The 115,343-nt window shown below is 47.1% G+C and carries 123 protein-coding genes and 1 pseudogene (2 of these 124 cut by a window edge); 52 read left to right on the top strand and 72 right to left on the bottom strand.

Annotated elements, in window-relative coordinates; genetic code table 11:
* The 5 genes in view from ABJ081_09590 to glp are tightly spaced (at most 13 nt apart) and all read left to right on the top strand, a layout consistent with a single transcriptional unit that may run on beyond the window.
* Positions 1-8, top strand: the end of a protein-coding gene (locus tag ABJ081_09590) for a multidrug effflux MFS transporter (GenBank protein ID MEP6356925.1). It extends 1,255 nt beyond the left edge of the window; the window shows 8 of its 1,263 coding nt (coding positions 1,256-1,263); its start codon lies off the left edge, out of view; its stop codon occupies positions 6-8.
* Positions 9-21: 13 nt separating this feature from the next.
* Entirely contained in the window at positions 22-903 is an 882-nt protein-coding gene (fdhD, locus tag ABJ081_09585) for a formate dehydrogenase accessory sulfurtransferase FdhD (GenBank protein ID MEP6356924.1), read from the top strand.
* On the top strand, positions 900-1,526 hold the full coding sequence (gene mobA / locus ABJ081_09580; protein MEP6356923.1) for a molybdenum cofactor guanylyltransferase MobA: 627 nt from the start codon (positions 900-902) through the stop codon (positions 1,524-1,526). Before fdhD ends, mobA begins: the two co-directional genes overlap by 4 nt.
* Positions 1,523-2,053 (top strand): molybdopterin-guanine dinucleotide biosynthesis protein B, encoded by a 531-nt coding sequence (gene mobB, locus ABJ081_09575; protein MEP6356922.1) that lies wholly within the window; start codon positions 1,523-1,525, stop codon positions 2,051-2,053. The genes mobA and mobB overlap by 4 nt, the downstream gene beginning before the upstream one ends.
* Entirely contained in the window at positions 2,050-3,318 is a 1,269-nt protein-coding gene (glp, locus tag ABJ081_09570) for a gephyrin-like molybdotransferase Glp (protein MEP6356921.1), read from the top strand. The genes mobB and glp overlap by 4 nt, the downstream gene beginning before the upstream one ends.
* A gap of 195 nt (positions 3,319-3,513) precedes the next feature.
* On the opposite strand, the gene ABJ081_09565 is transcribed toward glp, so the two are convergent.
* Positions 3,514-4,059 carry a hypothetical protein gene (locus ABJ081_09565; protein ID MEP6356920.1) on the bottom strand — a complete coding sequence of 182 codons (546 nt, stop codon included), beginning with the start codon at positions 4,057-4,059 and terminating at the stop codon, positions 3,514-3,516.
* Positions 4,060-4,530: 471 nt separating this feature from the next.
* Here ABJ081_09565 and ABJ081_09560 point away from each other — a divergent pair, with 471 nt between their 5' ends.
* Together ABJ081_09560 and ABJ081_09555 are read left to right on the top strand one after the other, a co-directional pair.
* Positions 4,531-4,932, top strand: coding sequence for a hypothetical protein (locus ABJ081_09560; GenBank protein ID MEP6356919.1), 402 nt, complete (start codon positions 4,531-4,533; stop codon positions 4,930-4,932).
* Positions 4,933-5,174: 242 nt separating this feature from the next.
* Positions 5,175-6,044 (top strand): NAD(P)-dependent oxidoreductase, encoded by an 870-nt coding sequence (locus ABJ081_09555; protein MEP6356918.1) that lies wholly within the window; start codon positions 5,175-5,177, stop codon positions 6,042-6,044.
* Between the two features lie 51 nt (positions 6,045-6,095).
* Here ABJ081_09555 and ABJ081_09550 read toward each other — a convergent pair whose 3' ends face one another.
* Together ABJ081_09550 and ABJ081_09545 are read right to left on the bottom strand one after the other, a co-directional pair.
* Entirely contained in the window at positions 6,096-6,587 is a 492-nt protein-coding gene (locus ABJ081_09550; protein MEP6356917.1) for an Lrp/AsnC family transcriptional regulator, read from the bottom strand.
* 101 nt (positions 6,588-6,688) lie between these two features.
* On the bottom strand, positions 6,689-7,204 hold the full coding sequence (locus ABJ081_09545) for a uracil-DNA glycosylase family protein (protein ID MEP6356916.1): 516 nt from the start codon (positions 7,202-7,204) through the stop codon (positions 6,689-6,691).
* A gap of 292 nt (positions 7,205-7,496) precedes the next feature.
* Between ABJ081_09545 and ABJ081_09540 the strand changes: the two genes are divergently transcribed.
* Complete coding sequence (locus ABJ081_09540) at positions 7,497-9,047, top strand: HAMP domain-containing sensor histidine kinase (GenBank protein MEP6356915.1); 1,551 nt, start codon at positions 7,497-7,499, stop codon at positions 9,045-9,047.
* Here the strand turns inward: ABJ081_09540 and cobT are convergent.
* On the bottom strand, positions 9,044-10,075 hold the full coding sequence (cobT, locus tag ABJ081_09535; protein ID MEP6356914.1) for a nicotinate-nucleotide--dimethylbenzimidazole phosphoribosyltransferase: 1,032 nt from the start codon (positions 10,073-10,075) through the stop codon (positions 9,044-9,046). The two genes, ABJ081_09540 and cobT, sit on opposite strands and share 4 nt — an antisense overlap.
* A gap of 190 nt (positions 10,076-10,265) precedes the next feature.
* Between cobT and ABJ081_09530 the strand changes: the two genes are divergently transcribed.
* Genes ABJ081_09530 through ABJ081_09520 form a run of 3 tightly spaced genes read left to right on the top strand, consistent with a single transcriptional unit; the run spans position 10,266 to position 11,999 of the window.
* Positions 10,266-11,051 carry an adenosylcobinamide-GDP ribazoletransferase gene (locus tag ABJ081_09530; GenBank protein ID MEP6356913.1) on the top strand — a complete coding sequence of 262 codons (786 nt, stop codon included), beginning with the start codon at positions 10,266-10,268 and terminating at the stop codon, positions 11,049-11,051.
* Positions 11,048-11,308 (top strand): DUF1289 domain-containing protein, encoded by a 261-nt coding sequence (locus ABJ081_09525; GenBank protein MEP6356912.1) that lies wholly within the window; start codon positions 11,048-11,050, stop codon positions 11,306-11,308. Before ABJ081_09530 ends, ABJ081_09525 begins: the two co-directional genes overlap by 4 nt.
* Complete coding sequence (locus ABJ081_09520; GenBank protein MEP6356911.1) at positions 11,301-11,999, top strand: TIGR02281 family clan AA aspartic protease; 699 nt, start codon at positions 11,301-11,303, stop codon at positions 11,997-11,999. The genes ABJ081_09525 and ABJ081_09520 overlap by 8 nt, the downstream gene beginning before the upstream one ends.
* Here ABJ081_09520 and dusA read toward each other — a convergent pair.
* Together dusA and ABJ081_09510 are read right to left on the bottom strand one after the other, a co-directional pair.
* Positions 11,996-13,006 (bottom strand): tRNA dihydrouridine(20/20a) synthase DusA, encoded by a 1,011-nt coding sequence (dusA, locus tag ABJ081_09515; protein ID MEP6356910.1) that lies wholly within the window; start codon positions 13,004-13,006, stop codon positions 11,996-11,998. The two genes, ABJ081_09520 and dusA, sit on opposite strands and share 4 nt — an antisense overlap.
* Before the next feature lie 174 nt (positions 13,007-13,180).
* Positions 13,181-14,077, bottom strand: coding sequence for a LysR family transcriptional regulator (locus tag ABJ081_09510; protein ID MEP6356909.1), 897 nt, complete (start codon positions 14,075-14,077; stop codon positions 13,181-13,183).
* Between the two features lie 345 nt (positions 14,078-14,422).
* Here ABJ081_09510 and ABJ081_09505 point away from each other — a divergent pair, with 345 nt between their 5' ends.
* Together ABJ081_09505 and ABJ081_09500 are read left to right on the top strand one after the other, a co-directional pair.
* On the top strand, positions 14,423-15,037 hold the full coding sequence (locus ABJ081_09505) for a glutathione S-transferase (protein ID MEP6356908.1): 615 nt from the start codon (positions 14,423-14,425) through the stop codon (positions 15,035-15,037).
* 69 nt (positions 15,038-15,106) lie between these two features.
* Positions 15,107-16,741, top strand: a complete 1,635-nt coding sequence (locus ABJ081_09500; GenBank protein MEP6356907.1) for a pyridoxamine 5'-phosphate oxidase family protein — start codon at positions 15,107-15,109, stop codon at positions 16,739-16,741.
* Positions 16,742-16,818: 77 nt separating this feature from the next.
* On the opposite strand, the gene ABJ081_09495 is transcribed toward ABJ081_09500, so the two are convergent.
* Positions 16,819-17,088, bottom strand: coding sequence for a sel1 repeat family protein (locus tag ABJ081_09495; GenBank protein MEP6356906.1), 270 nt, complete (start codon positions 17,086-17,088; stop codon positions 16,819-16,821).
* A 412-nt stretch (positions 17,089-17,500) separates the two neighbouring features.
* Between ABJ081_09495 and ABJ081_09490 the strand changes: the two genes are divergently transcribed.
* On the top strand, positions 17,501-17,914 hold the full coding sequence (locus tag ABJ081_09490; protein MEP6356905.1) for a DUF2147 domain-containing protein: 414 nt from the start codon (positions 17,501-17,503) through the stop codon (positions 17,912-17,914).
* 63 nt (positions 17,915-17,977) lie between these two features.
* On the opposite strand, the gene gatB is transcribed toward ABJ081_09490, so the two are convergent.
* The 5 genes from gatB to ABJ081_09465 form a co-directional block, all read right to left on the bottom strand.
* On the bottom strand, positions 17,978-19,462 hold the full coding sequence (gatB, locus tag ABJ081_09485; GenBank protein ID MEP6356904.1) for an Asp-tRNA(Asn)/Glu-tRNA(Gln) amidotransferase subunit GatB: 1,485 nt from the start codon (positions 19,460-19,462) through the stop codon (positions 17,978-17,980).
* Between the two features lie 60 nt (positions 19,463-19,522).
* The gene (locus ABJ081_09480) at positions 19,523-19,840 is read right to left on the bottom strand and encodes a chorismate mutase (protein ID MEP6356903.1); all 318 of its coding nucleotides are present in this window, start codon (positions 19,838-19,840) and stop codon (positions 19,523-19,525) included.
* Positions 19,841-19,842: 2 nt separating this feature from the next.
* Positions 19,843-21,324: an Asp-tRNA(Asn)/Glu-tRNA(Gln) amidotransferase subunit GatA gene (gene gatA / locus ABJ081_09475; GenBank protein MEP6356902.1), complete on the bottom strand. Its 1,482-nt coding sequence runs from the start codon at positions 21,322-21,324 to the stop codon at positions 19,843-19,845.
* Positions 21,325-21,370: 46 nt separating this feature from the next.
* Complete coding sequence (gene gatC, locus ABJ081_09470; protein ID MEP6356901.1) at positions 21,371-21,658, bottom strand: Asp-tRNA(Asn)/Glu-tRNA(Gln) amidotransferase subunit GatC; 288 nt, start codon at positions 21,656-21,658, stop codon at positions 21,371-21,373.
* A 122-nt stretch (positions 21,659-21,780) separates the two neighbouring features.
* Entirely contained in the window at positions 21,781-22,446 is a 666-nt protein-coding gene (locus ABJ081_09465) for a VTT domain-containing protein (protein MEP6356900.1), read from the bottom strand.
* 118 nt (positions 22,447-22,564) lie between these two features.
* On the opposite strand from ABJ081_09465, the gene ruvX reads away from it, so the two are divergent.
* From ruvX to dprA, 5 genes are all read left to right on the top strand, one after another.
* Entirely contained in the window at positions 22,565-23,035 is a 471-nt protein-coding gene (ruvX, locus tag ABJ081_09460; protein MEP6356899.1) for a Holliday junction resolvase RuvX, read from the top strand.
* A 143-nt stretch (positions 23,036-23,178) separates the two neighbouring features.
* Entirely contained in the window at positions 23,179-24,150 is a 972-nt protein-coding gene (locus ABJ081_09455; protein ID MEP6356898.1) for an aspartate carbamoyltransferase catalytic subunit, read from the top strand.
* Positions 24,147-25,439 (top strand): dihydroorotase, encoded by a 1,293-nt coding sequence (pyrC, locus tag ABJ081_09450; protein ID MEP6356897.1) that lies wholly within the window; start codon positions 24,147-24,149, stop codon positions 25,437-25,439. The genes ABJ081_09455 and pyrC overlap by 4 nt, the downstream gene beginning before the upstream one ends.
* 55 nt (positions 25,440-25,494) lie before the next feature.
* Positions 25,495-26,112 (top strand): glycerol-3-phosphate 1-O-acyltransferase PlsY, encoded by a 618-nt coding sequence (plsY, locus tag ABJ081_09445; GenBank protein ID MEP6356896.1) that lies wholly within the window; start codon positions 25,495-25,497, stop codon positions 26,110-26,112.
* A gap of 4 nt (positions 26,113-26,116) precedes the next feature.
* The gene (gene dprA, locus ABJ081_09440) at positions 26,117-27,253 is read left to right on the top strand and encodes a DNA-processing protein DprA (GenBank protein MEP6356895.1); all 1,137 of its coding nucleotides are present in this window, start codon (positions 26,117-26,119) and stop codon (positions 27,251-27,253) included.
* A gap of 33 nt (positions 27,254-27,286) precedes the next feature.
* On the opposite strand, the gene ABJ081_09435 is transcribed toward dprA, so the two are convergent.
* Complete coding sequence (locus tag ABJ081_09435) at positions 27,287-27,568, bottom strand: hypothetical protein (protein ID MEP6356894.1); 282 nt, start codon at positions 27,566-27,568, stop codon at positions 27,287-27,289.
* Positions 27,569-27,826: 258 nt separating this feature from the next.
* On the opposite strand from ABJ081_09435, the gene topA reads away from it, so the two are divergent.
* From topA to rpmG, 5 genes are all read left to right on the top strand, one after another.
* Entirely contained in the window at positions 27,827-30,451 is a 2,625-nt protein-coding gene (gene topA / locus ABJ081_09430) for a type I DNA topoisomerase (protein MEP6356893.1), read from the top strand.
* A 2-nt stretch (positions 30,452-30,453) separates the two neighbouring features.
* Positions 30,454-32,763 (top strand): ribonuclease R, encoded by a 2,310-nt coding sequence (rnr, locus tag ABJ081_09425; GenBank protein MEP6356892.1) that lies wholly within the window; start codon positions 30,454-30,456, stop codon positions 32,761-32,763.
* A gap of 75 nt (positions 32,764-32,838) precedes the next feature.
* Positions 32,839-33,315: a DUF983 domain-containing protein gene (locus ABJ081_09420; GenBank protein ID MEP6356891.1), complete on the top strand. Its 477-nt coding sequence runs from the start codon at positions 32,839-32,841 to the stop codon at positions 33,313-33,315.
* A complete protein-coding gene (locus ABJ081_09415; protein MEP6356890.1) occupies positions 33,312-34,052 on the top strand; it encodes an NUDIX hydrolase in 741 nt (246 codons plus the stop codon). The genes ABJ081_09420 and ABJ081_09415 overlap by 4 nt, the downstream gene beginning before the upstream one ends.
* A 145-nt stretch (positions 34,053-34,197) precedes the next feature.
* Positions 34,198-34,365: a 50S ribosomal protein L33 gene (gene rpmG, locus ABJ081_09410; GenBank protein ID MEP6356889.1), complete on the top strand. Its 168-nt coding sequence runs from the start codon at positions 34,198-34,200 to the stop codon at positions 34,363-34,365.
* A gap of 301 nt (positions 34,366-34,666) precedes the next feature.
* On the opposite strand, the gene ABJ081_09405 is transcribed toward rpmG, so the two are convergent.
* The gene (locus ABJ081_09405) at positions 34,667-36,049 is read right to left on the bottom strand and encodes a PleD family two-component system response regulator (protein ID MEP6356888.1); all 1,383 of its coding nucleotides are present in this window, start codon (positions 36,047-36,049) and stop codon (positions 34,667-34,669) included.
* A 48-nt stretch (positions 36,050-36,097) separates the two neighbouring features.
* Positions 36,098-36,466: a response regulator gene (locus tag ABJ081_09400; protein ID MEP6356887.1), complete on the bottom strand. Its 369-nt coding sequence runs from the start codon at positions 36,464-36,466 to the stop codon at positions 36,098-36,100.
* A 134-nt stretch (positions 36,467-36,600) separates the two neighbouring features.
* Here ABJ081_09400 and ABJ081_09395 point away from each other — a divergent pair, with 134 nt between their 5' ends.
* On the top strand, positions 36,601-36,876 hold the full coding sequence (locus ABJ081_09395; protein ID MEP6356886.1) for a DUF3572 domain-containing protein: 276 nt from the start codon (positions 36,601-36,603) through the stop codon (positions 36,874-36,876).
* Between the two features lie 15 nt (positions 36,877-36,891).
* Positions 36,892-37,524, top strand: a complete 633-nt coding sequence (locus ABJ081_09390) for a hypothetical protein (GenBank protein ID MEP6356885.1) — start codon at positions 36,892-36,894, stop codon at positions 37,522-37,524.
* A 2-nt stretch (positions 37,525-37,526) separates the two neighbouring features.
* Here the strand turns inward: ABJ081_09390 and ABJ081_09385 are convergent, their stop codons facing one another.
* The 3 genes from ABJ081_09385 to aspS form a co-directional block, all read right to left on the bottom strand.
* Positions 37,527-39,107, bottom strand: coding sequence for a hypothetical protein (locus ABJ081_09385; protein MEP6356884.1), 1,581 nt, complete (start codon positions 39,105-39,107; stop codon positions 37,527-37,529).
* A 54-nt stretch (positions 39,108-39,161) separates the two neighbouring features.
* Entirely contained in the window at positions 39,162-40,736 is a 1,575-nt protein-coding gene (locus tag ABJ081_09380; GenBank protein MEP6356883.1) for an EAL domain-containing protein, read from the bottom strand.
* A 151-nt stretch (positions 40,737-40,887) separates the two neighbouring features.
* Positions 40,888-42,669 (bottom strand): aspartate--tRNA ligase, encoded by a 1,782-nt coding sequence (aspS, locus tag ABJ081_09375; GenBank protein ID MEP6356882.1) that lies wholly within the window; start codon positions 42,667-42,669, stop codon positions 40,888-40,890.
* Between the two features lie 144 nt (positions 42,670-42,813).
* Here aspS and rnd point away from each other — a divergent pair, with 144 nt between their 5' ends.
* On the top strand, positions 42,814-43,977 hold the full coding sequence (rnd, locus tag ABJ081_09370) for a ribonuclease D (protein MEP6356881.1): 1,164 nt from the start codon (positions 42,814-42,816) through the stop codon (positions 43,975-43,977).
* Here the strand turns inward: rnd and ABJ081_09365 are convergent.
* From ABJ081_09365 to ABJ081_09350, 4 genes are all read right to left on the bottom strand, one after another.
* Entirely contained in the window at positions 43,963-45,492 is a 1,530-nt protein-coding gene (locus tag ABJ081_09365) for a Ppx/GppA phosphatase family protein (GenBank protein MEP6356880.1), read from the bottom strand. The genes rnd and ABJ081_09365 overlap by 15 nt on opposite strands.
* Before the next feature lie 37 nt (positions 45,493-45,529).
* Positions 45,530-47,635: an RNA degradosome polyphosphate kinase gene (locus ABJ081_09360; protein ID MEP6356879.1), complete on the bottom strand. Its 2,106-nt coding sequence runs from the start codon at positions 47,633-47,635 to the stop codon at positions 45,530-45,532.
* 195 nt (positions 47,636-47,830) lie between these two features.
* Positions 47,831-48,511: a DnaA/Hda family protein gene (locus ABJ081_09355; protein MEP6356878.1), complete on the bottom strand. Its 681-nt coding sequence runs from the start codon at positions 48,509-48,511 to the stop codon at positions 47,831-47,833.
* On the bottom strand, positions 48,511-49,590 hold the full coding sequence (locus ABJ081_09350; GenBank protein ID MEP6356877.1) for an AI-2E family transporter: 1,080 nt from the start codon (positions 49,588-49,590) through the stop codon (positions 48,511-48,513). The genes ABJ081_09355 and ABJ081_09350 overlap by 1 nt, the downstream gene beginning before the upstream one ends.
* A 195-nt stretch (positions 49,591-49,785) precedes the next feature.
* On the opposite strand from ABJ081_09350, the gene purM reads away from it, so the two are divergent.
* Positions 49,786-50,856, top strand: a complete 1,071-nt coding sequence (gene purM, locus ABJ081_09345) for a phosphoribosylformylglycinamidine cyclo-ligase (protein MEP6356876.1) — start codon at positions 49,786-49,788, stop codon at positions 50,854-50,856.
* Entirely contained in the window at positions 50,856-51,512 is a 657-nt protein-coding gene (purN, locus tag ABJ081_09340; protein ID MEP6356875.1) for a phosphoribosylglycinamide formyltransferase, read from the top strand. The genes purM and purN overlap by 1 nt, the downstream gene beginning before the upstream one ends.
* Here purN and ABJ081_09335 read toward each other — a convergent pair.
* Positions 51,509-53,623, bottom strand: a complete 2,115-nt coding sequence (locus ABJ081_09335; GenBank protein MEP6356874.1) for a molybdopterin-dependent oxidoreductase — start codon at positions 53,621-53,623, stop codon at positions 51,509-51,511. The two genes, purN and ABJ081_09335, sit on opposite strands and share 4 nt — an antisense overlap.
* Positions 53,624-53,812: 189 nt before the next feature.
* Here ABJ081_09335 and ABJ081_09330 point away from each other — a divergent pair, with 189 nt between their 5' ends.
* The 9 genes from ABJ081_09330 to ABJ081_09290 all read left to right on the top strand — a co-directional run bounded on the left by ABJ081_09330 (position 53,813) and on the right by ABJ081_09290 (position 61,445).
* On the top strand, positions 53,813-54,262 hold the full coding sequence (locus ABJ081_09330) for a hypothetical protein (GenBank protein MEP6356873.1): 450 nt from the start codon (positions 53,813-53,815) through the stop codon (positions 54,260-54,262).
* Positions 54,263-54,265: 3 nt separating this feature from the next.
* Positions 54,266-55,312: a DUF1176 domain-containing protein gene (locus ABJ081_09325; GenBank protein ID MEP6356872.1), complete on the top strand. Its 1,047-nt coding sequence runs from the start codon at positions 54,266-54,268 to the stop codon at positions 55,310-55,312.
* 153 nt (positions 55,313-55,465) lie between these two features.
* Positions 55,466-56,422 (top strand): calcium/sodium antiporter, encoded by a 957-nt coding sequence (locus ABJ081_09320; GenBank protein ID MEP6356871.1) that lies wholly within the window; start codon positions 55,466-55,468, stop codon positions 56,420-56,422.
* 2 nt (positions 56,423-56,424) lie between these two features.
* Positions 56,425-57,189, top strand: a complete 765-nt coding sequence (locus ABJ081_09315; GenBank protein MEP6356870.1) for an SDR family oxidoreductase — start codon at positions 56,425-56,427, stop codon at positions 57,187-57,189.
* Between the two features lie 41 nt (positions 57,190-57,230).
* Positions 57,231-59,153, top strand: a complete 1,923-nt coding sequence (gene uvrC, locus ABJ081_09310; GenBank protein MEP6356869.1) for an excinuclease ABC subunit UvrC — start codon at positions 57,231-57,233, stop codon at positions 59,151-59,153.
* Positions 59,154-59,257: 104 nt separating this feature from the next.
* On the top strand, positions 59,258-59,875 hold the full coding sequence (gene pgsA, locus ABJ081_09305; protein MEP6356868.1) for a CDP-diacylglycerol--glycerol-3-phosphate 3-phosphatidyltransferase: 618 nt from the start codon (positions 59,258-59,260) through the stop codon (positions 59,873-59,875).
* Positions 59,872-60,120, top strand: coding sequence for a molybdopterin converting factor subunit 1 (moaD, locus tag ABJ081_09300; protein ID MEP6356867.1), 249 nt, complete (start codon positions 59,872-59,874; stop codon positions 60,118-60,120). Before pgsA ends, moaD begins: the two co-directional genes overlap by 4 nt.
* On the top strand, positions 60,120-60,587 hold the full coding sequence (locus tag ABJ081_09295; GenBank protein MEP6356866.1) for a molybdenum cofactor biosynthesis protein MoaE: 468 nt from the start codon (positions 60,120-60,122) through the stop codon (positions 60,585-60,587). The genes moaD and ABJ081_09295 overlap by 1 nt, the downstream gene beginning before the upstream one ends.
* A 186-nt stretch (positions 60,588-60,773) precedes the next feature.
* Positions 60,774-61,445, top strand: coding sequence for a hypothetical protein (locus tag ABJ081_09290; protein MEP6356865.1), 672 nt, complete (start codon positions 60,774-60,776; stop codon positions 61,443-61,445).
* Between the two features lie 66 nt (positions 61,446-61,511).
* Here ABJ081_09290 and ndk read toward each other — a convergent pair whose 3' ends face one another.
* Together ndk and ABJ081_09280 are read right to left on the bottom strand one after the other, a co-directional pair.
* Positions 61,512-61,934: a nucleoside-diphosphate kinase gene (gene ndk, locus ABJ081_09285; GenBank protein ID MEP6356864.1), complete on the bottom strand. Its 423-nt coding sequence runs from the start codon at positions 61,932-61,934 to the stop codon at positions 61,512-61,514.
* A gap of 95 nt (positions 61,935-62,029) precedes the next feature.
* Complete coding sequence (locus ABJ081_09280; protein ID MEP6356863.1) at positions 62,030-62,698, bottom strand: glutathione S-transferase family protein; 669 nt, start codon at positions 62,696-62,698, stop codon at positions 62,030-62,032.
* A gap of 225 nt (positions 62,699-62,923) precedes the next feature.
* On the opposite strand from ABJ081_09280, the gene ABJ081_09275 reads away from it, so the two are divergent.
* Positions 62,924-64,834, top strand: a complete 1,911-nt coding sequence (locus tag ABJ081_09275) for an ATP-binding cassette domain-containing protein (GenBank protein ID MEP6356862.1) — start codon at positions 62,924-62,926, stop codon at positions 64,832-64,834.
* 12 nt (positions 64,835-64,846) lie between these two features.
* Here the strand turns inward: ABJ081_09275 and gmk are convergent, their stop codons facing one another.
* From gmk to fabD, 7 genes are all read right to left on the bottom strand, one after another.
* Positions 64,847-65,527, bottom strand: a complete 681-nt coding sequence (gmk, locus tag ABJ081_09270) for a guanylate kinase (GenBank protein MEP6356861.1) — start codon at positions 65,525-65,527, stop codon at positions 64,847-64,849.
* An 8-nt stretch (positions 65,528-65,535) separates the two neighbouring features.
* Positions 65,536-66,435 carry a YicC/YloC family endoribonuclease gene (locus tag ABJ081_09265; GenBank protein MEP6356860.1) on the bottom strand — a complete coding sequence of 300 codons (900 nt, stop codon included), beginning with the start codon at positions 66,433-66,435 and terminating at the stop codon, positions 65,536-65,538.
* A 76-nt stretch (positions 66,436-66,511) separates the two neighbouring features.
* Positions 66,512-67,702, bottom strand: a complete 1,191-nt coding sequence (mltG, locus tag ABJ081_09260) for an endolytic transglycosylase MltG (protein MEP6356859.1) — start codon at positions 67,700-67,702, stop codon at positions 66,512-66,514.
* A 167-nt stretch (positions 67,703-67,869) separates the two neighbouring features.
* Positions 67,870-69,135, bottom strand: a complete 1,266-nt coding sequence (gene fabF / locus ABJ081_09255; GenBank protein ID MEP6356858.1) for a beta-ketoacyl-ACP synthase II — start codon at positions 69,133-69,135, stop codon at positions 67,870-67,872.
* A gap of 107 nt (positions 69,136-69,242) precedes the next feature.
* Positions 69,243-69,479, bottom strand: coding sequence for an acyl carrier protein (locus ABJ081_09250; GenBank protein ID MEP6356857.1), 237 nt, complete (start codon positions 69,477-69,479; stop codon positions 69,243-69,245).
* Positions 69,480-69,699: 220 nt separating this feature from the next.
* Complete coding sequence (gene fabG, locus ABJ081_09245) at positions 69,700-70,437, bottom strand: 3-oxoacyl-ACP reductase FabG (GenBank protein ID MEP6356856.1); 738 nt, start codon at positions 70,435-70,437, stop codon at positions 69,700-69,702.
* Positions 70,438-70,453: 16 nt separating this feature from the next.
* Complete coding sequence (gene fabD, locus ABJ081_09240; GenBank protein MEP6356855.1) at positions 70,454-71,395, bottom strand: ACP S-malonyltransferase; 942 nt, start codon at positions 71,393-71,395, stop codon at positions 70,454-70,456.
* A 353-nt stretch (positions 71,396-71,748) separates the two neighbouring features.
* Here fabD and rpsF point away from each other — a divergent pair, with 353 nt between their 5' ends.
* The 10 genes from rpsF to ABJ081_09190 all read left to right on the top strand — a co-directional run bounded on the left by rpsF (position 71,749) and on the right by ABJ081_09190 (position 81,472).
* Entirely contained in the window at positions 71,749-72,159 is a 411-nt protein-coding gene (gene rpsF, locus ABJ081_09235) for a 30S ribosomal protein S6 (protein MEP6356854.1), read from the top strand.
* A gap of 11 nt (positions 72,160-72,170) precedes the next feature.
* Positions 72,171-72,419 (top strand): 30S ribosomal protein S18, encoded by a 249-nt coding sequence (gene rpsR / locus ABJ081_09230; protein MEP6356853.1) that lies wholly within the window; start codon positions 72,171-72,173, stop codon positions 72,417-72,419.
* 113 nt (positions 72,420-72,532) lie between these two features.
* A complete protein-coding gene (locus ABJ081_09225) occupies positions 72,533-73,480 on the top strand; it encodes a hypothetical protein (protein MEP6356852.1) in 948 nt (315 codons plus the stop codon).
* Positions 73,481-73,492: 12 nt separating this feature from the next.
* Entirely contained in the window at positions 73,493-74,131 is a 639-nt protein-coding gene (rplI, locus tag ABJ081_09220; GenBank protein MEP6356851.1) for a 50S ribosomal protein L9, read from the top strand.
* 286 nt (positions 74,132-74,417) lie between these two features.
* A complete protein-coding gene (locus ABJ081_09215; GenBank protein MEP6356850.1) occupies positions 74,418-75,911 on the top strand; it encodes a replicative DNA helicase in 1,494 nt (497 codons plus the stop codon).
* Positions 75,912-75,943: 32 nt separating this feature from the next.
* The gene (gene alr / locus ABJ081_09210) at positions 75,944-77,089 is read left to right on the top strand and encodes an alanine racemase (GenBank protein ID MEP6356849.1); all 1,146 of its coding nucleotides are present in this window, start codon (positions 75,944-75,946) and stop codon (positions 77,087-77,089) included.
* A gap of 1 nt (position 77,090) precedes the next feature.
* The gene (gene radA, locus ABJ081_09205) at positions 77,091-78,485 is read left to right on the top strand and encodes a DNA repair protein RadA (GenBank protein ID MEP6356848.1); all 1,395 of its coding nucleotides are present in this window, start codon (positions 77,091-77,093) and stop codon (positions 78,483-78,485) included.
* A 151-nt stretch (positions 78,486-78,636) separates the two neighbouring features.
* On the top strand, positions 78,637-79,269 hold the full coding sequence (locus ABJ081_09200) for a CvpA family protein (GenBank protein ID MEP6356847.1): 633 nt from the start codon (positions 78,637-78,639) through the stop codon (positions 79,267-79,269).
* An 11-nt stretch (positions 79,270-79,280) separates the two neighbouring features.
* Positions 79,281-80,732, top strand: a complete 1,452-nt coding sequence (purF, locus tag ABJ081_09195) for an amidophosphoribosyltransferase (GenBank protein ID MEP6356846.1) — start codon at positions 79,281-79,283, stop codon at positions 80,730-80,732.
* Positions 80,732-81,472, top strand: coding sequence for an SDR family NAD(P)-dependent oxidoreductase (locus ABJ081_09190; protein ID MEP6356845.1), 741 nt, complete (start codon positions 80,732-80,734; stop codon positions 81,470-81,472). The genes purF and ABJ081_09190 overlap by 1 nt, the downstream gene beginning before the upstream one ends.
* Before the next feature lie 66 nt (positions 81,473-81,538).
* Here the strand turns inward: ABJ081_09190 and ABJ081_09185 are convergent, their stop codons facing one another.
* On the bottom strand, positions 81,539-82,081 hold the full coding sequence (locus tag ABJ081_09185; GenBank protein ID MEP6356844.1) for a hypothetical protein: 543 nt from the start codon (positions 82,079-82,081) through the stop codon (positions 81,539-81,541).
* Positions 82,082-82,150: 69 nt separating this feature from the next.
* Positions 82,151-82,345 (bottom strand): annotated as a pseudogene (locus ABJ081_09180) (transposase domain-containing protein).
* Positions 82,346-82,806: 461 nt separating this feature from the next.
* On the opposite strand from ABJ081_09180, the gene ABJ081_09175 reads away from it, so the two are divergent.
* Positions 82,807-83,424: a hypothetical protein gene (locus ABJ081_09175; protein ID MEP6356843.1), complete on the top strand. Its 618-nt coding sequence runs from the start codon at positions 82,807-82,809 to the stop codon at positions 83,422-83,424.
* Positions 83,425-83,455: 31 nt separating this feature from the next.
* Here ABJ081_09175 and ABJ081_09170 read toward each other — a convergent pair whose 3' ends face one another.
* From ABJ081_09170 to rpsL, 37 genes are all read right to left on the bottom strand, one after another.
* The gene (locus ABJ081_09170) at positions 83,456-84,250 is read right to left on the bottom strand and encodes an ATP12 family protein (protein MEP6356842.1); all 795 of its coding nucleotides are present in this window, start codon (positions 84,248-84,250) and stop codon (positions 83,456-83,458) included.
* Complete coding sequence (locus ABJ081_09165; protein ID MEP6356841.1) at positions 84,247-84,939, bottom strand: HAD-IA family hydrolase; 693 nt, start codon at positions 84,937-84,939, stop codon at positions 84,247-84,249. The genes ABJ081_09170 and ABJ081_09165 overlap by 4 nt, the downstream gene beginning before the upstream one ends.
* A complete protein-coding gene (locus ABJ081_09160) occupies positions 84,936-85,961 on the bottom strand; it encodes an RluA family pseudouridine synthase (GenBank protein MEP6356840.1) in 1,026 nt (341 codons plus the stop codon). Before ABJ081_09160 ends, ABJ081_09165 begins: the two co-directional genes overlap by 4 nt.
* Positions 85,962-85,997: 36 nt before the next feature.
* Positions 85,998-86,378, bottom strand: a complete 381-nt coding sequence (gene crcB, locus ABJ081_09155; GenBank protein MEP6356839.1) for a fluoride efflux transporter CrcB — start codon at positions 86,376-86,378, stop codon at positions 85,998-86,000.
* On the bottom strand, positions 86,375-87,706 hold the full coding sequence (locus tag ABJ081_09150; protein ID MEP6356838.1) for a replication-associated recombination protein A: 1,332 nt from the start codon (positions 87,704-87,706) through the stop codon (positions 86,375-86,377). The genes crcB and ABJ081_09150 overlap by 4 nt, the downstream gene beginning before the upstream one ends.
* A complete protein-coding gene (locus ABJ081_09145) occupies positions 87,699-89,141 on the bottom strand; it encodes a DegQ family serine endoprotease (protein ID MEP6356837.1) in 1,443 nt (480 codons plus the stop codon). Before ABJ081_09145 ends, ABJ081_09150 begins: the two co-directional genes overlap by 8 nt.
* Positions 89,142-89,283: 142 nt before the next feature.
* Positions 89,284-89,709: a 50S ribosomal protein L17 gene (rplQ, locus tag ABJ081_09140; protein ID MEP6356836.1), complete on the bottom strand. Its 426-nt coding sequence runs from the start codon at positions 89,707-89,709 to the stop codon at positions 89,284-89,286.
* A 49-nt stretch (positions 89,710-89,758) separates the two neighbouring features.
* The gene (locus ABJ081_09135; GenBank protein ID MEP6356835.1) at positions 89,759-90,775 is read right to left on the bottom strand and encodes a DNA-directed RNA polymerase subunit alpha; all 1,017 of its coding nucleotides are present in this window, start codon (positions 90,773-90,775) and stop codon (positions 89,759-89,761) included.
* A gap of 124 nt (positions 90,776-90,899) precedes the next feature.
* Complete coding sequence (gene rpsK / locus ABJ081_09130) at positions 90,900-91,289, bottom strand: 30S ribosomal protein S11 (protein ID MEP6356834.1); 390 nt, start codon at positions 91,287-91,289, stop codon at positions 90,900-90,902.
* 88 nt (positions 91,290-91,377) lie between these two features.
* Positions 91,378-91,746: a 30S ribosomal protein S13 gene (gene rpsM, locus ABJ081_09125; protein MEP6356833.1), complete on the bottom strand. Its 369-nt coding sequence runs from the start codon at positions 91,744-91,746 to the stop codon at positions 91,378-91,380.
* Between the two features lie 242 nt (positions 91,747-91,988).
* Complete coding sequence (locus ABJ081_09120) at positions 91,989-92,558, bottom strand: adenylate kinase (GenBank protein ID MEP6356832.1); 570 nt, start codon at positions 92,556-92,558, stop codon at positions 91,989-91,991.
* Complete coding sequence (gene secY / locus ABJ081_09115) at positions 92,555-93,889, bottom strand: preprotein translocase subunit SecY (protein ID MEP6356831.1); 1,335 nt, start codon at positions 93,887-93,889, stop codon at positions 92,555-92,557. The genes ABJ081_09120 and secY overlap by 4 nt, the downstream gene beginning before the upstream one ends.
* A gap of 183 nt (positions 93,890-94,072) precedes the next feature.
* Complete coding sequence (rplO, locus tag ABJ081_09110; protein MEP6356830.1) at positions 94,073-94,534, bottom strand: 50S ribosomal protein L15; 462 nt, start codon at positions 94,532-94,534, stop codon at positions 94,073-94,075.
* Positions 94,535-94,557: 23 nt separating this feature from the next.
* Complete coding sequence (gene rpmD, locus ABJ081_09105) at positions 94,558-94,749, bottom strand: 50S ribosomal protein L30 (protein MEP6356829.1); 192 nt, start codon at positions 94,747-94,749, stop codon at positions 94,558-94,560.
* Between the two features lie 23 nt (positions 94,750-94,772).
* Positions 94,773-95,321 (bottom strand): 30S ribosomal protein S5, encoded by a 549-nt coding sequence (gene rpsE, locus ABJ081_09100; protein MEP6356828.1) that lies wholly within the window; start codon positions 95,319-95,321, stop codon positions 94,773-94,775.
* 12 nt (positions 95,322-95,333) lie between these two features.
* Positions 95,334-95,678, bottom strand: a complete 345-nt coding sequence (rplR, locus tag ABJ081_09095; protein ID MEP6356827.1) for a 50S ribosomal protein L18 — start codon at positions 95,676-95,678, stop codon at positions 95,334-95,336.
* Positions 95,679-95,687: 9 nt separating this feature from the next.
* Positions 95,688-96,221: a 50S ribosomal protein L6 gene (gene rplF / locus ABJ081_09090; GenBank protein MEP6356826.1), complete on the bottom strand. Its 534-nt coding sequence runs from the start codon at positions 96,219-96,221 to the stop codon at positions 95,688-95,690.
* Between the two features lie 58 nt (positions 96,222-96,279).
* Entirely contained in the window at positions 96,280-96,678 is a 399-nt protein-coding gene (rpsH, locus tag ABJ081_09085; GenBank protein ID MEP6356825.1) for a 30S ribosomal protein S8, read from the bottom strand.
* Between the two features lie 12 nt (positions 96,679-96,690).
* Complete coding sequence (gene rpsN / locus ABJ081_09080) at positions 96,691-96,996, bottom strand: 30S ribosomal protein S14 (GenBank protein MEP6356824.1); 306 nt, start codon at positions 96,994-96,996, stop codon at positions 96,691-96,693.
* 26 nt (positions 96,997-97,022) lie between these two features.
* Positions 97,023-97,580 carry a 50S ribosomal protein L5 gene (gene rplE, locus ABJ081_09075; protein ID MEP6356823.1) on the bottom strand — a complete coding sequence of 186 codons (558 nt, stop codon included), beginning with the start codon at positions 97,578-97,580 and terminating at the stop codon, positions 97,023-97,025.
* Positions 97,573-97,887, bottom strand: coding sequence for a 50S ribosomal protein L24 (gene rplX, locus ABJ081_09070; GenBank protein ID MEP6356822.1), 315 nt, complete (start codon positions 97,885-97,887; stop codon positions 97,573-97,575). Before rplX ends, rplE begins: the two co-directional genes overlap by 8 nt.
* Before the next feature lie 10 nt (positions 97,888-97,897).
* Positions 97,898-98,266 (bottom strand): 50S ribosomal protein L14, encoded by a 369-nt coding sequence (gene rplN / locus ABJ081_09065; protein ID MEP6356821.1) that lies wholly within the window; start codon positions 98,264-98,266, stop codon positions 97,898-97,900.
* 52 nt (positions 98,267-98,318) lie between these two features.
* Positions 98,319-98,570 carry a 30S ribosomal protein S17 gene (gene rpsQ / locus ABJ081_09060; GenBank protein ID MEP6356820.1) on the bottom strand — a complete coding sequence of 84 codons (252 nt, stop codon included), beginning with the start codon at positions 98,568-98,570 and terminating at the stop codon, positions 98,319-98,321.
* Positions 98,571-98,583: 13 nt separating this feature from the next.
* The gene (rpmC, locus tag ABJ081_09055; GenBank protein MEP6356819.1) at positions 98,584-98,784 is read right to left on the bottom strand and encodes a 50S ribosomal protein L29; all 201 of its coding nucleotides are present in this window, start codon (positions 98,782-98,784) and stop codon (positions 98,584-98,586) included.
* A 38-nt stretch (positions 98,785-98,822) separates the two neighbouring features.
* Entirely contained in the window at positions 98,823-99,236 is a 414-nt protein-coding gene (gene rplP, locus ABJ081_09050) for a 50S ribosomal protein L16 (GenBank protein MEP6356818.1), read from the bottom strand.
* 50 nt (positions 99,237-99,286) lie between these two features.
* Entirely contained in the window at positions 99,287-100,018 is a 732-nt protein-coding gene (gene rpsC / locus ABJ081_09045) for a 30S ribosomal protein S3 (GenBank protein ID MEP6356817.1), read from the bottom strand.
* Positions 100,018-100,398, bottom strand: coding sequence for a 50S ribosomal protein L22 (gene rplV, locus ABJ081_09040; protein MEP6356816.1), 381 nt, complete (start codon positions 100,396-100,398; stop codon positions 100,018-100,020). Before rplV ends, rpsC begins: the two co-directional genes overlap by 1 nt.
* Before the next feature lie 2 nt (positions 100,399-100,400).
* On the bottom strand, positions 100,401-100,679 hold the full coding sequence (gene rpsS, locus ABJ081_09035; GenBank protein MEP6356815.1) for a 30S ribosomal protein S19: 279 nt from the start codon (positions 100,677-100,679) through the stop codon (positions 100,401-100,403).
* A 12-nt stretch (positions 100,680-100,691) separates the two neighbouring features.
* The gene (gene rplB / locus ABJ081_09030) at positions 100,692-101,531 is read right to left on the bottom strand and encodes a 50S ribosomal protein L2 (protein ID MEP6356814.1); all 840 of its coding nucleotides are present in this window, start codon (positions 101,529-101,531) and stop codon (positions 100,692-100,694) included.
* Between the two features lie 17 nt (positions 101,532-101,548).
* Entirely contained in the window at positions 101,549-101,842 is a 294-nt protein-coding gene (locus ABJ081_09025; GenBank protein ID MEP6356813.1) for a 50S ribosomal protein L23, read from the bottom strand.
* Entirely contained in the window at positions 101,839-102,456 is a 618-nt protein-coding gene (rplD, locus tag ABJ081_09020; GenBank protein ID MEP6356812.1) for a 50S ribosomal protein L4, read from the bottom strand. The genes ABJ081_09025 and rplD overlap by 4 nt, the downstream gene beginning before the upstream one ends.
* Positions 102,456-103,175, bottom strand: coding sequence for a 50S ribosomal protein L3 (gene rplC, locus ABJ081_09015; GenBank protein MEP6356811.1), 720 nt, complete (start codon positions 103,173-103,175; stop codon positions 102,456-102,458). The genes rplD and rplC overlap by 1 nt, the downstream gene beginning before the upstream one ends.
* Positions 103,176-103,214: 39 nt before the next feature.
* Positions 103,215-103,523 (bottom strand): 30S ribosomal protein S10, encoded by a 309-nt coding sequence (rpsJ, locus tag ABJ081_09010; GenBank protein MEP6356810.1) that lies wholly within the window; start codon positions 103,521-103,523, stop codon positions 103,215-103,217.
* Positions 103,524-103,654: 131 nt separating this feature from the next.
* Positions 103,655-104,830 (bottom strand): elongation factor Tu, encoded by a 1,176-nt coding sequence (tuf, locus tag ABJ081_09005; GenBank protein MEP6356809.1) that lies wholly within the window; start codon positions 104,828-104,830, stop codon positions 103,655-103,657.
* Positions 104,831-104,891: 61 nt separating this feature from the next.
* Positions 104,892-106,979 (bottom strand): elongation factor G, encoded by a 2,088-nt coding sequence (fusA, locus tag ABJ081_09000; protein MEP6356808.1) that lies wholly within the window; start codon positions 106,977-106,979, stop codon positions 104,892-104,894.
* A 27-nt stretch (positions 106,980-107,006) separates the two neighbouring features.
* Complete coding sequence (gene rpsG, locus ABJ081_08995; protein MEP6356807.1) at positions 107,007-107,477, bottom strand: 30S ribosomal protein S7; 471 nt, start codon at positions 107,475-107,477, stop codon at positions 107,007-107,009.
* Positions 107,478-107,489: 12 nt separating this feature from the next.
* Positions 107,490-107,861 (bottom strand): 30S ribosomal protein S12, encoded by a 372-nt coding sequence (gene rpsL, locus ABJ081_08990; protein MEP6356806.1) that lies wholly within the window; start codon positions 107,859-107,861, stop codon positions 107,490-107,492.
* 481 nt (positions 107,862-108,342) lie between these two features.
* Here rpsL and ABJ081_08985 point away from each other — a divergent pair, with 481 nt between their 5' ends.
* A complete protein-coding gene (locus ABJ081_08985; protein ID MEP6356805.1) occupies positions 108,343-109,683 on the top strand; it encodes a P-loop NTPase fold protein in 1,341 nt (446 codons plus the stop codon).
* A 482-nt stretch (positions 109,684-110,165) separates the two neighbouring features.
* Positions 110,166-111,383: a sugar-transfer associated ATP-grasp domain-containing protein gene (locus ABJ081_08980; GenBank protein MEP6356804.1), complete on the top strand. Its 1,218-nt coding sequence runs from the start codon at positions 110,166-110,168 to the stop codon at positions 111,381-111,383.
* Positions 111,384-111,534: 151 nt separating this feature from the next.
* On the opposite strand, the gene rpoC is transcribed toward ABJ081_08980, so the two are convergent.
* Positions 111,535-115,343 carry the 3' portion of a DNA-directed RNA polymerase subunit beta' gene (rpoC, locus tag ABJ081_08975; protein ID MEP6356803.1) on the bottom strand. The gene runs 412 nt beyond the window's last position, so the window shows 3,809 of its 4,221 coding nt (coding positions 413-4,221); its start codon lies beyond the right edge, outside the window; it ends in the stop codon at positions 111,535-111,537.

Genomic DNA, 115,343 nt, shown 5'->3' with positions numbered 1-115,343 from the left:
AACCGTGATTATTCTCAAACCATGAGTGATTTCATCATAAAACCCGACCCCGATGCACCCGGTCTGTCCACCGCTGTCACTGGCATCGACCATACTGGTGCAAGCGTTACGACCAAGGTGGTGACCGAGCGCCCATTGACGCTTTACCTGAACACGCAGGAAGTGGTCACCATGATGACCATTGGCGATCATCCTGATTTTCTGGCCATTGGGTTTTTATTGAACCAAAACATGTTGAAACCTGATGACATCATCACCGGTGTTGATTTTGATGATGATCTGGGCGTCGTTGTGGTGCGTACAGAACGCGAAACCAATTACGAAGACAAAATGAAGAAAAAAGTGCGCACATCAGGCTGTGCACAAGGCACGACCTTTGGCGATTTAATGGAAAGCCTTGAAGGTTTTTCCTTCCCCAAGGGCGCAACTCTTCGCACCAGCTGGCTAGCCTCACTCACAAAAGCCATCAACACCGCGCCATCACTCTATTTAAGCGCGGGTGCTATTCATGGCTGTGTTTTGTGTGAACAAGACCGCGCGCTCGTATATATGGAAGATGTGGGACGGCACAACGCAGTTGATAAAATCGCGGGCTATATGCATCAAAATCAAGTCGATCCAGCGAGCAAAATGTTCTACACAACAGGCCGCCTGACCTCTGAGATGGTTATAAAAACCGTCAAAATGGGCATCCCCATTCTCGTCTCTCGCTCGGGCTTCACGGCTTGGGGTGTCGAGCTTGCCAAACAGGCAGGTTTAACGTTAATTGGCCGCGCGCGCGGTGCCCGCTTTGTGGCCTTGGCCGGTCAAGAGCGCATCATCTTTGACGCTGACATGTCGACAGCAGACGATGAAGACCAGAAACACCGCCGCAAAGGCGCAAAAAATGAGGCGGCTGAGTGAGTGTTTTAGGGGTTTTACTAGCGGGCGGCTTGTCCAGACGCATGGGTGGTGGCGACAAAGGTTTGATCCCTCTTGGCGGCAAACCAGTCATGGCTCATGCTTTTGATCGGTTGAAAGCACAAACGGGCGATGTGATTATCAATGCCAATGGCGACCCAAACCGCTTTGCAGGCTTTGCCGCACCAATCGTTCCAGATACGATTGATGGTTTTGCGGGTCCGTTAGCAGGTGTTTTGGCGGGGCTGCGCTATGCACAAAAACTAGAACAAGTACCAAGCTTCATTGTGACAGCCGCCGCTGACACACCGTTTTTTCCTGACAATCTAGTGGCTGCCTTAAAATCAAAAGCGGATGATGAGCAAACGGTTGTGCTGGCCACATCCAATGATCGCCGTCATCCAACTTTTGGGCTGTGGCCTGTGATGCTTGCGGATGATTTGGATACATGGCTGCAAGATGAAAAAAACCGCAAGGTGCTTTTATGGGTAGAGCGCCACAACTGGGCAACTGCGGACTTTAAGTCTATTCATCTTGATGACCTAACCATCGATCCCTTTTTCAATATCAACACACCAGAAGATTTTGAAACCGCGCAAGAGCTTCTTAAAGGAACGACACAATGACGACCCAGCGCGTATTTGGCGTTACAGGCTGGAAGAATTCTGGCAAAACCACTCTTGTTTGCGAGCTTGTCAGCGAGATTACCGCGCGTGGCTATCGCGTTTCCACTGTCAAGCATGCCCATAAAACTTTTGAGATGGATCATGAGGGACGTGACAGCTATCGCCACCGTGAAAGCGGCGCGACAGAGGTCGCAATTAGCTCGCAGAACCGCTGGGCAATTGTCCATGAATTACGCGGCGATGAAGAACCAGCCTTGGATGAAATGCTCAAAAGGCTAAGCCCAGTCGATCTCGTGATCATAGAAGGCTATAAACGCGAGCCACACCCGAAAATTGAATGTCGGCGTGTAGAGGCCCGCTCCCGTGAAGAAATAGCCCCCGACGACCTCTCGATTGTTGCTATTGCGCATGACCATGAAGTGACAACCAGCCTGCCTGATTTTGATATCAATGACATAACAACTATGGCTGATTTTATCCTCGGTCATGTTGGGCTACCGAATAAAAAACCGGCGGAACAATCATGAGTAGGCCCGAATTAAACGACTGCTTTTTACACGACAAAGACCGCCTTAAGCATTCTGAAGCACTGGCTATTTTAAAAAAACAAGTTCAGCCCCTTGGCAAAACCGAAGACATACCGCTTACACAGGCGCTCGGACGCATTATCGCCGAAGAAGTCACCGCTCCCCTCAATGTTCCCTTAAGCGACAATGCAGCTGTTGATGGATATGTCTTTGCCCATTCAGCTTATGAAACCTCAGGTGGTTGGTTTCCCATTGTAACGCGCATTGCGGCGGGTGACACCAATCCCGTGGCCCTGCCATCAGAAGGTGCTGGTCGCATTTTCACAGGCGCTTCTATGCCTGCAGGCGCTGATACGGTTGCCATGCAAGAGGATTGTGAGACCCACGAACAAGACGGCACCAAATTTGTTGCCATTCCACCCGGCCTCAAACAGGGCGCCAATTGCAGGCGTGCTGGCGAAGACGTCAAACAAGGCGCCGTTCTTTTTTCGTCTGGTCACCTCTTGACGCCACAGGATATCGCAGGCCTTGCTTCTCTTGGGCGTGCTAGCGTTAGCGTGTTCAAGACAGTAAAGGTTGCCATTATATCGACGGGTGATGAACTCATTATGCCGGGCAATGATATCAAACCCGGTCAGGTTTATAATTCAAATGGTCCTCTGCTCGAAAGCCTGCTCGCACCCCTACCCGTAAGTGTCAACAATGTAGGAATTTTGCCGGATAATCTTGAGACAATCCAAGCAAAACTCAATGAGCTGGCCCAAACACATGATGTGATTTTAACCACGGGTGGTGCCAGTCGCGGCGAGGAAGATCACGTGCTCACCGCTCTTGATGCGGTTGGCCGCCGCCATATGTGGCAACTGGCCATCAAGCCCGGACGCCCCATGACCTTTGGTCATATTGGCGAGGCTGCTTTCATCGGCCTGCCCGGCAATCCTGTCGCTGCTTTTGTTTGTTTCTTGCTCTATTCGCGGCAGATTATTCTGGCGCTTGGTGGCGCTGAATGGCAAGAGCCAGTGCGCTACCCTCTGCCTGCCGCCTTTTCTATTAATAAGAAAAAACCAGACCGACGTGAGTTTTTACGCGGTATCTTGCACCATGATGGCGGCCAATTGCGGGTCGATAAATTCAAACGCGATGGCTCAGGCCTTATTTCAGGTTTGCGCGAGGCTGATGGATTGATCGAGATTAATGAGGAAACAACCAGTTTGGAAGAAGGTGACAGCGTCTCTTTTATTCCGTTCAGCGCATTTGGCATTTAGCCGCTGCACTCCAAAGAGTTCGTTTGCATTCAATGATCATTCGCCACCTATTGTTAAATAGTAATACAAGAAGTGCCTACAATTTCCGCTCTGAGCCCATTTTTCCAACTAAGTGGATGTCGTGGAATGCTATGGTCAAGATTGAACTTGTCTTCATGTATGTTCTACGCTTCGCAGACATTCGCAATGGTTTGATCAATCTTTTTTTGCGAATTTTCTATAGTGTTCCATAAGCTCATTTTCACCGTGTTGGAAATCTGAAAAATCTACAAATGGGATTGAATGTTTCTTGCATTCATTCTGATACCATTTGCTTCCATCTATATGCGTCTTAAGCCAGGAGATTGCATAGTCAGGATCTTTCCAGGTCAACCAATGCTTTTTTTTAATATCCTTCTGCAAATTAATTTCATCAAGACGTTTTTTTGGATCGGCATTTGGATAGCCGCAGAATACAGGATATAAGTGACCAGCACTAAATTTTAAGGTATCGTAGGGATTAAGATACGCTCCTTCCACGATGCATTGCGCCTTAGACTCGATCAAATGTCCTAACAGTATGATTGAAAGTTCTTTGGTTAGGTCGTCTTTGGTGTTATCGGTCAGGTCTTCTTTTGCGATCTGATTGTAATAATCATCGAGACCGACAATCGTTAGATCTGCGTCTTGAGCAATCTTTGAACCAGTGAATGATTTACCTGAGGCGCTCGCTCCACCTACAAAAAATATTGGAATATTCATTGCGGGAAGGTATCATGACTCTTTGTAGATGCACAACAATTGTTTGGGGAGGTGTTGAACACGGCGGATGGGAAATTGTAGTTTCTAGAACAGTCCACTGCTAGCGCGACGTGTCGATTTTAGCTCTGTCGTAACCGAGACAACAATTTAAATTGAAAAAGGTAGTTTGTCCGCATACCCACCTTCTAATAACCCATACAAATAGACCTAAAATCATATTGTATGCAATTTGCTGTGTTTAGAGACAATTTTCACTACACCTGCACGATGCCATTATGTATTTCCTAGAGTTAATAGGCCTCGTTATTTTAGGTCAAAGCATAAAAATGAGGGTGACAGCGTCTCTTTCATTCCGTTCAGCGCATTTGACATTTAGCCGCTGCACTACAAAGGAGCATTCAATATCAATGATAAATTAACGGATGTTGCATCACAATAGTTTATCTTAATAGGTATCGCTGGAAGGTAAAAATGAAAATTATAACTCACTACTTTCTTACTTTTACAATCATATTTTTCACAACATATTCTTCATCTGCCTCGGAGAATATTGATGGTATTTATAAGGGGCAAATATGGTCTAATGGAAATTACCCTGGCAAGACTGTTTTTTCCGTTTCTTTAGATGGGAAAATAAGTGGCCACTATGAATTTAAAGGCGTGAATGAAATAGAAACTGGGAAATTGGATAGCTGCAATCTAGTCAAACAAACCCTTTCGTGTATTTGGACAGATCTATATGGCTCTGGAGATTTTCGCGTAAAATTTTCACAAGATTTTAGAACCTTCAGTGGAAAATGGTTTGATGAGGTTGGTGATTTTAAAAAATATGGTGAGAGAGTTGGTCATCATTGGAATGGTAAAAAACTTTAAGGAAATTTGAATGTCTGCTCTTAAGTACGGGATGGGCATTGAGTAACTATTCCAGTACGATCACTTCGTCCGCATACCTGCCATCTAATACCCCATACAAATAGACCTAAAATGCATATTGTATGCAATTTGCTGTGTTTAGAGACAATTTTCACTATACCTGCACGATGCAATTATGTATTTCCTAGAGATAACGGGCCTTGTTATTTTAGGCCAACCCATAAAAATGAGGAGAATTTTTAATGGCAAAAGTGGCATTTATCGGCCTTGGTGTAATGGGCTACCCAATGGCAGGACATATAGCGACAAAGAGCGATCATGACGTGACCGTCTATAACCGCACAACAACCAAAGCGGAAAAATGGGCGTCTGAATTTGGTGGCAAGGCTGCGGCAACACCGCGCGAGGCGGCTGATGGTGCTGATTTCGTCTTTTGTTGTGTTGGCAATGACGATGACTTGCGCTCTGTCACAACTGGACCTGACGGTTGTGTTCAATCGCTCAAATCGGGCGCGATCTTAATCGACAACACTACTGCTTCTGCAGGTGCAGCGCGCGAATTATCTGATGCGTGCAAAGCCGCTGGTGCAGGTTTTGTTGATGGCCCAGTCTCTGGTGGGCAAGCTGGCGCCGAAAATGGTGCGTTGACCGTGATGTGCGGTGGCTCACAAGAAGATTATGACAAAGCTGAGCCAGTGATCATGAATTTTGCCCGTGCCGCCCGCCTGATGGGGCCTGCTGGTTCTGGTCAGCTCACTAAAATGGTCAACCAAATTTGTATTGCTGGTCTTGTACAAGGCCTGTCGGAAGGCATGGCTTTTGCACAAAAAGCTGGACTGAATACGGATGCCGTCTTTGATGTTATTTCAAAGGGTGCTGCTGGTTCATGGCAGATGGACAATCGCTACAAAACCATGGCTGAAGACAAATTCGACTTTGGGTTTGCCGTTGATTGGATGCGTAAAGATTTGGGTATTTGTCTAGAAGAAGCCAATAGCAATGGCGCACATTTACCTGTTACGGCTCTCGTTGATCAGTTTTATAGCCAAATTCAAAAACGCGGCGGCAATCGCCATGACACGTCAAGTTTGATCACGCTTTTACGTGACTAATAGTATCGGTGCCTGTGCTAGCCCCTTGGTAGCACAGGCACCTTGATATACTTATTCAGTTGATGACTTATCCGATTTTGCAAGCGGAATATAGTTCAACGGCAACTCTGTCGTGTATTTTATCTGCTCCATAGCAAATGTCGTTGAAACGTCCGATATTTTAATTTTTTCAATCAGCTTTTGATAAAAAGCGTCATAGGCAGCAATATCTGGCACCACGACACGTAGCAGATAGTCAACCTGCCCTGCCATGCGGTAAAATTCGACCACTTCAGGAAATTCACGAATAAGCTCCGCAAACCTCTTCAACCATTCGTCAGAATGATCACTCGTCACAATCGAAACAAAGGCTGTCACCGACGCATTTACACTTGAGGCATCAAGCACAGCGACGCGTCGCAAAATGACGCCATCTTCTTCCATTTTCTGTATACGCCGCCAGCACGGTGTCGTTGACAAGCCAACGCGCTTACCAATCTCGGCCACTGAAACAGTGGCATCAGATTGAATAATTGATAGTATTTTTCGATCAAGGCGATCCAGCATAAACGAAACTCCATTCCTATTTACGCTACATATAAGACTATTTCTTCCAAAATATAAGATAAAAATTACATTTAATGGAATTTATTTTCGATTCAGGCTTAATTTATTAATCGAGCAACTTCGCCACGCAACACAGGCAGTAGTTCATCCGAAAACCATGGATTTTTTCTAATCCAACCATTATTGCGCCAAGAAGGATGAGGCAGAGGCAAAACGCGCGGCACGTCTTGTTTTTTCCAAATGTTTTTCCAGTTAGCAACTGTCGCGGTCAGCGTTTTTTCACGTTGATCACCCAGATGATAGGCTTGTGCATATTGGCCAATGAGGAGGATCAATTCAATTTGAGGCATGGCAGCAAAAATGCGCTCATGCCAATGGCTGCGACATTCAACTCGTGGAGGTAGATCCCCACCTTTTTCATCATTTCCAGGAAAGCAAAACCCCATCGGTACAATGGATAATTTTCTTGTATCGTAAAATATATCCTCGCTAATGCCCATCCAGTCGCGAAGCCTATCACCTGATGGGTCTGTAAAAGGAATGCCGGATTGATGCACGCGATTTCCTGGCGCTTGCCCTGCTATACAAAGTCTTGCGGTTGTTGATAGCCGGATGACGGGTCGCGGGCTATGCGGCAGCGGATTGCCTTTAGGCGCATCAACGCATATCCGACAAGCGCCGATCTCAGTGACAAGCTTATCTATGCTTCCACGATAAGAAATTTTCCCTACTCCCTACCTTTTTTGACAGGACACCATCAAACCGCACATTTGTTATCGGCCTATTCAACACCAAACACAAAATCGCACGTTTATTAAATTTTAACCATATCTTTCAGCCAGATATTAAGCCTTATAAAACATATTACTACTGGTGAGGTGCAAGAAAGCACGATCAGGAATGTATATGCACGACGCGAAGACATCAAATAGTTCAATACGGGGAAATAGCGTAAAACGTCGTATTATGCCAATTACAAAATTAGGCAAAGCTATCAAACAAACGCGTGGGGCGCTGACTTCTGAAAGTGGTCATTCCATAGAGTTTGACAAAGCAATACTAACCATCCATGCAGAAAACTTTCTCCGCATATCACCGCTAATCGTAGCGATGATTATCTTTATGGGCTTAGCCAGTCTTGCCTGGCTGAATTATTTTGGTGTCATCGCATGGGTGGTCGTCAGCTTAAGCGCGCAGATGCTTATAATCCACGTCACCAAACGGTTTTTAAAGAAAGAATCTTTAAGTGATGAAAAAATCACCGCATGGAACCGTAGCTTAATTTGTTGCAGTCTTCTAAGTGGTATCATTTGGTCTACATTTCTCTTAATTCCAGTTACCACACCATCGCTAAGCCAGCCCGTCTTCATGTTTACAACGTTGCTGCTTGTTGCTGCAATTTATTGCTTCATCAGCGCCCATATATCTTTGGCGTTACTCTGCGATATTTTACCCATCACTATGGTTCTAACCTTAAGTTTCGGCCTTTCAGGCTATACAAGCATGATCATGATGGCTAGCCTGTTTATTATCGCGCAAATTCTCTTCATCTTAATGGCCCGTCATATCAAAGAGAACTTCATTCAAGTGTTCAATATACGTGATGAGAAAGACAATCTTATTGTCGATCTGGAAGAGGCAACATTGGTATCTAATGAATCTGCACGAAGAGCAGAAGAAGCAAATATTGCAAAATCACGCTTCCTAGCAACGATGAGCCATGAGTTGCGCACACCATTAAATGCTATTATCGGCTTTTCGGAAATCATGAAGAGCGAATTACTTGGTCCTCTTAAAAATGATTCATACAAAGAATATGTCGTCGATATTCATTCAAGTGGTGATCACCTTCTCAATTTGATCAATGAGATTCTTGATCTATCGCGCATTGAAGCAGAACGTTACGATTTAAATGAAGAAGCAGTTTGTCTTGTCGAAGTCGTCGAAGATTGCAAAACGCTTATAGAAATACGTGCCAAAAACAAGAAAATACAAATCAATTTCTTGTTTGAGAATAAAATGCCAAAAGTCTGGGCAGACCAACGCGCGATACGTCAGGTTGTTTTAAACCTTCTCTCTAACGCAGTGAAATTTACCCCACAAAACGGCACTATAACTATCTATGCTGGTTGGACATCAGGTGGGGGGCAATATGTATCAGTTGAGGATACTGGGCCAGGCATTCCTGAAGATGAAATTCCAACTGTTATGGAACAATTCGGCCAAGGCTCATCTGCTATTAAAAATGCAGAACAAGGAACAGGCCTTGGCCTGCCAATCTCTCAGGCTCTCATCAACATTCATGGTGGTACGTTTAATTTAAAATCAAAGCTGCGGGTGGGAACAACTGTTACAGTATCATTGCCAAGAATACGCGTTATGGAAGCATTGGCTCCCATTAAAAAGCCGGCACAAAGGCTGGAAAGCGACCAGCAGAATCATCGCCTATCAGCTTAAAGTGAGTTTGGAACCTTTGCCTGCTCAAATGTTGCCATATCACCATGCATTTTAGCTGCCGCTTTCACTATACCTGCAGCAAGCGCCGCACCGGTGCCTTCGCCTAATCTCATGTTAAAATCGAATAGAGGTTCTTTGCCCAGCCTCTTTAGGACTGCGTCATGAGCTGGCTCTGAAGATTTGTGAGCAAACAGGCAGTGGTCGATTGCATCCGCTCGCACCGAATGTAAAACAGCGGCTGCGGCGGTCGCGACAAAACCATCCACAATAACTGGAATTCTTTGGTGGCGTGCAGCAATAATCGCGCCGGCCATTGCCGCTATTTCACGCCCCCCAAGGCGGCGTAGAACCTCTATACCATCAATGCCTGAGCGTGATACAGGACCACCAGCGCGCTCAACTGCAACTTTTGTTACTTCACACTTAATCGCCAACATATCATCATTAATACCGGTTCCTGGCCCTACCCAATCGCTAGCCTCACCACCATAAAGCGCATGATATAAAATAGAGGCTACTGTTGTGTTGCCTATGCCCATTTCACCTATACACAAAAGGTCTGTGCCGCCGGCAATAGCTTCCATACCAAAGGCAATTGTCGCCGCACAGCCAGACGCATCAAAGCCATCTTCTTCGCTGATATCAGGCGTTGGCACTTCAAGCGCTAGATCAAAAATCTTCAAGCCAAGGTCATTGGAAAGACAGAGCTGGTTTATAGCAGCACCACCAGCTGCAAAGTTTTCAACCATCGCCTGTGTCACACTTTGCGGATAAGCAGAGACACCTTTATTCGCCACTCCGTGATTACCTGCAAAAATAACCACAAGCGGGCGTGTAATGACGGGTTTTGGGTCCCCTTGCCACGCCGCTAACCACTCAACGAGTTCTTCTAATTTGCCTAGCGACCCGACTGGTTTGGTAAGCTCTTTATCTCGATTTTTTACTGCAATTACAGCCTCTTGGTCTGCGTGGGGCATCATTTTGACAAGATTGCGAATGTCATCAAGCGGATCGTTATCGGCAGTCATTATAATTCAGTCTTCCCTTTAACATGCGCGCACTTTAATGTGGTTATGAGAACCAGATAAAAAGACGGAATCACAAACAAGATTTTGCAGTTGCCTTGTCTATCACCTGTCTATTGATTATTTCAAGTATCCAGAACATGACAACTACATACCTTTCCTCATCTTTTAAAATACATTTAGTAGTTTCCGTATGATATCAAATAATCTTCTATTCAAAGATCTCACGGTTTGCGTGCAGTTTTTATCACGCTTTCCAATACCTGAAATTTTGGCAAATCATGATAAGCCAGACTTCAAGAGGTCTTCGCGTATGTTTCCTGTCGCAGGCTTTTTGATCGCAATCCCTGCTATCAGCGCTATGGTTCTTTTGGGATTATTGAATGTACCGCCCATGGTAGTTGCTGCCGTGACTATTACCATACAACTCGCTGTGACAGGCGCTTTGCATGAAGATGGACTTGCTGATTGTGCTGATGGGTTCGGTGGTGGACGTACACTGGAAGACAAACTTACCATTATGAAAGATAGCCGCGTCGGCGCCTTTGGTGTTGCTGCATCCATCATGGCGCTGATTTTACGCTTTGCGCTTCTTACCGCTCTTATCGAAATATCACTTCTTGCTGGCATTTTGGCTTATCTGGCCAGCCAAATGCTTTCACGTGCTGTTCAAGTCTATTTCTGGCAAAGCCTACCACTCGCGCGACAAGATGGACTGGCAGCGTCCTTTGGTCAGCCTGATGAGCGAGCCATGACATGGGCTTTGGCAACAGGCATCATCAGCACCCTCACCCTCACATTCTTTGCTTTCCCAGCACTTAGTGTTTTTATCGGCATGGTTATAGTGATCATTGCACTGATTGCTTTTCGCACTCTTTGCATCAAACAAATCAATGGACAAACGGGCGACACCATTGGAGCGATACAGGTCATCACAGAGATTGCTTTTTTAATCGGGCTAACTACATTCAACACATGAACAACATCGACACAGCATCAACCATGGAAAACCCAGCCGACCCATGCATCAACCTTTGCGTTAAAGATACCGATGAAGATGTGTGTCTTGGTTGTGGGCGCACACAGAGCGAAATCGATCGATGGGCGACGTTATCCAACTCAATGAAAAAAAATATTATTGATCAAAGTGATAAGCGTCTCGATGCTTTGACTAAAAAGCGGCGTGAGAAACGCAACGCCCGCCACCGTGCGAAGGCCACTTTAAAAAATGCGTAGTAGCCACCTTCTTTTGCTGTTGCTGGGGCTTTTGGCACTCACCCTCGTCATTTTGCTTGTGTTGCCCGAAGGAAGCACTGTTTTGGGCCTTGAAGACGAACAATTTGCCAATATTTCTTATCTCACCATTATTGGTCTCTTGATCGCCTCTGGCTTCACTCTGCGCGGCCTTAAATTTTCAAAAGTTCTTCGTGATATTGGCATCTGGCTTCTTGCTGGGCTTCTTCTCATTGGGGGATATACATTCAAGGATGATTTAAAACCAATTTGGCAGCGCATCACGGCCTCGCTTAATCCAGGTCAACCGGTCAGCCTTGATGATAATCGTGTACAAATTGCAAGAGGCAAGTCAGGCGATTTTATTGTCAAAGCTGTGGTCAATGCACAGGATATTGATTTCCTGTTTGATACTGGTGCAAACGCTGTAGTCTTGACCTATGACGATGCAATTCGTGCGGGCTTCACCCCTGATCGTTTGAACTTCAGTGTTTCTGTGGACACTGCAAATGGCCGCACCACAGCAGCCCCTATTAGAATTGGCTCAATTCAGATTGGCTCAATTGTCCGCAAAAACATACGCGGGCTTATTGCCAATAAACAAGATTTAAAATCCAGCTTGCTTGGCATGACATTCATGAATGAATTGACCGGCTTTAGTGTGGCTGGTGACACGCTGGAGTTTCGAGACTAAGCGACGTCCTCAATTTGCGATGGCAACACTACAGCGCCAAAAGCCCGTTCGATGACCTCAGGCTTTGCGGTATCTAACCGTGCTTCTTCTGATAAAATTTGTCGGTACCGTCGCGCACCGGGTAATCCATGGAAGAGGCCTATCATATGGCGCGTGATGGCCGACAACCTTACGCCTTTAGCCATTTCCTGATCGCAATAAAGCATCATCGCATCGCACAGGTTTTGCCAATTAAAGGGCTTGGCAAAGACTTTGTCTTCTTGCCCATAAATGCGGTTATCTACTTCTGTGAGTAGGCTTGCATCTTGATAGGCTGCACGCCCGAGCATCACACCATCCACATGCTCAAGATGCACAGACGCCTCATCAAGCGTCGAAATTCCGCCATTGATGCCGATAAAGACATCAGGCAAGCGCTGTTTCAATGCATAAACACGCTCATAATCAAGCGGCGGCACATCACGGTTTTGCTTCGGGCTTAGCCCCTCAAGCCACGCTTTGCGCGCATGAACCCATAGTGCGTCGACACCACTATCGACAACTGCATTCGCCAATTCGTCAAGCGCCACCAGCGTGTCTTGTTCATCAACACCAATACGGCATTTCACAGTTACAGGGCAAGTCACCGCCTCTTTCATTGCCTTCACACAATCACCGACAAGCTGCGGCTCTCGCATCAAACATGCGCCAAATGTGCCGCTTTGCACACGATCCGAAGGACAACCAACATTGAGGTTTATTTCGTCATAGCCAAAATCAGCCCCAATTTTGGCAGCAAGCGCTAGTTTTTCAGGTTCTGAACCACCCAGCTGAAGCGCAACAGGGTGTTCATTTTGTGAAAACCCAAGCAGCCGTTCACGGTCACCATGAATGATCGCATCCGCTGTGACCATTTCAGTATAGAGCAGCGCATGCGCCGATAATTGGCGATGAAAGTAGCGGCAATGCCGATCCGTCCAATCCATCATCGGCGCAACGGAAAACCTAGCGTGTTGATTTATCTTCATTTTTCTTGTGCATTCAAACTGTTACGAGATAATTTTTACACAGGAGCACGTTCCAACCTCTCACGGCTCACTTCTTTTTGACGGCTCAGCGAGGACGATATGGCCACTGTAAACAAGCTAGCCTTCGGTGTATACGGGGTCCAGATCAGACGCAAGGGGCTACGCTAGCTAGACCTAATTTAAAACCGAAGTGGCTTTTAGGCGGTCTTTTGCTAAGTCAATAAACGCACGGATCTTGGCCGGGGCCCGTCGCCCCTCAACATGAACAAGATGGATCGGCAAGGGTGCGGGTTCAAAGTCTTCGAGCACCGTTTGTAAAACACCTGTCTCTAGATCCGGGCCTACCTGATAGGACAGAGCTCTACAAATACCCCAATTGCGTTTGGCGACTGAGATTGCCGTAGCGACACTGCTGACTGTCAAGCGCGGTTTGATGCGAACAGTTTCTTGCATCTCATGCCCGAAACGCCATTCGGTCGTAGGGCTGACTGGTGAGGCCGACACGATCTGATGTTTTTGCAAGTCAGCGGGTGTCTTCGGAGTGCCATTTACCGCAAAATATTCCGCTGAACCGCACACAATCCGTCTGACTTGACCAACACGAACAGCTGCGAGGCCTGATGATGGCAGCTCGCCAATGCGCACTGCAAGGTCGAAGCCTTCTTCAACCATATTCACAATCCGATCGACCATCAGCACATCCGCACTGACAGTCAGATGAGTATCCAGAAATTCAGTCAAGATTGGAGTCACATAGATACGGCCAAATTCATTGGAGCAGGTGATCCGAAGCTGTCCGACTGGATTAGTCGCCGCCCCCTTTGCCGCATCATCGGCCGCCTGCATTTGTCCCAGAATATGGCGAGCATCCTCAAGATAAGCCTGACCAACTTCGGTCAATCTTACACGGCGTGTTGTCCGTGTGAACAGGCGCGCACCAAGACGTGCTTCTAGCGCGTTAACGCCGCGTGTCGCTGAAGGCGCGCTTAGGCCGCATTTACGCGCTCCCCCAGAAAAACTTTCGGTTTCAGCAACCGCCATGAAAACTTCGAGACTTTTTAGCCGATCCATTGTGCGCGACCTCTCTATTCTTATCAAATATCAAAATAATGAGTTTCATGATTGATCTATTTATTCATTATCCAAAGAGGTTTATCAATACTCAAAGCACAAAGCCGTGCACAGGTATTTGAAACTATAAGGACTTTGATACGCACACCGAACCGCCCCGATACCCACTTCCGTCCTTCAGCAAAGTCACTACTGTGAAAAAAGTTCGCTTGGCCGAAGACGCTTGGAATAATTGCAACCCAGCAAAATTACCTTGGCGCATACCCCTGACAGTACATTGCGCAACCGGACTGAGCGATCTTGGCCTCTGGCTCTCAACAAAAACAGGAATATCCAATGACACCGATCAAACTTTACCGAAACCCAAAATCTGGTCACTGCCACCGTGTTGAGCTGATGCTTGCACTATTGGATTTGCCTTTTGAAACCATTGATCTGGATATGGCAAATGGCGCACACAAAGCGCCTGACTACCTCGACATCAGCCCTTTTGGTCTGGTGCCCGCTATTGATGATGGCGGCTATACACTGGCTGATTCAAACGCGATCCTCGTGTATCTGGTTAAGACCTATGCCAAAGGATCCAAATGGATGCCCGAATCTCCGAAAGATGCAGCTAATGTGCAATATTGGCTGACCGTTGCCGCAGACAACATCTATTCCGGCCCCTGCGCTGCCCGATTGGTCAAAGTTTTTGACGCTCCGCTTGACCACGCCGCAGCGGTCACTAAGGCACATAACCTATTCAAGATTATGGAAGCGCATCTGGAAGGCCGTAATTGGCTTGCCACTGACACAATCACTATCGCTGATGTGGCTGGATACAGCTACATCGCGCATGCACCAGAAGGTGGCGTCGATCTTGCTCCCTATCCGAACATTCGGACCTGGATTGACCGGATTGAAAGAGAACCCAACTTCGTCGGCATGGTCAAGTCTCCAATTCCTGAGCTGGCTTAACTAAATTCGCGTGTCAGAACAGCCCTCCATCCTGGTATGCGCAACCACACAGTCTATAGGATAACACCGATGAACGATATGGCCCCCGTCAACCCATTTCACAAAGGCGAACTGCACGCACAGGCCAAGACTGGCGCAGGCGATGTCGCCAAATGGGCAGGCGGGTTCGTCCGCGATTATTTACCCGAACAACACCGCGAGTTTCACACCGCGCAACCTTTTCTTGTGGTCGCAGGCGGTGATGAGGATGGTCAGACATGGATCACATTGCTCGATGGCCCGGACGGCTTTGCCACCTCTCCTGATCCGCGCAGGATCACCTTGAACACTACCCTTGAGGCGTCTGATCCCCTTGCAGCGCCTTTCGCCGCAGGAGCCGACATTGGTGTTTTGGGTATCGAGCTAGCATCTCGTCGCCGCAATCGCTTTAGTGCTCATGTGACCCCAAACGCGTCGGGTTACAACCTCGATGTCCATCAAACCTTTGGTAATTGCCCGCAGTACATCCATGAACGGAGCTGGTCGCGTGTCGCCAAAGCCGAGCCGGTCCAATCACAAAAAAGACCTGATCTGTCGTCTGATCAAATCGCCCTTATTGGCACTGCTGACACTATGTTCATCGGCTCTGGTCATTTTGACAAATCGGAGGCAGCTTCAAATGGGTATGACGCGTCGCACCGAGGCGGAACGCCAGGATTTGTCCATGTGGTCGACAGCACTCATCTGCAAATCCCAGACTACGCGGGCAACAATTTTTTCAACACTATAGGCAACATCGTTTCAGATCCGCGTATTGGGCTGGTCTTTGTCGACTTTGAAACTGGCGGCCTACTGCACATCACGGGTCGTGGCGCCATCGACTGGGACCCAAGTGGCGCCCATGTTCCGGATGCACAACGCCTAATCAATGTCGAAATCGATGCGGTCATCAGCCGCCCAGAAGCAGTGGGACTGCGGTGGACAACAAAAAATCACCTGTCTCGGCGATTGCGTCTGGCAAGACGCGAGGACGAAACGACGCATATCACGTCTTTCTATTTCGAGCCGCTTGATCAGCAACCACTCGCTTCCTTCAAGGCCGGTCAGCATCTTCCCATTGAGGTGCAGATTCCGGGCCAAATCGGCACCTCCAAACGCAGCTACTCGCTATCTGGCGCGCCGGAAAATAGGCAACACTACCGTTTGAGCGTCAAACGTGAGGCACAAGGACTTGTATCATGCTTCCTTCATAATGAATTAAGCGTGGGTAGTGTGATCGAAACCAGTGGACCATCTGGTGAATTCGTGATCCCATCCAGCACATGCCCGCTCGTCTTAGTCAGCGCCGGTGTGGGGCTGACTCCAATGGTCTCTATGCTCCATGAAAGCGCCGACACAAATCGCCCAGTTTGGTATGTGCATGGCGCAATCAACAGCCAAGAACACGCTTTGCGAGATGAAGTAGACGCACTCGTCACTGCATATGACAACTTGCAGAAACGCATCTTTTACAGCAATCCAATTGAAAGCGATGTGCTTGGTCGCGATTACGATATGACTGGTCGGATAACTGCATCAGATCTGCTCAATCTGGATGCGGGTCCTGAGGCGCATTACATGTTATGCGGCCCTGCCCCCTTCCTGTCAGCCATACGCGAAGGCTTGGAAAAGCGCGGTGTGCCCGCAGATAAAATCCACTTGGAAACCTTCGGGCCTACTGCCTAACCCACACATCAAAGCAAAGCCCTTGACGAGCCCTGATTGTTCATCAGTCATCTAAAAGACACGTCAAAAGATATGTATTAGTTCAATGTTTTCCACTGACGCGCAGCACGCAACGCTTTGGCCTGATCTGCTTTTGGCATCTCATGAGCAAGTTCGGCGCGGTATTGCTTAGCCGCTTGATTGCCGCCCATAGCCGCAAGATTGAACCATTTGTGCGCAGATACAAAATCTACATCTACATCACGGCCTGATGAATACATAACGCCAAGTTCAAAGAATACATCAGTAGATAAAGGACGACCACCTATAGTCGCAAGATCTACACTTTCCATTTCTAATCTAGCCATTTTAAACTCCCCAGTTTTGACTTATTCAGACTATTTTTTTATTACGCATTGTTTACGCTGATGGAGCTAATACTGACGGCTTTGATTAAAATTCGTGTTAAATTTCAATCTGAATCAAATATAAACAGCGTAAAAAGGAATGATTCAGATTCTTTTTTCGTTAAACTTTCAAGCGCGGATTCCCTCGTGTTTACGAGGCAAATTAATAAAGGATTCAAACTTTTACGAAGAGTTTTTTAACTAAGGAATCGATTGCCAAATTAAATTTGCCAATATCAGCTTTGAAAAAAATCATATTTTCTGCCGTTACGTCACGTTTTCAAGCATTCAAAAATGACTTACGTTAACGTTAGCTATTTGCATTCAATGAATGCTCACCAATAGAAAATGCAAAGCTTTGAGGAGAAATGATATGAGGAAAACGGTAATCACACTTGCAACGCTCGGCATGTTAGCAGCAATGAGCAACGCAAATGCTGCAAGTGGCATTGAAGGCACATGGACAGCAACGGATGGAAAGTCAAAAATCAAAATAACCAAATGCGGATCAAATTTTTGCAGTAAGATCATCTGGTTAAAAAATCCACGCAAAGATACAAAAAACGAAAACTCAGCTCTACGTGGCCGTAATGTTGTTGGCATTCAAAATTCGAATAATCTTAAACCAGCCGGCAAAAACAAATGGTCTGGCAATGTTTACAGCCCCAAAAAGGGCAAGACCTATCAGGGATTCGCCACGATATCTGGTGAAAAAATGACAATGAAAGGCTGTCTTACAAGTGCTGGCCTACTTTGCCAAAAAGCAAGTTTCAAGCGCGCTAAATAATGAAAAAAGCTGTTCTTAGAAATAAGAACAGCTCTTCATTCACATGATATTTTGGCTTCAGGCTTACTCAAGCCCAATTTTTGATTTCAAAAGATCGTTCACGGCCTTTGGTGCGGCTTTGCCTTGTGTGGCCTTCATGACTTGACCAACGAACCAGCCAAGAAGCTGCGGTTTTTCTCTCGCTTGCTCAACTTTTTCAGGGTTGGCCGCAATCACCTCATCAACGGCTGCTTCAATTGCGCCCGTATCCGTTACCTGCTTCATGCCACGGCTTTCAACGATCTCGGCTGGATCACCACCCTCAGCATAGACTATCTCAAATAGGTCTTTGGCGATTTTGCCCGAAATGGTATCGGCCTTGATGAGATCCACAATACCGCCAAGCTGATCGGCAGACACGGGGCTATCACTGAGCGAGCGGCTGTCTTTATTGAGAGCACCAAGCAAATCATTGATCACCCAGTTGGCCGCGAGTTTCGCATCACGGCCCTCGGCAACCTTTTCAAAAAAGTCTGCGGTTTCTTTTTCTGCAACCAAAACGCTGGCGTCATAAGGTGTCAGCCCTAGCTCTTGAATAAACCGGCCCCGCTTTTCATCTGGCAATTCTGGGAGGTCGCCGGCAATGCCATCAACAAACTCTTGGTCAAATTCCAACGGCAGCAAATCAGGATCAGGGAAATAGCGATAATCATGCGCTTCTTCTTTTGAGCGCATAGAGCGTGTTTCGCCTTTCACGCTGTCATAAAGCCGCGTTTCTTGATCAATCGTGCCGCCATCTTCGATAATCGCAATTTGACGCCGCGCTTCATATTCAATTGCGGCCACGGCAAAACGCATGGAGTTCACATTTTTGATCTCACAACGTGTGCCGAACTCACCGCCGGGCTTGCGCACAGAGACATTAATGTCGGCCCGCATGGAGCCTTGTTCCATATTACCATCGCAAGTGCCAAGATAGCGCAGGATCGCCCGCAGCTTGGTCAAATAAGCGCGCGCCTCTTCTGATGAGCGCAAATCAGGCTTTGACACAATTTCCATAAGCGCCACGCCAGAACGGTTGAGATCGACAAAAGACATGGTGGGATGCTGATCGTGCATCGACTTGCCTGCATCTTGCTCAAGGTGTAGGCGCTCGACGCCAATTTCCACCTGCTCGCCGTCTTTCATATCAAGATAGACAATGCCCTCGCCGACGATTGGCTGCTTGAATTGTGAAATCTGATAGCCTTGTGGCAAATCAGGATAAAAATAGTTTTTGCGATCAAAGACAGAATAATTGTTGATCTCAGCCTTCAAGCCAAGACCGGTGCGCACGGCTTGGCGCACGCATTCTTTATTGATAACCGGCAACATGCCCGGCATGGCCGCATCAACAAAAGACACATGGTCATTTTGCTCTCCGCCAAACTCGGTCGAGGAGCCGGAGAATAATTTTGCCTCAGAGCTCACCTGCGCATGGACTTCAAGCCCCATGACAATTTCCCAGTCGCCAGTGGCGCCTTTGATGAATTTTTTCGGATCAGGGGTACGTGTATCAATCAGGCTCATAAGTGTGCTCTTTAAAATATCGTTGTCGTGTTCGGTCTCATTTAACGTGCGTTGAGGAAATTATGCCTCGCCATCGCGTTCATTCATTTTTTCTTCTTCATATTGGATTGCCCAGCCAATGATCTGACGCCATAGCGCTTCGGCGAGTTCTGGCGGCATACCTTTTTCTTCGGCTCTAGCGCGCACACGGTCAATCACAACTTGAATGCGCCACGGCACGACGGCTTCCGCCGCATTGTTTTTAATCTGCCACATGCGATCGACATATTCCCAGCGTTCAGCCAGAAGATCGACCATGGCCGTATCAAGCCGATCAATCTCATGGCGCACATCTTCGCGCGTTTCACATTCGCTAGCTGTTTTGAGGCGCTCTGTCATATCTACCACCATTTCTCTGGTGTGAAGCTACCAGCAGCATCTTCGATCACTTGGCCGAGCTGGAACAGGGTTTCTTCATCAAACGGGCGGCCAATCAGCTGAAGGCCTAGCGGTAGGCCAGCTGATGAAAGACCAGCAGGAATAGAGATACCCGGAAGGCCCGCCATATTCACGGTCACTGTGAAGATGTCATTGAGATACATTTTCACCGGATCAGCGGCCATTTCTTCGTCACCAATCGCGAAAGCGGCAGATGGGGTAGCGGGTGTTAAAATCGCATCGACGCCATTGGCATAAACCGTTTCAAAGTCGCGTTTAATGAGTGTGCGGACTTTTTGAGCGCGTAGGTAATAGGCATCATAGTAGCCAGCAGAAAGCACATAGGTACCAATCATAATGCGGCGCTGCACTTCTTTGCCGAAGCCTGCCGCGCGGGTTTTTTCATACATATCGGTGATATCATCACCAGCAACGCGCAGGCCGTATTTCACGCCGTCATAACGCGCAAGGTTTGATGAGGCTTCGGCTGGTGCCACGATATAATAGGCAGGCAGCGCATATTTTGTGTGCGGCAGAGAGATTTCAACAATCTCAGCGCCTGCCTCTTTCAGCCAATCAATGCCCTTTTGCCATAAAGCTTCAATCTCAGCGTCCATACCATCCATGCGGTATTCTTTGGGAATGCCGATTTTTAGCCCTTTCACCGATTTGCCAATCGCGCTTTCATAATCTGGCACGGGAAGATCAACCGATGTCGTATCTTTTTTATCAACGCTTGCCATTGATTTTAGCAAAATGGCGGCGTCGCGGTTTGTGCGTGCAATCGGGCCTGCTTGATCGAGCGATGAGGCAAAGGCGACTGTGCCCCAGCGTGAACAGCGGCCATAGGTAGGTTTAATGCCGACTGTGCCTGTGAAGGCTGCAGGCTGGCGAATAGAGCCGCCTGTATCTGTTGCTGTTGCACCCGCACAAAGCCATGCAGCCGTTGCAGACGCAGAACCACCAGACGAGCCACCGGGCACAAGCGCTTGGCTATCGCCCATCTTGCGCCATGGGTTTGTCACCGCGCCATAATAAGAGGTCTCATTGGATGATCCCATCGCGAACTCATCCATATTGAGTTTGCCCAACATCACCGCGCCATCATCCCACATGTTTTGTGTAACGGTGGATTCGTAGTTTGGCTTGAACCCATCAAGAATATGGCTTGCCGCTTGGCTATGTGCGCCATTGGTACAAAAGAGGTCTTTGACACCAACCGGAATACCTTCCAGCGCCCCTGCCTCGCCCTTGGCAATTTTTTCATCAGACTTTTCAGCCTGCGAGCGGGCGTGCTCAGGTGTCACCTCAATATAGGCATTGAGCGCCTCATTGCCGGCATCAATTGCGGCAAGATAGCTATCCGTTAGCTCAACGGCAGTGAAGTCTTTGTCATTCAGCCCTTTGCGAGCTTCGGCAATTGTTAGTTTAGTCAGATCGGTCACAGGCGCGGCCTTCTTATTCATTTAGTTTAATTCAAAAAAATTAGATTTATTCAACGACTTTAGGCACAGCAAAAAAGCTGTCATCAGAAACAGGCGCATTACCCGTCACCTTATCGGCATAACCACCATCGGTTACACCATCGTCGCGCATACGCATTTTCTGCTCAACAACCGACGTCATCGGCTCTACGCCATCAACATTCACTTCATTGAGTTGCTCTACCCAATCAAGGATAGCATTGAGCTCACCCTTCATACTCTCAGCCTGTGTATCATCAATGGCAATGCGCGAGAGTTTAGCAACCCGTTTAACGGTGGCAGTATCAACAGACATAGTTTTATCCTGTGGCTTTGTTGTCGTGTGCGAATATGTTTATGACAGCGCTATAGCAGAGCGTTTGCGGCCTATGCAATGTCACATATGCTTGATGCAGCATTTGAATGGCTATTCAGTGTTCAAATTTTGCCAATCTCGGCATTTTCATGCCCTAAGACGCCTGCTTTTCTTAATTCACGAGCAGCAAGCATGCCAATATAAGCAAGCATGGCCAGCGTTAAAATCACTGCAATGATGAGACTATAGGTCTGGAGACGGTCAGCCAATGTGTTGCCGCCATGCAAAACATCCATGCCCACCTTACCAATCCATACTTTGATAATCGCGCCCGGAACCAGACCGATCATGCTCGCAGCAAGATAAGCGCGCCAATCAACGGCCGTTAGACCAAAGGAATAATTTTGTACCGCAAAAGGTAACATGCCCGACAAACGCACCAGAAGCACCAGACGAAAACCACCAGTCACCATGACTTGCACAATCGCGCGGGCTATGGGGCGCTTTTCGCAAAAACCGCGCACATATTTATGCCCAAAGCCACGTGCGATCCAAAAGGCAACCAATGCGCCAAGAACCGCGCCCGCATAAGCTATCGGTATCCCCCACCAACCATAAATAGCGCCTGCAGCTAGAGAAAATGGTGTTATCGGAATAAAAAGCAGCACAACTCCAATAAAAATTGCCACAAAAAAGACAATACCCAAGACCCCATAACTATGGGTCAACTCAGCAAAAGCGTCAGCAAATTCAGTCATTGCTGCAAACATCGGTACTAAAAAACTCATAACCCCTCTTAATGGCAATCATACCCAAGTTACATTGCAAACAATAGCGACTAGTAACAACCCCCTTGCACAAGCCGGTAATTACAGGCATGAAATTTTTTTATCCTATGAGATCATCATGCCATTACTCGATACTATTCCCTTTGTAGATCAAACACGCAATAGCCGTCTCCTTGGCCTTGATCTTGGCACAAAGACAATTGGACTTGCAATCTCAGACACCCTATGGAATGTCGCCTCCCCCCTTTCCACCATCAAACGCACCAAGTTTACAAAAGATGCTGAAGAACTCATGGCGATTTGCAAGGCCCAAAATGTGAGCGGCTTAGTGCTTGGAATGCCCTTTAATATGGATGGCTCGGAAGGCCCACGGGCACAAGCGACTCGAGCATTTCAACGTAATCTTGATAGATTAAGCACTTTGCCCGTCACTTTATGGGATGAACGATTATCAACCGTTGCAGCCGAACGCGCACTTCTCGAGGCCGACACCAGCCGTGCCAAGCGCGCTGAAGTCATCGATTCAATCGCGGCCAGCATTATTCTGCAAGGCGCTTTGGAGCGATTTCATACCCTGCGCGATGCTTAAAATTTTGCTCCCAAAAAAAGCTCATAACTTTACATGAGAAGCCTTCTTTGAGGCTTTTGATATTTGTTGAGAAATTAACCTCGTTTCTGGGCGATTAAAATGCCGATTGCAACCTAATGTGACTTGTCGTAAGAAACACACTCATGAGCACATCAAAATCCAAATTATTCCCTCATCGCCATTTGCTAGGCATTGAAGGTCTATTACCGCACGAAATAACCAAATTACTAGATCTTGCCGATAGCGAGGTCGAGGTTGGCCGCCAGATCGAGAAAAAGAAATCGGTTTTACGCGGGCGCACACAGATTAATCTGTTTTTTGAAGCTTCAACACGCACACAATCATCATTTGAATTGGCCGGTAAACGGCTTGGTGCAGATGTTATGAATATGTCTGTCGGTTCTTCATCCGTCAAAAAGGGTGAAACACTGATTGATACCGCCATTACGCTCAATTCAATGAACCCAGATCTTCTGGTTGTTCGCCACGCAAGCGCGGGTGCCGCTGAACTTCTTTCCCAAAAAGTCGAATGCTCCGTGATTAATGCAGGTGACGGAACCCACGAACACCCGACGCAAGCCCTACTTGATGCCTTAACTATCCGCAGGCACAAAGGCCGCCTGCAACGGTTAACGGTTGCTATATGCGGCGATATTTTGCACAGCCGCGTGGCGCGCTCCAACATCATTTTGCTCAATGCGATGGAGGCGCGGGTGCGTGTGATTGGTCCGCGCACGCTTTTGCCTATCGGCATTGAACGCATGGGTGCAGAAGTCTTCACCGATATGGAAGAAGGCCTCAAAGGCTGTGATGTGGTGATGATGCTTCGCCTTCAACACGAACGTATGGCGGGGTCATTTGTGCCGTCCAGTCGCGAGTATTATCGTTATTTCGGGCTTGATGAAGCAAAGCTTGCCCATGCAAAGCCTGATGCGCTGGTTATGCACCCCGGCCCCATGAACCGCGGCGTGGAGATTGCATCAGAAATTGCCGATGGGCCTCAATCAGTCATCCGCGAACAAGTGGAAATGGGCGTTGCCGTTCGCATGGCAATTCTTGAAGCCTTGTCGCAACATTTACCAGAGCGAAAAATGGAGGCGGTGAAACTGATATGAGCCAGCCCCTAGCCTTTGTTGATGCCCATGTCGTTGATCCAAGCCAAAATCTGGATGATCAACGCACCGTTCTTGTTGAGAATGGAAAAATCAAAGCAATTGAAGTGCATGTTGCTCCAAGCCTTTTGGAAGCTGACTACGAGATCATTGATTGCACAGACAAAACCCTCATCCCCGGTATTATAGATTGTCAGGTGCGCACTGGTGAACCAGGCAATGAGCATGAAGAAACTTTAGCCAGCGCCTCACAGGCCGCCGTTGCCGGTGGTGTCACCACAATGATCACCCAGCCGGACACCAATCCAATAATTGATGATATGGCACTGGTTGATTTTATTTCGCGCAATGCCAGCGCCAATGCGCTCAATAAAGCGCATGTGATGGGCGCATTGACCAAAGGCCTCAAGGGCGAGGAAATGTCTGAACTTCGCCTGATGCATGAAGCCGGAGCTGTGGCTTTCACCAATGGCCATGAGCCTATCAGCAATGCGCGTCTCATGCGCCGCGCCCTCTCCTACACCCGCGATTTTGATGGCCTGATTGTGCACCACACTGAAGACCGTGACCTGACGCGCGGGGGCGTCATGAATGAAGGAGAAATGGCAAGCCGCCTTGGCCTTAATGGCATTCCTAAAATGGCAGAAATCATTATGTTGGAACGCGACATTCGGTTGGTTGAGCTGACTGGTGGGCGCTATCATGCTGCGTGTATTTCCTGTGCCGAATCTGTCGATTTGATCCGTAACGCCAAAGCCCGTGGGCTCAATGTTAGCTGCGGTGTTTCGATCAATAATGTGACCTTGAATGAAAATGATATTGGCTCATATCGGACCTTCTTCAAACTCTCGCCACCGCTGCGTCTGGAAGAAGACAGAATGGCAATTGTTGAGGGCATTAAAGACGGCACCATTGATGTCGTCCATTCAGATCACACTCCACAAGATGTTGACATGAAACGCCATCCCTTTGCCGATGCGGCAGATGGGGCGATCGGGCTTGAAACCCTGCTCGCCGCTCTTTTACGGCGGGTTCATGATGGGGCACTTAATCTAAGCGATGCTGTGCGGGTATTATCAAACAAGCCCGCGCAACTTCTCGGCCTTGAAACAGGCAGCTTGAAAAAAGGCACTGCCGCCGATATTACTCTCATAGACATCAACGAGCCATGGGTTTTGACAAAAGAAATCCTGAAATCTCGCTCCAAGAACACAGCCTTTGAAGATGCACAATTCACTGGTCGGGTTTGCAAAACCTATGTGGACGGTTTCGAGGTCTATAGCCATCGCTGAATTTGTTCCTATAATGCATCTTTAAGTTGATGATATAAAATACTGGAACATTGTGATGCCTGATCCAATAAGCTGGAGCTTAGAGCTGCCTTATTATCTTATGTGGTTGTTGTTTGGCTATCTTCTGGGTTCTATACCGTTCGGTCTTCTTATCACCCGCTTTTCAGGTCAAGGCGATATTCGCACGATCGGGTCCGGAAATATTGGCGCTACCAATGTTTTACGCACAGGCAACAAAAAACTCGCTGCCCTGACGCTGGCGAGTGATGTTTTGAAGGGAACCGCAGCGGTTCTTATTGCCGGCCATTTCATGGGACAAGACCCTGCAGTATGTGCAGGACTTGGTGCTTTCCTTGGTCACCTCTTCCCAATTTGGTTGAAATTCAAAGGCGGCAAGGGTGTTGCCACATACATCGGCATTCTCGCTGGACTATTTTGGCCCGCCTTTCTTGTCTTTGCCGTAATCTGGCTCGCGACCGCTTTGATCTTTCGTTATTCATCACTAGCCGCGCTTATCGCCACACTGGCAACCCCCTTCGTACTGCGGGGTTTTGATGCCTTTCAGTTTTCAGAACTTTTTGCATTACTGACTTTGCTTGCATGGGTGAAGCATCATGAAAACATCCGGCGCCTGATATCTGGCACCGAAAGTCGAATTGGCTCGAAGGGTTGAATAAATGTTGCGTCCATCTTTAAGTGATGAACAACGGATTGCGTGGTTACGGCTTGCACGCAGCGAACGAATTGGAGCCGTTACATTTCATAATTTTATAAATCGGTATGGCTCCGCCCAAGCAGCGCTAGACGCGTTGCCCGATATTATAAACCGTAATAAATCCAAAGCAGGGGCACGCATATGTTCGCGCAATGAGGCGGAGCACGAGTTAGAAGAAGCCGCCCGTCACGGCATATCCTATGTTGCGGTTGGTGAGGCTGAGTACCCAAGCCTGTTACGTGAAACAGAAGGCAATCCACCTTTTATTTTAGTTCAAGGCAAAACAAACTTTGACGCGCTCCCTCATGTTGCAATCGTCGGATCGCGCAATGCATCCATTGCAGGTCAAAAGATGGCGTCAACTCTTGCTGGAGAACTTAGCGATGCGGGACACGTCGTCGTTTCCGGCCTTGCCAGAGGCATAGATTCTGCCGCTCACAAAGCATCATTAAAAACAGGCACAGTTGCAGTGATCGCTGGTGGTCATCTTCGGTTGTACCCACCAGAAAACATCTCTCTCGCCACAAGTATTATTGATAATGGTGGCTCGATTGTCACCGAAATGCCGCCAAACTTTGAGCCACGTGGCAAAGATTTTCCCCGTCGCAACCGAATCATATCCGGCTTATCACTTGGTGTTGTTATTGTGGAAGCCGCGCGTCGGTCAGGCTCTTTAATTACCGCGCGCCTTGCAGGAGAACAAAACCGTCAAATTTTTGCCGTGCCTGGTTCACCACTCGATCCTCGCGCAGATGGCACCAATAACCTTATTCGCGAGGGCGCAACACTTATCCGATCCGCTGAAGATATCATAAATGACCTGAGGCCGATGAGAACTTTTGAGGATTCTGGCGCAACTGATGGACAAGAACCCTTTAGGCTGGAGGCTGGCAACGATGATGAATTTTCAGTAGACATTGTGCCAGAAGAAGTCATCGATATTGTCTTGAATGGGTTGAGCCAATCACCCGTTCATCAAGATGACATCATTCGGATTACAGAGCTATCGGCGGCTGGCGTTATTTCAAGCCTTTGTGAACTTGAGGTTTCAGGGCGTATTGAGAGGTTGGAGGGGAACACCTTCATCTTGTCGCCTTAAACTTTACCAGCCACCGAATATTATGTGTGGGCATCAACCCACACTCATCTTCTCATCCAACTTTTGATCATGCGCCCTGTCATAAGACTCAATGCGTGCCATATCGATGAGATATGCCAAAAACTCCATATCGGCTTTTGCAGCCATAACACATAAATCCGCTGTCATACGATGGATATATTGAGCTGTTTCCTTCTTTAATTTAAGGCGCTCGCACTCACCCATCTGCAACGTTTTTGAATATGCATTTGACATGCCACCTACAATATAGGAATCTATTCCGACTTCAGGTCGTGCTGCAGTTTTCTTGGTCATTATGTGACCCCTCGCCGAATCTCTATTTGAAGGATGATTAAAGCTAACACACTTTTTAGTTTAGTAAAGATTTTTTTACAACTTAAAGTTGGTAATCGTTTATGCCTCTCAGCCCTATATCAGCAAAAAATAACACGGTGATTTGAAAAAATTCGATAAAACCCTTTGACACGAGACGATCTAGAGATGATTGTCCGGCCCCAAAGTGTATTCGGATTAACGTTCGATATTATTTCCAAACCGTATAAAGAGTGCTTTATGAACGTTGTTATTGTTGAGTCGCCTGCCAAAGCGAAAACCATCAACAAATATCTTGGCTCAGATTATCAGGTGTTTGCCTCGTACGGCCACGTACGTGACCTACCCCCTAAAGATGGCTCTGTGCGTCCTGACGAAGAATTTGCCATGGATTGGCAAATTGACGCTAAGGCGAAAGCCCGGGTCAATGAAATAGCCAAAGCGGTTAAAGGGTCCGACAAACTTATTCTCGCAACTGACCCGGACAGAGAGGGCGAAGCCATCTCTTGGCATCTGCTGCAGGTGCTGCAAGACAAAAAAGCCTTGAAAGACAAAAAGATTGAACGCGTTGTTTTCAATGCTGTTACCAAAAACTCCATTTTGGAAGCAATGAACAATCCGCGCGAGCTTGATACACCACTTGTTGATGCTTATCTCGCACGCCGCGCGCTTGATTATCTCGTCGGCTTCACTCTATCGCCAGTTTTATGGCGCAAATTGCCCGGCTCTCGCTCAGCAGGCCGTGTGCAATCTATCGCTCTTCGTCTAATCTGCGAACGCGAGCGCGAAATTGAAATTTTCAAGCCACAAGAATATTGGTCGATTGCGGCCCATCTTCAAAACAGCGATTCAAAATCATTTGAAGCACGCCTCACGGCCTTTGAAGGCAAGCGCAAGCAGCGGCTTGATATTAATAATGAGACTGAGGCAACCAGCATTAAAACAATGCTGGAATCAGCAAGTTTCAAGGTGGAAAGCGTTGAGGCAAAGCCGCAAAAGCGCAATCCTTATCCGCCCTTCACTACTTCCACGTTGCAAATGGAAGCCTCACGCAAGCTCGGTTTCACCGCCCAGCGCACCATGCAAGTCGCACAACGGCTTTATGAAGGCATCACATTGGGTGGCGAAACCACCGGTCTCATTACCTATATGAGAACAGACGGTGTTGATCTTGCCCCAGAAGCGATTGGTTCTCTGCGTCGCCAGATTGAAACCTCATATGGCGAGCGTTATGTGCCCGAGAAACCTCGTAAATATTTTTCTAAATTGAAAAACGCGCAAGAAGCACACGAAGCAATCCGTCCGACAGATGCTTTCCGTCGCCCCGCCGATATGCGCAAGTTTTTGGATGATGAACAATTCAGGCTCTATGACTTGATTTGGAAACGCACCATTGCGTGTCAAATGGCATCAGCTGAAATGGAACGCACGACGGCAGAAATTCTGGCAACTGGCAATGGCCAAACCGCCAATTTACGCGCCAGCGGCTCAGTTGTTCGGTTTGATGGTTTTTTGACGCTCTATACTGAATCCAAAGATGATGAAAAAGAGGAAGATCAAAGCCGTCTTCCTGCGCTTTCGGCTGATGAGAACATCAACCGCGAAAAAATCGACGCCTCGCAACATTTCACCGAGCCGCCACCGCGCTACACAGAAGCGACTATGGTGAAACGGATGGAAGAGCTGGGCATTGGTCGCCCGTCCACCTATGCCGCCACATTGACGGTTCTGCGCGACCGCGATTATGTGGTGCTCGATAAAAAGCGTTTCATACCAGAAGACAAAGGCCGGTTAGTGACCGCCTTTTTGGAGAATTTCTTCAACCGCTATGTGCAATATGATTTCACGGCTGGTTTGGAAGAAAAACTCGACAAGGTATCAGCAGGCAGCGTCCAATGGCGTGATGTTTTGCGCGAATTTTGGGATGATTTCTCAGGCCATGTCGATGAGATCAAAGATTTGCGCGTCTCTGAAGTGCTTGATGCTCTGAATGAGGCGCTGAAAGATCACGTCTTCCCTGAAAAGGAAGATGGTACACCACGCCGCGCCTGCCCTAAATGTGATGATGGTGAAGTCAGCCTGAAAGTTGGCCGTTTTGGCGCCTTTATCGGCTGCTCGAATTATCCTGAATGTAAATTCACCCGCCAGCTTAATCAGACCGGCGATGGCGAGGGATCAAATGGCGAAGACGACAACCGCGTGTTGGGCCAAGATCCTGAAACAGGGCTTGATATTAGCGTGCGCAAAGGTCGCTTTGGCCCCTATATTCAACTCGGCGAAGAAGCCAAACCAAAACGGGCCTCAATCCCCAAAGGCTGGGATGCTGCCACGATTGATTTTGAAGAAGCTTTAAAACTTATATCCCTACCCCGTCTTGTGGGTGAACACCCTGAAACTGGCAAAGAGATTACCGCTGGTATCGGGCGCTATGGTCCTTTCGTGCTTCATGATGGCACTTATGCAAATTTGGAGAGCGTTGATGAGGTCTTTGTTGTTGGTTTGAACCGTGCGGTTTCTGCCATTGCTGATAAAAAAGCCAATCCAAGAGGACGCACTGCGGCGAAAGCGCTCAAAGAACTTGGTGACCACCCAGATGGTGGTGGTAAGGTCACCGTTAATGAAGGCCGCTATGGGCCTTATGTGAAATTCGATAAGATCAATGCAACGCTTCCCAAAGATCAAAAGCCGGAAGATGTGACCATGGAAATGGCCGTTGAATTGATTGCGGCAAAAGCAGCTAAAGGCGGTAAGAAAAAACCGGCTGCCAAGAAAAAGCCCGCAGCAAAGAAAAAAGCTACAGCGAAGAAAACGACAGCCAAAAAGCCTGCGGCGAAAAAGAAAGCTCCCACTAAGGCCACAGAATAGCTGTGGCTAAAAAGACGCCATCCAAAACGAGCACCAACCCTTGGTTTCCAAAGCGCGAAGATATTTTGCGCTTTATCAAAGAAAACCCCGATAAGGCCGCAAAACGGGATATCGCCAAAGCCTTTAACATCAAAGGGCAAGACCGCATTGCATTAAAACAACTCTTGAAAAGCCTCTCAGAGGACGGGTTGATTGAAGGCAGTCGGAAAAAATTCACGCAAGCTGGCGAATTGCCTTCTGTCTTTGTGATGGACATTTATGAGCGCGATGAAGATGGCGAACTGATCGCCGCCCCCACAAAATGGGAAAATGAGGCCGCGCCACCCCCGCGCATATTGATTGCAACCTCCAGCAAAGACAAAGGCCGTGCACCCGGTATGGGTGATCGTATTTTAGGCCGTATTATAAACCGCGATGCGGGCAGCGAAGAAAAGCCAGCTTATACGGCGCAAATCATCAAGGTTCTTGAAAAGACGCCCTTGAGCGTGTTGGGTGTTGTCAAATTTGGCACCCATGCGGACGCCCTCCCTCGCCTTCTGCCCGTTGATAGAAAACAGCGCGAAGTCGAGATTGATCATCTAGGAGATGCCAAGGACGGCGATCTGGTTGAAGTTAAAATCACCAAGATCAGCAAATATGGTGATGCCCGCGCACGCGTTTTATCCGTCATTGGCTCATTAAAATCGGAAAAAGCGATCAGCCACATCGCGCTGCATGAACATGAAATTCCGCATATATTTCCAGATCCTGTTCTTGCCGAATCGGAAGAAGCGCGTGAGACCAGCATTGATGACAATCGGGAAGATTGGCGCGATGTACCACTGATCACCATTGATCCGGCCGATGCCAAAGACCACGACGATGCGGTGTTTGCTGAAACTGATGGCGATAAATCTAACATTGGCGGCTTTATCGTTACAATCGCAATTGCTGATGTCTCTTATTATATCCGGCCTAATACGGCGCTTGATAGTGAGGCTTTTAAGCGCGGCAATTCAGTCTATTTTCCTGATCGCGTTGTACCGATGTTGCCCGAGCGCATATCGAACAATCTGTGTTCGCTAAAACATGGTTTGGAACGCCCAGCGCTTGCTGTCAAAATCTGGCTGACAAGCGATGGTGCCAAAATCAAACACCGTTTTCATCGCATCATGATGAAATCACACGCTGGCGTCTCCTATGAGGAGGCGCAAGCCGCGATTGATGGCGATGTGAGCGAACGCGCTGCACACGTGCTTGAGAGCACCTTGAAACCATTGTGGGCGGCATATAGCGCGCTGAAACGCGAGCGCAAAGGCCGCGAGCCGCTTGATCTGAATATAGCGGAGCGCAAAATACGCCTCAATGATGAGGGAGGCGTTGCCGATGTTATCGTGCCGCAACGCCTTGATGCTCATAAACTCATCGAAGAATTTATGATCCTTGCCAATGTGGCGGCAGCGGAGGCCTTGGAAGCAAAGAAAAGTCCCGTTCTATATCGCGCTCATGATGCGCCGTCCTTAGCAAAACTCGAGAGTTTGCGAGATTTTCTATCCACCATTGAGATGCAAATTCCAAAGGCAGGCAATATACGCCCTCAACATTTCAATCGAATTTTGCGGGAAGTGAAAGATAAAGACCACGAGATTTTGACAAATCAGGTGGTGCTGCGCAGCCAAGCACAAGCGGAATATACGCCAGAGAATTATGGCCACTTTGGGCTTAATCTAAAACGCTATGCCCATTTTACGTCCCCTATCCGCCGCTATGCAGATTTGGTGGTGCATCGCTCGCTTGTCTCAGCCTATAAGCTTGGTGACGGTGGTCTTGGTGATGTGAATATTGAGAGCCTGTCCGAAATTTCTAGCCATATCTGCATGACAGAACGCCGCGCTATGAAAGCCGAGCGCTCGACCATTGACCGGCTGATTGCCGAATGGTTGTCCGATCAAGTGGGCGCTAAGTTCTGGGGCCGTATTGGTGGCGCCACGAAATCTGGCCTTTTCATCACTCTTGACGATACGGGCGCTGATGGATTCATCCCGATTTCCAAACTTGGTGATGATTATTATCATTTTGATGAAGCGCGTCATAACCTTGTGGGTGAGCGCACAGGCCAAACCTATACAATGGGCGATCATGTTCAGGTTCAGCTCGTCGAAGCGCTTCCTTTTGCCGGTGCTTTGCGGTTTGAAATGCTATCAGAAGGCACCAAAGGAAAAGCCGGCCAGCGCGCCTTTCCAAAACAAAAAGGCCGCCGCCGCTGCCCTACAAGTAAGCCAAGAGGCGGCGCTCCCAAAGGCATCTCACGCAAGATAAAGCGAAAACGCTGATCTGATTTGCAAATTTGTAAGTTGTACATGCGCATTATTGGGCCTAGATAAGATGTAACAGTGAAAGGTTCTCTCATGCCGCACTATGCAAATGACTTGAATAAATCTGAAAGTCACAATGGCTTGCCAAAACGCAGTGTGTTTCAGGCCATGTGGACAGGCTTTAAACAGAAGTGTCCGAATTGCGATAAAGGAAAACTTTTCGACCGCTTTTTGAAAGTTACTGACAATTGCAGTCATTGTGGTGAAGCTCTTCATCATCACCGTGCTGATGATGCGCCGGCCTATTTCACGATCTCGATTGTTGGCAAAATAATCGTGGGGCTTTTTGTCTGGGTTGAACTTGCTTATCAACCATCCTACTGGGTGCATGCAGCACTTTGGATTCCAGCTCTTATCATCATGGCGCTTTTAGCCTTGCCACTTATCAAAGGTGCAATCGTTGGGCTTCAATGGGCCAATTATATGCATGGTTTCAATCCTCATTTTATCGAGGGTGATGATGTGGAATTGCCCTCAGAAGACACCATTACCCCACAAGGTGCGGCTTGAAAATAAAGGACGCCTCTTCGCTTATCCTTGTTGACAGGCGCGGTGATTGCCCACGCATTTTGATGGGGCGACGATCTGCCAAACATCAATTCATGCCAAGTGTCTACGTCTTTCCTGGTGGTCGCGTAGATTATGCTGACCGCTTTGCTCCTTTTGGTCGTGATTATACCCGTGAAACGCTTGATCTACTCCTGCAACAGATGAAAGGCCGTCCAACAGCCTTGCGAGCACGCATGCTAGGGCTTGCAGCGATCCGTGAGACTTATGAGGAGGTCGGACTTATGCTAGGTGCTAGTGCTAACACCAAGCGCCAATATAACCAGCCATTATGGAATGCATTTAATGATCGCGGCATGCTGCCTGATCTGTCATCCCTCACCTATATTGCTCGCGCGATCACACCGCCGGGACACAATCGGCGATTCGATACGCGCTTTTTCATGGTCAATGCCGATCAATACTTGAACGATCAAGCGGCTCACTCCAGTGATGAATTGGAAGACGTGCAATGGCTGAGCTTCGATCAGACCGAGGATATGCCCATCCATTTCATCACAAGACAGATTATAGAAATCACCAAGGCCGCCATCGAACATCAAGATAACCACAAAGAACCACCAAAGGTGGCCTTTTATCGTGCAAAAATGGGTGCTGATAATCTGGCAAAAATAGTTACCTATTTGCGCGCGGGCAAAGAACCTTTGGATGGTGGAGAGCTCTTGGTTCAAAATAGATAAAGAGTTCTCTTAAACTGCTGTGCTAAATTACTTGACAAATATCCGCCAATGAGTAGTTTCGCGACAACAATGGGAGCCTAAGCGCTCCCTGTCTTTTTACCGGTGCCTTGGTAATCAAATCACCGACGTTTCAAGGAATAGCACGATGGCAAAAGCCACAACGATTAAAATCAAACTTGAAAGCACAGCTGACACTGGCTTCTTTTATGTAACAAAAAAGAATTCTCGCACCATGACTGAAAAGATGGTGAAGCGTAAATATGATCCAGTTGTAAGAAAACACGTTGATTTTAAAGAAACAAAAATCAAATAAAATATATTACTATTGAACAATATATAGACCGACCTTTTTTGAAGGTCGGTTTTATTTTGTCGAAAATTTTTTTTAAAATAAAGTTCCGACAGGTCAACCATATATTTCAACGGGACCTGCCGGATTAATCTTGTAGCACAGGTGATGCGGCGGACCTGTTAATGCCACAAGATTTACTGACAAGTAATTGCTTACTTGATGCTTCCTTGTGACTAATAAGTTCTGTGCGCGCAAGATAAAGAGGAATTAACAATGAATATTTATCTTTAATTTATGTAGTTAATTCAATTAGATAAGATATTTAAGCAGCATTCACCTCAAAAACCACGCGGTTTCTGCCTGCATGTTTAGCTTGATACAAGGCAACATCGGCGCGCTTCATCATACTTTCCGGTGTATCATTCTCATCAACATAGCAACTAATACCAATGCTTGTCGTCACCACTATCTCTTCGCCGTTTTCTCCAGTAACAAATGGTTTTGCCGCCACAACATCACGGATTCGTTCTGCAACAGAATAGGCCAAATCGCGATCAGTCTCCGGCATAATGACCACAAACTCTTCGCCGCCCATACGACAAGGCAAATCAATACGGCGAACATTATCGCTCATGCGTATCGCAAATTCTTTTAAGATTAAATCTCCAGCATCATGGCCATATGTATCATTCACTTGCTTAAAATGATCTATATCCAAGATGAGCAGCGAAAGCGGCGTTCCCTTATCATGAGCAATGTTAACGTGGCTCGCTAAATGTGTTTCCAGATAACGGCGATTATAAAGCCCTGTAAGCGCATCTTTGACCGCCATTTCCATGGTGTTTTGCACGCTTTCACGTAGATAATCTGAATACCGTCTACGGCGCAACTGGGTTTTGCAACGAGCAATCAATTCATTCGTCTCTATCGGACGGCTTACGAAGTCGTTCACACCCATCTCAAGCGCGCGAGACAATTGTCTCTCCTCTCCCTCGTCTGAGATCGCAAGTAATGGGAGATTACGTGTACGTTCTAATTGTCGCATCTGGGAACAAAGACGCAGCCCATCATAATTTTTCAAATCAAGATTTACAATTCCGAGAATAGGATCCTCTTGTGACGCATAATCCATTGCTTTATTTGGATCTGACTCAATGATCACTTGATATCCGGCACGCATGAGCGCACTGCGTATTTTTGATGCAGACGCTTCACGATCATCAACCACCAATACAGCTTCATCGGGTTTTGGGTTGGCAAATACATGCTCATATAAAAGCTCCATATGAACATCGTAGGCCGTCATCGCACGCATTCTAAGCTCATCAACAAGCAGTTTCACACGCAGGAGACTTTTAACCCGAGCCATCAGTTCAAGATCACGGAAGGGTTTGGTCAAAAAATCATCCGCACCAGCTTCCAACCCCTCAATACGGTCTTGAACACCATTAAGTGCCGTCAGAAGAACAATCGGGACATGCAATGTTTCTGGCTCAGCTTTGAGAATACGGCAAACCTCAAATCCATTCATTTCAGGCATCATCACATCAAGTAAAATAATATCGCACTCACCGCGACTGCAAATATCAATGGCATCTCGTCCATTATCCGCTGTTATGATAGTATAATACTCTGCAGAAAGACGAGCTTCCAACAGTTTCACGTTGGTGGGATTATCATCTACTACTAAAATTCGGCCAGTCATGCCGCTACCCTTTTATTATGGCGACCAGCGGTCACCATGTTTGATTGTCTATTCGCCGATATAAGAACGGACCGTTTCGAGAAATGTTGAGATAGAAATAGGCTTGGAAATATAGGCCTCACACCCGCCATTACGGATACGTTCCTCATCCCCCTTCATCGCGAAAGCAGTTACAGCGATGACTGGAATATCTTTCAACTCGTCATCTTCCTTAAGCCACTTCGTGACATCAAGCCCGGAAACTTCCGGCAATTGAATATCCATTAAAATTAGATCGGGCTGATGTTCACGTGCCAGATCAAGTGCTAAAAGCCCATTATTGATCTCGACCGTCTCATAACCTTGAGAGTGCAAAAGATCATGGAATAGCTTCATATTCAGCTCATTATCTTCCACAATCATCACTTTTTTTGTCATAATTCCCACCGGTTTGGCTATTATTCTAGTACCCAATTTCATAGATATACTTATACCGAGTTAAAAGCATACTTGAATTTCCTTTCACAAACGCAAACAAGCGTAAATAATGTGAAACTAAATATGGACGCAAAATGAGACAAGAAAGAGCTGAAGGCATTGCTATTCAAGCACTTAGTCATATAGCATCGGACAACGATCTTCTGGGTCGATTCATGGAAACGACCGGGCTTGCACTTGAAGAGTTGCGCGAGGCGGCAAGCGAGCCAGGCTTTTTATCCGCTGTCTTGACGTTTTTGCGGCAAGATGAACCTGAATGTCTTTGTTTTTCCAGTAATGCGGGCCTCTCACCTATAGATATACAAAGTGCTGCGATGACTCTTGAAGGACATCGTGATGACTTTTTATAACGCACTGTTTTTATTATGAAAATAAAATCAGTAATGGATGGTATAGATAGCCAGCTCCCCCTTTTGATTTGTGATGTGGATGAGGTCGTGCTGCATTTTGTCGCACCATTTGAAACTTATTTGAGTGAGCGCGGTATGTATCTGCGCAAAACATCATTCAAACTGGGCGGGAACATCATCAATGCCGATACTGGTGAATCACTTTCTTCCCTATCTAGCAGCGCTCTCGCCTTACAGTTCCATGAAGAGTATGTTGACCATCAGCCCATTATCGAAGATGCGCAACCAGTCCTAACAGCACTCGCAGCACAGTTTCAGATTGTCTTTCTCACAAATGTCGCGGCAGAACTTTCCATGCGACGACAAAGCCATTTGGCCGCACTCGGGCTTGATTTTCCAGTTTTGCAAAATAATGGCTCAAAAGCTGAAGCAGTAGCCCAGCTAGCTAATATCACAACGTCACCGACTATATTCATTGATGACTTACCGATGCATCACAGCATGATAAAATCCACATCACCTGAGGTTTTCTGCATTCATTATATGGCAGATAGTGACTTTAGAAGGATTGCTGAAGTTGATCAGAAAATCGCTGAAAAAGCAGAAGACTGGCAACAAATCAAAAGCCTGTGCCTGCAGAAGATATAACCTTATGCAGCTTCATCTTGTTTTTGCTCGCTGGTGGAACGCTTAGCACCACGCACTGGGCGCACTGCAGACAGAAGCGAATCTATCGTGAGACCTGGTCCATAATGTTTCCCCGCACCGACCTGAAATCCGCCACCAATAGCGCTCTCACTTATCGACTGATTTTCTAGCCCTATTGCGACTTTGTCGATTTGGAGCTGTTCGCTCATGTTCATGACAATCTCGCTTATCCAGTTAATAGCTTCCTCAGATTCAGGCAGATTGGAAAAATCTACGACGAGTTGATGATAGGGCCATGCCCACATATCGGACAACAATGAGAATTGCACGTTACCGCAGTCAATAGCGAGATTAGCGCCTGATGTGGCCACCTCTTCCAGTGGGCGGTAGATATCAGAATCGACTCCACGATCATTTTCCCAGCTCATCAATAAAGTCAGGTTTTCATAGCTAATCTCTTTGAGCCTATCTATCACGGCTTGACGCTGGTCCGCCGCAATAACGGACTCTCCTTCAACCTGTACAATGATATTGAACTCGCGCCTTTTTAAAGCGAATTCGCCAATTTCATCCCAAATGACTGACAAAATCTCGTCTACAGTGGGCCGCGCCTGTGGCACCTTGTCAAACAATGAAAGATCAGCCTTCGCCAAGACACCAACCAATAGATTTTTATCCATATCCATTAGGGGCTGGTAGGTTATATTAAAATGAAGTCGCGCATGCTCAATCATTGCCATTTGGCTAAATATCATACGCCGAGCGTTCATAGCTTTATAGAAGCGATGAGCTAAAAAAGATAAGACAAGCGCTGCAAAGCTTAGCAATACAATGACAATAATCGACACGCGAAGCTCACCGGACCATACAGAGATCGAGCGCCTATCGAGAACAAGAGAAAAATTAACCGGAAATCTCTCACTTTTTCGTTCTAGGACCAAAGGTTCGCCTAAGAAACCCTTTTTAACTTCTGATCCAGTAACAGAATACCAAAGACCACCTTTGGGTAAAACCACGTCAACTTGTACAAAATCAGCAATGAATCCTGGCAAGAGCATTTTCTTGAACCGCGCCTGTGACATGATCGCATAAATTCGGATGCCATTTGGGGCCGCTTTTATCAAAATAGGCAAAGCTGCCTGTTCGGTGCGCAACTCTCCAAATTCGATTTTCGTGTTTGTTACGCCTTGATGTGCGGGAAACGATAAATTCTGAATATTTCCACCACCGATCGAGCAAGCAATTTTCCCGTCGGCGGCGATAATCCCCATGGCGCCAACTGATTTATTGGCGGCAAGATGTCGGCGCAACACCAAAAGATCATTGGCAGCACAAGAACCGGCAGTCTTTAGCAAATAACCATCAAGAACCAATTCGGTCTCAGCCATCACATCTTCAACTTCACCGATAAAAAAATTAAGAATACGATCCGATTGCACCCGCACTGCTTCTTCACCAGTACGATAGATCTGAAAATAAGCGATCAACATCGGACATAAAATGGCAAGCGCAATCCAATAGATACCCTTCGACATCAAATATGATGTCGCATCAAACTTTCTCAAGGGTGTTTTTCGCTTCATGAGAATATTATCTACCAAATCAGTAAATAACCAATAAAGGTTGCTATTGTTGAATTATACAGCAGGCATTGCCTGCCCTATCGCTGGGCGCGTCCGTGTTTTTCGTCGCTCTTCTGGTCGTTTTGCCAAGGGCATCATTTTTTCAATCAATCTTTTATAAGTTTCGCCCGGCAATGGCTTGGCAAACAAATAACCCTGCGCCATGCGAACACCCTTTTCTCTCAAATATTCAACCTGCAGTGGCTCTTCGACACCTTCAGCGACGATATCCATGCCGAGGCTCTCAGCCAGGCTAATTAAGCTATCCACAATCGGGGCGGAAAGAGAATCCGTACCGATTGCATCAATAAACAGCTTATCTATTTTAATGACATCAAGACCAAGCTGTTGAAGATAAGCCAAGCCACCGTGACCAGTACCCGCGTCATCCAGCGCAACTTTAGCTCCTAATGAGCGCATATTACGGATCACAACACGCGCTCGTTCAATGTCATTGAGAGGCTGACGTTCAGTCACTTCAAACATAAGCTGTGAATAGCTAATTTTGCTTGGCCCAAAAACCTGCTTGATATCATCAATAATATCTAGGTTTTCAAAGTGATCATCGAAAAGATTGATACCAAGTTTCAACTCTGGTCGATCTTCATGTAGATCTTCCATTTCTTCCGCAACATAACTCATCAAATTACGCGTCATCTCAATGGCAAGACCAGTCGCCTCCGCAAGACCAATAAAAGCACCCGGAGGCAATATCGTCCCGTCAGGTTTTCGCCAGCGAATCAACACCTCACACCCCATAAGAGCACCGGTCTGCACATTAATCGTTGGCTGATAAAATGGAATAAACTCGCCTGCTTCCATGGCGGCTTCAATTTCGTTTATGCGCGCCTTTTTAGGTCGCAGCGCGAAAAGCGAAAGAAAAAACAAAGTGACGCCAACGACAACGGCGCTTGCGATAGCTTTTTCATAAAGCGTTGAAAAATCACTCCAAATTACATCATAAGGTGCTAAAACTGTCACATGGAATGGATATTTTGTTGAGCTTAAAGAGCTCGAAAAGGTTTTTTGATCAAAAGGTAGCGTTGCCTTTGCTGTTGCTTGCGCAGGTGCCATATACAAAATAGTACCGTCATCAAGCGAGGTAAGCGCGACACCCTTATTTCTCATTTTTTCTGGAATAACATCATCAGCCAATGCTTCGCCAGGAAGAATGACACCTATACTAGAACCTGAAGCCAACTCCCATGTAAGCAGCGTTTCCAGAGCATCACTATCTACTCGTCTCACGACTTGAAATGTGATGTTTTCTGCATCGCTACGAAGCCCACGCGTACGTTCGGAGAATATGGCTTGCTCCCCGTATTGATTACACTTGAAATTGCCATCAGCATCAATGACACCCACTTCTTTGACCCAAAACTGATCATAAAGGACACGGCGCATCTCGCGAACATCTTGAATATCACAACTTGAAACACCCAACAGAGCGAGTTGTGTAAGCTGAGAAAAAGCACGGTTTATATTGATATCTGCGCGCTCGACCATTGTAGCCGCAATCGAGCTTACAAGTTTCTCACCTTGCAATTGTGCATTGCTGACAAGAACTTGATGCACAAGAACAGCTGGCAAGAATACGCCAAGCACCCCGCACAACAATAAAACTATCTTGAAAATTCGCCTTAACAAATCTGATCAGCCGCTGTTCTCTACCTCATAGAGAGAAGACTAACCTGCGCCGGTTAAGACACAATTAAGTAATTCAGTCATTTTAAAAAAATAGCTATTCTTGAACATTCAACATCAGCGATAATTCACGCAATTGCTGCATCGTCGCCTCATTTGGCGCTCCCATTAGAAGATCTTGGGCCTGTTGGTTCATTGGGAAGAGCGTCACTTCACGCAAATTTTGCGCCCCAACCAACAACATAACAATACGATCGACACCAGCCGCCATGCCGCCATGTGGTGGAGCACCATATTGAAATGCGCGATACATACCGCCAAAACGCTCTTCAAGAACGCTTTCTTCATAGCCAGCCAAAGCGAATGCTTTTTTCATCACTTCAGGCTGGTGATTACGGATAGCACCCGAACCAATCTCAAAGCCATTACAAACGATGTCATATTGATAGGCGCCAATCGTCAATGGATCATCATTTTCTAGCGCCTCAAGCCCACCAGCTGGCATAGAGAATGGATTGTGGTTGAAATCAACCTTCTCTTCTTCCTCGTTCCATTCATACATCGGAAAATCAACAATCCAGCACAAAGCAAAGCGGTCTTCATCAATGAGGTTCAGCTCTTCACCAACACGCGTACGCGCATTGCCTGCAAAAGCTGCAAATTTCTTTGGGTTACCCGCTGCAAAGAAGACAGCATCGCCCGCATCAAGTCCAAGCTGCTCGCGAATGGCGGTTGTGCGCTCAGGACCAATGTTTTTAGCAACAGGACCAGCCCCAGCAACAGTGCCCTCTTCATCACGGAAGAAAATATAACCAAGACCCGGCTGACCTTCGCCTTGCGCCCAAGAATTCATCCGATCACAAAAAGCACGACTACCGCCCGTCTTCGCAGGAATTGCCCAAACCTGATTTTTCTCATCAGCATCAAGCATACCAGCAAATACCTTGAACCCCGAGCCACGGAAATGATCGCTCACCTCCTGCATTTCAATTGGATTACGTAAGTCTGGCTTATCTGAGCCATATTTTCGGATCGATTCATTATAGCCAATGCGCGGGAAGACATCCGTTACCGGTTTGCCCTCGGCAAATTCCGCAAAAATATCGCGAAGAACTGGCTCCATTGTCGTCAAAACGTCTTCTTGTGTGACAAAACTCATTTCCAAATCAAGCTGATAAAATTCACCTGGCAGGCGGTCAGCACGTGGATCTTCATCGCGGAAACACGGTGCGATTTGGAAATAACGGTCAAAACCCGACATCATCAATAATTGTTTGAATTGCTGAGGTGCTTGGGGCAATGCGTAAAAATTGCCTGGATGAACCCGTGACGGCACGAGAAAGTCACGCGCGCCTTCTGGTGATGATGCTGTCAAAATCGGCGTTTGAAACTCAGAGAAGCCAATCGCATTCATTCTCTCACGCATGAAGGAAACAATCGCTGAACGCTTCATGATGTTATTATGCAAAGTCTCGCGGCGTAGATCGATAAAGCGATTTTTGAGGCGAATTTCTTCTGGATAATCAGGCTCTTCAAACACCGGCATCGGCAGTTCTTTTGATGAACCCAGCACTTCTAGTTCAGCACAAAAAATCTCTATCTCACCGGAATCAAGTTTGGTGTTGATTAACGAGGCATCACGATCTTTCACTTTGCCATCGACACGAATGCACCATTCGGCACGCACGCTTTCCATCATCGCATAGGCTGGCGAATCTTTATCAGCCACCACTTGCGTCACGCCATAATGATCGCGCAGATCAATAAACAAAACACCACCGTGGTCGCGGACACGATGAACCCAACCCGACAAGCGAACAGTTTCGCCAGAGTTGGCGGCTCTCAGATCACCACATGTGTGACTTCTATAGCGATGCATAGTCATTCTTCCTGATACAATGGAAATAGTGTTGCGCGTGAGGTGCACTTGTCGGCTAAATTTGTCAAGGCTCAGGTAGAACCCGGATGAACTAAATAGCAACTAGGACAAGATGGTTTTTTAGGTTATAGCTGATTTATGGAAATGATTACAACGACTGAGGCATTGCAGAAAGCTTGCAATGTTCTTGATAAATCTGAATTTGTTACTGTTGATACGGAGTTCCTCCGAGAGACAACTTATTGGCCGAAACTTTGCCTCATCCAAATGGCTTGTCCAGGATATGATGTAATTGTTGATCCTCTCGCCGATGGTATCGATCTTTCTGCATTTTTCGAACTGATGAAGAATGAATCTGTAGTGAAAGTATTTCACGCAGCACGCCAAGACGTTGAAATTATTTATAATCTAGCTGAAGTCATTCCTTGCCCGCTGTTTGATAGCCAAGTTGCGGCTATGGTGTGCGGCTTTGGTGATTCCATCAGTTATGATCAATTAGTATTCCGCATCACGGGCAATCGGGTGGATAAGTCTTCACGCTTTACAGATTGGACAATGCGCCCGCTATCCGACAAACAAATTGCCTATGCGGCAGCTGATGTAACCCATCTTCGAGATGTGTATATGTCACTCAAAGCCAATCTGGAAGAACAAGAGCGCTCATCTTGGGTCTCAGAGGAAATGGCGGTACTCAATTCAGTCGACACATATTTCACCAAGCCAGAAAATGCGTGGAAACGCATGAAGATGCGAGTACGCAAACCTATCGAGCTAGCTATCATGAAAGAAATAGCAGCTTGGCGCGAGGCTGAGGCTCAACGTCGTGATGTGCCTCGTGGACGTGTTATAAAAGATGACGCGGTCTATGAAATAGCAGCACAGCAACCTAAAACCGTTGCAGCATTGGGTAAACTTCGAAGTATCTCTCGTGGGTTTGAACGCTCTAAAACATCAGAACACCTCTTACAGGCCGTTGAGCGCGCTCAACAAATTCCAAAAGAAGAGCTAGAACCCGTGCCACGAGGCAGACAATCTCCTGAGGGGTCTGGTGCTGTAGTCGATTTGTTAAAAGTGCTTTTGAAAATGACTAGTGAGAAGCATGCAGTTGCTGCAAAAGTCATTGCAACGGTTGATGATCTCGAACAAATAGCTTGTGATGATGATGCGGATGTAGCCGCCCTCAAAGGCTGGCGCCGCCAACTTTTTGGTGAATTAGCTCTCGCTATCAAAGGAGGAGAGCTTGCCTTGAAAATAAATGGCAAGCGGGTTGCAATAGAACGAGTCAATAAGGATTCAGACCAAGTCTGAAATTCTGATTTCTACATTAATATCAATGATTTTTTTAATTTGATTCAAGCGCCGTATCAAGCGTTCGCCCACGTGTGCGGCAAGCTCTCTATCAAGATCGAGGATAAGTATATCCCCTTCTTTTACAAAGACGCTTTTAAGTAACGTGCCTGCTGTCGACGCAGAGATGAGATGAGCAATTCTAAATGAAAGCCCTAACAGCCGTGCGCGCAGGCGCATATCTTCATCTGTTAGTAGCTTAGAAAGCTGCGGCAAATCTTTATCGTGTTGCTGGCCTTCATGTCTAAAATAAGTAGACAGTGCGATAAAGGCGCGACCTGGATGATCTATCCCCACGAAGGCGGCATGAGCGATTGTATTGGAACTCTGTTCACCACGATAATCAGGATGGGCTCTCCAACCAACATCAGCTAACAAACACGCCGCTTTTCGCAGCCGCAACTGTTCGGGCGTTTCATCAAAGCCCACCGCTTTAAATAAGGGCGATGTCCACTCAAAAAGCTCCATAGTGTTGTCAGCCGAGCGCGAACGCAACAAAGACAACGTCTCAGCACCTGCGACCAATCCATCTTCTGCCTGATGTGCATCGTCTAATCGTGCATACAAGAAGCCTTCACGCACGCCTAGAGCGCTGGTTACAATATGTGACGGCCTCATCTCTTCGATTATTTTCAATAAGACCGCAGCGCCATAACGCAATAGCGATGCCCGATTTTTAGAAATGACATCGATCATCTTTATGTCAGAAGATTCAGTCTCAATGATCATCTTGCAGAACGATGCCATTTTCTTCGCGGGTATTATATAATTATGAAGTACGCGCAGCGGATAATCGTTTTGGCGCATATGCAAATAGGCTAATGACCGCCATGTGCCGCCAATAGCATAAAATGCACGCCCCTTACCCGCTTTCAATATCATATTATCTGCAAGAAGATCGCTCGCTACAGCATAGGCTTTGGATGGCTTGTTATCTGATACATCTTGAAGGCGAAGCCCGCCTAGCGGAAAAGTCATGCCCTGGCCAATTTGATCACCTTTGATGTCAGCGAGTTCAAGGCTGCCTCCCCCCATGTCCCCCATCACACCGTCAACATTATAAAAGCCAGAGAGAATACCATGGGCTGAATAACGAGATTCATCTTGCCCACTGAGCAGGATCGGCTCCACTTCGCAGATTTCTGATACACGTTCGATAAAATCTGCACCATTAGAGGCTTCTCTTGCGGCTGCCGTGGCAATAACCCAAAGCTCGACAGAATCTAACTGATCAGCGATCACCTTAAAACGATGCAGTGCTGCGATTGCATTTTCTACGGCTTCTTCATCAAGCATACCGGTTTCAGCAAGACCACTACCAAGACCGCAAAGCGCTTTTTCATTGAAAATAGGAGAAGGCGAGCGCGACAATTTTTCATAGGTCACTAGACGCACGGAATTGGAACCAATATCGATAACAGATATCGGGCCATGTCCAACCAGATGGCTTTGGGAATCCTGTGAGATATTAGCCAAGGAATTCTCATCCTGATTTGAAATTGGTTTTGAGCTTTTAGATAATGTCACTTGGGGACTGCGTTTCGAGTGATTGACCACGACCAGACAGACTTGGGTTTGTCATAAAATAATGATGACAATTGAATGGGTCTTCTCCGGGCTGTAAGTCAACCCGTTTAGACGTACCATCGCTTAAAATGTTCCAGCTTTGTTGGTTATCCAGAAGATTAGCTACCATTATCTGATCTAAGACCTGTTGATGCACCGTTTCATTGGTCAAAGGAATCAGCGTTTCGACACGCCGATTTAAATTGCGCGGCATTAAGTCAGCTGAGCTGATATAAACCGAAGCTTCTTTTGAGGGCAGCCCGTGACCATTGCCAAAACAGTAAATACGCGAATGCTCTAGAAATCTTCCAACAATTGACCGAGCGCGAATGTTTTCTGACAAGCCCGGCACTTGTGGCCTGAGGCAACAAATACCTCGCACCGCAAGTTCTATTAAAACACCGGCACGGCTTGCTCTATAAAGGGCATCAATGATCTCTGGATCGACCAGTGAATTCATTTTCATCCAGATCTGGCCTGGCTTACCCACTTTTGTCTGTGTGATTTCATTTTCAATGTGATCGAGAATACAGCTCCTCGCGTTAAAGGGAGAAACAACGAGTTGATTCATATTTTGTGGTTCAGCATAACCAGTGACTAAATTAAAAATCCGCATTACATCCTGCGCAACCTTGGGATCAGCGGTAAATAGCGACAAATCTGTATAAACACGCGCGGTGATTGGGTGGTAATTTCCAGTACCCAAATGACAATAGCTCGCTAACTGCCCACCCTCACGTCTTGCAACATAGGAAAGTTTGGCATGGGTTTTTAACTCGATAAATCCATAGACCACTTGAACACCGGCGCGCTCCAGCTGATTGGCCCATTTAATGTTGGCTTCCTCATCGAAGCGTGCCTTTAACTCAATCAAGGCAGTTACCGATTTGCCAGCCTCAGCCGCCTCAATCAGCGCTTCCACGATGGGCGAATTATTTGAGGTTCTATAGAGCGTCTGCTTGATCGCCACCACGTCGGGGTCTGCTGCTGCTTGACGCAAAAACTGGAGCACCACGTCAAATGACTCATAGGGATGATGGACAATCATATCTTTTTCACGGATCGCCGCGAAACAATCACCACCTGCTTCGCGCACGCGTTCGGGAAAGCGGGCCGTATAAGGCTTAAACTTGAGTTGCGGGCGATCTATTTTGGCCAATTGAGATAGGTCACACATCGCAAGCAATTGTTGTGCGCTTGAAACATTTTCACTGGCGACTGATAATTTATCGGCAATGAATGTGCGCAAAGATGCCGGCGCTGAGTTTTCGATCTCAAGACGAATAGCAACGCCTCTGCGTCGCCTCTTGAGAGCGGTTTCAAAAACCTGCATCAAGTCTTCCGCTTCTTCTAATATCTCGATATCAGAATCTCGAATCACACGAAATGAAGCTTTAGAGAGAACTTCATAACCCGGATATAAGCGGGCGATGAATAGACCGAGCGTCTTTTCGAGCGTGATAAACCGTATTGAGGCGTCGTCTCGTGCGGGCAACTGTATGAAGCGCTGTCCTGAGCTTGGCAAACGCAACAACGCCATCATTTCTTCATTGTCACTTTTGCGTTGCAAGTGAAGCGCCAATGAGAAACCCGTATTAGGAATAAACGGAAAAGGATGAGCTGGATCAATCGCCAAAGGCGTTAAAATCGGAAATATAGTTTCCATAAAATGCTTTTCGAGCCAAACATGGTCTGAACGCGAAAGGTCTTCATCTTCAATGAATGTAATATGTTCATTGGCGAGTTCTTGTTTAAGGTGGGACCAACAATGCTGCTGAGTTTCTAACAATTCCGCAACGTCACGCTGGATAGAAGCCAGCTGTTCTTGCGGTGTTAAACCATCGTCACTTACCTGATTAATCCCTGCACGCGCCTGCCCCATAAGGCCTGCCACACGCACCATAAAAAACTCATCAAGGTTGCTGGCGGAAATTGACATGAAAGACACACGCTCAAGCAACGGATGACCATGATTAGACGCTTCTTCGAGGACTCTGCGATTAAATTGCAACCAAGAAAGCTCACGATTAATAAAGCGCTTGGGACTGTTCATCAGATCCACATCTTGTCCTTCGCCAATAGCTATGCCTTGTTCACTCGGCTCGCCATCAAGCTTATCAGCTCCTATTTGTGTAATCTCATCCATATTGGTTTTGTTCATCCGGCTCATAATATTTGATGCATATTCTAACGGAATAAGACAGCTTTGCGTCATCTAAATGACATTATGCTTACTGATGATTTGTTCTTAAAAGTCTGCGACTTCAGCCGCTAGTCTTTTGGTGATGGAGCGGCCTTGTGAAAAGGCTGCTTCATCCAGTCGAGAGACCATTTCACGCACACTATTCAAAGAGCGCTCCATGCGACTGATTAGATAATCAATCACGTGCGTTTCGATGGCAATTTGACGATCTGCAAACTGCTTTATGAAAATCTGCCGCATAAGCGTATCATCGGGTGCCCCTATATCGACGGGCACTGCTGCACGAAGTCGCGAGGCAAGATCAGGCAAGGTGGGCGTCCATCCACTTAGAGACTGTTCACATGTCATCAGCAAAAAGCCCTGCCCACCGCGCACCGTATTGACCAAATGGAAAAGAGCTACTTCATCGAGAGCGTGAAAATCCACATCTTCCAGTACAAGCGCGCCGGTTTCTAGCCACGGATTGATGGTATCAAAGGTCAAATTTTTTGCGCGGTGGCGCTGCGCCCCCGCTTCGTGCGCCCATATATTAGCAAGATGTGTTTTACCGGAACCCGCAGGCCCAAAGAGAAGAGCGACATTTGCCGGCCATTCCGGCCAGGCACTCACAAACTCGAAAGCATGACGGTTGGCTTCGCTGACAATAAAATCATCACGGCTCATCGCCTCGTTATAAGGCAGATCAAGCGTAAGCTGAACAGGATTATAGAGTATTGGCGACTGCATCACTCACCCTCACCTTCATCCCCAAGATAAAGATGACTTCCCAAATAGCGCTCTAAACCAAATCGCACCAGCACGCCAATACATGCCGCCGCAGGCACCGCAATTAACATGCCGACAAAACCGAATAACGAACCAAAAGCAAAAAGCGCAAACATCAACCAAACAGGATGGAGTTGCACATGATCACCCATGATACGCGGTTGCAAGATATTGCCCTCAAAAAACTGACCAGCAACGAAAATAATAAAAACAGCCCCGATAATAATGTAATTTTGCTCTGGCAAAAACTGTGCGAGTGCAAGGCCGATGGATAAAATACCTCCTAAAATCGCGCCAATGAATGGAACAAAACTGATCAAGCCGATACCAAGCCCTAACAAGAGACCAAATTTCAATCCGGTCATGCTTAGAGCCACCGCATAAAAAATTCCCAAAAGCAGGCAAATCAATCCCTGCGCTCTTATGAATCCAGCGATCATATCCGCCATTTCAGCGACAAGACGGCGAATGGTCAATGCGTGGTCGCGGGGCAACCAGCCATCAAGCTTAGCTGTCATATTATCCCAATCATAAAGCAGATAAAAAGCAACGACTGGCGTGATAACAAAAAGAGAAATAATGCTAAGCAGTGCCTGTCCACCACTCAAAACAGATCCCAAGAGCTTCGTTATCCACAGCACACCATCATCGACAAAATTACCCACCAAAGCATGCAAATCAGCCACATCAAAAGGCAAACGGTCGGTCAAGGCTGAAAACCAGTCTGAAACGAAAAAGGCTTGCAGTGAGCGTATATAACCTGGAACATGCTCTATGAACTCAATCATCTGTTTGCCGATGATTGGTACAAGGATCAAAAGCGCCAGTAAAAATAGAAACAAAAAGATAATGAGAATTAAAATGGTTGCAGCCATACGGCTAAGGCTCCATTTCTCAAACTTGTCCGCGATCGGGTCAAGAATATAGGCAAGGACCATACCCGCGACGAAGGGCAATAAAATGCTTGAGAACACATAAATGAAAGCAAGAAAAAAAACGAAAGCTATTACCCAATAGATCGCTTGCCTCTGCCAGACCATTTTTATCACCTTGAATACTGAACACTCTTTCAGTAATTGGGTATCTGGCTGAACCAGCACAGTCAAGAATTCCAGAGATATGCAGACTATTTTCACAAACAACAGGTGAATAGCGGGCATTTTTTCGATCACCACTTGCACATTGTTGACTTTTGGGTTTCAAGCGGCAGTACGATCAACCAACAGACTTGAGATATGACCAACGATAACGAATGCAAACCGGGTGTGACTTATGCAGACGCAGGTGTCGATATTGATGCTGGCAATGACGTCGTTGACCGCATTAAGCCGCTCGTCAAATCAACCGCACGTCCTGGCTCCAATCCTGACCTTGGTGGGTTTGGCGGTCTATTTGACCTGAAAGCCGCTGGTTTTACAGATCCGATATTGGTTGCAGCCAATGATGGTGTTGGCACCAAATTGAAAATAGCCATTGAAACTGGCATTCATTCAACAGTGGGCATTGATCTGGTGGCTATGTGCGTGAACGATCTTGTTGTGCAGGGGGCTGAACCACTTTTCTTCCTCGATTATCTGGCCACAGGCAAGCTTGATGCCGCGCAGGCAGCGGACATCATCGCGGGGATTGCTGAAGGCTGCAAACAAGCAGGTTGTGCGCTGATTGGCGGCGAGACCGCAGAAATGCCAGGCATGTACTCAGGCGGGGATTATGACCTTGCCGGTTTTTGCGTAGGTGCTGCTGAGCGCACAGACCTTTTGCCCCGCAAAGACATTATTGAGGGCGACGCATTGATCGGGCTTGCCTCATCCGGCGTTCATTCCAATGGCTTTTCACTTGTTCGCAAACTTGTGAGCGACAATGGTTTTAATTGGAAAGACCAAGCGCCTTTTGATGAAAGCCAAACAATAGGTGCAGCCCTACTTGAACCAACACGTATTTATGTGAAATCAACACTGGCCGCTATTCGCAAAACTGGCGCAGTCAAAGCACTAGCGCATATCACAGGCGGTGGCCTCACAGAAAATATACCGCGTGTTTTACCGGATGATCTGGCGGCAAACCTTGATCTCACATCCATCACCCTGCCATCCGTATTCAAATGGCTATCAAAGCTTGGCTCGATTGATGAGGCGGAACTGGTGCGCACCTTCAACTGCGGCGTGGGTATGGTGCTTGTGGTCGACAAAGATAAAGTGGATGAAGTAATCACCACCCTTAACGCAGAAGGCGAAAGTGCGTTTTCTCTTGGTAGCTTAAACGCACGAGATGGTGAATCTGTTGTCTATCAAGGGTCCCTCACCTAATGGCCAGCACACCCAAAAAGCGCGTTGCAGTTTTGATTTCTGGTGGCGGCACCAACCTGCAATCGCTGATTGATGCAACAAGTGCGGCCAATTTTCCTGCACAAATTTGCTTGGTGATTTCCAATAAAGCGGACGCCTATGGCCTAACCCGCGCACAAAAAGCTGGCATTGATACAAGAACGCTACCGCACAAGGACTATGAATCACGCAGTGCATTTGATGAAGCATTGGATAAGGCCTTAAAGGACGCCAATATCGAGCTGATATGCCTTGCCGGCTTCATGCGGCTTTTAACACCTGCCTTTATTGAAAAATGGACCAATAAAATTCTCAATATTCATCCTTCACTCCTTCCCTCGTTTCCTGGACTGCATGTCCATCAACGCGCGATTGATGCAGGTGTGCGCTTTTCAGGTTGCACAGTGCATATTGTGCGAGAAGAAATGGATGTCGGACCTATTATTGCACAAGCCGTTGTGCCACTCGCACAGGATGATACGGCTGACACATTGGCTGCGCGTATTTTGGCGTCAGAGCATGAAATTTACCCCAAAGCCCTAGAATGGATAGCAAGTGGGCAAGCCGAAATTGTTGGAGAACGCGTCTTTCTCGATCAGGCGTTGAGCGTACCAGATAGTCAATATCACCCGAATTAGGCTTGGTTTTCAACGCGTTTCAACCAGACACGACAATCATGGAATGACACCCCACCAAATGGGGCAATGGGACGATCTGTGATCAGCGTATTGATGCCTTCACCTTTAATATGAGCCTTGTTCGGCCAAACACCTTCGGCAATCAATGTGCCGCACAACAAACCCGCAAAATGGTTGGCATGCAGATGCACTTCGCCTTGTTCATTGCCAATCACCACTTCATCACCATCCTTGATCGCCTGTTCGCGCGCATCATCAGGGTGGATCAGCAATGTTGGTCGCCCTTCTCGTTTGATGCTTGTTGATGTTTCCGTAAAGGATGTATTCAAAAATTGACGCGCCGGTGATGTGGCAAGGTTGAATTTATGAGTTTCATCGATAGCTTCATTATTATCCCAATGATCTGGAAATACTGGCATCGATTGCAAATCCCCCAACAAGCCCATGCTATCCGGTGAGCGGAACGGATACATCACATCATCCCAGATCGGTTTGAAGCGATATTTGCCATCGGGCCAATTAAAACCATCAATAAAATGCGCCTCATTAAAATCAAGACCCATATCGAGCCAAGGATCATTTTGCATTTGATCCCAATCCGTTTTTCCCGATGTTTTTACAATCACATCCACCTGCTCTCGTGCGCTCACCTTGTAGAGCGGATCATCAAGACCAAGCCTTGAGGCGAGACCACAGATTACTTCATAGTTTGAGCGACAACCTTCTGGTGGATCCATTATTTTAGGCCCAAGTGACAAATGCGTATGCCCGCCAGAACGATAGATATCATCATGCTCACTAAACATTGTTGCAGGCAACACGATATCGGCCATCAGTGCCGTTTCTGTCATAAATTGCTCATGGACACAGGTGAACAAGTCGTCGCGCAGAAAACCACGCCGTACTTTGCGCAAGTCTGGCGCTACAACCATTGGGTTTATATTTTGAATGAAAAGGCCGTGTACTGGAGGACCACCATAAAGATCTGCCGCCTCACCACACAAAACCGCGCCGATGCGTGATTGGTCTAAGGTTCGTATATCAGGATCAACCGCATCAATCCCCTGAATGAGATTGTTATTGATGGGATAAGTACCCGAGTTTGAATGAAATGCCCCGCCCCCTTCATGGAGCCATGAGCCAGTCACAGCGGCAATGGAGGTAATCGCATGCATGGTCGAGGTGCCATTTTGCTGACGGGTCATACCGTATCCAAGACGGATATATGTTTTTGGATTGCTCCCCATCAAATGCGCAAGTTGATTGATTGCATCGACGCTGAGACCCGTGATATCAGCAGCCCACTGGGGTGTACGCTCTGTCAGGTGAGCTTCAAGCCCTTTTGGGTCGTCCGTATAGCGCTCAAGGTAATCCCTATCCGCAAGGCCATCACGAAACAACACATGCATAATCGCCGCCGCAAGTGCACTGTCTGTGCCGGGTCGCAAGATGATTTTATGGTCGGCTTGTTTCATTGTGCCGGTCTCATAGATATCAACCACGACAATTTTCGTGCCGCGCTCTTTACGCGCTTTAATTGCATGGGTCATGACATTGACCTGTGTCGCAACAGGGTTCGTGCCCCAAATGACAATGCAATCCGCTTTTGCCATCTCGCGGGGATCAACCCCACCCAGACGGCCTGTACCAGCTACATAACCCGCCCAAGCCGGCGTGGTGCAGATGCTATTATGCTGTCTAGAATAGCGCATCTTATGGCGCAGTCCATTGATAGCATCACGCTGTACGAGCCCCATAGTACCTGCATAATAATAGGGCCAAACTGTCTCTGTGCCATGGAGTTGTGCCAGTTTCAAAAAAGTCTCAGCAACTTCATCTAAGGCCGCATCAAAAGTGATTTCCTGAAAATCCCCCGACCCTTTTTCGCCAGTTCGACGGTAGCTTTTTGTCAATCGATCAGGATGATGTACACGCTCGGCATAACGCGCCACCTTGGCGCAGATAACCCCATCAGTATAAGTGTTTTCCTCTGCTCCACGCACGCGAACCATCCGGCCATCTGGTCCCAGATCAATCTTCAAGCTGCAGGTCGAAGGACAATCATGCGGGCAAGTTGATGAGAAAGTGTTTGTGTTTAATTTCTTATTCATTGGTAAAATTTCACTGCAGGGCACTTGATGTTCATGTCATAATGAACACGATAATCCCATAAGATACTCTATACGATATTCCAATATCAAATTTTCAATTTAAAAATTGGACCCTTAACAACATTGCGCAAGTTTAAATCTGTATTTTGTGGTATATAAACTTTCGAATCTAATTATGCGAGAAATCTAATGCGCGCCATTATCTTTTTATCAGCTTTTTCGATCATCTCATCGCCTATGGTCGGTGCTATCGCCAAAGAAAAAGAACGCTTTGTTGTGCCAACGGAAATTAGAGGCGATGGCAAAGTTCCTTTGTGTGACAACCCTAAAGTATTGGCTAAAATCACCAAGAGATTTCACAAAACTAATGTGAAATACAGACACAGTGAGCTGGCCTTTGATCGCATCGAGCATGTGAAAGAAACAGATCACTTAACAAATCCATCAGACGAGACAGACCGACGGTTTTGTAAAGCCCATGTTCACCTGACAAATGGCACACACCCCAAACTCTATTATCTTATCCAAGAGCGTGAGGGTATTGCATCTATCACTCCAGGTGTAGATTTCTGCGTTTCTGGACACGATCCTGAACGCGCTCATGGCGATAATTGCCGCTCACTCAGGGTACCTTTTTAGCGCATGATGAAAGCAAAGGTTGTTCAACTCTCTCTCCTCTTATCATTATTTCTGATAGCACCGATATCCTATAGCAAGTCAAATGAGAGCGTTACCTTTCAAAGCTGGTCAGTCGTTTGCGGGGATGACAATTTTTGCACAGCCACCACACCAGATCAAAGCAATGCGGCGGGCGCACTGAAAGTCCGGCGCTATAATGATGAAAAAGCTAACTGGGAAATATCGGTCCAAACCAAAGCGGATAATCCTTCTCAGTTCGGCCCTTTATCCCTACGCATTGCGGGCCAACGCCGTAACACCTTGAAAGCGAATCGTGATTACGCAAGTTTTTCAAATGCAAACGAGTTTTTCTTAATCAACACATCCGCTTTGAACCTTCTGTTTCGTCGCATGATTGAAAGCAGACGCGTGTTTGTTGTGTTTGGTGCAAAAAATCAGCAAAAAATTAATGCAAGCTATTCCCTCAATGGACTATCGAATGCGCTTTTGTGGATTGATGAAGAACAAAACCGAGTTGGGTCACGCCGCACAGTTGGACCACCTATTGAGCGCTCAACTGAAAAACCTAAATCTGTTCAACACGATGCTGAAACTATAGCGACAAATCTGCACCGTAAGACACTCGACCCATCGCTTTGTGATGTATCAGCAGAACAAACCTACAGGATAGGCGTGACAGTTGAAGCGCTCGATGAAGCAACATCACTTGTGATGATCCCTTGCTTTGCGGCTGCTTCAAATACGAGCTTTCGAGTTTTCTTAGTGGATAAAGAAAGCCAGACTGCCACGCTTCAACTATGGGCCACTTATTCAGCTTTCACTGGTTGGGTTGGAACGGATATCCTCTCAAACGTCAGCTACGACATTGTGAGTAAAGAGCTTACAATGCTTCATAAAGGCCGCGGCCATGGTGATTGTGGCATACGCGGCAAATGGGGCTGGAAAAGCGATGGTAGATTCGAAATGATAGAATTTTCGGCAAAGGATGATTGCGACGGGGTAGATAATGATTGGCCAATCATTTTTCCTGCACCCAAAGTCATCCCTTAAAACACAGCAAAAGCCATAAAAATCATCCATATACCCAAAAATTATGGGTAGTGAGCAAAAGCTACATGTCAATCGGTTGAACAATACCTATTTATCGCTATAAGCGTCACAAAGATTGCCACCCAAAAGTACTATCAGGATAGCTCAACCTATATGGAATTCACGCTCTATCTCATCGTAGGCTTTGCCATTTTAATCGTTGCTGGCGATCTTCTCGTGCGTGGCTCGGTCTCTCTGGCTGAACACTTCGGTATTCCAAGTATCGTAATTGGGCTGACAATTGTCGCCTTTGGCACATCGGCGCCGGAACTTATGATCTCGCTCAAAGCCGCCCTTACTGGGCATGGTGGCATTTCTATCGGTAATGTGGTTGGCAGTAATATCGCCAATATTCTACTCGTTCTTGGTCTGCCCGCACTCATCAAGGCGATCCCTTGCGGCGGTGTTGGATCTGCGCGTAACGCGGGTTTCATGATCGTTGTGACCGGCATATTTATCGCTTGCTGCTGGTATCAACCCTTCACCTATATCCACGGTATCGTATTGTTATTGCTTTTGGCGGTATTCCTTACTGATTCCGTTATTTTTTCGCGCAAACAACGCGCCCTAGGTATTGCTACACAGGATCCGCTTGACGAAGTTGACGGCAGAACAGACAATCTTACTCTGGCTGGTGTATTTCTTGTAATAGGTCTGATCGGCCTGCCCATTGGCGGGCATCTGGCCGTTAATGGTGCCATCGGCATTGCTACGCTGTTAGGCGTATCGGAAACTGCAATCGCCTTGTCCGTCGTAGCTATAGGAACCTCATTGCCTGAGGTAGTAACAGCAATAATCGCCGCTCGCAAAGGGCAGATAGAACTTGCAATGGGTAATGTGATTGGCTCGAATGTCTTCAATATTTTGGCAATCATTGGAACGACCGCCCTCGTCACTCCAATCTACACACCAGAGCGCATTCAACAGTTTGACCTTTGGGTAATGGCAGGCACTTCAGCCTTCCTTCTACCATTTGTTTTCCGATGCATCCCAATAAGCCGCCGCATTGGCGCGATGATGCTTTTGTCATATGCTGTTTATCTATTCATGGTGTTCAAACTGGAGGTTTAGTGATGACGCTACCCTATAAAACAGCTCTGATTACGGGTGGCGCTAAGCGCATAGGCAAAGCGATCACTGAAAATCTGGCGCAAAACGGCTGGGCTGTTGCAATCCACTGCAATTCATCACGCGCTGCTGGCGATGAGTTGGCACACGAAATCAATGAAAACGGTGGGCGGGCAGCCGTTATAGCCGCGGATCTTAGTGACCTAGCGGCTGTTAAGACCATTATTCCACAAGCGATCGATGCCCTCGGGCCCATCAATTTGTTGGTGAATAATGCTTCCGTGTTTGAGGCTGATGATATCCACACCATGAGCGAAAAATCATGGTCATTCCATCAGACCGTCAATTTAGCTGCGCCTGCTTTTCTTACGCAGGCCTTTGCAAAAAATCTGCCAAAGGCAGAGCACGGCAATATCGTCAATATCATTGATCAGCGCGTTTTAAAATTAAGCCCTGAGTTCTTTTCATATCAGCTCACCAAGAGCACGCTATGGGTTGCGACACGCACGCTAGCCCAGTCTCTCGCCCCTCTTATCCGCGTTAACGCCATCTCCCCAGGCCCCACGATACAGAACGCCAGACAACGCCCCGAAGACTTTCAGGCGCAGCTCGACGGTATTTTGTTGAAAAAAGGGGCAAAGCTAGAAGAATTTGGCCGCACAATCCGCTATCTTGTCGATACACCATCGATAACCGGCCAGATGATTTGCCTCGACGGTGGGCAGCATCTGGCTTGGGAGACACCGGATATTGCAGGCATTCCTGAGTGAGCGACAATAAAACAGATTACGCAGTTCAGAACGAAGAAGGCATCAAGCGCACCTTAAAAGACGGCGCTGCGGTGATTGCTGATTTTGTCACGCGCCTGCCCAATGCTCCCGGCGTATACCGCATGATCAATGAAAAAGGTGACGTTCTTTATGTTGGCAAAGCGCGTGCTTTAAAAAAGCGAGTAGCCAGCTATACCAGACCCGCAGGGCTATCAACGCGCATCATTCGCATGGTGCAAGCCACTACGACAATGGAATTTGTTACCACCAAGACAGAAACCGAAGCGCTATTACTTGAAGCCAATTTGATTAAGCGGTTTCATCCGCCATTCAATGTACTTTTGCGTGACGATAAATCCTTTCCCTATATTCTGATTTCCGACGACCACGATGCCGCACAATTGACCAAGCATCGAGGTGCCAGACAGCGTAAGGGGCAGTATTTTGGACCTTTTGCAGCCGTCGCAGCAGTTGATCGGACCATCATTGCCCTACAAAAATCTTTTCTTTTGCGCTCTTGCACAGACAGTGTTTATGAAAGCCGTACTCGCCCTTGCCTGCTTTATCAAATCAAACGTTGCTCAGCCCCCTGCACTGGCGAAATCAGTTTAGAAAATTATGGTGACCTCGTTCAAGAAGCGAGCGAGTTTTTGCGTGGCAAAAGCAGCGATATTAAACAGCGGCTAGCCAACCAAATGGAAGAATCGTCAAGCCAACAAGACTATGAGCGTGCCGCCATCTACCGCGACCGTCTGGCTTCTTTGGCGATGATACAAAGCCGCCAAGACATAAACCTACAATCGACTGAAGAAGCGGATGTTTTTGCCATCCATCAGGAAGGTGGGCAGGCTTGCGTGCAGGTATTTTTCTTTCGTACCGGCCAAAACTGGGGCAATCGAGCCTATTTTCCACGTGTTGATAAAACCGACACACCAGCAACAATACTCAGTGCTTTTCTTGGCCAATTTTATGATGGCAAGCCTTGCCCGCGTTTGATTTTGCTGAATGAAGATTTTGATGAACGCGAGCTATTGGCTCAAGCGTTGAGCGAAAAGAACGGACATAAAATTGTAGCCATTGTTCCCAAGCGTGGTGAAAAACGCGCTGTTGTCAAAGGAGCCACAGATAACGCTCGCAGAGCACTTGAGCGCAAACTGGCAGAATCATCAACTCAGATAAAACTGCTTGAGGGCGTCAAAGAGGCCTTCGGTCTTGAAGAAACACCAAAGCGCATAGAGGTCTATGATAACTCACACATCATGGGCACGAACGCTGTGGGCGGAATGGTCGTTGCTGGGCCAGAAGGTTTCGTTAAAGGGCAGTATCGCAAGTTCAACATCAAGGATGTCGACATTGAACCAGGTGATGACTACGGCATGATGCGCGAAGTGCTGCGCCGCCGTTTCACACGATTGATAAAAGAACAACCGCGCACTGACAATTCAACAAGTAAGCAAGAGCGCGAACACAGTGATGCACCCCTCACCAATGACGATGCAATCGGCTGGCCTGATCTTGTATTAATTGACGGTGGCAAGGGTCAGTTAAGTGCGGTTGTTGAAACTTTTGCTGAACTGGGTGTTGAAGGTGTGCCGTTGGTCGGTATCGCTAAAGGGGTTGAGCGCGATGCGGGGCGTGAACGATTTTTCATGCCCAAGCGTGAAGCTTTCATGTTGCCTGAACGCGATCCAGTTTTATATTTTGTGCAACGTTTGCGCGATGAAGCCCACCGTTTTGCCATAGGCACGCACCGCGCGCGGCGTAAAAAGGATATGATAAAAAATCCGCTAGATGAAATCGTCGGTGTGGGCCCTGCTCGTAAACGCGCGCTCTTGCAGCATTTTGGAACGGCTAAGGTTGTGAAACGCGCTGGTATGGATGATTTGATGGAAGTGGATGGAATCAACGAGCACACAGCCCGGCTGGTTTATAATTTCTTCCACGAGAACAGCGACGACGCTTAAATATTTAGACTAAATTTTCCCCTCAAGGGCCTTATCATAATCAGATTCACCAAAAGATCATATCAGGCCTTGCAATTGCCTAGCTTATTTGGTCATTTCCTCAAATGACAACATCTCAGATATCAAATAGCGAAAAAGCCAAGCAGAAGGCACGTGAGAGATCACTCACGCTCAGCTTGCCAAATTTGTTGACCTATGGGCGAATTGTCGCCGTGCCCGCAGTTATTGCCTGCTTTTATTTCGATGGACCTTTCAGCAATTGGGTGGCATTCAGCTTATTCGTTGTCGCCTCGATTACCGATTTTCTTGATGGATATCTAGCTCGTGCTTGGTCCCAGCAATCAGCTTTGGGGCGTATGCTTGATCCTATCGCAGACAAATTGCTTATCGCTGCCTCCCTGTTGGGATTGTGTGCCTTTGGCGTAATTACCTCATGGTCTGTTTGGGCAGCGGTAATTATTTTATTCAGAGAAATAGCGGTGTCCGGTCTTCGTGAGTTTCTTGCATCCCTTCAAGTTAGCGTGCCGGTATCCAATCTAGCCAAATGGAAAACAGCCATACAGATGACCGCTTTGGCGGTCCTCCTCATCGGCCCGGCCCTTGGCCCAATTTATGTTGATGCAGGGATCGCTCTTTTGTGGATTGCCGCAATCGTCACGCTGATTACCGGTTATGATTATTTTCGTGCTGGTCTGCGCCATCTTTTAGAGGATGACGCATGAAGCTTATTTATTTTGCATGGGTGCGCGAACAAGTGGGTATTGACGAAGAAAACGTCGATTTGCCTGCGACCATCAAAACAATTGCTGATTTACTCGCATGGTTGCCCGAACGAGGTGATAATTATGCCATATTCGAGCAGGCCCATGCCTTGCGCGCTGCTATCAATCAAGAACATGTCGATCACGACACGCTCATTACAGATGCGCAAGAAATCGCAATCTTTCCGCCGATGACAGGTGGCTGATGACTGATATTGATGTTCGCATTCAGTCTGCCCCTTTTGATATCAATGCTGAGAGCGAACGCATGACTGGTCACGACCACCCTAATGTGGGTGCGCTTGTGACTTTCACTGGTTATTGTCGCGATGAGCAAGGCGCTCTTTCCGCGCTGGAGCTTGATCATTATCCCGGCATGGCTGAGGCTGAGATCACTAAAATTGCCCGTGATGCAGCCGAACGTTGGCCGCTTGATGCTATCACCGCCATTCATCGCTATGGGAAGATGGAACCAGGCGGGCCTATTGTCCTTGTTGCCGCCAGTTCACGCCATCGCAAGGCGGCTTTTGAAGCGGCTGAATTCATTATGGATTTTTTGAAAACTCGCGCACCTTTTTGGAAAAAAGAGCATCATGCAGATGGCTCAAGCGGCACATGGGTTGATGCAAAAGAAGCCGACGACGACGCGCTTCACCGCTGGACGCAAAAATAATTTAGCCCAAGTAATATAAATCGGCATAAAAGCATTATGCCAAAACTCTCAATAAACCTAGCAATTAACAGCTCATAACATTTTATCATCAGGCAATCCAAAACCTAGCATCTTGAGACTTTAAATCTAATGGCTAAGTCCATCTGTGGATAAAGTTTATTATGATATCTTTCGTCATGGGGATAAATGTTAAAAAAATTGATGAGGTTTTTTTCCATCATCTATTTCGTCATTGTTATCACTGCACTGCTTGGTAGCATCGGCTACATGCTTGTAAATTTCCCACCAGAAGCATGGGATAAATTTGCTCATGAGGGCGGAATTATTGAAAGCACAACTGCTATCATCTTTGGTCTTGTGGCATTATTGGCTTTCATCCTGTTCTTTAGAATACGCGCCAAAATATGGCTCTATTTCGGCTTCTTAATGGCCGCTGCATCCATGCGTGAAATGGATTTACACAGGGCTTGGACAACCGATTCAATTTTTAAGCTTAGATTTTATAGTGGTGACGCCGCACCATTTTATGAAAAAATCTTGGGGTTGTTATTTATACTGGTCTTGGTTTTCACTCTTGTTCAATTCATCCGCCACATTCCATCATGGATATCAAATGTTTTGAAATTTCAACCGATGGCTTTATCCATCTTTATGGGATTAGGCACATTGGCGTTAGGAAAATTACTTGATTCAATGGCCCGAGTTTTGCCGTTTATGGCAGATTTTCACGGAAACAATCGTCCGTTACTGAGGTTGCTTGAAGAAAGCCTTGAAATGACTTCATCATTCTTTTTTCTGCTAACATGTCTATTGGCTTTGCTTTTTAAAACCATCCAAAACCAAGAACAAACATCATAAAAAATGGCCTGCCTTTCTTATAAGGCAAGCCATTATCATGTCAGGATGTTTTGCTAAATTGGTCGATTAACCGGCAATTTCGCGCTCAGCAAACCAAAATGCAATTTCTTCAGCTGCTGTTTCAGCGGCATCAGAACCATGCACAGAGTTTTCACCCAGTGATAACGCACATGTTTTGCGGATTGTACCCTCATCAGCTTCAGCTGGATTGGTTGCACCCATCACTTCGCGGTTTTTCAAAATCGCATTTTCGCCTTCAAGAACCTGAACAACTGTTGGGCCTGATGACATAAATTCTGTTAGCTCACCAAAGAAAGGGCGCTCAGAGTGAACCGCATAAAAAGCTTGTGCATCTTTCAAAGACATCCATACGCGTTTTGAAGCAATAACGCGCAGGCCTGCTTCTTCGAGCATAGCAGTGATTTTACCAGTGAGGTTACGGGCTGTTGCGTCCGGTTTGATCATAGAGAAGGTGCGTTCAATCGCCATTATGATATTCCTATTTCATATTCGTCGGGGATAAGTTGGCGCTGTATAGCGCTACGCTCGCTCTATCACAAGAGCGAACGCACTTCTTTTATGGCTTAAACGCCAGAATAGGTAGCATCTATGCGATCAAACCACACCTTCACGCTGTCATCAGCCGCAAAGACTTCAAAGGGCGCAATGGTTGAAAACCATTTTAAGCTGCCAAAAACAATGTAATCAGCAAATAAAGCGCTTTCACCGCCGATGAATGGTTGTTTAACCAGCATTGTTCGAAGCGGCGTTAGTGCTGCGCGAAAGCCTTCAATACGACCATCACGGCCAGCCTGTACTTCTTCCAATGTCTGTTTGAACATGGCCTCGCGGCTTTTTCTAAAATATGCCTGATCTTCCGGTGCTAAGGTGTCGTGAATATCCTTTAAAATCAGCCTGACAATTACCGGTGCCAGCGTTGTGTTTGCCCATGATTGAACAAATTGAGCTAAGGCTATGCCCTGTTCACCACCAAACAGTGATGGGCTGTCTGGGTATTTTTTTTCTAGATAAACAGCGATATCGAATGAATCCGTTACTTCCTCATCACCATCAACGATCGTTGGAAGCGTTTTCACATCACCCTTCACTGTTTCACCTATTTTGGTAAAAGCGACCCCGGTAGATTCAAAATCAAGACCTTTATGAACAAGGCTCATTTTCGTGCGCCAACAAGTTGGTGAAAAACGCTTATCTTTATCCGCGCCGCAAAGGTCGTAAAGCTTGATTGACATGAGCTGTCATCTCCTGTTTTTGCGTAACATACGCTATGCCACGCTGATTATGTGCAAAGCGATAATCCTAATAAGAAACAGATGGAAGCATTTTTTTGAATTTCACGTGACAGTGATAAATATTCTTCTCCACACCACCAAATAAGCACAATTCAGGGGATGCACCATCGTTCAATCTAGTCTAAGACCAGTGCAGTTTAATTAATAGGTCTTCACCCTAAAACAATGCTCCACATTAATGACGTCACTTACCGCATCGGCGGTCGCCTCCTGTTGGAACAAGCAACTGCCGCAATTACACCTGGCACCAAAGCCGGACTTGTTGGGCGCAATGGAACAGGAAAATCTACCCTCTTCAAGCTGTTGAATGAGGAATTGACGCCTGAGTCAGGAAGCCTTTCTATTCGCAAGGGTGCGCGGGTTGGTCAGGTGGCGCAAGAAGCCCCGAGTAATGATGTCTCGCTGCTTGATACAGTGCTGGCGGCTGATGCTGAACGCACATCATTGATGCAAGAATCTGAAACCACAACTGACCCCGACCGAATAGCTGAAATACAATTACGGCTGGTTGATATTGGTGCCCATAACGCAGAATCCCGCGCAGGCGCTATTCTGCACGGTCTTGGTTTTGACGCCATAACTCAACAACGCCCCTGCTCCGAGTTTTCAGGTGGTTGGCGCATGCGGGTAGCTCTTGCTGCCGTTTTATTCTCAGAACCAGATCTTCTATTGCTTGATGAGCCGACAAACTATCTCGACCTTGAAGGCACTCTATGGCTTGAGAACTATATCAATCGCTATCCCTACACTGTCTTTCTTATCAGTCATGACAAAGATTTGTTGAATCGCTGCGTCAATACGATTGTGCATTTGGATCAAATGAAGCTCACAATCTATAAGGGTAATTACGATCTATTTGACCGCCAGCGCCGTGAACGGCAGGCCTTACAGTTGAAGCTGAAATCCAAGCAAGATGACCAGCGCCGGCACATGGAAGCCTTTGTTAATCGCTTCAAGGCCAAAGCCAGTAAAGCGAAACAAGCGCAAAGCCGCCTCAAAGCTCTGGAAAAAATGCAACCGATTTCGGCGATGGTTGACGATCACATTAAACCATTTCAATTCCCAAACCCGAAAAAGCGTATGTCTCCTCCCATGATTCATATAGAAAATGGTTCTGTGGGCTATGAACCAGAAAAGCCGATTTTGACCAATATCGGCATCTCGCTTGGCCCTGAAGATCGGGTTGGTCTTTTGGGCGCGAACGGTAATGGCAAATCAACGATGGCGAAGCTTTTATCTGGACGTCTTAAGATTGAAACGGGACACATAAAACGTTCAAACAAGATGGAAGTTGCTTATTTCGCACAACACCAGCTTGATGAATTGCGCCCTAATGAGAGCGCCTATGAACACGTCAAGACGATGATGGACGATACGACTGAAGGTGTCACAGAAGCCCAAGCACGTGCGCGTGCGGCGCAAATGGGCTTGGATCGCGCCAAGATGGATACCCCAGCTAAAGATCTCTCTGGGGGTGAGAAAGCTCGTCTGCTGTTGGGGCTTGCAACCTTTCACGGGGCGCATTTGCTTATTCTTGATGAGCCAACAAACCACCTCGATATCGACAGTCGCGAGGCTTTGGTCCATGCGTTGAATGACTATGAAGGCGCGGTAATCATCATCAGCCACGACAGGAGCCTGCTAGAAGCCTCTGTCGACAGGCTATGGCTGGTCGCAGATGGCACCGTGAAGCCCTATGTGGGCGACCTTGACGAATACCGCAGCTATATTTTAACGGCCAGCAAGACATCAAAGTCGAATGCTAATAAATCCGAGAAAAAGGCTGCCGCTCGAGAAGTTAAAAAGGCAGAGGAGCGACGCAAAGAATCGGCTGCCAAACGAGCAAGCCGCGCTCCATTAAAAGCCGAGGTGCGCGCGTTAGAAAAGACAATGGCCTTGTTAGAGAAAAAACTTAAACTGGCCGATGAAAAATTAGCCTTGCCTAATTTATTTCGAGATCACGCCGACAAGGCAAGGCAGCTCAATCAAATTCGCGCCAGACTGGTCGGCGAAATGAGCAGTGCTGAAGAAGCATGGCTTAAAGCAAGTGCTGCGCTGGAAGACGCCGAAAAATAAGCGCCCAAAGCATCAAGCGCCGTCTTCGCCAGTTTCTCTCAGTAGATCAGCATGCAATTGCTTAGCAAGCTCGGCATTGCCCCCTTGCCTTTTCTGGCGCAGGCGCTCAGCGCTAAGAATAGCTTTCACCTGCATATAGGCAGCATCAAGGTCTTCATTGACCACAAGATAATCATAATCCGGCCAGCGTTTGAGTTCGCCGACCGCCGTCTTCATGCGGCGACGAATGACATCATCGCTATCTTCAGCGCGGCGCTTCAACCGTGATTTCATCTCTTCGATAGAAGGTGGCAGAATGAAAATTGTCGCAATATCATCTGGCATTTTTGCGCGCAATTGATCGCTGCCTTGTACATCAATATCAAACAAAACATCGCGACCCGCGACAAGCTCATCTTCCACAAACCGTTTTGGTGTGCCGTAATAGTTGCCATGCACCTCGGCCCATTCAAGAAGCTCGTCATGGGCCACCATTTTGTCAAAATCACCGCGCTTTAAAAAATGATAATGTACCCCATCCACTTCGCTTGAGCGGCGTTCTCTTGTGGTGGCGGAAACTGAGAGCTTTAGCTCGCGATCTTCTTTGAGCAAAAGATTAGCTATCGTCGATTTTCCAGCGCCCGACGGCGATGACAAAACAAACATCAAGCCTCGTCTAACAGCTGTGTTGGCATCTAATTTTTTAGGCGACATGTGACCTACTATTCGACGTTTTGAACCTGCTCGCGAAATTGCTCTATTGTCGCTTTTAAGGCAAGCCCGATGTTGGTGATCGCGATATCATTTGCCTTACTGCACACAGTATTTGCCTCGCGATTGAATTCTTGCGTCAAAAAATCGAGCCGCCTACCAACTGGTTCGCTGCTGGCGAGTAACTCTCGTGCTGAAGCTACATGAGCTACAAGACGGTCGATTTCTTCCTTGATATCAACTTTTGCGGCCATAATAAGCGCTTCTTGATAAAGTCTCTCCTCAGAGAACTCATGATCACCCTTCATGAGTTGTTTTATCTGCTCTTCGAACTTGGCGCCTATACTGGAAGCCGTCCGCTCAGGAGCATCACGCGCGGCGACAACCAATTTTTCTATCTCATTAAGCGTCTCTTCCAGAATCGTATGAAGGGCTGCACCCTCACTTGCTCTGGATGCCACCAATAGGTCCAGCGTCCGATCAAGATCTTTCAAAACCGCATCAACCAGACCTGTTTTATCCTCTAGCACATCATCACTATTGTTCGTATCAAGAACGCCTCGGGTTGATAATAGGGCATCCATAGAGATTGGCGGCACATCATGCTCTAAGCTCAGTTTTTTGGATAAAGTGAGTACTGCTTCAAGTATCTCTTCATTGACACTCAAAGCACCGTCATTGCGAGTTGTTTCAAGCTGTAAATTCGCTTGAATGTTTCCTCTGGATAGTTTTTCAGGAAATATCCGACGTGCCACTTGATCTAATTCGTTCAAGAATGGCGGTAGACGCAGGCGAATATCGAGCGATTTTCCATTGACCGAACGAATATTCCACGTCCATTGAAAGCTGGTCGATTCTATTTCAATCGTGCCGTCCTGACTTGAATAGCCAGTCATACTTTGTAAGCTCATCGCAGTGCCCGGCCCTATTCATTTATAATCATGATTATGACAATGGTATCGCAAAAGCCCAGCAAATTAAATAGCGTTAATTTGGTGCAGGTGTTGATTCTTCTTTTGGCGCTTCTTCTTTTGACTTTTTCTCTTTACGTTCTTTTTCTATCCGTCGCCAATTTCTCACATTGTTATTGTGTTCTTTAAGTGTTTTAGCAAAGGCGTGTCCCCCTGTACCATCAGCAACGAAATACAGCTCATCGGTGAACGAAGGATTAGCAACGGCTTCCATGGCCGCAATACCAGGATTTGAAATAGGGCCTGGTGGTAGAGCAGGAATTGTATAGGTATTGTAGTCTGTCGGCTTTTCTATATCTGATTTATATATAGGACGGTCCTTAGGTTTACCCCCGCCGCCAAACAATCCATAAATGATCGTTGGATCAGACTGAAGCTTAATGCCTTGTCTGAGGCGATTGATAAAGACTGCAGCGACCCGTGGCCGTTCATCAGATTTGGCAGTTTCTTTTTCGACGATTGATGCCAAAATAACCAATTCTTCTTGTGTTTTTACTGGTAACCCATCGACTCGATTAGCCCAAATTCTTTTGAGTGACTTGATTTGTTCCTGCTGCATCAATCTAATTATTTGAATACGGCTAGTGCCGCGCCCAAAAGTATATGTATTGGGCAAAAGCGAGCCTTCTTCTGGGATTTCATTGATATCGCCTGTAAGAATTTTATCTGCACGCAGGATTTCAACGATCTGTAGAGATGTTAATCCTTCTGGTACGGTCACTTTGTAAATGACTGCCTTGCCTTTAACCAGCTTGGCGAGCACATCGCGCATGGTTGCGCCTTTTTCAAAAATATATTCACCCGCTTTAAGCTCGCCCTGCTTCTTTTGAAGACGTACTGTTGCCCAAAAAATCAATGGGCTTTTGATCACTTTGCTACGGGCAAGTGCATCCCCGATATCGCGCGTACTTGAGCCTCGAGGTACGAGTACTTTTACGGTCTTTTCAAGTGGCCCTACGGCAACATATTCCTTGCTTCCCCAGAAAAAACCCACGCCGAGCACAACCAAAGCAAGCATTGCAACAGAGAAGAAAAAATTGAAAATAATAACCCAACGATTACGTGCATGTCGTGAACGCTTCGGGGCTTTGGGTAGCTTTTGCGGACGCAATGCCTCGCGCGGACTTTTCAGATCAATAGACTCGATCGGCACGTCATCAACGGGAATATTATCTTGATATTCAGATGGATCGGATACGTCAGACATAATCCAATAACCTTTGTGTCGCCGTAATTAATAAAATTCCGCCACAAACTCAGCGGAACATCTAATATACATTTTGAATCACACCATGATTTGATGCGTATTCTTATGGACATAACACCGCACAACATGTGCATTATTATGTCGAAATTACGATAATTAATATTACTCTATTTAGTAAAGCGCTTCATCACCAATGATGCATTTGTTCCACCAAAACCGAACGAATTAGAGAGAGCTATGTCTATATTCATGTCTTTTTTGACATGAGGAACCAAATCAATACGACTCTCAACTGATGGATTATCGAGGTTAAGTGTTGGTGGAGCGACTTGATCACGAATGGCGAGTGTCGTAAAAATAGCCTCAACAGCACCGGCAGCACCTAACAGGTGACCAATAGCAGATTTTGTAGAAGACATGGAAAGCGATGATGCTCCATCACCGACAAGTCGTTCCACCGCCCGCAGTTCAATCTCGTCTCCAACAGGCGTCGATGTGCCGTGGGCATTGATATAATCAATGTCACTAGGGGAAATACCGGCTCGGTTACAAGCTGCCATCATACAACGATAAGCACCATCACCATCGTGAGACGGCGCAGTTATATGATGAGCATCTCCAGACAGGCCATAGCCTACGATTTCCGCATAAATTTTTGCACCGCGTGCAAGAGCATGTTCGAGTTCTTCTACCACAACAATACCAGCACCATCACCCATGACGAAACCATCGCGGTCCTTGTCATAAGGGCGTGAGCCAGATTTTGGGTCATCATTAAAGGCTGACGATAGCGCGCGACATGCTACGAAACCAGCAATACCAAGTCGGCAAACGCCTGATTCTGCACCGCCAGCGACCATCACATCCGCATCACCAAGCGCCACCATTCGCGAGGCATCTCCAATGGCATGAGCACCCGTAGAACATGCTGTTACAACACAGTGATTCGGCCCCTTCAGGCCATGCTTAATGGATACATACCCGCTGATTAAATTGATGAGGCGGCCAGTCACAAAGAATGGAGAGATGCGCCGAGGACCTTTGTCGCGCATTGTTACTTCTGCCGCACCAATACCCTCAAGACCACCAACACCCGAACCAATCACAACACCTGTTGCACATTGATCTTCATAGCTTTGAGGATGCCAATTAGCGTCATCGAGTGCCTGTTTGGCCGCAGCAAGACCATAGATGATAAAATCATCAATCTTACGCTGCTCTTTTGGCAACATGTAGGTATCAGGGTTAAACGTTCCGTTGCTGCCATCGCCGCGCGGAACTTCACAGGCTATTTTACAAGCCAAATCCTCTACATCGAACTTTTCGATACGAGCCGCAGCGCTATCGCCATTCAAAAGGCGAGACCATGTGTGCTCAACCCCATCGCCTAACGGAGTTACAGCACCCAAACCAGTTATAACAACTCGCCGCATATCAAGAACCCACTATTATCTTAGCCATAATCACAAGCATTTTGTAGATGTCAAAATGCCAGCCCTCTTTATTCAAGAAAGCTGGCATTCATGAAAATATAGCGTTCTTAAGCAGAAGCAGATTCCAAGAATTTCACAGCATCGCCAACTGTCAGAATGGTTTCAGCAGCATCGTCTGGAATTTCAACGCCAAACTCTTCTTCGAACGCCATGACAAGCTCAACAGTGTCCAAACTATCCGCACCAAGATCATCTATAAAGCTAGCTTCAATAGCCACTTTATCTGCTTCAACACCAAGATGCTCGATAACAATTTTTTTAACGCGATCTGCAATATCACTCATTTTGTCGTTCCTAAATTTAAGGCCAGATTTAATTTGCGCATTTGTATCGGCTTCTTTTGCGCTATTTTAATTCGAAGCGCTAGATAGCACTTACCGATAATCGTTGAAAGGCGTTTGCCACAGACAGCCTCAAGACGCAAGCCTTGGCGTGTCTAGAAGTAATATTTTTGCAATTAAGCTGCATTATTATGCCTAGATCGTGGAAAATTGTGCGTGGAACCTAGATCATAGCCATGCCGCCATTCACATGCAGCGTTTGCCCCGTGATGTAAGAAGCCTCATCGCTTGCAAGAAATGCAACCGCTGAAGCAATCTCATCAGGCCGCCCAAGACGACCGGCAGGAACATTATTCATAATGGCTTCATGCTGTTTTTCATCCAACACATCTGTCATCGCAGTTTCAATAAACCCTGGCGCAATACTATTAACGGTTATGTTTCTGCTCGCCACTTCCTGCGCTAATGATTTTGACATGCCAATGATGCCCGCTTTTGTTGCGCAATAGTTGCCTTGCCCTGGATTGCCCGTCACACCGACCACAGAGGTGATTTGTATAATTCTGCCATGACGTGCTTTCATCATGCCTCGCAGAACCGCTTTGGATAGTTTGAAAGCAGCGGTTAGATTAACGGCGATAACATCATCCCATTCTTCCTGCTTCATACGCATGAAAAGATTATCTTTTGTGATGCCTGCATTATTGACCAGAATATCAACACTGCCCATTGCTTCAATCGCTGCCGGCACCAAACCATTAAGAGCTTCACTATCAGAAAGATTACACACAATGGGATGCGCGCGCTCACCAAGACTTGCTGCAACCTCGTTGAGAACTGATTCTCTCGTCCCTGTCAGAGCGACACTTGCGCCTAAGCTGTAAAGTTTTTCAGCAATCGCCTTGCCAATACCGCCAGATGCGCCGGTTATTAGTGCATTTTTACCTGTTAAATCCATTATTTAAAATCCTTCAACTTTATACCCAAAGCGCTTTTGCAGCTTCAATGTCATCAGGCCCACCAAAAGCTGCCGCCTCAATCTGTTTGTCCATACGGCGAATAAGGCCGGTTAGCACCTTACCTGCCCCAACTTCCAGCTGTTTTGAGACATCATTTTCTAACATCCACTTCATCGATTCACGCCAACGCACAGAACCAGACACCTGAGTCACAAGGTTTTTTCTAATAGCGGAAGGATCAGTAACCGGACCTGCAATCACATTAGCAACAAGTGGTACAATGGGCGCATTTACATTCACCGATGAAAGAGCCTCAGCCATCACCTCAGCGGCCGGTGCCATCAATCGGCAATGGAACGGCGCTGACACAGGCAGCAACATCGCCCGTTTCGCCCCTTTTGATTTTGCAACATCAATCGCACGCTCAACAGCCGCTTTATGGCCAGAGACAACGACTTGAATATCTGAATTATCGTTTGCCACTTCGCATACTGCACCTTGTGCGGCCAAATCAGCGATTTCACGAACAGCTTCAAGGTTCAGCCCCAAAACAACGGCCATCGCCCCTTCGCCCACAGGAACCGCTTCTTGCATTGCCTTGCCGCGAATTCTCAAAAGCTTGGCAGCATCTGAGATAGTTAAACTTCCAACCGCGGCCAGCGCTGAATATTCGCCCAAAGAATGGCCCGCAACACAAGCGACTTGACTTGCGATATCAAGACCTTCGTTCTCCAGCACTTTAATCGCGGCCAGACTAGCCGCCATTAAAGCAGGCTGTGCATTTCTAGTTAGGGTCAAGTCTTCCTGCGTACCACTCCACATCAAATCAGATAGTTTTTCCCCAAGCGCATCATCAACTTCTTCAAATACAGCGCGTGCGGCTGGATATGAGTCAGCCAGTGCTTTACCCATGCCAATTGTCTGACTGCCTTGTCCTGGGAAAGTGAGTGAAAGTGTCATAATTGTTGATATCCGCCTTTTATTATTTTGATAGCGATGAGTTGCTAAACTACAATGTTTTGTCAAGCAATGACAGAACTGATCCAAAATCACATCTTTTCAATGTTTTTACTTGCAAAGCACACAAAAACGGCTATTAAACGCCGAACTCAGCTGTGAGCTGGGGGCTGAACGGAAGGTTGGTTCAGTGAATGCTTTATTCTTTGCATCATTGAAACAGTAGATTTTCAGATAAAATCGTCTTCCCGTGTCTCCGCTCTCCACTGGTGCTTATTCTGCCTTTCTATTACAGACAGGTGTTGATGAGGCTTCGCGCTTACGGCTTGAGTGACATGAAAACAGAAAGGCAGAGCATGGCTCTCTACGAACATATATTTATGGCACGCCAAGATGTGTCCGCCCAGCAGGTCGATCAGATGATCGAACAGTTTAAAGCCCTGTTGGAAGAAAATGGTGGATCAGTTGCAAAAACTGAAAACTGGGGTCTTAAGTCCCTTACCTACCGGATTAATAAAAACCGCAAAGCGCATTATGCTTTGATGAACATTGACGCTCCAAGTGCTGCTGTGCAGGAAATGGAACGTCAAATGCGTATCAATGAGGATATTCTTCGCTTCCAGACATTGCGTGTGGAAGAACATGAAGAAGGCCCATCCGTTATGTTGCAAAAACGTGACCGTGACGACCGCCCAAGCCGTGGTGGCCCCAGAGGTGACCGTCCTGATCGTGGTGATCGTGGCGACCGCGCACCGCGCAGTGAATAGGAGATATTGATATGGTTGAAATCGCACAACAGGCATCACGACGCCCCTTCTTTCGCCGTCGCAAAACATGTCCATTCACTGGACCAAATGCACCGAAGATTGATTACAAAGATGTTCGCACTCTTCAGCGTTACATTTCTGAACGTGGCAAAATCGTACCAAGCCGCATCACCGCTGTTTCCATAAAGAAACAACGTGAACTTGCAAAAGCCATTAAGCGCGCACGCTTCCTTGGCCTATTGCCTTATGTAATTAAATAAACATCTAAAATCGGCGACGCTTTCAATCGAATGAGAGCGCCGCTTTCAAATTTCATGTTGGGCTGGAAACCTAGAGTTGTCCGGTTCTAACCGCCAAGCGGGACAGCACTTTTATGACGCCTCAAAATATCCTCATTGCCCTTGTTGCTGGAGCCACCTCTATGGTGTTGCTCGCTGCTGGGCTAACGGGAACCTCCCTCGCCCTGCCTTTAATGATTCTCTCGCCATTGCCCATCGCAATTGCAAGCCTTGGATGGGGCTCGGTAATCGGGTTTATAGCAGCAGTTGTTGCCTTTATGGGCTTGAGCCTTATTGCGACACCCACAGGTGGCCTGCTATTTATTGTTCTCTTTGGCTTACCTATCGCTTATCTAGCGCATTTGACAGGCCTGTCACGCCAAGATGACCCTGATCAGGCGGAAGAATGGTTTCCCGAAAGCACTATTTTATGGCGTGCTGTTTTAATTGGCGGCGCGACTGTCGGTCTAGCTTTTATGATTTCCGGTTTCAACGCCGAAGAAGTCACCAAGCGCGGCCTTAGTGAATTTGCCCCCACACTAGAACAACTCGATGCAACAACTCGCGAAACAATGGAAAATGCGATCCGGTTTCAAGTTAAGATTACACCTTACAGCATGCCAATGGCGTGGTTGCTTGTTATGTGGCTTAATCTATCGCTGGGCATCAAGATTGCCAAAGTATCAGACCGCTTTAACAGACCGAGCTTTTTTCTGAAAATGGCGGAGCTTCCGAATCTTGTTATTCCAGTTTTTGGTGCTGCTGTTTTGCTTAGTTTAATCAGCCCGCCTCTTTCTTTTCTAGGTGCTGCTTTTTTTGGCACTATTATAATGGCGATTACCATACTTGGTTTTAACACCGTGCATGTTGCTACGGCTCATTTACCAATGCGCGGCGTTCTTCTGGCCTCGCTATATATGGCAGTCCTAATTTTATCTATTCCGATCTTACTTGTATTCGGCATTGGAATTGCGGACCATTTTTTCAAAATCCGGCAACGCTATCGCCTTGCTAATCCACACTCACCAACAAATACCCCATAAGGAGACGACACAATGGAAATCATACTACTCGAACGAGTCGCAAAACTCGGACAGATGGGCGAAATCGTCCGCGTTAAAGACGGCTATGCCCGCAATTTTCTTTTGCCAACAGGCAAAGCCCTTCGCGCTACAGAAGCCAACAAACAAAAGTTTGAAGGTCAACGTGTAGAGCTTGAAGCGCGTAACCTTGAACGCAAAAAAGAAGCAGAAGAAGTTGGCTCAAAACTCAATGGCTTTACATTCCCAGTTATCCGTTCTGCTGGTGAAACAGGCCAACTTTATGGATCAGTCTCTGCACGCGATATTGCTGATTCACTAAATGAAGCTGGTTACAGCGTTTCCCGCGCACAAGTTACAATGGAACAACCGATTAAAACAATCGGCATGCATGTGGTTCCAATTACACTTCACCCAGAAGTAGACATCACGGTAACAACCAATATCGCGCGTTCTCCTGATGAAGCAACCCGTCAAGCGGCAGGTGAGGATCTATCACAACGCGAAGAGATCGAGCTTGACCTTGAAGTCTTCGATGGTGAAATGGATGAATTCTTCGAAGAAGGCGCTCGTAGTGATGATGACGACGCAGAAGATACTGATGCGACCAGTGAAGCTGAAGCCGAAACAGCGGATGACAGTGAAAAAGAATAACGACTGTCACAGTCCTTTGAATGAACCCCGAAGAAGGAATTTTCTTCGGGGTTTTATTGCGTTTTGTTGCTAAACAGAGCGACGATAGAGAACGCATATTCATCGCGAAATTTATCAAATGACCCTAGTCAGGAATATAAACCTGACCCTCATTTTCTTCCCACTCTTATCCACAAAGAAGGCGTTTTGCGCCATAAAAAATAATTTATTTATTTTCCTCGAAAAAGCTCTTTTGTGAAGCGATCGAACCGTTTATCAAATTGGTACAGCTTTAGAGGAATTACGAATGGAAACAGCGCCTAATTTTGCTCCAGCAAATGACCCGCAGCAAATGCAGGATTTCAGATCATCACCTGCCAACCTTGAGGTTGAGCAGGCGCTTTTGGGCGCTATTTTGGTCAATAACAGCGCTTATGATCGCGTTTCTGATTTTCTCAAGGCCGAGCACTTTTATGAGCCAATCCACCAATTGATTTATGAAGAAGCTGGCAAAATTATTCGTATGGATAAGATTGCCAATCCAATCACCATCAAAACATTTTTGCCGGCAGAACAACAAGTTGGCGAGATTACGCTGGTTCAATATCTAGCTCGCCTAGCCGGTGAAGCCACCACCATTATCAATGCTGTTGACTATGGTCGCGCTATACAAGATCTCGCGATCAGACGCGCACTCATTGATGTGGGCGAAGAAGTGGTGAATACGGCCTATGATGCACCATCTGAGATGACACCGCGCGATCAGATCGAAGGAGCAGAGAAACGACTGTTTGAATTGGCCGAAACCGGCAGTGAGGCACGCGGTTTTGTCAATTTTTCGTCTGCACTCACAGAATCAATTGAAATGGCCGGTGCTGCCTTTCAGCGCGATGGACAGTTATCTGGATGTGCGACTGGTCTAAGCGACCTTGATCGCCGCATGGGTGGTCTACAATCATCCGACCTTATCATTTTGGCAGCTCGTCCCGGCATGGGCAAAACATCGCTGGCCACCAATATCGCCTATAATGTCGCAAGCGCCTATGAACCAGAAGTACAGGCTGATGGGACAATAAAACCGAAAAACGGTGGGCGCGTTGGCTTCTTCTCATTGGAGATGTCAGCGGAACAGCTGGCAACACGTGTGGTTTCTGAACAGGCGGAAGTCTCATCAAGCAAAATTCGCCGAGGAGAGATTTCACCTGCCGAATATGACAAGCTCACCTTTGCCGTGCAGGACATGCAATCGAAGCCCTTGTTTATCGACCAGACGGGCGGCATTTCCATCGCGCAGCTTTCCACCCGAGCAAGACGCTTGAAGCGACAGCATGGGCTTGATCTTTTGGTGGTTGACTATGTGCAGTTGATGTCGGGCAGCTCGAAAAATGCAGGCAATCGGGTGCAGGAAATTACGGAAATCACCACCGGTTTGAAATCACTGGCGAAGGAATTGAAAGTACCGATCATCGCCCTCTCCCAGCTTTCACGTGCTGTCGAAAGTCGCGACGACAAACACCCGCAACTCTCCGACCTTCGAGAATCAGGCTCTATTGAGCAGGACGCCGATGTGGTGTTGTTTATTTATCGTGAGGAATATTATCTTCAGAATAAAGAACCACCACAAGATGACCCATCTTATGCGGAATGGTTTACGAAGATGGAGAAAGCACGCGGGGTCGCTGAGGTGATTGTTGCCAAACAAAGGCATGGTCCCACAGGTATTGTGCCGCTCTCCTTCACGCCGCAGTATACCCGCTTCTCTGATCTCGCAAATTCATCGCAATTACCCGACCAGTATTAGGCGTCATTTGAGGCAAGATGTAGGGATAATACATGATGGTAGATTTGTCTGATTACCCAACATTGAACCCTCTTTCTTGCGGACGCTTAACAGTCGATCTTGAAGCCTTTGCTGATAACTGGCGCCACTTGCGCGACACCGTGAATCAAGGCGACAATCCAACGGAATGCGGTGCGGTGATTAAAGCGGATGCCTATGGCATCACACTTGAAAAAGCCGTAGAATCATTATCTGATGCGGGTTGCAAAACATATTTTGTGGCGACTCCCGAGGAAGGGATACGCGTCAGAGGCTTGGATATAGACGCCTCGATTTACATCTTAAATGGCCTTCTATTTGATTGCTCAAATCTATATAAAAACAATAATTTAAAGCCAGTTCTTAATTCAATAGACGAAGTTAAGGAGTGGGCTGATAACAGTGATGGTCACCCCGCAGCCCTACATATTGATACCGGTATGAACCGCCTTGGTATGCGGGAGGATGAAGCAAGAGAGCTTGCAAAAGATAATGCCCTTATTGCCAAACTCAATCTCTCTTTACTGATGTCACATCTCGTTTGTGGGGGCAGCCCTCGGTCTTTGATGAACGGATGTCAGCTCTCAAGTTTTCAAGAAATTTGCACCCTCTTTCCCGATGTCGATCGATCGCTTTGTAACTCTGCGGGCATATTCAATGGATCAGCTTTTCATATGGATGTAGTTCGCCCCGGCATTGCGCTATATGGCGGTGCAGCCCTCATGGATCATGCAGGCAGCAATCCCATGAAACCTGTTGTGAAAGCGGAGGGGCGAATCTTGCAGATTCGAGATGTGAAAGAGCATGAAAGCGTTGGCTACAGCGCCGCTGAAATTGTTGATCGTGACCGCACAATCGCGACCGTTGCCTGCGGATATGCAGATGGCTATATCCGTCAATCCGGCTCCACCACAAAGAAAAAAGGAGCTTTTGCCTATATCAATGGATATAAAGTGCCATTGGTGGGCCACGTTTCTATGGACCTTATTGCCATTGATGTGAGTGATGTTCCTGATGTAAAACGCGGCGATTATGTGGAGCTTTTTGGGCCTAACATTTCGATCAGTCAGCTTGCGGGTCATGCTGGAACCATAGACTATGAATTTCTTACCTCACTGGGCAAACGCTATGCTCGCCTCTATGGTCCGTTAGGAGAATAAATTGGCTAAAATCAAGTCTCGGTTTGTCTGTCAAAATTGCGGCGCTGTTTCATCACGCTGGCAAGGCAAATGCGAGTCCTGTAACGAATGGAACACGATCGTCGAAGACCTTGAAATTGCTGGTGTTGGCGGTGGTCCTGGCAAGCCTATGCGCAAAGGGCGTGTGATACCCCTCAACTCGCTAGATGGAGATACAGATCAAGCCCCACGCACCAAAACCAATATGCCGGAACTTGATCGCGTAACAGGCGGTGGATTTGTTCGAGGTTCGGCCCTTCTGCTTGGCGGAGATCCAGGGATCGGCAAGTCAACGATCCTTCTACAAGCCGCCAGCTCTCTCGCTAATCAGGGGCATAAGGTTGTTTATATTTCTGGTGAGGAGGCGATTGATCAAGTGCGGCTTCGCGCCCAGCGTCTAGGTTTATCTGATAGTGCCGTGCGACTTGGTGCCGAAACCAGCGTTGAAGATATTCTGGCAACGTTGGAAAACGAGAAAAACGCCAGCCTTGTTATTCTAGATTCGATCCAAACATTATGGACAGATCAGGCGGAGTCGGCGCCCGGCACGGTAACACAAGTGCGCGCGTCGTCTCAGGCGATGATCCGTTACGCCAAGCAATCAGGAGCCACAGTGGTTCTTGTTGGACATGTTACCAAAGAAGGCCAAATTGCAGGTCCCCGCGTGGTAGAGCATATGGTCGACGCTGTTTTATATTTTGAAGGCGAAGGCGCACATCAATTTCGCATTTTACGCGCGGTGAAAAACCGCTTCGGCCCGACCGACGAAATTGGTGTTTTCGAGATGACCGGTAAGGGCCTGCGTGAAGTCGCCAATCCTTCAGAGTTATTTTTAGGAGAACGTAGCGGTTCGGCTCCCGGTGCTGCTGTTTTTGCTGGCATGGAAGGGTCACGTCCGGTTTTGGTTGAAGTGCAGGCACTGGTCGCACCCTCACAGCTGGGCACACCACGTCGCGCTGTCGTGGGCTGGGATTCATCGCGCCTTGCCATGGTACTTGCCGTACTCGACGCCCACTGTGGGGTGCGTCTTGGTAGCCATGATGTTTACTTGAATGTTGCAGGTGGCCTCAAAATCAATGAACCTGCAGCTGATCTTGCGATTGCTGCGGCCCTCACCTCTTCCCTTGCCGGCGTTGCTCTTCCCAAAGATGCCGTTTACTTTGGTGAGGTCAGTCTTTCCGGTGCCGTTCGCCCTGTGTCTCATGTTGCCACAAGGCTCAAAGAATCGGCAAAACTTGGTTTTAAACAAGCAACGGGACCAACATTAAGTGAAAAAAACTCGCCAAAAGCACTCAATAGCTTTAAGTCAATTGATAATTTATCGCTGTTGGTGGCCCAAATATTAGCCTCAAAACCAAAAGACACTACTGATGGGTAGAAAATATCCCTTAAAACTCAGATTGTTTAGGATATTTCAAATCATCAGCATTGGGAGTCTGTGCAAATGAGCAAAAGACTTGTAGAAAGGCGGATATTGATCAGGTCGGGTTCTCATCCGATTATATTTCATCCTACAAGTTGGAAATAAGATGCAATTTGCGCTTTTAGATATTGTTGTCATCGTTGTGGTGTTTTTATCAGCTATGTTAGCCATGGTGAGAGGTTTTTCTCGTGAGATTCTCTCCGTGGGATCATGGATGGTAGCGGCAGCGGCAGCTCTTGCAGTAGCCCTCACAGATGACCCATTAACACCTATTGTTCGAAACTATGTAGAGAATGAAACGATCGCGATGATCGTGACAGTTGCAATCGTCTTTATAGTCACTTTGGTTATTGTCAGTTTTATTACTATGCGCATTTCCGATTTTATCATCGACTCATCGATTGGCGCACTTGATCGTACTTTAGGTTTTATTTTTGGTGCCGCACGCGGCGTTCTTTTATTTGTGGTCGCCGTTGGCATGTTCAATTGGCTGGCACCAGAAGCACAGCCCACATGGATATCTGAATCTAAATCAAAACCATTCCTTGATAATATGGCCAACTCTTTGATCGCAGTTCTTCCAGAAGACATTGAAGACCTCGTCGATATAGGCAAAGATATTATATCCAAAGAAGATGGCTCTGCTCCTTCAGAAACAGACGACAAAAATGGTTCGCCAATTAGCCAGAGCGAACAAAAAGCGTTAGAAAACCTCATCCCTGACAGTACAAACAATTAGCGAGTAAACATATGTTCCCTGCGGACGATGATGACGATGCCTTTCATGAAGAATGTGGGGTTTTTGGTATTTTTGGTCACGATGATGCTGCCGCACTGACTGTATTGGGCCTTCATGCCCTGCAACACCGTGGGCAAGAAGCGTCCGGCATTGTTAGCTATGATGGCAAGCAATTTTCTTCTGAGCGTCATGTCGGCCTTGTCGGCGATACGTTTTCTAAGAAGAGCGTTATTGATCGCTTGCCGGGAACTCGTGCCATTGGACATAATCGCTATTCCACGGCGGGTGGAGCGGGCTTGCGCAATATACAACCCCTATTCGCCGAATTTGCCGGTGGCGGCTTTGCCATCGCCCACAACGGTAATTTGACAAACGCCCTCACGTTACAAAAGAAACTGCAAACTCAAGGGGCCATTTTTCAGTCAACCTCCGATACAGAAACCATTTTGCACCTTATAGCGACTTCCATTCGCGGCCCCTTAGTAGACCGCTTTGTAGATGCGCTGCGGCAGGTTGAAGGTGCTTATTCCTTGATTGGGATTAGCGAAAATAAAATGATCGGTTGTCGAGACCCTATGGGCGTTCGCCCCCTTGTTTTAGGCGACCTTGATGGCGCTTATATTCTTGCCTCAGAAACCTGCGCCCTTGATATTATTGGCGCCCAATTTATTCGCGAGATTGAACCCGGTGAATTGGTGGTTATCACGGATAGCGGATTAGAAAGCTTAAAGCCATTCTCCAAAACCGGCGATCGTTTTTGCGTCTTTGAATATGTATATTTTGCTAGACCGGATTCAGTATTCCGTGGTCAGTCGGTCTATGAGGCGCGCAAGCAAATTGGTGCGGAGCTTGCCCGCGAAAGTGCTGTTGATGCGGATGTTATTGTCCCGGTGCCTGATTCAGGCACACCGGCGGCCATTGGCTATGCGCAAGAAGCCGGCATTCCTTTCGATCTGGGTATCATCCGCAACCATTATGTTGGCCGCACCTTTATTGAACCATCTGATTCTGTTCGCCATATGGGCGTTCGTTTGAAACACAATGGCAACAAGCAAGTTCTAAAAGGTAAGCGTGTGATACTCGTCGATGACTCCATCGTCCGGGGCACCACTTCGGTCAAAATTGTCCAAATGGTGCGCGATGCAGGTGCTGCTGAAGTTCATATGCGCGTTGCAAGCCCCCCTACTATGTCGTCATGTTACTATGGCGTTGATACACCTGAAAAGGGTAAGCTTCTCGCCTCTCGCATGTCGATTGAAGAGATGCAGACCTATATTAATACCGACAGCCTTTCCTTTTTATCTATCGACGGTCTTTATCGTGCCGTGGGTGAAGCAAAGCGTAATGGTGATCTGCCGCAATATTGCGATGCCTGCTTTACTGGCGAATATCCAACCGCACTCACTGATCGCGAAGGTGGCAGCAATGTGCGCCAACTCTCTTTACTATCTGAGGCCGGTTGATGACTCTTCAAATTGAGGGGCAGCTTGAAGGTAAGACTGCGCTTGTAACCGGCGCATCGCGCGGCATTGGATATGCGGCAGCCAAGGCATATGCGGCGGCGGGTGCACATGTCATTGCTGTGGCCCGCACAGTTGGCGGCCTTGAAGAGCTTGATGATGAAATTAAAGCGGACGGTGGCAACGCGACACTTGTGCCACTTGACCTCAAAGATGGCGAAGGCATTGATCGTCTTGGCGGTGCTATTTATGAACGATGGGGTAAACTCGATATTCTACTGGCCAATGCTGGGATCTTAGGCAGCATCACACCGGTTGGTCATATGTCGCCAAAAGAGTTCGATGATGTCATGGCAATTAATGTCACCGCTAACTGGCGATTAATCCGCTCACTAGACCCGCTGCTGCGTCAATCGATGAGTGGGCGCGCGCTTTTCATTTCATCTAGTGCGCCCCGCAAACGGCGACCTTATTGGGCAGCTTACTCAATGTCCAAAGCAGCGCTTGAAACCATGGCAGTCACTTATGCCAAGGAAACAGAACAAACGCCCATCAAAACGATCATCATTAACCCCGGCCCCCTGCGCACAGCCATGCGCGCTAAAGCCGTACCAGGTGAAGACCCTTCTAGTTTAAAAACACCTGCAGACATTGCACCGCATCTCGTGGAGCTATCAGTTGCCGACCTTCAAAGAAGTGGTGTTTTGTGGGATTTCCCAACGAAATGCTTTGTCGACATTTAGTTCACAAATAAACGATCATATATGGCACGCGCTTTATGTTTCATGTTATGGCGACTAGTCAGGATTTCAATTTTGAGGTAGGGATTTCTTCTTAGTTTCAGCTTCTGCCTCTTCCTCCTCCTCAATCTTCATAAGCTTGAAGGCATCAAGAGCTAAAAAATCGGTAATATTCACAATTCCGGTATATTGCTCCTGATTTTTAGGGTTATTAACAATGGCTGTTGTTGAGGGAAGACCGTTTGAAAACACTTCAACTTTAGCATCACTCGGATCATTATCATTATCCGGCAAAGTCACAAATCTAATATCAATACCCCTCTTAGACATATTGTGCGCCGCATCAAAAGCAGCCTTCACCGTATTCAAATCACCGCCATGAACAAGGATTGCAACGCGCTCATTGAACGAATGATCAGCCGCCGTTTTAAAATCACCCGCTGTCGCGCCATTACCACGTAGATTTTCAGCGCAAAATGTTTTGGCTTCATTATAACAAACTAATTCACCTAGTTTTTGGCTAGCAAGATGCTCAACAGGCCCGGCCTGTGCACTTGTTACCATCATTGCGGCTAAACCGGCGCCAGCAACGGTGTTTAATGTTTTTTTCATGCTCTCGCGTCTCATGCCATTTATTTTGAATATTAATATTACGTAGATAAGAGGTAAGCGCCCAGATGGTCACTCACCAGCAAGATAATTCCAGGGGAGTAGTTCGTCAATGCGGTTGATCTTGTGATCTGCAATGCGGCTGAGAACATTTGTCAACCAAGCTTGAGGGTCGACGCCGTTCAGCTTTGCAGTCTCAATCAAAGTGAAGGCGATTGCCATGGCTTTGCCGCCACGCTCAGAACCGGCAAACATCCAATTTTTTCTGCGGTTTGCAAACAGATTGAACGTTTTTCCTCCGCGCTCCAAGGTCGCCGTGCCCGTTTCTTTGCCAAAATCACAACCCCATCAAGTGTCCACCATCAACCAGGGGACACTAACAAGTCGAAAGCAATCGCGTTAGGTGGGGCTAACCGGACGCTCACCATATATGTCGTGATGTATCTCTTTGTGAATATGTGGTTATTACCTTCAACTGAGCTAATCTTGCCGTCTTTGATTTAGGACGCCTTATTTAGCCTGAATCTGCTATAATTTTATTATAGTAAAACCACAATTACGACAGATTCGACTATGCTTTGTGGCTAATTCAATCACACAATTCATATCTATGTGAAAATGCCATGTTTTGATTCACTTTGCCTATCTGACGATTAGGCAACGTGTTTTCCGTTTACGCTCGATATACGCAAAAAATAAGCCTCTTAACAACCATAGGGGTTTATCCAATGGAATATTTAACTTTCTTAAAAATCATGCATTTAGTAGGTTTAATGGCCGGTTTTGGCGGAGCACTTTATACTGATTACCTTATGATAACGCGTGGCATTTTTCGGCCCCTCGAAAAAAGTACAATTACCGAAATAAAGCGCCTGTCACACTTTGTTACATTCGGCCTCATATTGCTTTGGGCATCTGGTGCAGCGCTGACACTGGAAATTGTCAACACCAACCCACAGTTTCTCACCAATGAGAAATTTTGGGCAAAAATGGTTATTGTCTCTGCTCTCACCATCAATGGCTTTTTCATCCATTTTTATGTTTTGAAAGAAGCAAAGAAAAGTCTGAACAAACGGCTTTTAATCGACTCTAGCCTGCCTGTCGTTATTGTCTTGGCGACCTGTGGCTCACTATCATTCACTTCATGGGTCACACCCTTCATTCTGGGTAAGGCACCTGAATTCAGCTATGTGGTTCCTTTTGAGCTTATCATTACATTGTGGATTATTGCGATCCTGATCTCTATCGCCGGCGTACTCACCCTTGTGGCGTTACAGAATATCTGGACAGTTTATAAGCGCTCGCGCCAATCCATTATTCCTCGAATAACGGGCATCGCGATTTAAGCGTTAAGCAATCAGGTCCAGGACCACTTAATTAACGCGCAGCTGCGGCGAGGAAAGCCGCAGCTTTCATTTCCTTCCAACGATATTCACGTCGCACTTCTGCATCGTGATCGCCGCCCCATTGCTCAATATTCCAATCTTCATCAAGGTGTGCGATTTTCCATGCATGGTCGGCACTCATATGGTTGTCCGCGACAGCAAGCGCCAACAGGCAAGATCCCATCAATGATGTCATGGAATGAAGGGCTGCAAGCCTGAGCGGGCTATCAAAGCCTGTGACAACCCCGTTCATGGCATTGATTGTCTCATCAGGCTGCGCAACGTGCAAAACACCGACAGCCAGATTAAACCGACAGTCATAGCGATGCTCGGCCCATGCGATTACTGGCCCCCACTGTGATGTTTGAAGTTCAACCAGCCGTTCTGGATTATCCGCCCTATAACAAAGAAGGTCTGTACCTGAAAAGCGTACAATCTCATCACCCACCTCAGCCATCGATTGTGACACACCATCGAGCGCAGAATTAACAAGACGCGTCAGCGGCATGAGTTTCGGGTTGACCACGCCTTCTTGCGCATCCCATTCTTCTACAAGCTTTTCAGCCACGGGTTTGTCATCAAGTTTTATAATTTCCCGCGCTGGCGTGCGAACAGGTCGACCATCCAGATGCAACAAAAACCCACCATCTTCTTCCGCGATATCAACCTTGTCATAAAAGCGCTTAGGCAAGGGCTTGCCAGAGGCGCGTTGGGCTTTGCGCGCTGGGCTGTCTTCAGGGTGGTCGGGGTCAGCGCCAAGACCGAATATATCGAAAGGCCCACTCATAAAGTCTCATCCATAAATGTTGCATTCAACGCGCTTTCAAGGGCTGCATAATCATCTACGATCATATGCGCACCAGCAGCCGCAAGACTTTTAACATCGTGATAGCCCCAAGCAACACCAAAGGCTTTTGCATTTGCTGCACGGGCCATTTCCATATCAAAGGTTGTGTCACCGATCATGATTGTATTTTCAATCAAAGCCCCGCTATCGGATAAGGCATTCAAAATCATGCCTGGATGCGGTTTGGAAGGTGCGCTGTCTGCGGTCTGTATGGAGATAAAGGTATCGTGCCACCCTGTGCGTTCCAGCATGATATCAACCCCGCGCCGGCTTTTACCCGTTGCAATGCCTAAAAGCACATCATCATGCTTGGAGAGCGCATCCACAAGCTCTAGAGCGCCATCATAAAACGGTTCGCCAACCGTCTTGTTGGCGCGAAGATCGTGAAAAGCTTGCTTGAATGTCTCCGTCACTTCATCTGCATGATGTTCCTGCTCGCTACCCAATACCTTCGCCACAGCAATCTTCAGCGATAGTCCAATCACACGTCTTGTTGCCCGCTCATCAGGTTCTTCTAACCCATGACGTTTGAAAGCCTCATTCATCGATGCAATCACAAGGTGCTGGCCATCGACCAATGTTCCATCGCAATCGAATATGACGAGATGCGGGGCATTTGAAAGGCTCATTCGATATCCTCGGCCTCAACAGTCTCTGTTTGGATTGCATCATATGTGTCCGAATCAAACCCAAGCAGGTTCCAAGTTTGCACCATATGTGGTGGCAATGGTGCCGTGACGTCAATCGTGCCACCATCAGGGTGCGGAATAATAATGCGGCGGGCATGGAGGTGGAGTTTTTTCTGAATGCCGCCCGGAAGTTCCCAATTTTCAGTCGAGAAATATTTTTTGTCACCAATGATCGGATGGCCAAGATAATCCATATGGACGCGCAGCTGATGCATACGCCCTGTGATAGGACGAAGGCTAACCCAGCACAAATTTTGGCCAACCCACTCCATAGCCGAGTAAAGCGTCACAGCATGGTCTGCTTCTTTCACTCTTTCCTTTAAGACGCGCATTTTTTGATCGCCATACTCATCTTCATCTTTGATAAGCCAAGTGGAAAGCCTGCCTTGCGGTGGACGTGGCACACCGCGCACCAGTGCCCAATAGACTTTTTTGGTCGTGCGATCGCGAAACGCTTTTGTCAGATAAGATGCTGCAAGACGGGTTTTAGCAATGACCAATACACCGGATGTGTCACGGTCAAGCCTATGCACAAGGCGGGGTTTTTGACCTTTGCGATCACGATATGATTCGAGCATTCCATCCACATGACGGTTCAAGCCCGAACCACCCTGCACCGCTAGCCCTGCTGGTTTATTGATGACAAGTACTTTGGCGTCTTCAAACAATGTGTTTTCAGCGATCACATCCGCATCATGTCTGTCGCGCATGGTATTGTGAGTCACAGGGGCTCCCACGGCACTCTCAGCGCCACTGGAACCAACAGGAGGGATGCGCACGGTTTGGCCCGCTGCAAGGCGTGTGGATGTCTTCACACGCGCACCATCCACTCTTATCTGTCCAGAGCGCATCAGTTTTTGCAAATGGCCAAAGCCAATGCCGGGATAATGCGTCTTAAACCAGCGATCTATGCGCATTCCTGCTTCATCGGGATCAATTATTTTTTGCTCAACGGCGGCCATGGGAACCTTCAATCTCAGCTGATCGGAAAAACACCGTCAGGATGCTGCCCTTACAAGCATGAGACCAGCCATCAACGCAAGTATGGAAAGCATGACAGAGCCAAGAACATAGAAAATGGCGCTAGATACTTGCCCTCGTTCCCATAAAAGCACTGCATCGAGGGAAAAAGCCGAAAATGTTGTGAAACCGCCAAGCACGCCAGTTGCCAAGAACAACCGCCATTGTGCGCTATCAGTACCGCCCTTCTTGACGAGATAAGCAATCAGCGCCCCCATTAAGAAGGATCCCACAACGTTGACAACAAATGTGCCTACAGGAAAACTTGCCCCAAACAGGCGTATGCTCAACAAGCCCACCAGATGGCGACCACTCGCTCCCAATGCGCCACCAAGCGCCACATAGATCAAATGCATCATGATTTTTTCCCCTTATCGCGCGCCGCTTCGCGCTCAACCCGCAGCGTCTGCCAATATTCAAGCCGCTTTTTAATATCGCGCTCAAACCCGCGTTCCACCGGTTCATAATATTTTTGGCGCCCCATTTTCTCAGGGAAGTAATCTTGGCCCGAAAATGCCTGAGGTGCATCATGGTCATAATGATAATCACTGCCATAGCCCTCATCCTTCATCAGCTTTGTTGGAGCATTGAGAATATGTTTGGGCGGCAAGAGCGATCCATTTTCTTTTGCACTACGCATGGAGCTTTTAAACGCTTTATAAAGAGCGTTCGATTTTGGTGCGGTCGCCAAATAAACACAGGCCTGCGCTAAGGCTAACTCGCCTTCAGGAGAGCCAAGATAATCATAGGCATCTTTTGCTGCATTTGTGATCACCAGCGCCTGTGGGTCGGCCAGACCAATATCCTCACTCGCCATACGCACCAAACGACGACCAAGATAGAGCGGGTCTTCCCCTGCATCAAACATACGCGCCAAATAATAAAGAGCTGCATCAGGGTCAGAGCCACGAACCGCCTTATGGAGTGCTGATATCAGATTATAATGGCCATCTTGGCCCTTATCATAAACAGGTGCACGTCTTTGCAAGACTTCTTGAAGGGTTTCTGCGTCAAAAATTTCATTCTCTCGCGCTGCCCGCCAAACTTCTTCTGACAACATCAATGATGCACGCCCATCCCCATCAGCCATGCGGATAAGAGCGGCACGGGCATCCTCATCAAGAGGAAGCGCTTTGCCTTCTTCTTGCTCGGCCCTTTTAAGCAGGTCAGAGAGTGCCGCTTCATCCAGTGATTTAAAAGTCAAAACCTGTGCCCGTGACAAAAGCGCAGCATTCAGTTCAAAAGATGGATTTTCAGTGGTCGCACCGATCAAGATTACTGTGCCATCTTCCACAACCGGCAGAAACGAATCTTGTTGTGCTCGGTTAAAACGATGAATCTCGTCAACAAACAGCAATGTCCCCTTGCCTGATTGACGCCGCACGCGCGCTACCTCAAAGGTTTTCTTGAGTTCGCCAACGCCTGAGAAAATGGCCGATATCTGATCGAAGGCTAAGTCAGTCTCATGGGCAAGCAGGCGAGCGACAGTTGTCTTGCCTGTGCCTGGCGGTCCCCAAAACACCAGAGAACCTAATGAGCCGGATCGCAACATTCTGGTGAGCGTTCCCTCATCTCCTACCAAATGCCCTTGACCCACAACCTCATTGAGCACTTTGGGGCGCAAGCGATCTGCCAGTGGGCGCGGCGCGTTGTCAGACAAGTCAGGCGTTTTGAAAAGATCAGCCACGGATTTCTTCAGATTCAAGCACGCGCCCATTTCGGCGCAAAGAAAACTGCCATGTTTCGCGTGATTGACCCGCCATGCGTTCAAGTTCTCTTGTGTTCTTCACCGTATCTCCGTTCAGACGCAAAATCACATCACCACGCTTTAGGCCAAAACGGCGGGCATAAGAGCCGCGCTTGACCTTTGTTACTATTACCCCTTCAGGCTCGCCCTTAAAGCGTAGTTCTTCGGCTAATGCCGGTGAAAGATTTGCAACAGTGGCGCCGGAGAAAGGTTGACGACCTTCTAAGCTGCGCTCATCTCGTGGCACTGTTTCAGGTGCGACAATAAGCTTAACCTCAAACTTTTTTCTTTTGCCGTCACGCATGACCGCCAGTTCAGCTTGTTGCCCTACACCAAGCGTTGCCAAGCGATAATTAAAGCTATTGGTGTCATCAAATGAAACATCGTTGACCGCGACGATTAAATCACCAACGCGAATGCGCGCCTGATCTGCTGGGCTGTCTTCATAAATGCTGGTAACCAAAATACCGGAGGGGCGATTGAGGCCTAGGGCAAGAGCACTGTCAGCATCTACATTTTGGAACTGCGCCCCGATCCATGGCCGCTCTACCCGAGCACTACCGCGCAAGGCGGAGTTCACAACTGTGCGCACCATATCTGAAGGGATAGCGAAACCAATGCCAATTGAACCGCCACTTTTTGAAAAGATCGCCGTATTGATTCCTACAATATCGCCATTCACATCAACCAGCGCCCCGCCTGAGTTTCCAGGATTAATGGCCGCATCTGTCTGAATGAAAAAGCTCGAGTCTGAAATGCCAGCCTGTGTGCGAGCTAGTGCCGAAACGATGCCTTGTGTCACTGTTTGACCAACACCAAATGGATTACCAATAGCCAAGACAAGATCACCCACCTCTAAATCATCTTGACTTCCAAAAGAAAGGGCCGGAAATACCTCGCCATCACCTTTCAATTTCAAGACTGCCAAATCGCTTTTTTGATCGCGCAAGATGATTTCAGCTTCAAATTCACGACGATCAGATAGCGCCACTTTAACCTCGGTCGCATTGCGGATAACATGAAAATTTGTGACAACGATGCCGCTTGAATCAACAATAACACCTGAGCCCAGTGAGTTGTTGGTGCGTGGTTTGGATTGGCCGCGACCTCGCCCGCCAAAAAAGCGCTCAAAAAAGGGATCGCCCGCAAAGGGAGAACGGCGCTGTTGCACCATTCTTGTTGCATAAACATTCACAACAGCGGGTGCTGTGCGTTTAACCACCGGCGCAAAGGTCAGTTTGACCTCAGGCGCTGTTGAGGGCACCGTTTTTAACCCATCTGTAAGCCCTTCAACTTTGAGCCCCTCAGCTGGCGCATAGGCTGTGAAACCAACCAGCGCCATCAAAACAAAACCAATGGTTCGACCGAACTTCATGAATACTATTCCTCTTATGAATCACACGATATTTTACACCATATAAGCACGCGTGTAAGCAATTTTACCTTTGGCAACGAAAAAAGCCCTTACTGCGAAACAATAAGGGCTTTTGAATTTGTCAGGCAGGTAGCGCGCGATACTATGCTGCTTCGCTCTCGCTTGTTGATACTTCTTCGACAGGACCAGAGTCTTTGCCTTTGGCGTCAACATCGCGGTCAACAAGCTCAATCACCGCCATTGGCGCATTATCGCCATAACGGAAGCCTGCTTTGAGAACGCGCGTGTAACCGCCATTACGTTCTTTGTAACGTGGGCCAAGAACATCAAATAGTTTTTTCACCATATCGACGTCACGCACCTTGCTTATCGCCTGACGACGCGCATGGAGGTCTCCACGTTTGCCGAGCGTGATGATTTTATCCACCACAGAGCGAAGCTCCTTGGCTTTTGGCAAGGTTGTTACAATCTGCTCATGCTTGATGAGAGCTGCTGCCATATTAGCGAACATTGCCGTACGATGGCTTGATGTTCTATTGAGTTTGCGGCCTGATTTACGATGGCGCATTTGAGTTCTCCTTGAGACGTATCCGGTATTCGCGGACTATCTCCCGTGATTAAAAATGATCTTCGAAGCGCTTTGCGAGCTCTTCGATGTTTTCTGGTGGCCAGCTCTGCACTTCCATACCGAGGTGGAGGCCCATCTGCGCGAGGACTTCCTTAATCTCGTTAAGAGACTTGCGGCCAAAGTTTGGCGTGCGAAGCATTTCTGCTTCGGTCTTTTGAATAAGATCGCCGATATATACAATATTGTCGTTCTTCAGGCAATTTGCTGAACGAACTGACAATTCTAGTTCGTCGACCTTTTTCAGAAGAGCTGGATTGAAAGCAAGCTCCGGCACAGTTTCTTGTACAACTTCTTTTTCTGGTTCTTCAAAGTTCACAAAGATGGAAAGCTGATCTTGAAGAATACGGGCTGCATAAGCAATCGCATCATCTGGTGCTAGTGACGCATCGGTTTCAATGGTCATTGTCAGCTTGTCATAATCGAGAACTTGTCCTTCGCGGGTATTTTCAACCTTATAGGACACTTTCTTGACTGGGGAATAAAGGCTATCAACCGGAATCAAGCCGATTGGTGCATCTTCAGGGCGGTTGCGCTCAGCGGCTACATAGCCCTTCCCGATGTTCACAGTGAATTCCATACGGATTTCCGCGCCATCATCCAATGTACAAAGTACGTGGTCAGGGTTCAAAACTTCAATGTCACCAACAACACTAATATCACCAGCGGTTACAACGCCTGGGCCTTCCTTGCGTATAACCATACGCTGCGGGCCTTCGCTTTCCATACGGATAGCGACTTCTTTAATGTTGAGAATGATATCGGTTACATCTTCACGCACACCAGCGATTGATGAGAATTCGTGTAAGACACCATCGATTTGAACGGCAGTAACAGCCGCGCCTTGTAGCGACGACAGCAAAACACGTCGTAGCGCATTACCCAATGTCAATCCAAATCCACGCTCAAGTGGTTCCGCAACCACTGTTGCTACGCGGTTTTCATCATATCCTGGGGTGATGTTCAGTTTGGTGGGCTTAATCAGCTCTTGCCAGTTTTTTGAAATCACTTTTCTTATCCTTAGTCTCGAGTGCCACGTTGGCCATTTGTGGCGAAGAAAGAATTATTACAACAATAATCTCTTCCGGCTCGTAATACCGCACCGGTCCGAAAGTGCGGTTCATCGAATATCGCTATACCCTGCGGCGTTTGCGAGGACGACATCCGTTGTGCGGTATGGGCGTTACATCGCGTATGGATGTAATCACAAAACCAGCCGCTTGAAGTGCGCGTAAAGCAGATTCACGACCAGAGCCTGGACCGCAAACCTCTACTTCGAGGCTTTTCATTCCGTGCTCAGACGCTTTCTTGCCAGCATCTTCTGCTGCCACCTGAGCAGCATAAGGTGTCGACTTACGCGAACCCTTAAAGCCCATAGTGCCTGCAGATGACCAAGAGATTGTATTCCCCTGCGCATCGGTGATGGTAATCATTGTGTTATTGAATGTAGAATTCACATGGGCAACGCCCGATGAAATATTCTTGCGTTCACGTCTGCGAACGCGGGTGGCTTCTTTCGCCATATCGACTTCTTCCTCGATTTCAAACGCCGCCGTAACTCCAGCGGCTAAACCAACTCACACGCATTAAGCAAGGCGTGCGAGAAATGAATTACTTCTTCTTACCTGCAATAGCTTTTGCAGGGCCTTTGCGCGTGCGCGCATTGGTACTTGTGCGCTGTCCGCGAACAGGCAAACCACGACGATGACGCAAACCACGATAGCAACCAAGATCCATAAGACGCTTGATGTTCATAGCTGTCTCACGGCGAAGGTCGCCTTCTACTATATAATCGCGATCAATTGCTTCACGAATTTGAATTACTTCAGCATCAGATAATTCATTAACCCGACGTGTTGGATCAATGCCCACAGTCTGAATAATTTCTTCTGCTTTTTTAGGTCCGATTCCGTGGATATAGCGCAGTGCGATGACTACACGTTTTCCTGTTGGAATATTAACACCTGCGATACGTGCCAAGATATAACTCCCGTAAAAGCGACAACCTGTTTGATACCGGTCATCGCAGCTTATTGTTTAAATTAGCATGAGAAAGGCTCACATATATGTCTGCACACAACGAGACCTGAAATCAAACCGAATTTATGATTGTGAGCGGGTCTAGGGCCTTACTAGGGCGGCGTCAATACCTTATTGACAAAAAAACACCATTAAGAACCCGCTTTTACTGAATCAGTACCTTTATTTAATATTTTCCCTGATTAGACATCCAAAATAGCATTAATGGACGCCGTCACCTCATCGATCTCTTTCATACCATCAACGGTAGAAAGGATGCCCATTTTTCTGTAAAAATCCGATACTGGAGCCGTTTGTTCGCGATAAACAGCAAGACGCTGCTTGAGCGTTTCAGCATTGTCATCGCTTCGCGCACCGCCTGTCTCGCGTGCTCGCTTTTCTATGCGTTCTAAAAGCGCGGATTCATCAACCGTTATTTCGACAACGGCAGCCAACTTTAAGCCTTTTTCCGACAAAATTCTGTCTAAAGATTCAGCCTGCGGAACAGTGCGCGGAAAACCATCAAGTATAAAACCTTTGGAACAATCAGCATGTCCAATACGATCCTTAACAATGCCACTTATCATATCGTCCGATACGAGATCACCACGATCAATTATCTTTTTCGCCTGAATACCTGTTGGTGTGCCTTCTGCGATAGCAGCTCTCAACATATCTCCTGTTGATAGTTGCACGATACCCTTGCTCTCAACGATGCGTTGCGACTGCGTTCCTTTTCCCGCCCCCGGCGGACCAAGTATTACAAGTTTCACTTGCGTTTGCCCCTCAATTTAGATTTTTTCACCAGCCCTTCATATTGCTGAGTGATAAGATGCCCTTGAACTTGTGAAACTGTATCCATCGTGACGCTGACCATAATAAGGAGCGATGTGCCACCAAATGCTATCTCAATACCACTATTTGGCAGAAGAAATTCGGGGATCAGACAGACAATAGCAAGATAGATCGCGCCAACAACCGTTATACGGGTCAAAACATGATCAATATAATTACCGGTTTTCTCACCAGGTCTAATGCCTGGAATAAAGCCGCCTTGCTTCTTCAGGTTATCAGCCGTCTCTTGAGGATTGAAAACCAGCGCTGTGTAGAAAAATGCAAAGAAGATAATCAAGGAAGCATATAGCGCCAGATATAGCGGCTGGCCACGCCCAAGCGATGCAACAATTGTATTGAGTATCTCATTGCCACCACCTGCAGCAGAGAAATTTGCGACGGTCACTGGCAACAGCAGTAAAGAGGTTGCAAAAATTGGTGGAATAACACCGGCTGTATTCAGCTTCAATGGCAGATGCGAACTGTCGCCTTGGAACATCCGGTTGCCCATTTGTCGTTTTGGATATTGAACAATCAAACGGCGCTGCGCGCGCTCAACGAAAACGATCAGAGCGATTGTAGCCAAAGTAATGACCATGAAGGCCAAAAGAAGCGGTGTTGTGATTGCGCCAGTGCGACCCAGTTCGAACAGGCGAGAAATGATGCCCGGCACTTCTGCAACAATACCAGCAAAAATAATCAATGAAATACCATTGCCGATACCGCGAGCGGTAATCTGCTCGCCTAGCCACATAAGAAACATTGTGCCGCCTGTGAGGGTAATAACAGCTGTTATGCGGAAGAACCAGCCTGGATCTTCAACCAAGCCACCGCTTGCTTCAAGCCCGACAGAAATGCCATAAGCTTGTACGATAGCAAGGATCACCGTGCCGTAGCGTGTGTATTGATTGATAACTTTTCGGCCCTGTTCACCTTCTTTTTTCAACTGTTCGAATCTAGGGACCACAGAGGTCATAAGCTGCATGATAATAGAAGCAGAGATATAGGGCATGATGCCAAGGGCGAAGATCGCTAAACGACCAACAGCGCCACCAGAGAACATATTGAATAAACCAAGGATACCAGATTGCGCTTGTTCAAAGGCAATCGCTAACTGAACCGAATCAATTCCGGGAATTGGTATATAGGTGCCGATGCGATAAACCACCAAGCAGCCAAGCGTGAACAGGATGCGTTTTTGAAGTTCTTTTGCTTTGCTAAAAGTACCAAAATTTATATTAGCTGCAAGTTGTTCTGCTGCAGATGGCATGGAATTCCTCTCGATGCGGGATTATGTCCGTTTAATTGGCCACCCTTTACCCGCTTTCATTGCCGATTAATGCAGATAAAACACCACACGAACCAATTTATCAATGTTACTTAAGAATAAAGGCCTGAATACTCAACCGCTAAAATAGCAAAAGAGCTCAGACCTTTATTAATTTAATCTCGCTTAAGCACCAATAATGGTGACTTTTCCGCCAGCTTTTTCAACAGCAGAAACTGCAGATTTGGAAGCACCAGCAATTTCAAAATTGACTTTGGCTTTCAATTCACCATCAGACAGAAGACGAACACCGTCTTTCAACTGATTCAAAACACCCGCTTCTTTAAGCGTTTCAACTGTGATTGTTGCTTTTCCATCAAGTTTACCAGCATCAATAGCTGTTTGGACGCGACGAAGGCTCACAATATTAAGTTTTTTGGCATTTGGCACATTGAAACCACGTTTTGGCAAACGCATGTAGATAGGCATTTGACCGCCTTCAAAACCTGCAATGGCCACGCCTGTCCGTGATTTTTGACCTTTAACACCACGGCCGCCTGTTTTACCGACGCCCGAACCAATGCCTCTACAAATACGCTTTCGCGATTTCATGGAACCTGGTTTACTGGCAATTTCGTTGAGTTTCATTGTCTCAATCCCAATTTTTAAAATTATGCTTCGTCGACAACGCGTACGAGGTGAGAAACTTTGCGAATCATACCGCGCACTGAAGGTGTATCTTCTAGTGTGCGACGACGATGCATCTTATTAAGGCCAAGACCAATAAGGGTCTGACGCTGATCTTGCGGACGGCGTAATGGGCTGCCGATCTGCTCAACCGTGACTGTCTTTTTTTCAGCCATTGTTTTAATCCCTCTCCGTCTCGCTAAGCGACATCATCAACGCCTGCCATCTGACGACGTGCTTGAAGTTCGGAAACTTTAAGACCACGACGAGCAGCGACTGAACGTGGGCTGTCTTCGTTTTTCAATGCGTCAAATGTTGCACGCACCATATTGTATGGATTTGATGTACCCAATGATTTAGCAACCACGTCCTGCACACCAAGTGTTTCGAAAACCGCACGCATTGGACCACCGGCAATAATACCAGTACCTGGAGGCGCTGCACGAAGAAGCACTTTACCTGCCCCGTGACGACCCGTTACATCGTGATGAAGGGTACGACCTTCACGCAATGGTACGCGGATCATTGTTTTCTTGGCTACTTCCGTTGCCTTGCGAATGGCTTCAGGCACTTCACGCGCCTTACCGTGACCAAAGCCAACGCGGCCTTTTTGATCACCAACAACCACAAGGGCTGCAAAAGCCATGCGACGGCCACCTTTAACGGTTTTTGCGACGCGGTTGATATGCACGAGCTTGTCAGTAAACTCACTGTCACGATCTTCCCGGTCCCGATCTCTTCCTGCCATGGACTTTATCCCTTAGAACTTCAAGCCGCCCTCACGGGCAGCGTCTGCCAGAGCTTTCACCCGGCCATGATAAATGTATGAACCACGGTCAAAGACAACGTCTTCAACACCGGCTTTTTTCGCACGCTCAGCAACTAATTTGCCAACAGCAGAAGCGGCGTCAATGTTGCCACCTTGCTTGATATCAAGCGATGAAGCAGAGGCGATAGTGTGGCCTTTGGTATCGTCGATAACTTGAGCGTAAATATTTGCAGAAGAACGATACACACTCAAACGAAGGCGGCCATTGGCTGCTTGTTTGATCTGGCGACGAACGCGCATACGGCGACGATCTTCAGGTTTTTTCTTATAAGCCATCTCTCGATCCTACTTCTTCTTGCCTTCTTTACGGAAGATATATTCATCCGCATATTTGACACCCTTGCCCTTGTAAGGCTCTGGCGGACGCCAACTACGAATTTCAGAGGCAACCTGACCGACTTTTTGTTTGTCGATACCAGTAACCACGATTTCCGTTGGCTTTGGACAGGCTACTTGAATGCCATCTGGCACCTTGTAGATAACGTCATGGCTGAAACCGAGAGCAAGTTGAAGGTTTGACCCTTGCATTGCCGCACGGTAACCAACGCCGTTGATTTCGAGTTTTTTCTCGAAACCATCGGTGACGCCTGTCACGAGGTTATGGATCATGGTGCGGGACATACCCCACTTAGAGCGCGCGTCTTTTGAATTGTCGCGCGGATCGACCACGATGCCGTCATCTGTCATTTTGACCAAAACTTCGTCGTTGACCACAAAAGAGAGTTCACCCTTAGGGCCTTTAATTGCGACGTTTTGACCGTCGATGGTTGCTGTTACGTTAGACGGAACTTCAACCGGTTTTTTCCCAATACGAGACATCAGACTTCCTGCCTGTAGTTCGTTATAATTCAGTGATTAGTTTACTCTTATAGATCTATTAGAAGATCTGGCAGAGAACTTCACCACCCACATTTTCTTCACGAGCGCGTGAATCTGACATAACACCTTTCGGTGTAGACAAAATCGCTACGCCCAATCCGTTTGATACGGTCGGTATATTTTTTACCGACGCATATACACGACGGCCAGGTTTTGATATCCGCTTTATTTCACGAATAACAGGCTCACCATCGTAGTATTTCAGTTCAATTGTAATCTCGGACTTGCCTTTAGCATATTCAGCTTCTGAATAGCCGCGGATAAAGCCTTCTGATTGCAATACTTCCAAAACATTGGCACGCAGTCGAGAAGACGGCGTTACAACATTTGATTTCGTTCGCATCTGCGCGTTGCGGATACGTGTCAGCATATCGCCGAGTGGATCAGTCATGCTCATAATATGTACCCCTTACCAGCTTGATTTGACCATGCCGGGAATTTGGCCAAAGTTACCAAGTTCACGCAGCGCGATACGGGACATGCCCATTTTACGGTAATACCCACGCGGACGACCGGAAATAACGCAACGATTGCGTATACGTGTTTTCGATCCATCACGCGGCATTTCCGCGAGTTTCATGTGCAGTTTGAAACGGTCCTCAAAAGAGAGGTTTTCGTCTTTCATCTGCGCCTTAAGTTCCGCACGTTTTGCGGCATCTCTGGCCACCAATTCACGGCGGCGTTTGTTCTTTTCAATTGCGCTTTTTTTCGCCATTGTTCTAGTTCCTCAAACGTCGTCGCCTACTGGCGGAACGGAAAGTTAAATTCTGTCAGAAGCTTGCGGGCCTCATCGTCGGTACTTGCAGTAGTTGCTACCACAATATCGAAGCCCCAGTTTTGATCGATTTTATCATAATCGATTTCTGGAAACACGATGTGTTCTTTAATGCCCAAAGCATAGTTACCACGGCCATCAAAACTTTTCGGATTTAATCCGCGAAAGTCACGAACACGAGGCAGAGCAATCGTCACCAAACGGTCGATAAACTCATACATACGTGAGCCACGAAGTGTGACTTTACATCCAAGAGCCATATCTTCACGAACTTTAAAACCCGCGATAGACTTGCGTGCGTGCGTGACAACCGGTTGTTGGCCAGCGATCAGGGCAAGGTCACCGAATGCTGCTTTGACTTTCTTACTGTCACCAACGGCTTCGCCAACGCCCATGTTAAGGACCACTTTGTCTATAATCGGCACTTCCATAGCGTTCTTATATGAAAACTCTTCAATAAGCTTGCCACGGATGACATCGTCATAAAGCGTCTTTAGACGCGGTGTGTATGTTGCATCAGCCATCGATCACTTCTCCCGAACGCTTTGCAATGCGCACTTTCTTATCGCCATCAACTTTAAACCCAACGCGTGTTGGTTTTCCGTCTTTAGGATCTTCAATTGCAATATTGGACAATTGGATAGGAGCGGATTTCGATATGATACCACCCTCTACACCAGCTGATTGCTTGGTATGACGACGAACAAGATTGACGCCGTCAACAACAGCACGTCCCTCATTCGGCAACACTTGAGCAATCACGCCCTTTTTGCCTTTATCTTTTCCGGCGAGTACGATTACACGGTCGCCCTTTTTTAGCTTCGCTGCCATGGTTTTCCCTTTAGAGAACTTCTGGTGCGAGCGAGATGATCTTCATCTGGTTTTTGGTGCGCAATTCACGCGGCACCGGCCCGAAGATACGAGTCCCGATCGGCTCTGAGTTATTATTCAAAATGACGGCGGCATTGCCATCAAAGCGGATGACACTGCCATCCGGGCGGCGGATGCTTTTTGCTGTGCGTACAACAACAGCTTTACGAACATCGCCTTTCTTAACACGGCCCCGTGGAATAGCTTCTTTCACTGACACCACGATGATGTCACCGACAGAAGCATATTTACGCTTGGAGCCGCCAAGTACTTTGATGCACTGAACACGACGAGCGCCGGAGTTATCCGCGACTTCCAAGTTAGTTTGCATCTGAATCATGAGCTTACGCCTATATTTATTGAGTTAGAAGTCATTTGCATGACCTGATTTTCTATTTACTGAGCGATTGGCTACGCTCTGAAAGGACGGTCCACCGTTTCGATTTTGAAATCGGCTTACATTCCTCAATCCACACCATGTCGCCAGATTTAAACTGGTTATCGGCATCGTGCGCCTGATAGTTCTTTGAACGACGAACAACCTTCTTAAATAGCGGATGGTTAAAACGACGTTCAACTTTCACCACGATGGTCTTGTCAGTCTTGTCGGACACCACTGTGCCCTGAAGGATGCGCTTTGGCATTTTCTATCAACCTTTAAGCATTGCTCGCTGCGCGTTTTTCGGCAGCAATTGTCATAACTTTTGCGATATCACGACGAACGGCGCGAACACGCGAAGTGTTTTCTATTTGACCGGACGCCCGTTGAAAACGCAGATTAAACTGCTCTTTCTTCAGACCTAAAAGCTCGTCTTCAAGCTCATCCAGTGTTTTTGTTCTCAAATCTGCGGCTTTCATCGCATATAATCCTTTGATCGTCCCTTATAATCAGGCACTTAGTCCTGAATACGCTGTACAAAGCGCGTTTTAATCGGCAGTTTCATAGCCGCTAGACGCATTGCCTCACGAGCGATTGGCTCTGAAACACCATCAATTTCGAACATTACACGGCCAGGTTTGACACGTGCCGCCCAATAATCCGGTGAGCCTTTACCTTTACCCATACGAACCTCTGTCGGCTTTGATGACACTGGCACATCTGGAAATATACGGATCCAAACACGACCTGCACGTTTCATGTGACGTGTCATCGCACGACGAGCCGATTCAATCTGGCGCGCTGTGATACGTTCCGGCTCAAGAGCTTTCAAACCAAACGAACCAAAATTGAGGTCTGTGCCTCCTTTAGCTACGCCGTGGATTTTACCCTTGTGCATTTTACGAAACTTTGTGCGCTTTGGCTGCAGCATTGTTTCAGTTCCCTATTCATTCTTGTTCTTTAACTAGACCGGACTCGATCTTAACGAGCGTCGCGATCACGACCACCTTCACGACGACGACCACCACCTGAAGGAGGACCTTCATTATTTGCAGCTGCGCGTTTTTCAGATGCCATAGGATCATGCTCAAGGATTTCACCCTTGAAGATCCATACTTTAATTCCGATGATACCATAAGCTGTTAGGCCTTCAGCAACACCATAATCAATATCTGCTCGTAGCGTATGAAGCGGCACACGACCTTCGCGATACCATTCAATACGCGCAATCTCAGCACCGCCAAGACGACCACCCGTATTAATACGAATACCAAGGGCACCCATACGCATTGCATTTTGAACAGCACGTCTCATTGCACGACGAAATGCAATACGGCGTTCTAACTGCTGAGCAATAGATTGTGCCACAAGGTTCGCGTCTAGTTCAGGTTTACGCACTTCAACGATGTTGATGTGAACTTCTGAAGTTGTTAGCGCTGCAACTTTGCTACGAACTTTTTCGATATCGGCGCCTTTTTTGCCAATAACGATACCAGGACGGGCAGAATGAACAGTCACACGGCATTTCTTGTGTGGACGCTCGATGATAATTTTAGAAACAGCTGCCTGTTTCAATTCTTTCATCAACATAGCGCGGATCTTCATGTCTTCTTGTAGAAGATCACCATATTCGCCCTTATCCGCATACCAGCGGCTATCCCATGTGCGGTTAATGCCTAAGCGCAGACCAATCGGGTTTACTTTTTGACCCATTATGCCGCCTCCTCAACTTCACGCACGACGATTGTCAAATGCGAGAATGGTTTCAATATCCGTGCGCCACGACCACGTGCTCTTGCACGAAAACGTTTCATCACCATGGCTTTACCAACAAAGGCTTCTGCGACAACAAGATTGTCTACATCAAGCTGGTGGTTATTCTCAGCGTTGGCGATTGCGCTTTCCAATGTCTTCTTAACATCAGCCGCAATACGCTTTGACGAGAAAGTCAGGTCAGCAAGCGCTTTATCTGCTTTTTTGCCACGAATGAGCTGAGCCACGAGGTTAAGCTTTTGAGGGCTTACCCGGATCATCTTGTTCATTGCGCGCGCTTCATTGTCAGCCAAGCGACGGCCGGCTTTTGCCTTGCCCATCGTTACTTCCTCTTCGCTTTCTTATCCGCGCCGTGACCATAGTAGGTACGGGTTGGAGAGAATTCACCCAATTTGTGACCAACCATATCCTCGGAAATATTCACCGGAATATGTTTATGGCCGTTGTGGACACCAAAAGTGAGCCCCACAAACTGCGGCAAGATTGTAGAGCGTCTGCTCCACGTCTTGATAACTTCGTTACGTCCGCTTTCGCGAACCTTGTCTGCTTTTTTAAGCAGATAACCGTCCACAAAGGGACCTTTCCAAACCGAACGAGCCAACTGTCCCGTCTCCTATCGTTTGTTTTTGCGCTGATGACGTGAGCGCACAATGAATTTATCTGATACCTTGTTCGAGCGTGTCCGCTTGCCCTTGGTAGGTTTACCCCATGGCGTCACTGGATGACGACCACCGGATGTGCGACCCTCACCACCACCATGTGGGTGATCGACAGGGTTCATGGCAACACCGCGAACGGATGGACGTTTGCCCAACCAGCGGTTACGGCCAGCTTTACCCATATTCGTATTCGAATTATCCGGGTTAGACACCGCACCAATTGTTGCAAGACAAGAGCCTTGCACCAAACGTGTTTCACCTGAATTCAAGCGAATAATTGCATAGCCCTGATCGCGACCAACATATTGAACATATGTTCCAGCTGAACGTGCAATCTGCCCGCCTTTACCCGGCTTCATCTCAACGTTGTGCACAATCGTGCCAACAGGCATAGACTGAAGTGGCATCGTGTTGCCGGGCTTAATATCAGCCGACTTCGATGAAATCACTTTGTCGCCAACAGCCAAACGCTGTGGTGCCAAGATGTAAGCCAGCTCGCCATCATCATATTTGATGAGAGCGATATAAGCTGTACGATTAGGATCATATTCAATGCGCTCAACTGTTGCTGACACATCAAATTTATTCCGTTTAAAATCGACCAGTCGATAAGAACGCTTATGACCACCACCGCGACGACGCGACGTGATGCGACCCGCGTTATTACGGCCACCTGATTTTGTAAGGCCTTCGGTCAGTGTTTTGACCGGCTTGCCCTTATATAGAGCCGAACGGTCGACCAGTACCAACTGACGTTGACTTGGTGTGTTCGGTTTGAAGGTTTTTAATGCCATCTTATTTCACTCTACCCTTAAAGACCCGTCGTGACGTCAATTGTGCTGCCTTCTTGGAGCGTCACAATTGCTTTTTTAACGTCGTTTTGTTTGCCGATCATGCCACGGAAACGTTTCACTTTACCCTTACGGTTCAGTGTGTTGACTGCTTTTACTTTAACAGAGAACAATGTTTCAACTGCTTTTTTAATCTCAGGCTTTGTCGCATCAGGCGCCACGTTGAAAACAACTTGATTGTTTTCGGAAGCCATTGTCGACTTCTCTGTGATCACCGGTGAGCGGATGATATCATAGTGGCTTAAATTGCTCATTTGAACCGCTCCTCAAGTGCTTCCACTGCTGCCTTGGTCAACACAAGTGTGTCGCGGCGCAAAATGTCATAAACATTAATGCCCTGTACCGGCAGCACATCCACATTAGGAATGTTGCGGCTGGCTAGCGCAAAACCATTATCCAGCTCGCTACCGCCAATAACCAAAGCATTGGCAAGACCTAGTTTGCCGAAACTACCTTTTAACGTCTTCGTTTTTCCATCTGATTTAGCATCATCAAGAATGATCAAGCTTTCAGATTTTACTTTCGAAGAAAGTGCATGCTTCAAAGCAAGGGCACGGATCTTTTTAGGCAAACTGTGGGCATGGTCGCGGACATTTGGACCAAACGCTTTACCACCACCACGAAACTGTGGCGCTTTGCGATCGCCGTGACGTGCGCCACCAGAACCTTTTTGGCGAACAAACTTTTTGCCTGTTGCATCAAGTTCTGAGCGTGTTTTTGCTAAATGCGTGCCAGCTTGGCGTTTTGCAAGCTGGTAACGAACCATGCGTGCTAAAATATCACTGCGAGGATCAAGACCGAAAACATCATCGGAAAGTTTGACCTTACCCGCGGCTTTGCCTTCTAGAGTTTTTACTGAGAGTTCCATTATTCTGCACCCTCACTTGTAGCTTCTGCTTTATCAGCACCGACTGCGGCTTTAAATGCACCAGGCAATGGAGCATTGTCTGGACGTCCGCGTTTAACTGAATCACGAACTAAAATCCAACCACCTTTAGAACCAGGAACAGCGCCTTTAATCATGATAAGACCACGCTCAACGTCGGTTTTAACAACCTCTACGTTTTGTGTTGTCACACGTTCAGCACCCATATGACCCGCCATCCTCTTACCTTTGAAGACTTTACCGGGGTCCTGACACTGGCCAGTTGAACCATGGGCACGGTGAGAAATAGATACACCATGAGAGGCACGCATGCCGCCAAAGTTGTGTCGTTTCATCGCGCCGGCAAAACCTTTACCGATTGATGTGCCTGTTACATCCACACGCTGGCCATCAACAAAATGGTCTGCAGTAATTTCAGCGCCAACTTCAATGAGGTTGGTTGCATCAACTCTGAACTCAGCCACTTTTCTTTTAGGCTCAACTTTGGCAACGGCGAAATGTCCGCGCAATGCCTTTGGTGTATTTTTCACTTTGCGGAAACCTGAACCAAGCTGCATGGCTGTGTAGCCATTTGCTTCATCTGTACGATGAGCAACAACCTGACAAGTATCCAGCTTCAGAACGGTTACAGGAACACCTTCCCCGGCATCATTGTAGATGCGGGTCATTCCGACCTTCTGTGCAATCACTCCTGAACGCATGGCGTCCTCTTCTTTCTTCTACTAGAAACCAAAACGGTTCTAGAGTTTGATCTCTACGTCTACACCGGCTGCTAGGTCGAGCTTCATAAGCGCGTCCACTGTCTGCGGCGTTGGTTCGACAATATCTAAAAGCCTTTTGTGTGTGCGCATTTCAAACTGCTCACGGCTTTTCTTATCAATGTGTGGCGAGCGGTTCACCGTGTATTTTTCAATACGTGTAGGCAGTGGAATTGGTCCACGTACCTGTGCGCCGGTGCGCTTTGCCGTATTCACAATCTCAAGAGTCGATGCATCAAGAATGCGATGATCGAACGCCTTAAGACGGATGCGAATGTTTTGACCGTTCATAAACTTCGTCCCCAAGGGATGCGTTTCAAATGACCAACATAACCGAACGTTATGCCAGCTAGTTTGTTACAGAATTACCACACGAAACCGTGTGAAAAAGGCGCGCGACGAAAAGCCGTGCGCCCTTTAATCTATTCGATGATTTTAGCAACCACGCCAGCACCAACGGTACGGCCACCTTCGCGGATCGCGAAACGTAGACCATCTTCCATGGCGATTGGCACAATCAGTTCAACTTCAACAGATACATTGTCGCCAGGCATAACCATTTCTGTGCCAGCTGGCAGAGAAACAACACCAGTCACGTCAGTTGTACGGAAGTAAAACTGTGGACGGTAGTTGGTGAAGAATGGTGTATGACGACCACCCTCATCTTTGGTTAGGATGTAGGCTTCAGCTGTGAATTTTGTATGCGGGTTAACAGAACCAGGCTTACAAAGAACTTGACCACGTTCAACTTCTTCACGGTCAACACCACGGATCAAAGCACCAATGTTGTCGCCAGCTTCACCTTGGTCAAGCAATTTGCGGAACATTTCAACACCAGTACATGTTGTTTTTTGAGTGTCTTTGACGCCAACGATTTCAATTTCTTCGCCAACTTTAACAACACCGCGCTCAACACGACCTGTTACAACAGTACCACGACCTGAAATTGAGAACACATCCTCAATAGGCATCAGGAACGGCTGATCAATAGGACGCTCAGGAGTTGGGATATACTCATCAACAGCAGCCATAAGCTCTTTGATTTTTTCTTCGCCGATTTCAGGCTTGCTGCCATCCATTGCGGCAAGAGCAGAACCAGAAACGATCGGAATATCATCGCCAGGGAAATCGTATGAAGAAAGAAGCTCACGAACTTCCATTTCTACGAGTTCAAGAAGTTCTTCATCATCAACCTGATCAACTTTGTTCAAGAAAACAACAAGCGAAGGCACGCCAACCTGACGAGCAAGCAGAATGTGCTCACGTGTCTGAGGCATAGGGCCGTCAGCTGCTGAACAAACTAGAATTGCGCCATCCATCTGAGCAGCACCAGTGATCATGTTTTTCACATAATCGGCGTGACCTGGACAATCAACGTGCGCATAGTGACGGCCTTCAGTTTCATACTCAACGTGAGCTGTAGAAATTGTAATACCGCGGGCACGCTCTTCAGGAGCACCATCGATTTGGTCATAAGCTTGGAAATCACCAAAGTATTTAGTGATCGCAGCTGTCAATGTTGTCTTACCATGATCAACGTGGCCGATTGTGCCGATGTTGACGTGTGGTTTATTGCGTTCAAATTTTTCTTTTGCCATCAGAACTCTCCGTTCTCTCTCGATTATCTATGACCTAGCGGTCGTCTTCAGTTAGTGGCCACTAGGCCATTTTCGATTGAATCTCTTGGGCGAGTGCGGTTGGCACTTGCTCATAGTGATCAAATTGCATTGTGTAGTTTGCGCGGCCCTGAGACATAGAGCGTAGCGTATTGATATAGCCAAACATATTGGCAAGCGGCACCATTGCGTCGATGACGTTAGCATTACCGCGCACATCCTGTCCTTGAACCTGTCCACGACGGGAAGTCAGATCACCAATAACAGAACCTGTATACTCTTCAGGTGAAACAACTTCCACCTTCATAATTGGCTCAAGAAGAACCGCGCCAAGATTGTTCTTATTTTCACGGAAGCAGGCACGAGCCGCAATCTCAAAAGCAAGAACACTTGAATCAACATCGTGATATGAACCATCATAAAGAGTGGCTTTCACGCCAAGCATCGGGAAGCCAGCCACTGGACCAGCATTCATGACACTCTCAAGACCTTTTTCAACGCCTGGGATATATTCTTTAGGGACAGCACCACCAACAATCTTGCTGATGAAAGAAAACTCTTCGCTGTCTGTGTTTGGTTCAAAAATAATTTTAACGCGAGCAAACTGACCTGAACCACCTGATTGTTTCTTGTGCGTGTAATCAGCATCGAATTCACGGGTGATTGTTTCACGATATGCCACTTGAGGCGCACCGATATTTGCTTCCACGTTAAATTCACGCTTCATACGATCAACGAGGATATCGAGGTGAAGCTCACCCATACCCGCCATAATTGTCTGACCAGATTCTTCGTCCGTTTTAACGCGGAATGATGGATCTTCAGCGGCCAAGCGATTAAGGGCAATACCCATTTTCTCTTGGTCAACTTTGGTTTTCGGCTCAATCGCGATCTCAATAACCGGCTCAGGGAACTCCATACGCTCCAAAATAACCGGATTTGCTGTGTCGCATAGCGTGTCGCCTGTCGTTGTGTCCTTCAGACCAACAACAGCAACAATATCACCAGCATAGGCTTCTTTAATTTCTTCACGTTCGATTGAATGCATCAACAACATACGGCCAATGCGCTCTTTCTTTTCTTTCACTGTGTTCATCAATGTTGAACCAGCAGTCAGAACACCAGAATAAATCCGGCAGAATGTCAGCGCACCATATTGGTCATCCATCAGCTTGAAAGCGAGCATTGAAAGAGGCTCTTCATCTGAAGCGTGACGATCCAACTGTGAATCATCCTTCGGATTGATGCCTTTGATCGCCGGAATATCCAAAGGAGACGGCAAGAAATCAACAACAGCATCAAGAAGAGGCTGAACACCTTTGTTTTTGAAAGCAGAGCCACACAAAACAGGAACGAATGTATTATCAATCGTACCTTTGCGGATAAGACGACGTAGCGTTGCTCCATCAGGCTCATTACCCTCAAGATAAGCTTCCATGGCTTCTTCATCAATTTCGACAGCCATTTCGATCATTTTCTCACGAAGCTCTGTTGCTTTGTCGAGTAGATCAGCTGGAATATCGACAACATCCCAAGATGCGCCAAGGTCTTCACCCTTCCAAACAAGAGCGTTCATCTCAATGAGATCAACGACACCTTCAAGTTCGGTTTCTGCACCGATTGGAATTTGAATTGCCATACCATTTGCACCAAGACGATCATCAATCATCTCTAGGCAGCGGTAAAAATCAGCACCGGTCTTGTCCATTTTATTGACGAAGATCATGCGCGGCACTTCGTATTTGTCCGCTTGGCGCCAAACTGTTTCTGTTTGCGGCTCAACACCAGCATTGGCATCAAGAAGCGCAACAGCACCATCAAGCACGCGCAATGAGCGTTCTACTTCAATAGTGAAGTCAACGTGACCCGGTGTATCAATAATATTAAAACGGCGTTTTTGACCATCACGACCTTCCCAGAAAGTCGTTGTTGCAGCAGATGTGATCGTAATACCACGCTCCTGCTCTTGATCCATCCAGTCCATCGTTGCAGCGCCATCATGCACTTCACCGATTTTGTGGCTTTTACCTGTGTAATACAGGATACGCTCAGTTGTTGTCGTTTTACCCGCATCAATGTGAGCCATGATGCCAAAGTTACGGTAATCTTCTAATTTATATTCGCGTGCCATGGGAGTTGTTCCGAATTTCTATATTAACTACCAGCGGTAATGTGAGAATGCGCGGTTGGCCTCAGCCATGCGGTGTGTATCTTCGCGTTTTTTAACAGCCGATCCGCGACCGTTAGCAGCATCAAGAAGCTCACCCGACAAACGCTCAACCATCGTGCGCTCATTGCGACCACGAGCAGCTGAAAGCATCCAGCGGATAGCAAGAGCCTGACGACGCTCTGTACGAACTTCAACAGGAACCTGATAAGTAGCACCACCAACACGGCGTGAACGAACCTCAACCTGCGGCATGACGTTTGCTAAAGCGTCATGGAACATCTGAACTGGGTCAGACTTTGTTTTTTCTTCCATCTGGTCAAGCGCACCATAGACGATGCGTTCAGCAATCGACTTTTTACCATCGCGCATGACGGAATTCATGAATTTTGTAATCACGATATCACCGAATTTTGGATCCGGAATGACTTCGCGTTTTTCTGCTCTATGGCGACGTGACATGAGTCTCTTACCTTACTTAGGACGCTTAGCGCCGTATTTCGAACGACGCTGTCTACGGTCTTTAACGCCCTGCGTATCGAGGACACCGCGGATGATGTGATAACGAACACCAGGCAAATCTTTTACGCGGCCGCCGCGGATCATTGCTACTGAGTGCTCTTGAAGATTGTGACCCTCACCTGGGATATAACCAATAACTTCAAAACCATTCGTCAGGCGAATTTTTGCCACTTTACGAAGGGCTGAGTTTGGTTTCTTTGGTGTGGTCGTATAGACGCGAGTACACACGCCGCGCTTTTGCGGACATGCTTCCATCGCTGGAACTTTGTTACGCTTTATCGGCGCTTTGCGCGGTTTGCGGACCAACTGGTTGATCGTCGGCATATTTGCCCTTTCAGCTCTCAAACATCTTATAAACACATCTCTAAAATCAAAAAAATCAGGCGCATATGTCGCTTGGAAGCGAAATATGCGCTCAACTGATTTCAGCGAGCGCTTAACGAGCAGAGGATTTTACGAGTAAAATCATGCATCTATTGGTTTACTTCATGTATCACGAACACCGTTTAAGCTGGATATTTCACTGCAATGACTGCTGTGAAGCGACGCAACTTACCGCCTGTTCGAATGTGAGCGATTGATACTCCCATCCCTGCTAACCGTCAAGGGGGGATTTGTAATTATTTAATCTGGCCGTTTTCTGCGGTTAACGGGCGTTATTCAACAAGCTCAAAATCACTAATCATCGATCGTGTAAGCCACACACAAAAGACTCAGAAAATATGAGTGTTTTGCGATTCTTGTGGGGGTGGTAGAGAATAAGGCTTCAAATTTTAAAAGATAAATTTAAAGGCGAGCTTACGTGATGGATAATTACTTAACTGTACCCGAGATGGAAATAGAACTCTATGGGAAGGGCTTTGAAGGCGTTTGCCAACTAGGTCGAGAAAAAGATGGAGAGAAATTATCTGAACTCGTAGAAAAGCTTAGTACACCAACAGTTATAGCGCTCGATGCGCCATGGGGCGCTGGAAAAACAGTTTTTCTTAAGTGCTGGTCTGGCGCCCATAAATCAGAAAACAACGGAACTGCTGAAATCATATATTTCGATGCTTTTAAAGATGATTTTCTAGATGACCCATTGATAGGTTTGATCAGTGCAATTTCTGAACGCTTGAAAGACAATGAAGATAAAGAGAAAATATGGGAGAAGGCTAAAGCCGCCGCTTTGAAAGTAATGCCGTCGATCGCAAGAGTTGCGCTCGCAGCAGCAACATCAGGCGTAAGTGAAGTTATAGGGCCAACACTGACTGGTGCAACGAACGCTACTGCAGAAGAAATTAAAAAACTATCTGATCAATTTTGGGAACAGGAAGATGATCGGAAAGCTGCCATGACATCTTTTCGAAGCGCATTGGAAGAATTAGCAAAGGAGCAGAAACTTGTAATCATTGTCGATGAGCTAGATCGCTGTCGCCCCGATTATGCGCTTGATATGCTGGAAGTCATGAAACACTTCTTTAAGGTAGAGGGGATCCATTTCATTCTAGGAGTTAACTTAAAACAGCTCGCGAATAGTGTGAGAGCAAGATATGGAGAAGCGGTTGAAGGCGAGCGCTATCTTCAGAAGTTTATAAGCATAACAATGCCACTGGTTCCGCCCATAAGACAACACTACGGCTCAGCTCATATCCCTATACAACATTTTCGCCAAGTATCAGGGCAACTCGGTCTAACCAAGTCATGGAAATTTGGACGTCTAGAGGACTATCTTGGTTTTGTAGATCACCATTTAGGCCTTAGTCTTAGGGATGTTGAAAAAATAGCCACATTAGCCATGATCACACCAGACAATATTGTAAATTCCAAGATGGGTCGCGCTCTTCAAGCTAGCTTGTTAATCATTAAAGTGCTGGCGCCAGAGACTTTAGAAAAAGCGCGTTTGGGGCAGATGACAAGGGACGATTTATTGGCCATTTTTCAGCTTCAAAACCCACCAGAACAAGATGCTGCCGATGAAGAAAAAGTATTATTTGATGTTTGGAGCTTAATAGTTCACCCGCATGATCAAAAGATGACACCTGGTCAAAGCGATCAGGTGAATGATTACTTTCGCGGCGAAAAGCCACGCGAATATTTACGCGATCTCATCGCTAAAAGCTTAGACGTCTTTCAGTTACCAATGAAAACTAGTACCGCATCATAAATAACTAAATTTTATTGAGGTAGTTCTTCGATCAGAAGTAAGGAAAAATACACAGAGAGTAGCCTTTCGAATTCCCCACCCCCCAAAACAAAAACGCGGACCCGGGGGACCGCGCATTTAATTTCATAACAATAAGCCCTGCCCTATTTGGCGGGGTTGGTTTTGTCGTTGGCCAATGTCAAATCACCCGCACCTGCTTGTAGTGTATTGATGAGGCTTTGATGTGAAGTCTTGGCGAGAGAACCGCTATATCCGAAACGTCATGCCTTCGTCCTGTTCATTTTCTGCAACAAGTGAGAAGGAATAAAGCCTGAGAACCATATCTTGTGAAAGCACGATAATTGGATGACCATCCCCACTGCTATTTGTGTGCATGCATGATTATTACGCAGCAAATCAGGCTCGAAACTAAAATTTACCTAAACTTAAGCGAATCTCGACAAATGTATTGGATCTAATCTCATATCAATATGGTGGAACATATGACCAAACCTCAAAATACTGTCCTAGACGCCGTCGCGCAAAAAGAAACGCAATCAATGGCAGACATCTTGCCTCGCGTGGTCAAGGAACATGGCAAATCTTTGGGTGGTCAGTTAAAAGAGCTCGCTAGCTTAAGCATACGAAACAACAAACTTCTGGCTAATGAATATTATGACTTTTGCCTGTTCGATGACAAACGTTTCACCAAGCAGCAAAAAAAAGAATTCGTAGGTATAAACAAGTCAACTGATATTTGGAAAAAATTTGCTTCTATCAATCCATGGGCACAGTTGATTGAAAGCAAAATTGGCTTTGAAGTAATGATGAAAGGTATTGGGCTGAAAACGACAAATACCATTGCGGTTATCTCTGCCCAAAACCCACTCAAAGTTACAAAGAACCTGAAAAGCACTGAAGAACTGCATGCGTTTTTCTCTGCGGCAAAATTTCCTTTGTTTGGTAAGCCATCCAACTCTTTGAAAAGCCTTGGGGCAGTTGCATTCAAGTCCTATGACAAAGACAAGCAAGAGATCACAACTGTAAATGGAGAGCGCTTTTCACTAGAAGATATGTGGAAGAGCATTCATGATAATTTCAAGAGTGACTATCTGATACAAGAGTACATCACGCCGCATCCATTTTTGAAGAACATCAGCGCATCTGGTTTATCTACTATTCGAATAGCTACTCTTGATCAGGGTAATGGCCCAGAAGTTTACCGGGCAAGCATGAAAATTAGCGGCAAGAATAACATGGCTGATAACTTCTGGAGAGATGGTAATCTGCTAGCTGCTGTAGATTGCGAAACAGGCAAGCTTCACGCTGGACTAGACAAATCTGGAATTGACGGGTCGTTTCATGACACTCACCCTGAAACTGGCGTTCAGATTAAGGGTGAGATTATCCCGCATTGGGATGAAGCGAAGGAAGCCGTATTATATGCAGCAAAATTCTTCGAAAACTCCATACTAATTGGTTTCGATGTCACTATAACAAAAGATGGTCCTCTTATCGTTGAGGCGAACAACAGCCCTGATTTAGGTATACTTCAAGTTGCACATGGCAAAGGTCTTCTTGATGATCAAATGCTCGGAGCAATAGAACATGCAGAACAGCTCTATACCAACAACATACAGACTAACAAAAAAATATATAAAACAGGCAAGACACAGCCACAGCTTGGTCTCAAACAGTCTCTCAACAAGAAAGTGGCCTAACTAACACTGAATTTAAAGCCCAATTAATTTCAATGGCTTGCCCTATTAGTTGGGATTTTAATATCTATATTTTGGTGTGTATTACAGCCACCAAAACAAAAACGCGGGCTCTAAAGCCCGCGTTTTTAATTCTGCTATGAAGAACCCTGCCCTATTCAGCAGGTTCTGCTTCCGGCGCATCACCTTCACGCATATCTGCCAGCATGGTTTCTGACTCACCCAGACCAGACATTTTGCGCTGTTCTTCGATGATGAGATCATCTCTGCGGCCTGCGACCTGACGCAAACCTGCCATAGAACCGCCTGTACCAGCTGGAATGAGGCGACCCACGATGACATTCTCTTTGAGACCGTCGAGCGTATCGATTTTACCAGCCACAGCTGCTTCAGTAAGCACACGGGTTGTTTCCTGGAAGGAAGCAGCCGAGATGAACGAACGTGTTTGCAGCGATGCTTTAGTAATCCCAAGAAGAACAGGGTTACCTGTCGCAGGTGTGCGAGCCTCATCGATGAGTTTCGCATTCGCCGCATCCAGTTCGGTGCGGTCAACTTGCTCATCTTTCAAATAATCACTATCACCTGGATCGGTAATTTCGATTTTTTGAAGCATCTGACGAACGATCGTCTCAATGTGCTTATCGTTGATTGTCACACCCTGCAGACGATAGACCTCTTGAATCTCATTCACGAGATATGAAGCCAGCGCCTCAACGCCCTTAATTGCAAGGATGTCATGTGGAGCTGGATTACCATCAAGAATGTACTCACCCTTCTCGATTGCATCGCCTTCTTGAAGGTGGAACGGTTTACCTTTTGGAATGAGGTATTCCGAGTTTTCAGCTCCCTCTTCGTGCGGCTCAATCACAATGCGGCGCTTGTTTTTATAGTCACGACCGAATTTAATCGTGCCATCAATTTCAGCGATCACAGCGCAATCTTTTGGACGGCGTGCTTCAAACAGTTCAGCCACCCGTGGCAAGCCACCGGTAATATCTTTCGTTTTTGCACTTTCCAGTGGAATACGCGCAAGAACGTCACCAGCATGAACTTTAGCACCAAGATCAACAGACAGAATTGAATCCACTGAAAGCATATAGCGGGCATCTGACCCACGGCTCAGTTGTTCGATTGTGCCATCTTCTTTATGGATGACAATCGCTGGTTTCAAATCGCCATTGCGAGCGTTTGAACGCCAATCGGTTACAACACGTTTGGTGATACCTGTGCTTTCATCTGTGGTCTCAGAGACAGAAGCTCCGTCAACCAAATCTTCAAAGCCGATAACACCGGATACTTCTGTAACGACTGGTCGTGTATATGGATCCCATTCAGCCATACGTTGGCCGGCTTTGATCTTATCACCATCATCAACGAAGATGCGGGCACCATAGTTGACCTTGTGCGTGGCGCGTTCTGTACCGTCTGTATCAACCACGATGATTGACATGTTCCGGCCCATAACAATGAGCTTGTCTTCAGAATCGCGAACCACATTACGGTTTTTGATTTTGATGGTGCCTTCATAGTTTGATTCAAGGAACGAACTATCAACAACCTGCGCTGTACCACCAACGTGGAACGTACGCATGGTAAGCTGAGTACCTGGCTCACCGATTGATTGCGCTGCGATCACGCCAACGGCCTCACCCATGTTCACGGCAGTGCCGCGCGCAAGGTCACGACCATAACAGGTCGCACAGACGCCGATTTTGGTTTCGCAAGTCAGCACAGAACGAATGCGGATTGTTTGAACGTTTGCGGCTTCAATCGCCACAACATCATCCTCATCAATACAAATGCCTTCTGCAACGATCACATCACCCGTTGTTGGGTGCAAAACCGGATCAGCGGTAAAGCGACCAAGAACCCGACTACCGATTGTCGCTACAACCTGACCGCTATCCACGATCGGCTGCATTGTTAGACCAGCCGTTGTACCACAATCAATCTCGTTAATGATGCAATCTTGCGCAACATCAACAAGACGGCGTGTTAGATAACCGGAGTTGGCTGTTTTCAGCGCGGTATCCGCAAGACCCTTACGGGCACCGTGAGTGGAGTTGAAGTATTCCATCACGGTCAGACCCTCTTTAAAGTTAGAGGTAATCGGTGTTTCAATAATCGAACCATCTGGTTTCGCCATCAAACCACGCATACCAGCAAGCTGACGCATCTGTTTAGGTGAACCACGCGCACCGGAGTGAGCCATCATATAGACCGAGTTCATTGGCAATTGACGCCCTGATTCCTCGTCGAATTTAACGGCTTTAATTTCGCCCATCATTTCGTCAGCGATCTTGTCAGTACATTTCGCCCAAGCATCAACAACCTTGTTGTATTTTTCGCCCTGCGTGATGAGACCGTCTTGATATTGCTGCTCGAATTCTGAGGCGAGCGATTCAGTGCTATCCACCATTGTGTATTTCGAGTCTGGAATAACCATGTCATCCATACCGAACGAAATACCTGCCGTACAAGCATTGCTGAAACCAAGTGACATGATCTGGTCACAGAAAATCACCGTGTCTTTTTGACCGCAATGACGATAAACCTGATCAATCATGTTCGAGATGTCTTTCTTAGTCATCTCCTGGTTGACAATACTAAATGGAATATTTGCATTCTTCGGCAAATGACTACCAAGGATCATACGACCTGGCGTTGTGTCGAAGATTTCTGAAGTCGGCTTACCTTCTGCATCAACGGACTTGAAACGACCGCGAATTTTGGTGTGCAATGTCACAACATTGTTGTCGAGCGCATGGTGTATCTCACCCATATCAGAAAACGCCATGCCTTCGCCTGGCTCATTTTCTGCAATGATTGAGAGGTAATAAAGGCCGAGAACCATATCTTGTGACGGCACGATAATCGGATGACCATTCGCTGGGTGCAGAATGTTATTGGTAGACATCATCAACACACGGGCTTCCAACTGTGCTTCCAATGAAAGCGGCACGTGGACGGCCATTTGGTCACCATCGAAGTCGGCGTTAAAGGCAGAACAAACAAGCGGATGCAGGTTGATCGCTTTACCTTCAATCAAGACCGGTTCAAAGGCTTGAATACCCAAACGGTGAAGCGTTGGCGCACGGTTCAAGAGAACTGGGTGTTCGCGAATAACCTCATCCAGAATATCCCAAACTTCCGGCTTTTCTTTCTCAACCAGTTTCTTCGCCTGTTTGACAGTAGAAGAATAGCCCTTCGCATCAAGGCGCGAATAGATGAATGGCTTGAAGAGTTCAAGCGCCATTTTCTTCGGCAAACCACATTGGTGCAATTTCAACTCAGGACCTGTCACAATCACGGAACGGCCTGAGTAGTCAACGCGTTTACCGAGCAAGTTTTGACGGAAACGGCCCTGCTTGCCTTTCAGCATATCGGAAAGTGATTTCAGCGGACGCTTGTTCGCGCCTGTAATCACACGACCACGACGACCATTATCGAACAGCGCATCAACAGCTTCTTGCAACATGCGTTTTTCGTTACGAATAATGATATCTGGAGCGCGCAGTTCAATCAGACGCTTCAGTCGGTTGTTCCGGTTGATCACACGACGATAAAGGTCGTTGAGATCGGATGTGGCAAAGCGACCACCATCCAATGGAACCAATGGGCGTAGGTCTGGTGGTATTACAGGGACAATGTCCATGATCATCCACTCAGGGCGGTTACCTGATTCAAGGAACGCTTCGACCACTTTAAGACGTTTAGCCAATTTCTTAGGCTTCAACTCAGTGGTTGATTCTGCAATTTCCTGACGTAGATCAACAGCGAGTTGCTCAAGATCAAGACCAGCCAGAATTTCCTTGATCGCTTCAGCACCGATCATGGCGGTGAATGAATCCACACCATATTCGTCTTGGGCAACCATGTATTCTTCTTCGGAAAGAAGCTGGAATTCCTTCATCGGTGTGAGACCTGGCTCTGTCACGACGAAGCTCTCAAAATAAAGAACGC

The sequence above is a fragment of the Hyphomicrobiales bacterium genome (assembly GCA_039989895.1).
Lineage (GTDB): Bacteria > Pseudomonadota > Alphaproteobacteria > Rhizobiales > JACESI01 > JACESI01.
Note: the sequence above shows the minus strand (reverse complement) of the source record. Positions and strands in the feature narration are given on the sequence as shown.

Excerpts from the sequence above, each read along its gene's own strand:
- fdhD (MEP6356924.1), top strand. The coding sequence starts at position 22 with ATGAGTGATTTCATCATAAAACCCGACCCCGATGCACCCGGTCTGTCC.
- mobB (MEP6356922.1), top strand. The coding sequence starts at position 1,523 with ATGACGACCCAGCGCGTATTTGGCGTTACAGGCTGGAAGAATTCTGGC.
- glp (MEP6356921.1), top strand. The coding sequence starts at position 2,050 with ATGAGTAGGCCCGAATTAAACGACTGCTTTTTACACGACAAAGACCGC.
- ABJ081_09565 (MEP6356920.1), bottom strand. The coding sequence starts at position 4,059 with ATGAATATTCCAATATTTTTTGTAGGTGGAGCGAGCGCCTCAGGTAAA.
- ABJ081_09560 (MEP6356919.1), top strand. The coding sequence starts at position 4,531 with ATGAAAATTATAACTCACTACTTTCTTACTTTTACAATCATATTTTTC.
- ABJ081_09555 (MEP6356918.1), top strand. The coding sequence starts at position 5,175 with ATGGCAAAAGTGGCATTTATCGGCCTTGGTGTAATGGGCTACCCAATG.
- ABJ081_09540 (MEP6356915.1), top strand. The coding sequence starts at position 7,497 with ATGCACGACGCGAAGACATCAAATAGTTCAATACGGGGAAATAGCGTA.
- cobT (MEP6356914.1), bottom strand. The coding sequence starts at position 10,075 with ATGACTGCCGATAACGATCCGCTTGATGACATTCGCAATCTTGTCAAA.
- ABJ081_09530 (MEP6356913.1), top strand. The coding sequence starts at position 10,266 with ATGATATCAAATAATCTTCTATTCAAAGATCTCACGGTTTGCGTGCAG.
- ABJ081_09525 (MEP6356912.1), top strand. The coding sequence starts at position 11,048 with ATGAACAACATCGACACAGCATCAACCATGGAAAACCCAGCCGACCCA.
- ABJ081_09520 (MEP6356911.1), top strand. The coding sequence starts at position 11,301 with ATGCGTAGTAGCCACCTTCTTTTGCTGTTGCTGGGGCTTTTGGCACTC.
- dusA (MEP6356910.1), bottom strand. The coding sequence starts at position 13,006 with ATGAAGATAAATCAACACGCTAGGTTTTCCGTTGCGCCGATGATGGAT.
- ABJ081_09510 (MEP6356909.1), bottom strand. The coding sequence starts at position 14,077 with ATGGATCGGCTAAAAAGTCTCGAAGTTTTCATGGCGGTTGCTGAAACC.
- ABJ081_09500 (MEP6356907.1), top strand. The coding sequence starts at position 15,107 with ATGAACGATATGGCCCCCGTCAACCCATTTCACAAAGGCGAACTGCAC.
- ABJ081_09495 (MEP6356906.1), bottom strand. The coding sequence starts at position 17,088 with ATGGCTAGATTAGAAATGGAAAGTGTAGATCTTGCGACTATAGGTGGT.
- ABJ081_09490 (MEP6356905.1), top strand. The coding sequence starts at position 17,501 with ATGAGGAAAACGGTAATCACACTTGCAACGCTCGGCATGTTAGCAGCA.
- gatB (MEP6356904.1), bottom strand. The coding sequence starts at position 19,462 with ATGAGCCTGATTGATACACGTACCCCTGATCCGAAAAAATTCATCAAA.
- ABJ081_09480 (MEP6356903.1), bottom strand. The coding sequence starts at position 19,840 with ATGACAGAGCGCCTCAAAACAGCTAGCGAATGTGAAACGCGCGAAGAT.
- gatC (MEP6356901.1), bottom strand. The coding sequence starts at position 21,658 with ATGTCTGTTGATACTGCCACCGTTAAACGGGTTGCTAAACTCTCGCGC.
- ABJ081_09465 (MEP6356900.1), bottom strand. The coding sequence starts at position 22,446 with ATGAGTTTTTTAGTACCGATGTTTGCAGCAATGACTGAATTTGCTGAC.
- ruvX (MEP6356899.1), top strand. The coding sequence starts at position 22,565 with ATGCCATTACTCGATACTATTCCCTTTGTAGATCAAACACGCAATAGC.
- ABJ081_09455 (MEP6356898.1), top strand. The coding sequence starts at position 23,179 with ATGAGCACATCAAAATCCAAATTATTCCCTCATCGCCATTTGCTAGGC.
- pyrC (MEP6356897.1), top strand. The coding sequence starts at position 24,147 with ATGAGCCAGCCCCTAGCCTTTGTTGATGCCCATGTCGTTGATCCAAGC.
- plsY (MEP6356896.1), top strand. The coding sequence starts at position 25,495 with ATGCCTGATCCAATAAGCTGGAGCTTAGAGCTGCCTTATTATCTTATG.
- dprA (MEP6356895.1), top strand. The coding sequence starts at position 26,117 with ATGTTGCGTCCATCTTTAAGTGATGAACAACGGATTGCGTGGTTACGG.
- ABJ081_09435 (MEP6356894.1), bottom strand. The coding sequence starts at position 27,568 with ATGACCAAGAAAACTGCAGCACGACCTGAAGTCGGAATAGATTCCTAT.
- topA (MEP6356893.1), top strand. The coding sequence starts at position 27,827 with ATGAACGTTGTTATTGTTGAGTCGCCTGCCAAAGCGAAAACCATCAAC.
- ABJ081_09420 (MEP6356891.1), top strand. The coding sequence starts at position 32,839 with ATGCCGCACTATGCAAATGACTTGAATAAATCTGAAAGTCACAATGGC.
- rpmG (MEP6356889.1), top strand. The coding sequence starts at position 34,198 with ATGGCAAAAGCCACAACGATTAAAATCAAACTTGAAAGCACAGCTGAC.
- ABJ081_09405 (MEP6356888.1), bottom strand. The coding sequence starts at position 36,049 with ATGACTGGCCGAATTTTAGTAGTAGATGATAATCCCACCAACGTGAAA.
- ABJ081_09400 (MEP6356887.1), bottom strand. The coding sequence starts at position 36,466 with ATGACAAAAAAAGTGATGATTGTGGAAGATAATGAGCTGAATATGAAG.
- ABJ081_09395 (MEP6356886.1), top strand. The coding sequence starts at position 36,601 with ATGAGACAAGAAAGAGCTGAAGGCATTGCTATTCAAGCACTTAGTCAT.
- ABJ081_09390 (MEP6356885.1), top strand. The coding sequence starts at position 36,892 with ATGAAAATAAAATCAGTAATGGATGGTATAGATAGCCAGCTCCCCCTT.
- ABJ081_09385 (MEP6356884.1), bottom strand. The coding sequence starts at position 39,107 with ATGAAGCGAAAAACACCCTTGAGAAAGTTTGATGCGACATCATATTTG.
- aspS (MEP6356882.1), bottom strand. The coding sequence starts at position 42,669 with ATGCATCGCTATAGAAGTCACACATGTGGTGATCTGAGAGCCGCCAAC.
- rnd (MEP6356881.1), top strand. The coding sequence starts at position 42,814 with ATGATTACAACGACTGAGGCATTGCAGAAAGCTTGCAATGTTCTTGAT.
- ABJ081_09360 (MEP6356879.1), bottom strand. The coding sequence starts at position 47,635 with ATGAACAGTCCCAAGCGCTTTATTAATCGTGAGCTTTCTTGGTTGCAA.
- ABJ081_09355 (MEP6356878.1), bottom strand. The coding sequence starts at position 48,511 with ATGCAGTCGCCAATACTCTATAATCCTGTTCAGCTTACGCTTGATCTG.
- ABJ081_09350 (MEP6356877.1), bottom strand. The coding sequence starts at position 49,590 with ATGGTCTGGCAGAGGCAAGCGATCTATTGGGTAATAGCTTTCGTTTTT.
- purM (MEP6356876.1), top strand. The coding sequence starts at position 49,786 with ATGACCAACGATAACGAATGCAAACCGGGTGTGACTTATGCAGACGCA.
- purN (MEP6356875.1), top strand. The coding sequence starts at position 50,856 with ATGGCCAGCACACCCAAAAAGCGCGTTGCAGTTTTGATTTCTGGTGGC.
- ABJ081_09335 (MEP6356874.1), bottom strand. The coding sequence starts at position 53,623 with ATGAATAAGAAATTAAACACAAACACTTTCTCATCAACTTGCCCGCAT.
- ABJ081_09330 (MEP6356873.1), top strand. The coding sequence starts at position 53,813 with ATGCGCGCCATTATCTTTTTATCAGCTTTTTCGATCATCTCATCGCCT.
- ABJ081_09325 (MEP6356872.1), top strand. The coding sequence starts at position 54,266 with ATGATGAAAGCAAAGGTTGTTCAACTCTCTCTCCTCTTATCATTATTT.
- ABJ081_09320 (MEP6356871.1), top strand. The coding sequence starts at position 55,466 with ATGGAATTCACGCTCTATCTCATCGTAGGCTTTGCCATTTTAATCGTT.
- ABJ081_09315 (MEP6356870.1), top strand. The coding sequence starts at position 56,425 with ATGACGCTACCCTATAAAACAGCTCTGATTACGGGTGGCGCTAAGCGC.
- pgsA (MEP6356868.1), top strand. The coding sequence starts at position 59,258 with ATGACAACATCTCAGATATCAAATAGCGAAAAAGCCAAGCAGAAGGCA.
- moaD (MEP6356867.1), top strand. The coding sequence starts at position 59,872 with ATGAAGCTTATTTATTTTGCATGGGTGCGCGAACAAGTGGGTATTGAC.
- ABJ081_09295 (MEP6356866.1), top strand. The coding sequence starts at position 60,120 with ATGACTGATATTGATGTTCGCATTCAGTCTGCCCCTTTTGATATCAAT.
- ABJ081_09290 (MEP6356865.1), top strand. The coding sequence starts at position 60,774 with ATGTTAAAAAAATTGATGAGGTTTTTTTCCATCATCTATTTCGTCATT.
- ndk (MEP6356864.1), bottom strand. The coding sequence starts at position 61,934 with ATGGCGATTGAACGCACCTTCTCTATGATCAAACCGGACGCAACAGCC.
- ABJ081_09280 (MEP6356863.1), bottom strand. The coding sequence starts at position 62,698 with ATGTCAATCAAGCTTTACGACCTTTGCGGCGCGGATAAAGATAAGCGT.
- ABJ081_09275 (MEP6356862.1), top strand. The coding sequence starts at position 62,924 with ATGCTCCACATTAATGACGTCACTTACCGCATCGGCGGTCGCCTCCTG.
- gmk (MEP6356861.1), bottom strand. The coding sequence starts at position 65,527 with ATGTCGCCTAAAAAATTAGATGCCAACACAGCTGTTAGACGAGGCTTG.
- ABJ081_09265 (MEP6356860.1), bottom strand. The coding sequence starts at position 66,435 with ATGAGCTTACAAAGTATGACTGGCTATTCAAGTCAGGACGGCACGATT.
- mltG (MEP6356859.1), bottom strand. The coding sequence starts at position 67,702 with ATGTCTGACGTATCCGATCCATCTGAATATCAAGATAATATTCCCGTT.
- fabF (MEP6356858.1), bottom strand. The coding sequence starts at position 69,135 with ATGCGGCGAGTTGTTATAACTGGTTTGGGTGCTGTAACTCCGTTAGGC.
- ABJ081_09250 (MEP6356857.1), bottom strand. The coding sequence starts at position 69,479 with ATGAGTGATATTGCAGATCGCGTTAAAAAAATTGTTATCGAGCATCTT.
- fabD (MEP6356855.1), bottom strand. The coding sequence starts at position 71,395 with ATGACACTTTCACTCACTTTCCCAGGACAAGGCAGTCAGACAATTGGC.
- rpsF (MEP6356854.1), top strand. The coding sequence starts at position 71,749 with ATGGCTCTCTACGAACATATATTTATGGCACGCCAAGATGTGTCCGCC.
- rpsR (MEP6356853.1), top strand. The coding sequence starts at position 72,171 with ATGGTTGAAATCGCACAACAGGCATCACGACGCCCCTTCTTTCGCCGT.
- ABJ081_09225 (MEP6356852.1), top strand. The coding sequence starts at position 72,533 with ATGACGCCTCAAAATATCCTCATTGCCCTTGTTGCTGGAGCCACCTCT.
- rplI (MEP6356851.1), top strand. The coding sequence starts at position 73,493 with ATGGAAATCATACTACTCGAACGAGTCGCAAAACTCGGACAGATGGGC.
- ABJ081_09215 (MEP6356850.1), top strand. The coding sequence starts at position 74,418 with ATGGAAACAGCGCCTAATTTTGCTCCAGCAAATGACCCGCAGCAAATG.
- alr (MEP6356849.1), top strand. The coding sequence starts at position 75,944 with ATGATGGTAGATTTGTCTGATTACCCAACATTGAACCCTCTTTCTTGC.
- ABJ081_09200 (MEP6356847.1), top strand. The coding sequence starts at position 78,637 with ATGCAATTTGCGCTTTTAGATATTGTTGTCATCGTTGTGGTGTTTTTA.
- purF (MEP6356846.1), top strand. The coding sequence starts at position 79,281 with ATGTTCCCTGCGGACGATGATGACGATGCCTTTCATGAAGAATGTGGG.
- ABJ081_09190 (MEP6356845.1), top strand. The coding sequence starts at position 80,732 with ATGACTCTTCAAATTGAGGGGCAGCTTGAAGGTAAGACTGCGCTTGTA.
- ABJ081_09185 (MEP6356844.1), bottom strand. The coding sequence starts at position 82,081 with ATGAAAAAAACATTAAACACCGTTGCTGGCGCCGGTTTAGCCGCAATG.
- ABJ081_09175 (MEP6356843.1), top strand. The coding sequence starts at position 82,807 with ATGGAATATTTAACTTTCTTAAAAATCATGCATTTAGTAGGTTTAATG.
- ABJ081_09170 (MEP6356842.1), bottom strand. The coding sequence starts at position 84,250 with ATGAGTGGGCCTTTCGATATATTCGGTCTTGGCGCTGACCCCGACCAC.
- ABJ081_09165 (MEP6356841.1), bottom strand. The coding sequence starts at position 84,939 with ATGAGCCTTTCAAATGCCCCGCATCTCGTCATATTCGATTGCGATGGA.
- ABJ081_09160 (MEP6356840.1), bottom strand. The coding sequence starts at position 85,961 with ATGGCCGCCGTTGAGCAAAAAATAATTGATCCCGATGAAGCAGGAATG.
- crcB (MEP6356839.1), bottom strand. The coding sequence starts at position 86,378 with ATGATGCATTTGATCTATGTGGCGCTTGGTGGCGCATTGGGAGCGAGT.
- ABJ081_09145 (MEP6356837.1), bottom strand. The coding sequence starts at position 89,141 with ATGAAGTTCGGTCGAACCATTGGTTTTGTTTTGATGGCGCTGGTTGGT.
- rplQ (MEP6356836.1), bottom strand. The coding sequence starts at position 89,709 with ATGCGCCATCGTAAATCAGGCCGCAAACTCAATAGAACATCAAGCCAT.
- rpsK (MEP6356834.1), bottom strand. The coding sequence starts at position 91,289 with ATGGCGAAAGAAGCCACCCGCGTTCGCAGACGTGAACGCAAGAATATT.
- secY (MEP6356831.1), bottom strand. The coding sequence starts at position 93,889 with ATGCCATCTGCAGCAGAACAACTTGCAGCTAATATAAATTTTGGTACT.
- rplO (MEP6356830.1), bottom strand. The coding sequence starts at position 94,534 with ATGAAACTCAACGAAATTGCCAGTAAACCAGGTTCCATGAAATCGCGA.
- rpmD (MEP6356829.1), bottom strand. The coding sequence starts at position 94,749 with ATGGCTGAAAAAAAGACAGTCACGGTTGAGCAGATCGGCAGCCCATTA.
- rpsE (MEP6356828.1), bottom strand. The coding sequence starts at position 95,321 with ATGGCAGGAAGAGATCGGGACCGGGAAGATCGTGACAGTGAGTTTACT.
- rplR (MEP6356827.1), bottom strand. The coding sequence starts at position 95,678 with ATGGCTTATAAGAAAAAACCTGAAGATCGTCGCCGTATGCGCGTTCGT.
- rplF (MEP6356826.1), bottom strand. The coding sequence starts at position 96,221 with ATGTCTCGTATTGGGAAAAAACCGGTTGAAGTTCCGTCTAACGTAACA.
- rpsH (MEP6356825.1), bottom strand. The coding sequence starts at position 96,678 with ATGAGCATGACTGATCCACTCGGCGATATGCTGACACGTATCCGCAAC.
- rpsN (MEP6356824.1), bottom strand. The coding sequence starts at position 96,996 with ATGGCGAAAAAAAGCGCAATTGAAAAGAACAAACGCCGCCGTGAATTG.
- rplE (MEP6356823.1), bottom strand. The coding sequence starts at position 97,580 with ATGGCTGATGCAACATACACACCGCGTCTAAAGACGCTTTATGACGAT.
- rplX (MEP6356822.1), bottom strand. The coding sequence starts at position 97,887 with ATGGCAGCGAAGCTAAAAAAGGGCGACCGTGTAATCGTACTCGCCGGA.
- rplN (MEP6356821.1), bottom strand. The coding sequence starts at position 98,266 with ATGATTCAGATGCAAACTAACTTGGAAGTCGCGGATAACTCCGGCGCT.
- rpsQ (MEP6356820.1), bottom strand. The coding sequence starts at position 98,570 with ATGCCAAAGCGCATCCTTCAGGGCACAGTGGTGTCCGACAAGACTGAC.
- rpmC (MEP6356819.1), bottom strand. The coding sequence starts at position 98,784 with ATGAAAGCCGCAGATTTGAGAACAAAAACACTGGATGAGCTTGAAGAC.
- rplP (MEP6356818.1), bottom strand. The coding sequence starts at position 99,236 with ATGCTGCAGCCAAAGCGCACAAAGTTTCGTAAAATGCACAAGGGTAAA.
- rpsC (MEP6356817.1), bottom strand. The coding sequence starts at position 100,018 with ATGGGTCAAAAAGTAAACCCGATTGGTCTGCGCTTAGGCATTAACCGC.
- rplV (MEP6356816.1), bottom strand. The coding sequence starts at position 100,398 with ATGGGCAAGGCAAAAGCCGGCCGTCGCTTGGCTGACAATGAAGCGCGC.
- rplB (MEP6356814.1), bottom strand. The coding sequence starts at position 101,531 with ATGGCATTAAAAACCTTCAAACCGAACACACCAAGTCAACGTCAGTTG.
- ABJ081_09025 (MEP6356813.1), bottom strand. The coding sequence starts at position 101,842 with ATGAGCAATTTAAGCCACTATGATATCATCCGCTCACCGGTGATCACA.
- rplD (MEP6356812.1), bottom strand. The coding sequence starts at position 102,456 with ATGGAACTCTCAGTAAAAACTCTAGAAGGCAAAGCCGCGGGTAAGGTC.
- rplC (MEP6356811.1), bottom strand. The coding sequence starts at position 103,175 with ATGCGTTCAGGAGTGATTGCACAGAAGGTCGGAATGACCCGCATCTAC.
- rpsJ (MEP6356810.1), bottom strand. The coding sequence starts at position 103,523 with ATGAACGGTCAAAACATTCGCATCCGTCTTAAGGCGTTCGATCATCGC.
- tuf (MEP6356809.1), bottom strand. The coding sequence starts at position 104,830 with ATGGCAAAAGAAAAATTTGAACGCAATAAACCACACGTCAACATCGGC.
- fusA (MEP6356808.1), bottom strand. The coding sequence starts at position 106,979 with ATGGCACGCGAATATAAATTAGAAGATTACCGTAACTTTGGCATCATG.
- rpsG (MEP6356807.1), bottom strand. The coding sequence starts at position 107,477 with ATGTCACGTCGCCATAGAGCAGAAAAACGCGAAGTCATTCCGGATCCA.
- rpsL (MEP6356806.1), bottom strand. The coding sequence starts at position 107,861 with ATGCCGACGATCAACCAGTTGGTCCGCAAACCGCGCAAAGCGCCGATA.
- ABJ081_08985 (MEP6356805.1), top strand. The coding sequence starts at position 108,343 with ATGGATAATTACTTAACTGTACCCGAGATGGAAATAGAACTCTATGGG.
- ABJ081_08980 (MEP6356804.1), top strand. The coding sequence starts at position 110,166 with ATGACCAAACCTCAAAATACTGTCCTAGACGCCGTCGCGCAAAAAGAA.